The organism is Zhongshania borealis (assembly GCF_039539625.1).
GTDB classification, from domain to species: domain Bacteria; phylum Pseudomonadota; class Gammaproteobacteria; order Pseudomonadales; family Spongiibacteraceae; genus Spongiibacter; species Spongiibacter borealis.
Map to the genome: position 1 here is coordinate 57,672 of NZ_BAABDM010000002.1, position 115,343 is coordinate 173,014.

At 50.9% G+C, this 115,343-nt stretch carries 112 protein-coding genes, 2 pseudogenes and 1 riboswitch (2 of these 115 cut by a window edge); of the genes and pseudogenes, 40 read left to right on the top strand and 74 right to left on the bottom strand.

Translation table 11 applies throughout. From position 1 onward, the window contains the following. Positions 1–425: the start of a phosphomethylpyrimidine synthase ThiC gene (gene thiC / locus ABD836_RS06515; RefSeq protein WP_344933689.1), read on the bottom strand. The gene continues 1,471 nt to the left of window position 1, outside the view; only the first 425 of its 1,896 coding nucleotides appear in the window; its start codon is at positions 423–425; its stop codon lies off the left edge, out of view. Positions 426–543: 118 nt separating this feature from the next. Then, a riboswitch (TPP riboswitch) is annotated at positions 544–654 on the bottom strand. Positions 655–913: 259 nt separating this feature from the next. Here thiC and ABD836_RS06520 point away from each other — a divergent pair. Next, entirely contained in the window at positions 914–2,575 is a 1,662-nt protein-coding gene (locus ABD836_RS06520; RefSeq protein WP_344933691.1) for an Ig-like domain-containing protein, read from the top strand. Between the two features lie 139 nt (positions 2,576–2,714). On the opposite strand, the gene purT is transcribed toward ABD836_RS06520, so the two are convergent. The 10 genes from purT to glyA all read right to left on the bottom strand — a co-directional run bounded on the left by purT (position 2,715) and on the right by glyA (position 11,372). Beyond that, positions 2,715–3,914, bottom strand: coding sequence for a formate-dependent phosphoribosylglycinamide formyltransferase (gene purT, locus ABD836_RS06525; RefSeq protein WP_344933693.1), 1,200 nt, complete (start codon positions 3,912–3,914; stop codon positions 2,715–2,717). A 40-nt stretch (positions 3,915–3,954) separates the two neighbouring features. Continuing rightward, entirely contained in the window at positions 3,955–4,425 is a 471-nt protein-coding gene (locus tag ABD836_RS06530; RefSeq protein ID WP_344933696.1) for a phosphatidylglycerophosphatase A family protein, read from the bottom strand. A 12-nt stretch (positions 4,426–4,437) separates the two neighbouring features. After that, complete coding sequence (gene thiL, locus ABD836_RS06535; RefSeq protein ID WP_344933699.1) at positions 4,438–5,412, bottom strand: thiamine-phosphate kinase; 975 nt, start codon at positions 5,410–5,412, stop codon at positions 4,438–4,440. 20 nt (positions 5,413–5,432) lie between these two features. Continuing rightward, positions 5,433–5,930: a transcription antitermination factor NusB gene (gene nusB, locus ABD836_RS06540; protein WP_344933702.1), complete on the bottom strand. Its 498-nt coding sequence runs from the start codon at positions 5,928–5,930 to the stop codon at positions 5,433–5,435. A gap of 124 nt (positions 5,931–6,054) precedes the next feature. Then, complete coding sequence (gene ribH, locus ABD836_RS06545; protein WP_344933704.1) at positions 6,055–6,516, bottom strand: 6,7-dimethyl-8-ribityllumazine synthase; 462 nt, start codon at positions 6,514–6,516, stop codon at positions 6,055–6,057. A gap of 25 nt (positions 6,517–6,541) precedes the next feature. Next, positions 6,542–7,672: a bifunctional 3,4-dihydroxy-2-butanone-4-phosphate synthase/GTP cyclohydrolase II gene (gene ribBA, locus ABD836_RS06550; RefSeq protein ID WP_344933706.1), complete on the bottom strand. Its 1,131-nt coding sequence runs from the start codon at positions 7,670–7,672 to the stop codon at positions 6,542–6,544. 24 nt (positions 7,673–7,696) lie between these two features. Then, positions 7,697–8,368 carry a riboflavin synthase gene (locus ABD836_RS06555; protein WP_344933708.1) on the bottom strand — a complete coding sequence of 224 codons (672 nt, stop codon included), beginning with the start codon at positions 8,366–8,368 and terminating at the stop codon, positions 7,697–7,699. Then, entirely contained in the window at positions 8,369–9,499 is a 1,131-nt protein-coding gene (ribD, locus tag ABD836_RS06560; RefSeq protein WP_344933709.1) for a bifunctional diaminohydroxyphosphoribosylaminopyrimidine deaminase/5-amino-6-(5-phosphoribosylamino)uracil reductase RibD, read from the bottom strand. Positions 9,500–9,501: 2 nt separating this feature from the next. After that, positions 9,502–9,975, bottom strand: a complete 474-nt coding sequence (gene nrdR / locus ABD836_RS06565; protein WP_344933711.1) for a transcriptional regulator NrdR — start codon at positions 9,973–9,975, stop codon at positions 9,502–9,504. A 134-nt stretch (positions 9,976–10,109) separates the two neighbouring features. Further along, the gene (glyA, locus tag ABD836_RS06570) at positions 10,110–11,372 is read right to left on the bottom strand and encodes a serine hydroxymethyltransferase (RefSeq protein ID WP_344933713.1); all 1,263 of its coding nucleotides are present in this window, start codon (positions 11,370–11,372) and stop codon (positions 10,110–10,112) included. A 269-nt stretch (positions 11,373–11,641) separates the two neighbouring features. Between glyA and ettA the strand changes: the two genes are divergently transcribed. Further along, complete coding sequence (gene ettA / locus ABD836_RS06575; RefSeq protein WP_344933715.1) at positions 11,642–13,303, top strand: energy-dependent translational throttle protein EttA; 1,662 nt, start codon at positions 11,642–11,644, stop codon at positions 13,301–13,303. A gap of 156 nt (positions 13,304–13,459) precedes the next feature. Here ettA and ABD836_RS06580 read toward each other — a convergent pair whose 3' ends face one another. From ABD836_RS06580 to ABD836_RS06600, 5 genes are read right to left on the bottom strand one after another with little or no spacing between them, the layout of a single operon-like run. Next, positions 13,460–14,206: an SDR family oxidoreductase gene (locus ABD836_RS06580; protein WP_344933717.1), complete on the bottom strand. Its 747-nt coding sequence runs from the start codon at positions 14,204–14,206 to the stop codon at positions 13,460–13,462. A gap of 14 nt (positions 14,207–14,220) precedes the next feature. Next, the gene (locus ABD836_RS06585) at positions 14,221–14,913 is read right to left on the bottom strand and encodes a histidine phosphatase family protein (protein ID WP_344933719.1); all 693 of its coding nucleotides are present in this window, start codon (positions 14,911–14,913) and stop codon (positions 14,221–14,223) included. Continuing rightward, on the bottom strand, positions 14,913–15,986 hold the full coding sequence (locus tag ABD836_RS06590) for a phosphotransferase family protein (RefSeq protein ID WP_344933721.1): 1,074 nt from the start codon (positions 15,984–15,986) through the stop codon (positions 14,913–14,915). Before ABD836_RS06590 ends, ABD836_RS06585 begins: the two co-directional genes overlap by 1 nt. Beyond that, a complete protein-coding gene (locus tag ABD836_RS06595) occupies positions 15,973–16,791 on the bottom strand; it encodes an SDR family oxidoreductase (protein ID WP_344933723.1) in 819 nt (272 codons plus the stop codon). Before ABD836_RS06595 ends, ABD836_RS06590 begins: the two co-directional genes overlap by 14 nt. A 57-nt stretch (positions 16,792–16,848) precedes the next feature. Then, entirely contained in the window at positions 16,849–18,069 is a 1,221-nt protein-coding gene (locus ABD836_RS06600) for an acyl-CoA dehydrogenase family protein (protein ID WP_344933725.1), read from the bottom strand. Positions 18,070–18,183: 114 nt separating this feature from the next. On the opposite strand from ABD836_RS06600, the gene ABD836_RS06605 reads away from it, so the two are divergent. Beyond that, positions 18,184–19,086 carry a LysR family transcriptional regulator gene (locus ABD836_RS06605; protein WP_344933729.1) on the top strand — a complete coding sequence of 301 codons (903 nt, stop codon included), beginning with the start codon at positions 18,184–18,186 and terminating at the stop codon, positions 19,084–19,086. Positions 19,087–19,178: 92 nt separating this feature from the next. Here the strand turns inward: ABD836_RS06605 and ABD836_RS06610 are convergent, their stop codons facing one another. After that, a complete protein-coding gene (locus ABD836_RS06610; protein WP_344933731.1) occupies positions 19,179–20,426 on the bottom strand; it encodes a malic enzyme-like NAD(P)-binding protein in 1,248 nt (415 codons plus the stop codon). Positions 20,427–20,707: 281 nt separating this feature from the next. Further along, positions 20,708–20,935 (bottom strand): 50S ribosomal protein L31, encoded by a 228-nt coding sequence (gene rpmE, locus ABD836_RS06615; RefSeq protein ID WP_344933733.1) that lies wholly within the window; start codon positions 20,933–20,935, stop codon positions 20,708–20,710. Between the two features lie 212 nt (positions 20,936–21,147). Between rpmE and ABD836_RS06620 the strand changes: the two genes are divergently transcribed. After that, positions 21,148–23,331 carry a primosomal protein N' gene (locus ABD836_RS06620; RefSeq protein ID WP_344933735.1) on the top strand — a complete coding sequence of 728 codons (2,184 nt, stop codon included), beginning with the start codon at positions 21,148–21,150 and terminating at the stop codon, positions 23,329–23,331. A 373-nt stretch (positions 23,332–23,704) separates the two neighbouring features. Here the strand turns inward: ABD836_RS06620 and rfbD (ABD836_RS06625) are convergent, their stop codons facing one another. From rfbD (ABD836_RS06625) to rfbB (ABD836_RS06635), 3 genes are all read right to left on the bottom strand, one after another. Next, positions 23,705–24,619 (bottom strand): dTDP-4-dehydrorhamnose reductase, encoded by a 915-nt coding sequence (gene rfbD, locus ABD836_RS06625; RefSeq protein WP_344933737.1) that lies wholly within the window; start codon positions 24,617–24,619, stop codon positions 23,705–23,707. After that, a complete protein-coding gene (gene rfbC / locus ABD836_RS06630) occupies positions 24,616–25,155 on the bottom strand; it encodes a dTDP-4-dehydrorhamnose 3,5-epimerase (protein WP_344935008.1) in 540 nt (179 codons plus the stop codon). The genes rfbD (ABD836_RS06625) and rfbC (ABD836_RS06630) overlap by 4 nt, the downstream gene beginning before the upstream one ends. A 65-nt stretch (positions 25,156–25,220) precedes the next feature. Further along, positions 25,221–26,297 carry a dTDP-glucose 4,6-dehydratase gene (rfbB, locus tag ABD836_RS06635; RefSeq protein WP_344933739.1) on the bottom strand — a complete coding sequence of 359 codons (1,077 nt, stop codon included), beginning with the start codon at positions 26,295–26,297 and terminating at the stop codon, positions 25,221–25,223. A gap of 465 nt (positions 26,298–26,762) precedes the next feature. On the opposite strand from rfbB (ABD836_RS06635), the gene argS reads away from it, so the two are divergent. From argS to ABD836_RS06660, 5 genes are all read left to right on the top strand, one after another. After that, entirely contained in the window at positions 26,763–28,517 is a 1,755-nt protein-coding gene (argS, locus tag ABD836_RS06640; protein WP_344933742.1) for an arginine--tRNA ligase, read from the top strand. Between the two features lie 3 nt (positions 28,518–28,520). After that, on the top strand, positions 28,521–29,123 hold the full coding sequence (locus ABD836_RS06645) for an SPOR domain-containing protein (protein WP_344933744.1): 603 nt from the start codon (positions 28,521–28,523) through the stop codon (positions 29,121–29,123). 141 nt (positions 29,124–29,264) lie between these two features. Beyond that, positions 29,265–29,804 (top strand): ATP-dependent protease subunit HslV, encoded by a 540-nt coding sequence (gene hslV, locus ABD836_RS06650; RefSeq protein WP_008252455.1) that lies wholly within the window; start codon positions 29,265–29,267, stop codon positions 29,802–29,804. Between the two features lie 26 nt (positions 29,805–29,830). Beyond that, on the top strand, positions 29,831–31,150 hold the full coding sequence (hslU, locus tag ABD836_RS06655; RefSeq protein WP_344933749.1) for an ATP-dependent protease ATPase subunit HslU: 1,320 nt from the start codon (positions 29,831–29,833) through the stop codon (positions 31,148–31,150). 93 nt (positions 31,151–31,243) lie between these two features. Next, entirely contained in the window at positions 31,244–31,627 is a 384-nt protein-coding gene (locus ABD836_RS06660; protein ID WP_344933751.1) for a gamma-butyrobetaine hydroxylase family protein, read from the top strand. Between the two features lie 27 nt (positions 31,628–31,654). Here ABD836_RS06660 and ABD836_RS06665 read toward each other — a convergent pair whose 3' ends face one another. Both ABD836_RS06665 and ABD836_RS06670 read right to left on the bottom strand, forming a co-directional pair. After that, the gene (locus tag ABD836_RS06665) at positions 31,655–31,903 is read right to left on the bottom strand and encodes a hypothetical protein (RefSeq protein ID WP_344933758.1); all 249 of its coding nucleotides are present in this window, start codon (positions 31,901–31,903) and stop codon (positions 31,655–31,657) included. A gap of 101 nt (positions 31,904–32,004) precedes the next feature. Continuing rightward, a complete protein-coding gene (locus ABD836_RS06670) occupies positions 32,005–33,390 on the bottom strand; it encodes a PhoH family protein (RefSeq protein WP_344933760.1) in 1,386 nt (461 codons plus the stop codon). A gap of 370 nt (positions 33,391–33,760) precedes the next feature. Here ABD836_RS06670 and ABD836_RS06675 point away from each other — a divergent pair, with 370 nt between their 5' ends. Together ABD836_RS06675 and ABD836_RS06680 are read left to right on the top strand one after the other, a co-directional pair. Next, positions 33,761–35,650 carry a VacB/RNase II family 3'-5' exoribonuclease gene (locus ABD836_RS06675; RefSeq protein ID WP_344933762.1) on the top strand — a complete coding sequence of 630 codons (1,890 nt, stop codon included), beginning with the start codon at positions 33,761–33,763 and terminating at the stop codon, positions 35,648–35,650. Between the two features lie 196 nt (positions 35,651–35,846). Further along, a complete protein-coding gene (locus tag ABD836_RS06680) occupies positions 35,847–36,197 on the top strand; it encodes a hypothetical protein (protein ID WP_344933764.1) in 351 nt (116 codons plus the stop codon). 102 nt (positions 36,198–36,299) lie between these two features. On the opposite strand, the gene galE is transcribed toward ABD836_RS06680, so the two are convergent. From galE to ABD836_RS06745, 16 genes are all read right to left on the bottom strand, one after another. After that, positions 36,300–37,319 (bottom strand): UDP-glucose 4-epimerase GalE, encoded by a 1,020-nt coding sequence (gene galE / locus ABD836_RS06685; RefSeq protein ID WP_344933766.1) that lies wholly within the window; start codon positions 37,317–37,319, stop codon positions 36,300–36,302. Positions 37,320–37,920: 601 nt separating this feature from the next. Then, a complete protein-coding gene (locus ABD836_RS06690; protein WP_344933768.1) occupies positions 37,921–39,258 on the bottom strand; it encodes a UDP-glucose dehydrogenase family protein in 1,338 nt (445 codons plus the stop codon). A 189-nt stretch (positions 39,259–39,447) separates the two neighbouring features. Further along, entirely contained in the window at positions 39,448–39,933 is a 486-nt protein-coding gene (locus ABD836_RS19490; RefSeq protein WP_425583024.1) for a cupin domain-containing protein, read from the bottom strand. Next, the gene (locus ABD836_RS19555; RefSeq protein ID WP_486389710.1) at positions 39,915–40,454 is read right to left on the bottom strand and encodes a sugar phosphate nucleotidyltransferase; all 540 of its coding nucleotides are present in this window, start codon (positions 40,452–40,454) and stop codon (positions 39,915–39,917) included. Before ABD836_RS19555 ends, ABD836_RS19490 begins: the two co-directional genes overlap by 19 nt. Continuing rightward, entirely contained in the window at positions 40,455–40,655 is a 201-nt protein-coding gene (locus tag ABD836_RS19560; RefSeq protein WP_486389711.1) for a hypothetical protein, read from the bottom strand. A 12-nt stretch (positions 40,656–40,667) separates the two neighbouring features. Continuing rightward, positions 40,668–40,838 (bottom strand): sugar phosphate nucleotidyltransferase, encoded by a 171-nt coding sequence (locus tag ABD836_RS19565; RefSeq protein ID WP_486389712.1) that lies wholly within the window; start codon positions 40,836–40,838, stop codon positions 40,668–40,670. A 106-nt stretch (positions 40,839–40,944) separates the two neighbouring features. Continuing rightward, a complete protein-coding gene (locus ABD836_RS06700; RefSeq protein WP_344933770.1) occupies positions 40,945–42,231 on the bottom strand; it encodes an oligosaccharide flippase family protein in 1,287 nt (428 codons plus the stop codon). Between the two features lie 22 nt (positions 42,232–42,253). After that, complete coding sequence (locus ABD836_RS06705) at positions 42,254–43,162, bottom strand: glycosyltransferase family 2 protein (protein ID WP_344933774.1); 909 nt, start codon at positions 43,160–43,162, stop codon at positions 42,254–42,256. Between the two features lie 11 nt (positions 43,163–43,173). Continuing rightward, positions 43,174–44,064 carry a dTDP-4-dehydrorhamnose reductase gene (gene rfbD, locus ABD836_RS06710; protein WP_344933778.1) on the bottom strand — a complete coding sequence of 297 codons (891 nt, stop codon included), beginning with the start codon at positions 44,062–44,064 and terminating at the stop codon, positions 43,174–43,176. A 14-nt stretch (positions 44,065–44,078) separates the two neighbouring features. Continuing rightward, the gene (gene rfbC / locus ABD836_RS06715; protein WP_344933780.1) at positions 44,079–44,618 is read right to left on the bottom strand and encodes a dTDP-4-dehydrorhamnose 3,5-epimerase; all 540 of its coding nucleotides are present in this window, start codon (positions 44,616–44,618) and stop codon (positions 44,079–44,081) included. Positions 44,619–44,635: 17 nt separating this feature from the next. Further along, on the bottom strand, positions 44,636–45,520 hold the full coding sequence (gene rfbA / locus ABD836_RS06720) for a glucose-1-phosphate thymidylyltransferase RfbA (RefSeq protein ID WP_344933782.1): 885 nt from the start codon (positions 45,518–45,520) through the stop codon (positions 44,636–44,638). Between the two features lie 220 nt (positions 45,521–45,740). Further along, complete coding sequence (gene rfbB, locus ABD836_RS06725; protein WP_344933784.1) at positions 45,741–46,814, bottom strand: dTDP-glucose 4,6-dehydratase; 1,074 nt, start codon at positions 46,812–46,814, stop codon at positions 45,741–45,743. A gap of 82 nt (positions 46,815–46,896) precedes the next feature. Continuing rightward, complete coding sequence (locus ABD836_RS06730) at positions 46,897–47,778, bottom strand: glycosyltransferase family 2 protein (protein WP_344933786.1); 882 nt, start codon at positions 47,776–47,778, stop codon at positions 46,897–46,899. 49 nt (positions 47,779–47,827) lie between these two features. Continuing rightward, positions 47,828–48,946, bottom strand: a complete 1,119-nt coding sequence (locus tag ABD836_RS06735) for a hypothetical protein (protein ID WP_344933788.1) — start codon at positions 48,944–48,946, stop codon at positions 47,828–47,830. Continuing rightward, positions 48,939–49,799, bottom strand: coding sequence for a sulfotransferase domain-containing protein (locus ABD836_RS06740; RefSeq protein ID WP_344933790.1), 861 nt, complete (start codon positions 49,797–49,799; stop codon positions 48,939–48,941). Before ABD836_RS06740 ends, ABD836_RS06735 begins: the two co-directional genes overlap by 8 nt. Before the next feature lie 17 nt (positions 49,800–49,816). Then, positions 49,817–51,196 carry an undecaprenyl-phosphate glucose phosphotransferase gene (locus ABD836_RS06745; RefSeq protein WP_344933792.1) on the bottom strand — a complete coding sequence of 460 codons (1,380 nt, stop codon included), beginning with the start codon at positions 51,194–51,196 and terminating at the stop codon, positions 49,817–49,819. Between the two features lie 1,033 nt (positions 51,197–52,229). On the opposite strand from ABD836_RS06745, the gene ABD836_RS06750 reads away from it, so the two are divergent. The 3 genes from ABD836_RS06750 to ABD836_RS06760 all read left to right on the top strand — a co-directional run bounded on the left by ABD836_RS06750 (position 52,230) and on the right by ABD836_RS06760 (position 55,927). Beyond that, entirely contained in the window at positions 52,230–52,379 is a 150-nt protein-coding gene (locus tag ABD836_RS06750; protein ID WP_344933794.1) for a hypothetical protein, read from the top strand. Positions 52,380–52,431: 52 nt separating this feature from the next. Then, a complete protein-coding gene (locus tag ABD836_RS06755) occupies positions 52,432–53,568 on the top strand; it encodes a polysaccharide export protein (protein WP_344933796.1) in 1,137 nt (378 codons plus the stop codon). A gap of 97 nt (positions 53,569–53,665) precedes the next feature. Beyond that, a complete protein-coding gene (locus tag ABD836_RS06760; protein ID WP_344933800.1) occupies positions 53,666–55,927 on the top strand; it encodes a polysaccharide biosynthesis tyrosine autokinase in 2,262 nt (753 codons plus the stop codon). Positions 55,928–56,306: 379 nt separating this feature from the next. Here the strand turns inward: ABD836_RS06760 and ABD836_RS06765 are convergent, their stop codons facing one another. After that, the gene (locus ABD836_RS06765) at positions 56,307–57,734 is read right to left on the bottom strand and encodes a mannose-1-phosphate guanylyltransferase/mannose-6-phosphate isomerase (protein WP_344933802.1); all 1,428 of its coding nucleotides are present in this window, start codon (positions 57,732–57,734) and stop codon (positions 56,307–56,309) included. A 272-nt stretch (positions 57,735–58,006) separates the two neighbouring features. Here ABD836_RS06765 and coaD point away from each other — a divergent pair, with 272 nt between their 5' ends. The 6 genes from coaD (at position 58,007) to ggt (ending at position 62,170) form a co-directional block, all read left to right on the top strand. Then, positions 58,007–58,492 (top strand): pantetheine-phosphate adenylyltransferase, encoded by a 486-nt coding sequence (gene coaD / locus ABD836_RS06770; protein ID WP_344933805.1) that lies wholly within the window; start codon positions 58,007–58,009, stop codon positions 58,490–58,492. A gap of 7 nt (positions 58,493–58,499) precedes the next feature. Beyond that, positions 58,500–58,751: a YfhL family 4Fe-4S dicluster ferredoxin gene (locus tag ABD836_RS06775; protein WP_344933808.1), complete on the top strand. Its 252-nt coding sequence runs from the start codon at positions 58,500–58,502 to the stop codon at positions 58,749–58,751. Positions 58,752–58,886: 135 nt separating this feature from the next. Then, on the top strand, positions 58,887–59,153 hold the full coding sequence (locus ABD836_RS06780; protein ID WP_344933810.1) for a hypothetical protein: 267 nt from the start codon (positions 58,887–58,889) through the stop codon (positions 59,151–59,153). Positions 59,154–59,245: 92 nt separating this feature from the next. Further along, complete coding sequence (locus ABD836_RS06785) at positions 59,246–59,416, top strand: hypothetical protein (RefSeq protein ID WP_344933812.1); 171 nt, start codon at positions 59,246–59,248, stop codon at positions 59,414–59,416. A 58-nt stretch (positions 59,417–59,474) separates the two neighbouring features. Further along, positions 59,475–59,762, top strand: coding sequence for a GIY-YIG nuclease family protein (locus tag ABD836_RS06790; RefSeq protein ID WP_344933814.1), 288 nt, complete (start codon positions 59,475–59,477; stop codon positions 59,760–59,762). 668 nt (positions 59,763–60,430) lie between these two features. Beyond that, a complete protein-coding gene (gene ggt, locus ABD836_RS06795; RefSeq protein WP_344933816.1) occupies positions 60,431–62,170 on the top strand; it encodes a gamma-glutamyltransferase in 1,740 nt (579 codons plus the stop codon). Between the two features lie 404 nt (positions 62,171–62,574). Here the strand turns inward: ggt and mutM are convergent, their stop codons facing one another. Next, complete coding sequence (gene mutM, locus ABD836_RS06800) at positions 62,575–63,393, bottom strand: bifunctional DNA-formamidopyrimidine glycosylase/DNA-(apurinic or apyrimidinic site) lyase (protein ID WP_344933818.1); 819 nt, start codon at positions 63,391–63,393, stop codon at positions 62,575–62,577. 104 nt (positions 63,394–63,497) lie between these two features. On the opposite strand from mutM, the gene ABD836_RS06805 reads away from it, so the two are divergent. Together ABD836_RS06805 and ABD836_RS06810 are read left to right on the top strand one after the other, a co-directional pair. After that, complete coding sequence (locus ABD836_RS06805; RefSeq protein ID WP_344933820.1) at positions 63,498–65,546, top strand: hydantoinase/oxoprolinase family protein; 2,049 nt, start codon at positions 63,498–63,500, stop codon at positions 65,544–65,546. A gap of 43 nt (positions 65,547–65,589) precedes the next feature. After that, complete coding sequence (locus tag ABD836_RS06810; RefSeq protein ID WP_344933822.1) at positions 65,590–68,361, top strand: class I adenylate cyclase domain-containing protein; 2,772 nt, start codon at positions 65,590–65,592, stop codon at positions 68,359–68,361. 57 nt (positions 68,362–68,418) lie between these two features. On the opposite strand, the gene cyaY is transcribed toward ABD836_RS06810, so the two are convergent. Further along, the gene (cyaY, locus tag ABD836_RS06815; RefSeq protein ID WP_344933824.1) at positions 68,419–68,829 is read right to left on the bottom strand and encodes an iron donor protein CyaY; all 411 of its coding nucleotides are present in this window, start codon (positions 68,827–68,829) and stop codon (positions 68,419–68,421) included. 49 nt (positions 68,830–68,878) lie between these two features. Between cyaY and lptM the strand changes: the two genes are divergently transcribed. The 4 genes from lptM to ABD836_RS06835 all read left to right on the top strand — a co-directional run bounded on the left by lptM (position 68,879) and on the right by ABD836_RS06835 (position 71,920). Next, positions 68,879–69,004: an LPS translocon maturation chaperone LptM gene (gene lptM, locus ABD836_RS06820; RefSeq protein ID WP_344933826.1), complete on the top strand. Its 126-nt coding sequence runs from the start codon at positions 68,879–68,881 to the stop codon at positions 69,002–69,004. Between the two features lie 11 nt (positions 69,005–69,015). Then, on the top strand, positions 69,016–70,263 hold the full coding sequence (gene lysA, locus ABD836_RS06825) for a diaminopimelate decarboxylase (protein WP_344933829.1): 1,248 nt from the start codon (positions 69,016–69,018) through the stop codon (positions 70,261–70,263). 113 nt (positions 70,264–70,376) lie between these two features. Then, positions 70,377–71,207 carry a diaminopimelate epimerase gene (gene dapF / locus ABD836_RS06830; RefSeq protein WP_344933832.1) on the top strand — a complete coding sequence of 277 codons (831 nt, stop codon included), beginning with the start codon at positions 70,377–70,379 and terminating at the stop codon, positions 71,205–71,207. An 8-nt stretch (positions 71,208–71,215) separates the two neighbouring features. Then, positions 71,216–71,920: a DUF484 family protein gene (locus ABD836_RS06835; protein ID WP_344933834.1), complete on the top strand. Its 705-nt coding sequence runs from the start codon at positions 71,216–71,218 to the stop codon at positions 71,918–71,920. 93 nt (positions 71,921–72,013) lie between these two features. Here ABD836_RS06835 and ABD836_RS06840 read toward each other — a convergent pair whose 3' ends face one another. Then, positions 72,014–73,228 carry an alpha/beta hydrolase family protein gene (locus tag ABD836_RS06840; protein WP_344933836.1) on the bottom strand — a complete coding sequence of 405 codons (1,215 nt, stop codon included), beginning with the start codon at positions 73,226–73,228 and terminating at the stop codon, positions 72,014–72,016. Positions 73,229–73,400: 172 nt separating this feature from the next. Between ABD836_RS06840 and xerC the strand changes: the two genes are divergently transcribed. Together xerC and ABD836_RS06850 are read left to right on the top strand one after the other, a co-directional pair. Then, positions 73,401–74,306 (top strand): tyrosine recombinase XerC, encoded by a 906-nt coding sequence (gene xerC, locus ABD836_RS06845; protein ID WP_344933838.1) that lies wholly within the window; start codon positions 73,401–73,403, stop codon positions 74,304–74,306. Continuing rightward, positions 74,293–74,997 (top strand): HAD family hydrolase, encoded by a 705-nt coding sequence (locus ABD836_RS06850; protein WP_344933840.1) that lies wholly within the window; start codon positions 74,293–74,295, stop codon positions 74,995–74,997. Before xerC ends, ABD836_RS06850 begins: the two co-directional genes overlap by 14 nt. A 33-nt stretch (positions 74,998–75,030) precedes the next feature. On the opposite strand, the gene ABD836_RS06855 is transcribed toward ABD836_RS06850, so the two are convergent. From ABD836_RS06855 to ABD836_RS06945, 19 genes are all read right to left on the bottom strand, one after another. Then, a complete protein-coding gene (locus ABD836_RS06855) occupies positions 75,031–75,231 on the bottom strand; it encodes a hypothetical protein (protein WP_344933842.1) in 201 nt (66 codons plus the stop codon). 203 nt (positions 75,232–75,434) lie between these two features. After that, positions 75,435–75,773 (bottom strand): P-II family nitrogen regulator, encoded by a 339-nt coding sequence (glnK, locus tag ABD836_RS06860; RefSeq protein WP_344933844.1) that lies wholly within the window; start codon positions 75,771–75,773, stop codon positions 75,435–75,437. A gap of 313 nt (positions 75,774–76,086) precedes the next feature. Beyond that, entirely contained in the window at positions 76,087–77,331 is a 1,245-nt protein-coding gene (locus tag ABD836_RS06865) for an ammonium transporter (protein ID WP_344933846.1), read from the bottom strand. Positions 77,332–77,401: 70 nt separating this feature from the next. Beyond that, the gene (gene glnK / locus ABD836_RS06870) at positions 77,402–77,740 is read right to left on the bottom strand and encodes a P-II family nitrogen regulator (protein ID WP_301028610.1); all 339 of its coding nucleotides are present in this window, start codon (positions 77,738–77,740) and stop codon (positions 77,402–77,404) included. Between the two features lie 87 nt (positions 77,741–77,827). Continuing rightward, complete coding sequence (locus ABD836_RS06875) at positions 77,828–78,478, bottom strand: TorF family putative porin (RefSeq protein WP_344933850.1); 651 nt, start codon at positions 78,476–78,478, stop codon at positions 77,828–77,830. A gap of 491 nt (positions 78,479–78,969) precedes the next feature. After that, positions 78,970–79,872, bottom strand: coding sequence for a hypothetical protein (locus ABD836_RS06880; RefSeq protein WP_344933853.1), 903 nt, complete (start codon positions 79,870–79,872; stop codon positions 78,970–78,972). Between the two features lie 245 nt (positions 79,873–80,117). Then, positions 80,118–80,813, bottom strand: coding sequence for an urea ABC transporter ATP-binding subunit UrtE (urtE, locus tag ABD836_RS06885; RefSeq protein WP_344933855.1), 696 nt, complete (start codon positions 80,811–80,813; stop codon positions 80,118–80,120). A gap of 4 nt (positions 80,814–80,817) precedes the next feature. After that, positions 80,818–81,597 (bottom strand): urea ABC transporter ATP-binding protein UrtD, encoded by a 780-nt coding sequence (gene urtD / locus ABD836_RS06890; protein WP_344933857.1) that lies wholly within the window; start codon positions 81,595–81,597, stop codon positions 80,818–80,820. Then, the gene (urtC, locus tag ABD836_RS06895; protein ID WP_425583025.1) at positions 81,594–82,748 is read right to left on the bottom strand and encodes an urea ABC transporter permease subunit UrtC; all 1,155 of its coding nucleotides are present in this window, start codon (positions 82,746–82,748) and stop codon (positions 81,594–81,596) included. The genes urtD and urtC overlap by 4 nt, the downstream gene beginning before the upstream one ends. Before the next feature lie 6 nt (positions 82,749–82,754). Continuing rightward, positions 82,755–84,434, bottom strand: a complete 1,680-nt coding sequence (gene urtB / locus ABD836_RS06900) for an urea ABC transporter permease subunit UrtB (protein ID WP_344933859.1) — start codon at positions 84,432–84,434, stop codon at positions 82,755–82,757. Positions 84,435–84,545: 111 nt separating this feature from the next. Further along, on the bottom strand, positions 84,546–85,862 hold the full coding sequence (gene urtA, locus ABD836_RS06905) for an urea ABC transporter substrate-binding protein (protein WP_344933861.1): 1,317 nt from the start codon (positions 85,860–85,862) through the stop codon (positions 84,546–84,548). 253 nt (positions 85,863–86,115) lie between these two features. Then, entirely contained in the window at positions 86,116–86,736 is a 621-nt protein-coding gene (locus ABD836_RS06910; protein ID WP_344933863.1) for an urease accessory protein UreH, read from the bottom strand. 41 nt (positions 86,737–86,777) lie between these two features. Further along, positions 86,778–87,389, bottom strand: a complete 612-nt coding sequence (gene ureG / locus ABD836_RS06915) for an urease accessory protein UreG (RefSeq protein WP_344933865.1) — start codon at positions 87,387–87,389, stop codon at positions 86,778–86,780. 45 nt (positions 87,390–87,434) lie between these two features. Further along, a complete protein-coding gene (locus ABD836_RS06920) occupies positions 87,435–88,103 on the bottom strand; it encodes an urease accessory protein UreF (protein WP_344933867.1) in 669 nt (222 codons plus the stop codon). Continuing rightward, positions 88,096–88,566: an urease accessory protein UreE gene (gene ureE, locus ABD836_RS06925; RefSeq protein ID WP_344933869.1), complete on the bottom strand. Its 471-nt coding sequence runs from the start codon at positions 88,564–88,566 to the stop codon at positions 88,096–88,098. The genes ABD836_RS06920 and ureE overlap by 8 nt, the downstream gene beginning before the upstream one ends. A gap of 38 nt (positions 88,567–88,604) precedes the next feature. Beyond that, positions 88,605–90,308 carry an urease subunit alpha gene (gene ureC / locus ABD836_RS06930; protein WP_344933871.1) on the bottom strand — a complete coding sequence of 568 codons (1,704 nt, stop codon included), beginning with the start codon at positions 90,306–90,308 and terminating at the stop codon, positions 88,605–88,607. A gap of 2 nt (positions 90,309–90,310) precedes the next feature. Further along, entirely contained in the window at positions 90,311–90,631 is a 321-nt protein-coding gene (locus tag ABD836_RS06935) for an urease subunit beta (RefSeq protein ID WP_344933873.1), read from the bottom strand. A gap of 31 nt (positions 90,632–90,662) precedes the next feature. Beyond that, complete coding sequence (gene ureA, locus ABD836_RS06940; protein ID WP_344933875.1) at positions 90,663–90,965, bottom strand: urease subunit gamma; 303 nt, start codon at positions 90,963–90,965, stop codon at positions 90,663–90,665. Positions 90,966–91,011: 46 nt separating this feature from the next. Then, positions 91,012–91,914, bottom strand: coding sequence for an urease accessory protein UreD (locus ABD836_RS06945; protein WP_344933877.1), 903 nt, complete (start codon positions 91,912–91,914; stop codon positions 91,012–91,014). A gap of 329 nt (positions 91,915–92,243) precedes the next feature. Here ABD836_RS06945 and ABD836_RS06950 point away from each other — a divergent pair, with 329 nt between their 5' ends. The 5 genes and pseudogenes from ABD836_RS06950 (at position 92,244) to ABD836_RS06970 (ending at position 97,073) form a co-directional block, all read left to right on the top strand. After that, on the top strand, positions 92,244–92,507 hold the full coding sequence (locus tag ABD836_RS06950) for an accessory factor UbiK family protein (RefSeq protein WP_344933879.1): 264 nt from the start codon (positions 92,244–92,246) through the stop codon (positions 92,505–92,507). Between the two features lie 47 nt (positions 92,508–92,554). Further along, positions 92,555–93,457: pseudogene (locus tag ABD836_RS06955) on the top strand (YifB family Mg chelatase-like AAA ATPase); the annotation flags it as partial. A gap of 330 nt (positions 93,458–93,787) precedes the next feature. After that, a complete protein-coding gene (locus ABD836_RS06960; RefSeq protein WP_344933882.1) occupies positions 93,788–94,975 on the top strand; it encodes a tyrosine-type recombinase/integrase in 1,188 nt (395 codons plus the stop codon). Further along, positions 94,975–95,298, top strand: coding sequence for a helix-turn-helix domain-containing protein (locus ABD836_RS06965; protein ID WP_344933885.1), 324 nt, complete (start codon positions 94,975–94,977; stop codon positions 95,296–95,298). Before ABD836_RS06960 ends, ABD836_RS06965 begins: the two co-directional genes overlap by 1 nt. Positions 95,299–95,933: 635 nt before the next feature. Continuing rightward, the gene (locus ABD836_RS06970) at positions 95,934–97,073 is read left to right on the top strand and encodes a hypothetical protein (RefSeq protein WP_344933887.1); all 1,140 of its coding nucleotides are present in this window, start codon (positions 95,934–95,936) and stop codon (positions 97,071–97,073) included. Positions 97,074–97,447: 374 nt separating this feature from the next. On the opposite strand, the gene ABD836_RS06975 is transcribed toward ABD836_RS06970, so the two are convergent. Continuing rightward, positions 97,448–97,891 carry a DUF4156 domain-containing protein gene (locus ABD836_RS06975; protein ID WP_344933889.1) on the bottom strand — a complete coding sequence of 148 codons (444 nt, stop codon included), beginning with the start codon at positions 97,889–97,891 and terminating at the stop codon, positions 97,448–97,450. 131 nt (positions 97,892–98,022) lie between these two features. Continuing rightward, on the bottom strand, positions 98,023–98,514 hold the full coding sequence (locus ABD836_RS06980) for a hypothetical protein (RefSeq protein ID WP_344933891.1): 492 nt from the start codon (positions 98,512–98,514) through the stop codon (positions 98,023–98,025). A gap of 761 nt (positions 98,515–99,275) precedes the next feature. Here ABD836_RS06980 and ABD836_RS06985 point away from each other — a divergent pair. After that, positions 99,276–99,602 carry a hypothetical protein gene (locus ABD836_RS06985; protein ID WP_344933893.1) on the top strand — a complete coding sequence of 109 codons (327 nt, stop codon included), beginning with the start codon at positions 99,276–99,278 and terminating at the stop codon, positions 99,600–99,602. A 69-nt stretch (positions 99,603–99,671) separates the two neighbouring features. Next, complete coding sequence (locus ABD836_RS06990; protein ID WP_344933894.1) at positions 99,672–99,983, top strand: hypothetical protein; 312 nt, start codon at positions 99,672–99,674, stop codon at positions 99,981–99,983. Between the two features lie 471 nt (positions 99,984–100,454). Here ABD836_RS06990 and ABD836_RS06995 read toward each other — a convergent pair whose 3' ends face one another. Both ABD836_RS06995 and ABD836_RS07000 read right to left on the bottom strand, forming a co-directional pair. After that, a complete protein-coding gene (locus ABD836_RS06995) occupies positions 100,455–101,318 on the bottom strand; it encodes a hypothetical protein (RefSeq protein ID WP_344933897.1) in 864 nt (287 codons plus the stop codon). A gap of 160 nt (positions 101,319–101,478) precedes the next feature. Beyond that, on the bottom strand, positions 101,479–102,456 hold the full coding sequence (locus tag ABD836_RS07000) for an endonuclease (RefSeq protein WP_344933899.1): 978 nt from the start codon (positions 102,454–102,456) through the stop codon (positions 101,479–101,481). 405 nt (positions 102,457–102,861) lie between these two features. On the opposite strand from ABD836_RS07000, the gene ABD836_RS07005 reads away from it, so the two are divergent. From ABD836_RS07005 to ABD836_RS07015, 3 genes are all read left to right on the top strand, one after another. Continuing rightward, on the top strand, positions 102,862–103,071 hold the full coding sequence (locus ABD836_RS07005) for a carbon storage regulator (protein ID WP_344933901.1): 210 nt from the start codon (positions 102,862–102,864) through the stop codon (positions 103,069–103,071). A gap of 202 nt (positions 103,072–103,273) precedes the next feature. Next, entirely contained in the window at positions 103,274–103,834 is a 561-nt protein-coding gene (locus tag ABD836_RS07010) for a recombinase family protein (RefSeq protein ID WP_344933903.1), read from the top strand. A 307-nt stretch (positions 103,835–104,141) separates the two neighbouring features. Then, positions 104,142–105,284, top strand: coding sequence for a ParB/RepB/Spo0J family partition protein (locus ABD836_RS07015; protein ID WP_344933905.1), 1,143 nt, complete (start codon positions 104,142–104,144; stop codon positions 105,282–105,284). Positions 105,285–105,597: 313 nt separating this feature from the next. Here ABD836_RS07015 and ABD836_RS07020 read toward each other — a convergent pair whose 3' ends face one another. Beyond that, a complete protein-coding gene (locus tag ABD836_RS07020) occupies positions 105,598–106,206 on the bottom strand; it encodes an antitoxin Xre/MbcA/ParS toxin-binding domain-containing protein (protein WP_344933907.1) in 609 nt (202 codons plus the stop codon). A 506-nt stretch (positions 106,207–106,712) separates the two neighbouring features. Here ABD836_RS07020 and ABD836_RS07025 point away from each other — a divergent pair. After that, positions 106,713–107,282, top strand: a pseudogene (locus ABD836_RS07025) (ATP-binding protein); the annotation flags it as partial. A 78-nt stretch (positions 107,283–107,360) separates the two neighbouring features. Here the strand turns inward: ABD836_RS07025 and ABD836_RS07030 are convergent. After that, on the bottom strand, positions 107,361–108,320 hold the full coding sequence (locus tag ABD836_RS07030; RefSeq protein WP_344933913.1) for an LpxL/LpxP family acyltransferase: 960 nt from the start codon (positions 108,318–108,320) through the stop codon (positions 107,361–107,363). Beyond that, positions 108,317–109,600: a sulfotransferase family protein gene (locus ABD836_RS07035; protein WP_344933916.1), complete on the bottom strand. Its 1,284-nt coding sequence runs from the start codon at positions 109,598–109,600 to the stop codon at positions 108,317–108,319. The genes ABD836_RS07030 and ABD836_RS07035 overlap by 4 nt, the downstream gene beginning before the upstream one ends. 317 nt (positions 109,601–109,917) lie before the next feature. Between ABD836_RS07035 and rep the strand changes: the two genes are divergently transcribed. After that, on the top strand, positions 109,918–111,924 hold the full coding sequence (gene rep, locus ABD836_RS07040; protein ID WP_344933919.1) for a DNA helicase Rep: 2,007 nt from the start codon (positions 109,918–109,920) through the stop codon (positions 111,922–111,924). A gap of 43 nt (positions 111,925–111,967) precedes the next feature. On the opposite strand, the gene ABD836_RS07045 is transcribed toward rep, so the two are convergent. From ABD836_RS07045 to parE, 5 genes are all read right to left on the bottom strand, one after another. Beyond that, positions 111,968–112,843: a trypsin-like peptidase domain-containing protein gene (locus tag ABD836_RS07045; RefSeq protein WP_344933921.1), complete on the bottom strand. Its 876-nt coding sequence runs from the start codon at positions 112,841–112,843 to the stop codon at positions 111,968–111,970. A gap of 223 nt (positions 112,844–113,066) precedes the next feature. Then, on the bottom strand, positions 113,067–113,489 hold the full coding sequence (locus ABD836_RS07050; RefSeq protein ID WP_344933924.1) for a c-type cytochrome: 423 nt from the start codon (positions 113,487–113,489) through the stop codon (positions 113,067–113,069). A gap of 144 nt (positions 113,490–113,633) precedes the next feature. Further along, the gene (locus tag ABD836_RS07055; protein ID WP_344933926.1) at positions 113,634–114,272 is read right to left on the bottom strand and encodes an NAD(P)-dependent oxidoreductase; all 639 of its coding nucleotides are present in this window, start codon (positions 114,270–114,272) and stop codon (positions 113,634–113,636) included. 117 nt (positions 114,273–114,389) lie between these two features. Then, the gene (locus tag ABD836_RS07060) at positions 114,390–114,770 is read right to left on the bottom strand and encodes a VOC family protein (protein WP_344933928.1); all 381 of its coding nucleotides are present in this window, start codon (positions 114,768–114,770) and stop codon (positions 114,390–114,392) included. 99 nt (positions 114,771–114,869) lie between these two features. Continuing rightward, a protein-coding gene (gene parE, locus ABD836_RS07065) for a DNA topoisomerase IV subunit B (protein ID WP_344933930.1) crosses the window boundary here: on the bottom strand, positions 114,870–115,343 show its 3' portion. It continues 1,416 nt past the right edge of the window; 474 of the gene's 1,890 nt are visible here — the last part of the coding sequence; the start codon falls outside the window, past its right edge; its stop codon occupies positions 114,870–114,872.

Sequence of the window (115,343 nt, forward strand, 5' to 3'; positions counted from 1 at the left end):
ACGTTCTTGCCCGCCATTGCTCTGCGGGGGTTTCGTTTTAGATCGAAGCGTAATTGTTGCAAACTCAGATCCGCTGCCCGTTTACGGCTATATTCTGAGCTGTCACCCGCCAATAACTCGGTGTCATTGCGATCGAGAATCCACTGATCACGAATCGGCGCCAGACCTTTTCGTATATCGATATTTGCATTGGGGTCGGTGTAAGCACCCGAGGTATCGTAAACCCGAACTGGTGCGTTTGGCTCCAAGCGTGTTGTGCCGTCTGTCGCCTGTATTGGCGTTGGCGTGAGTTTTATTTCCCGCATCGGCACCTGAATATCAGCGCGACTTCCCTGCACATATATTTTTGATGAACCAGGCAAGGGCTCTACAGAGGCGGCATCAACTTGGGCGGTATCGCGAAGCAGTGGATAATCAGAACTCATTACTTTCCCCTTTTGCGCGCAAACTAGCGCGAGTCTTTTAATTCGACTGTTTTAAAAAATAAAACCAAAGAAGGAAAATTCGATCGGATCTCAGAACAACAAATGACAGAGGGACCTCTGCTGAGAAGATCTTGTTTCCTACGCTGGCATTATCCAGATCAGGTCTACGGGATTCGAAAACGATCTCAGCCATTGCGTATTATCTACGCGGGCACCCCGACAAGAGCGATGAGTGTATGTCGCAAACTAAGCGATAGCAAGACCAACAATCCAAAGAAAAATATCGGCACAGAAAATGCTTGTTGCAATAGGCAGACAACTAATTGAATTTTAATTAAATAGGCCGATGATCGAGACATGACAAGGGTTTTCCCCAATCGCCAATATCTCTCCACCATCCATATTTATCAGCAGACTCACAGATAGAGTGAATTCGCATCGGCAAGGATTGCAAAGCGAAACTTATTTGCACCAAAAAGGAACATCTTATGCAGTTTATTTTAAATTATTTTCATAGGTCAATTTCCGCGACGCTACTGTTTATTGGCATCGCGGCCTTGCTGAGCGCCTGTGGCGGCGGCAGCTCAGGCACACCCCGAACCTCAGTTACCGCATTAACTCTTAGCCCTCAAACGGTGCAGTTCGACAAGGGCGACACCTATAAATTTACCGCGTCGCTATCGTCACCGAGCGGTTCAGCGGAAGACGTCAGCGATAAAGTAAGCTGGACAAGCTCGAATGAAACCGTCGCAAGCGTGGATTCAAGCGGACTGGTTAGCGGTCTAAGTGCTGGCACAACGACCATCACAGTAGTGTATCAGGGGAAAAAGGCCTACACAGTCACAGACGGCGTCACCATAACCGAGCCAGAACCGGACACTGCACAAGCAAGCGAACAAAGTGTGACAGCCAATGCAGGTGCTCCCAACATTAGCGGCAAGGAAGCCAAATCGGCACCAACGACTCCAAACCAACACAACGTGCACGCTAATTCGCTACATCAACTTAGTAGCAAGAAAGCCACCTTGGCCGTTAGTGATGCCATTCTCGAGAGCATCACGGTGACGCCAGCAAGCACAACTATTGCCGCCGGCTACGCGCAACAGTACACCGCAACAGCCATTTACTCCGACGCCAGCACGCAAGACATTACCAACATCGTAAGCTGGAGCGCCAATGACTCGGAGCTTGATATAAACGATATGGACGGCCTAGTCACAACACCAACAGACGCCGCTGGAGAGCTGATTTATATCAGCGCCTCGCTAGGTGAACTCATTTCAAACCCCGCGAAATTGCGCGTAAGTTCAGCCATCCTTGAAAGTATTACTATCGAATCTCCCAACGCCGATTCGGACGAAATGCCAGCTCGCTCAGAGCTGCAGTTTGCGGCGATAGGACACTTTTCTGATGGCAGCATCCTCGATTTGACGAATGCTTGTCACTGGTCAATTGTCGAGGAATTTCCCGATGATATAGACGTCAGTGTCGGCGAAATTAGCAATGATGCAGACAGTATCGGGAGATTAAATACGTTCAGCCCCGGCACTCTTGTTGTAGGCGCTACGCTTGGCGCAATGAATGCTGAATACCCGGTCGCGGTCAACAATGCGGTACTAACAGGCTTGAGTCTAAATCCACCAGCAGTCGCGATACCAACGAATAGCCAGCAACAACTAAGTTTAATCGCCTACTATTCTGACAATACTAGCCGCGACGTAAGCGACGCGGTCAAGACCGTATGGTCAAGCAGCGACAGCAATATTGCTACTGTGGGCAATGCTGGAAAATCCGGCCTCGTTATATCCCAAGACGCCGTCGCTAGCACTACGATTACGGCGACTTACCTGGACCAAACAAGCCCTACAATTTTAACGGTAACTCCCGCAGTTTTAGAGTCCATAAGCCTCAGCGAACTTTCACCACTGGCCCTAGACAGCAGTCAACAAATCAGTGCCACGGGTCATTACAGCGACGACAGTACGCGCGACATTAGCAATCAAGTTACTTGGTTCAGCACAACCGGCAATGTGATACTCAGCAATGCCAATGGATCTCGCGGCCTTGCTACTGCAATGAGCGAAGGTCGCGATATCGTCAGCGCGCGTTTTAATGGAATCGAGACGAGCGGCGAACTCATCGCAAATTAAACTCGGCGATAGCCGAGACAAAAATTCGCGCGTTCCGAAGGGAATATAGCCAATAAAAAAACCCCGCACTTTTCCAATGCGGGGTTTTTATTAGTTGAACAATTTATATCAATGAATAGCGCTACTACGCATCTATATGCTACAAACTCACTGTCACCGCTTTCACTACCGCTAGCGCTTTGGCTCTAGCCTCTTCGATGTCGCTGCCGCGCGCAAGCGCCACACCCATACGACGCTTGCCGCTAACCTCGGGTTTGCCAAATAATCGCAGCTGGGTATTCGGCACATCAAGTGCGTGATCAAGATTGCCAAACCGGGGTCGTGTAGAGCTTCCTTCCACCAACATTACCGCCGACGCTGATGGGCCGTGTTGCTGAATATTGGGGATGGGCAGGCCGAGAATTGCGCGAACATGCAGGGCAAATTCTGATTGGTCTTGAGAAATCAATGTCACTAAGCCTGTGTCGTGCGGACGTGGTGAAACTTCACTGAAGATTACCTCGTCGCCTTTTACAAATAGCTCCACACCAAACAAGCCCCAGCCACCCAACGCAGTGGTGACTTGCTCAGCCATTTCCTGGGCGCGTTGCAATGCAATTTCTGACATTGGCTGCGGCTGCCATGATTCTTGATAATCACCGTCTTGCTGCAGGTGACCGATGGGTGCGCAATAACTGGTTGCGGTGTCTTCACCGTCGCTGCTCCGATGGCGAATGCTCAGCAAGGTAATCTCGTAATCAAAATCGACAAAACCTTCGACAATGACGCGACCTGCACCGGCGCGACCACCCTCTTGGGCGTACGTCCACGCCGCATCTATTTCAGCGGGACGACGCACAAGACTTTGGCCTTTGCCTGAAGAGCTCATGATCGGCTTGATCACACAGGGCAAACCGATTTCAGCCACTGCCGCATCAAACTCTTCTTTGCTATCGGCAAAGCGATAAGCCGAGGTCGGTAGTTCCAGCTTCTCCGCCACAAGCCGACGAATACCTTCACGATTCATAGTCAGCTGTGCTGCCCGCGCCGTCGGCACCACGTTATAACCTTCGCGCTCTAGTTCGACTAAGGTGTCCGTGGCAATGGCTTCAATTTCTGGAACGATATAATCAGGTTTTTCTAATTCAATGACTCGCCGCAATTCCGCGCCATCGAGCATCGAAAAAGTGTAGCTGCGATCGGCAACTTGCATCGCAGGTGCGTTGGCGTAACGATCGCAGGCAATGACTTCTACACCGAGACGCTGCAGCTCAATGGCCACTTCTTTACCGAGTTCACCTGCACCGCAAAGTAAAACTTTGCAAGCGCTTTCGCTAAACGGCGTGCCTAAAGAAACCATGATTTTCCTCACAAAAATAGCAACAAAAAGTAAGCAGTAATCAGCTCATTACATACAGCAATTGCAGAACCAGATACGCGTAAACACCCGCGAGTACATCGTCGATCATGATGCCAAAACCGCCATGCACTTTGGCATCGAGTACCCGAATCGGCCACGGCTTCCAAATATCAAACAAACGAAATAAAACGAAGCCCAGCGCAATCCACGTTATATGCATTGGCACCATAAACAGCGCAATCCACAGCCCGACGAATTCATCCCAGACGATACCGCCGTGATCATGAACACCTAGGGCATCAGCAGTAGCACCGCACAAATAAACACCAAGGACAAAAGCCAAAATCAGTACAACCACATAATACGCTGGCGGCAAAAATTGCAGACCATACCAAAACGGCAGCGCCGCTATCGTGCCGAAGGTGCCGGGCGCTTTTGGAGCAAGTCCGCTACCAAAACCGACCGACAATAAATGCACCGGATTTTTAAGCAGTGAGACAGGTATTTTCATTTTAATAACGCCTCAAAAATGTTGGTAACCCGCCGCCGGCGTTATCTCACTGCCGTCGGCGGCATAACACTGTATGCCATTACCGGCGTCAACATAGCCGATCTCGGTAATCGCTAAATTCAATTCTGCACTGAGCGCGGCAAGTGTCGCCCGGTGCTCTGCAGGTGCAGTAAAACACAGTTCATAATCGTCGCCCCCGCTCAGGGCAAATTCCACTGCACGCTCAGGACACGTTTTCACAAGCGCGGCCGACAGGGGTAACTTCTCGGTATTAATTACTGCCGACACCCCACTGGCAGTCAGAATATGCCCGAGATCCGCCGCCAATCCGTCGGACACATCCACCGCCGCAGTCGCTAATCCGCGGAGTTTTTGGCCGAGTATTAAGCGCGGGCTAGGCGCATGATAGCGCGCTAACATGGCTTGTTCAGCTAAGCTCAAATTCGATGCGGGCTTGTCTAAAAACGCCAGCGCCGCGCGCGCATCCCCAAGCTGTCCAGACACATAAATAAGATCGCCGGGCTGAGCGCCACTGCGTAAAATCGCCGTGCCCGCTGGCGCGGAACCCATGACTTGCAAGCTGATGCACAAGGGCCCGCGCGTGGTGTCGCCACCAACCAGCGCGATATTATATTCGCTGGCCGCCTCGGCCAAGGCATTAGCAAAGCCCGCCAGCCAAGATGCATCGACGTCGGGTAAGGTTAACGCTAAGGTAAAACCCATTGGCGCAGCACCGCAGGCAGCCAAGTCACTTACGCAAACCGCCAAGGCTCGGCGAGCGAGCAAATCCGAAGGATAATTTACAGGGAAGTGTACCGACTCAACTAAGGTATCTACCGAGACCAGCAACTCCTCGCCAGCCGGCAGCGCGAGTACCGCGCAGTCGTCGCCAATGCCGCAACGAACAGGCGAATTGGGGCGGGCGAGTGCCGCTTCGGCACCCGATTTAAAATATTGTTGAATTAATTGAAATTCAGACACCTGCATAAGCTTGGCCGAACACCAAATTACTCGGCGTCACTAGGCGGGATAGACGGTTTATTTCTTTCCGCCGCAACTTCTACTGCGCGACACTCCATTGCCACCTTATCTAAAATGCCGTTTAAATAACGGTAGCCATCAGTTGCACCAAAGCGTTTGCCGAGATTAATCGTTTCGTTAATGGCAACTTTATACGGCACATCAATTCTGCGCAGCAGTTCAAAACTGCCCATGCGCAGCAAGCACAATTCAATGGGATCGAGGTCGCTGAGTTTACGGTCGAGGTGTTTTTCAAACAGCGCGTGCAAATCAGTAAGCTGCGCGGGAATACTGTGCACCAAGTCGTGGAAAAACTCTTTGTCGACATGACTCATGTCATAGTCAGCGTGGAACTCAGCTTCTATAACATTCAGCGCTTGGCCAGCCATATGCCATTGATACAGAGCTTGCATCGCGTAGTGACGGGCCTTGCGACGACCGGCGGCAAGCTGATTATGGGACGGACCTTGATGACGATTTGCCACAAAAAATTACTCATTCACAGTGGATAAAACCACATTTAAAAAACCGCGCCACCGCTTACCAGAAACTGAATGGACGACGCGAAAATCACTTACAAAAAACGACATACGCAAACAATAAAGAAAATTACAGCTGCTTAAGCAGACTCACCATTTCAATGGCAGACATAGCTGCTTCTTCACCTTTATTGCCCGCCTTAGTACCAGCGCGCTCAATTGCTTGCTCAATACTGTCTACGGTCAACACGCCAAAGGACACCGGCACGCTGTACTGCATGGAAACCTGAGCCAAGCCTTTAACGCACTCGCCGGCAACGTATTCAAAGTGCGGGGTGCCGCCACGAATAACCGCGCCAAGTGCGATGATGGCGTCGTAGTTTTTACTGTCGGCGATTTTTTGGCAAACCAGTGGAATTTCAAACGCACCGGGGGCGCGCACGATCGTGATGTTATCTTCGGTCACACCGTGGCGGCGCAGGGAGTCGAGGGCGCCTTCCAACAAGCTCTCAACCACAAAGCTATTCCAGCGGCCCACAACAATCGCGTAGTTACCGCCAACCGCGGTGAAAGTACCTTCAATCGTTTTCATAATGGTTCCTTACAGTCTTGATTAATCAGGCTTGGCCAACGTCTTCGGGGCTGACAAATTCCACCACTTCCAGATCAAAACCGGAAATAGCATTGTATTTTACCGGTGCACCCATCAAACGGATTTTACCCACGCCCACATCCCGCAATATCTGCGAACCGAGCCCAATATTAAAATAGGTGGTCTGGTACTGCACACTATCGCCCTGTAGCGGCGGCTTATCACCCTGTGCAATACCCAAATCAGCCAAGATCGACTCCGGGGTTTCACGATGCGCCAGCAATACCACGACACCACCCTCGGCAGCGACCTTGGCTAGACTGCGGTGCATATTCCACCCGGTAGTTGAACCTGGCGGCTGGGTTTGCAATAGGTCGCGCACAGTCGAACCCAAATGCACCCGCGCCAAGGTTGGCACGTCAGCGTTGACCGCGCCCTTTTGAAGCGCGAAGTGAATTTCGCCGGCAACAGAATCTTTATACGCGTGCAACTCAAAATCGCCAAAATCAGTAGAGATAGTACCGCTGCTGATTTTTTGAATGGTCTGCTCGTTCAATACTTGGTAGTGAATGAGATCCGCGATGGTGCCCATCTTCAGATCGTGCTCAGCGGCAAATACTTCTAAATCTTCGCGGCGCGCCATGGTGCCGTCTTCGTTCATGATTTCGCAAATCACGCCCGTTGGTTCAAAACCCGCCAAGCGCGACAAATCACAAGCCGCCTCAGTGTGGCCCGCGCGGCTTAATACGCCACCTGGCTCCGACATCAGAGGGAAGATATGGCCGGGCTGAACAATGTCGCCAGCAACCGCGTTGCGCGCGGCGGCGGTGCGTACGGTGTGAGCCCGATCCGCCGCAGAAATACCGGTGGTCACGCCTTTGGTTGCTTCAATCGACAGTGTGAACTTGGTGCCAAACCCGGAGGCATTACGGTCGACCATCAAAGGCAGATTCAACTGCGTGCAGCGTTCCTTGGTCATCGGCATACAAATCAGACCACGGCCGAATTTAGCCATAAAGTTGATGTCTTGCGGGCGCACACACTCCGCCGCCATCACCAAATCGCCTTCGTTTTCACGGTCTTCATCATCTAACAGAATAACCATCTTACCCAGACGGATGTCCTGAACCAGTTCTTCTACTTTACTAAACGCCATAATCATTGCCTTTATATCCGCACACTATTTGCGCGCGGTCAAAAACCCGTTTTCCGCCAAGGTGGCCATGGACACACCCTTCTCAGCGCCTCCGTCAGCCCCACTTTGCACTTGTAATAAGCGCTCCAAATAGCGGGCGACCACATCTACTTCTAAATTCACCGCGGTACCCGGCCGATACGTTTGAATAATCGTTTGCGCCGCCGTGTGTGGAACGATGTTAAGTTCAAACACCTGCCCCTCAACTCGATTTACCGTCAAGCTTACGCCGTCGACACAAATAGAACCCTTGGTCGCAATATAACGCGCCAAGTCGGCCGGCGCCTCAACGCGCAGACGCACTGAGCGCGCATCTTTTTCGCAACTCACTATGCGGCCAACACCGTCGACGTGACCGCTAACAATATGACCATCAAAGCGGCTACTCGCCAACATGGCCCGCTCTAAATTCACGTTCTGGCCAGCCTTAGCTTGGGCAAAACTACTGTGAGCCAAGGTCTCTCTGGACACATCAGCCCAGTAGCCGTCGGCCAGCAATTCAACCACCGTCAGGCACACGCCATTGGTGGCAATGCTATCGCCCAGCTTCACCTCGGCCATCGGCAATTCTGCACTGTGCACTTTAAGCCGCAAGTCACCACCGCGCATTTCAGTGGCGGCAATCTTACCACAGGCCTCAATGATGCCAGTAAACACCTATGCGCCCCCTATCAATGCCGGGATGCGACAATGGATACGCCAGTCCTTACCCACCGCACGAATATCAATGATCTCGAGCGATTGCTGCCCCGCCATTTTGCTCATTGGCCATTCTACTAGCGGTCTACCGGCACTGCCCATCAAGCTAGGCGCCATATAAACGAACCACTCGTCGACCAAATCGGCGCGCAGAACCGAACCCGCCAAGGTCGCACCGGCCTCAACGAGCACGTCATTACAGCCACGGTCGGCCAAATAGCGCATTAAGGCGGGCAGCGACACGCGACCGTTGCCATCGTCGGCAAGACACAAAATAATGGCGCCGACCGCCGTCAAGGCAACATAGCGCTCCGGGTCACTAACCACCGTGGCGATAATGACTTCGCCACCCTCGCTAAATAGCTTGGCGTCCACGGGAGTGCGTAAGTTTGAGTCTAAAATAACGCGTAGGGGCTGACGCCAATATTGGTCTTTTAGTTCCGGGGCAAAGGCTTCAGGGCGCACGGTAAAAAGCGCATTATCATACAAAATGGTATCGACGCCGCTGACAATCGCGCAACTCTCGGCGCGTAACCGCTGAACGTCCTGCCGCGCAGCGGGGCCAGTAATCCACTGACTCTCACCCGACGCCATTGCAGTGCGGCCATCCAAGCTGCTTGCCGATTTCAAGCGCACCCAAGGTAAGCCACCACTGATTCGGCGCATAAAACCTTTGTTTAAATCGGCGGCCTGTTCGGCCATTAAACCGACGTCGACTTGAATACCCGCATCACGCAGCCGCGCAATGCCCTGGCCCGCGACCACCGGATTTGGGTCAACTATCGCAACCACCACTCGCGCCACGTTGGCATCGATCAATTTATCGGCGCAGGGCGGCGTACGCCCAGAGTGACTGCAGGGTTCTAGCGTCACATACACAGTAGCGTCGGTAGCATTGTCGATTTGCGCAAGGGCGTTTACCTCAGCATGACCGCTACCTGCGCGAACATGCCAACCCTCGGCAACCAGCTTGTCGTTTTGGGTAATAACGCAGCCAACCCGGGGATTTGGGCTGGTGGTATAACGGCCGCGCTCTGCCAATTGCAGAGCAAGCGCCATCATCTCGCGGTCAGTATCTGAGAAAATCATGACTAGTCCGCTTTCTCTGCCCGCGGCTCAGCGGATAGGCGATCAATCTCTGCGCGAAACTCATCCAGGTCTTGAAAACTGCGATAGACCGATGCAAATCGTACATAGGCAACATGATCCAAAGCCTTTAAGGCCTCCATCACCTGCTCGCCAACAATACGGCTGCCAATTTCACGCTCACCGGTCGCTTGCAAACGGCGCTTAATACCGCTGATTTCAGCTTCGATATGCTCAACACTAACAGGGCGTTTTTCCAAGGCTTTCAAGACCCCAGAACGCATCTTGGCTTCGTCAAAAGGCACGCGCGAACCATCACTCTTGATGATTTTCGGCATCAATAGCTCGGCAGTTTCGTAGGTAGTAAAACGTTCAGAACAAGACAAGCACTCACGCCGCCGACGAACCTGTCCACCCTCGGCAACCAGCCGAGAATCGATTACCTTGGTGTCGTCAAAATTGCAGAACGGGCAGCGCATGGTGGGTAGTGCCTCTTTACGAGTTTATAGCAGCATAGCAGTTTGGTGCAGTATGCATAAAACTCTGGGTCGGATGTCTGCCGTCGGATGTCAGTAAAACCAACACATCCGACGTCCGACACCTGACTTCAGACTTATCCGTATACCGGATACCGTTTGCAGATTTCCAAGACCTTCACTTTCACTTCTTCAATCTTGGCAGTGGCATCGCCGGCTTCCAGCGCTTCCAGTACGTCGCACATCCAGTTGGCCAGTTCTACACAATCGGCTTCTTTAAAACCGCGGGTGGTCACTGCTGGCGTGCCGACGCGCAAACCGCTGGTAATGAACGGTGAACGGGGGTCATTCGGTACAGCGTTTTTGTTCACGGTGATGTTTGCCGCGCCCAGTGCGGCATCCGCGTCTTTACCGGTGTAAGACTTACCGATGAGATCAACCAGCATCAGGTGGTTTTCAGTACCGCCAGACACAATATTAATGCCACGGCTAATAAAGGTTTTGGCCATTGCTTTAGCGTTGGTCACAACCTGCTTTTGGTAAGCAACATACTCAGGTGTCATGGCCTCTTTAAAGCTGACCGCTTTCGCCGCAATAACGTGCATCAAGGGACCGCCCTGACCACCGGGGAATACCGCCGAGTTCAGTTTTTTCTCAATCTCTGGATTAGACTTAGCCAGAATCAAACCGCCGCGTGGGCCGCGCAAGGTTTTGTGGGTAGTGGTGGTCACCACGTCGGCAAACGGCATTGGGTTGGGGTAAATACCCGCTGCAACCAAACCGGCAACGTGAGCCATATCAACCATCAAATAGGCGCCAACCATATCGGCGATTTCACGGAATTTCGCCCAGTCAACAATACCGGAGTAGGCAGAGAAACCCGCCACGATCATTTTTGGCTTGTGTTCAAGCGCTAGCGCTTCAACCTGTGCGTAATCAATTTCGCCGGTTTCATTGTTCAAACCATATTGAACGGCATTGTAGGTTTTGCCTGAGAAGTTAGGCTTGGCACCGTGGGTCAAGTGACCACCAGCGTCCAGGCTCATGCCCAGCACTGTCTCGCCCGGCAATACCAATGCTTGATATACCGCGCCATTGGCCTGTGAGCCAGAGTGCGGCTGTACGTTAGCGTAATCGGCGCCGAATAGCGCCTTGGCGCGATCAATCGCCAATGTTTCGGCTTTATCCACATACTCGCAGCCACCGTAGTAGCGCTTACCCGGATAACCCTCGGCGTATTTATTGGTCAGAACTGTGCCTTGCGCCTGCATGACTGCTGGGCTGGTGTAGTTTTCCGACGCGATCAGCTCAATATGCTCTTCCTGACGCACTTCTTCCTCTTGGATCGCAGACCAAATTTCATCGTCAAATCCGGCTATTGTCATCTCTTTACTAAACATCACTACCCCCGAGGCATACACAGGCTCTGAAAAGCCGCGCATTGTACAATAAATGCGCGTTATCGGCACCGTTTAAAGTAGCACTGAGCCCAACACAGGGCATTTAATTAACAATAATTGCAACCAAACACGGGCACGCGCTATTTACGGAAAAGACTGTCGCCATTGCGGCGCGTAAAACCATTGCGCAAAACCCCCGTTTTCGCTACCGTTTCGCACAAATCGCAGGTGCTTAATCGGCCCGCCCGCTTTAGAACTCAGGAGTCAGCATGGCCCAATTTGTCTATACCATGAACCGTGTCAGCAAGGTCGTGCCGCCCAAGCGCGAAATTCTGCACGATATTTCCTTATCCTTTTTCCCCGGCGCCAAAATCGGCGTTTTGGGTTTAAACGGCTCGGGCAAGTCCACCTTGCTGCGGATTATGGCCGGGGTCGACACTGAGTTTAACGGCGAAGCCCGCCCACAGCCCGGCACCAAGATTGGTTATTTATCGCAGGAGCCCGTTTTAGACCCAGAGAAAGATGTTCGCGGCAACGTTGAAGACGGCGTAGCCGAGGCCAAAAATGCACTCACCGAGCTGGATCAGGTCTATGCCGCCTACGCTGAGCCAGATGCCGACTTTGATGCCTTGGCCAAACGCCAAGCCCAGCTTGAAGACATTATCCAAGCCACCGACGCCCACAACCTCGATCACAAATTAGAAGTCGCCGCCGATGCGCTCCGCCTGCCACCCTGGGATGCGGACGTAACGAAATTGTCTGGCGGTGAACGTCGCCGAGTTGCCCTGTGTCGTCTACTGCTGTCCAACCCCGACATGTTGCTGCTCGACGAGCCCACCAACCATTTGGACGCTGAGTCTGTAGGCTGGCTGGAACGCTTTTTATGCGACTTCCCCGGCACCGTGGTAGCCATTACCCACGACCGTTACTTTCTCGACAATGCCGCTGGCTGGATTTTGGAATTGGACCGCGGTCGCGGCATTCCCTACGAGGGCAACTACTCCGACTGGCTAGAAGCCAAAGATGCCCGCCTAGCCCAAGAAGCCAAGTCTGACGCCTCACGGAAAAAAACCATTGCCGCCGAATTGGAATGGGTACGCAGCAACGCCAAGGGTCGCCAGAGTAAGAGCAAGGCACGTCTGGCGCGCTTTGAAGAATTGAATTCACAAACCTTCCAAAACCGCAGCGAAACCAACGAAATCTATATACCGCCAGGACCGCGGCTTGGCGACAAGGTGATTGAAGTCAACGGCGTTAGCAAAAGCTATGGCGACCGCCTACTGATTAACGACCTCAGCTTCACCATTCCACCAGGTGCCATCGTCGGCATTATCGGCGGTAACGGTGCGGGTAAATCGACCTTGCTGCGCATGATGACCGGCAAAGAGCAGCCCGACAGCGGCAATATCGTGATCGGCGAAACTGTTAAGCTGGTATCGGTTGAACAGATGCGCGACGACCTCGACGACAAAAAGACCGTCTGGGAAGCCGTCTCTGAAGGCCACGATATTTTGCGTATTGGCAGCTACGAAGTACCCTCCCGCGCTTACATCGGTCGCTTCAACTTTAAAGGCAGCGACCAACAGAAACGCGTCGGCGAATTATCAGGCGGTGAACGCGGTCGCCTGCACCTCGCCTGCACACTCAAAGAAGGCGGCAACGTCTTACTGCTCGATGAACCATCCAACGACTTAGACGTAGAAACCCTGCGCGCACTGGAAGACGCGCTACTCGACTTCCCCGGCTGCGCCCTGGTTATCTCGCATGATCGCTGGTTCCTCGACCGTATCGCCACCCACATCCTCGCCTACGAAGGCGACAGCGATGTCGTGTTCTTTGAAGGTAATTACACGGAATACCACGAAGATTTTGTGCAGCGTAAAGGGAAAAATGCCGGGCCGAAGCGAGTGAAGTATAAGAAGTTGAAGTAAGGGATGTCGGATGTCGGATGTCGGATGTCGGATGTCGGATGTCGGATGTCGGATGTCGGATGTCGGATGTCGGATGTCGGGATTTTAGCGACAACTGTCAAGGTAGCGTCAAGCTGCTTTTGATTGTTCGTCCGACGTCAGACACCCGACGCCGCGCTAGGTCATTTTCGCCACAACGCTCAAAGGCAATACCTTCATCGCCAGCCCTACGGCAACCCATGGCCAGCCGGGCACTTTCGCTTCAGCGGGCTCTTTCTCAATCGCTTTAACCATCGCCACACAACCGGTTTTTAAATCAACGCGCAGTGGCGCCTTTTTCATATCGGCATTAATTGGCGTAAGGATAAAGCCAGGGAGTATGCAGCTGACTTTAATTGGCGTGCCCATAACGTCGGCGCGAATGCCTTCTGTCATATTACGCAGCGCCGCTTTACTGGCGGCATAAACATTTAAGGCACGCGCAGCGCCCCGCACCGCACTCATCGACGACACGGTCACTAAATGACCACTATTCTGCGCGCGAAAGATTTCCAGCGCGGCTTCACACTGAGCTAGCGCGCCAACAAAATTGGTTTCTGCGGTTTGGCGATTTGCCTCAAAATAACCCGTACCCAGCGACGCGCCCTTGCCCATACCGGCATTAACAATGACACGATCCAGACCACCCAGGTCATCGCGAAAGGCGCGGAACACCTCAAACACTTTCTCGTAGTCGCAAACATCCAACTCACGAATAAAGATTTTAACGCCGGGATGCGCCGCCTCTAGCTCCGCCTTCAAGGTTTGCATGGGCTCAATCCGGCGTGCACACAAGGCGAGGTTGCAACCCTTGGCAGCATATTCGCGTGCCATGCCTTCGCCTAGGCCTGAGCTTGCACCAGTAATAAGAATATTTTTACGCATACTATTTTTCCGTGTTAACGATAACTAAGGAGTTCGCGATGACGACCGTCGAAGTGACTATGCTCATTAATACTGAGCAATTTCAAACCCGACTGACCACTGAGAATTTTACTGTAACCGGCGTTGACCAATTGCCAACTCAACTGAGCGGTCGCACTTGGCGATAAGCCCAAGACCTGCCCACACACCGCTGAGATCGCACCACCAGAAGTGAATACAAATACATTACCCTTGCCACTGCGGCTAGCGGTTTCTATCGCGCGACGAATACGCGCGCTAAATTGCGTCCAGCTCTCAGCATAGTCGGCGTCATGTTCCCCGCCAACCCAACGCTGCATCGCCTTGGCAAAGTGAGTTTGAAAACCCGCGCGCGGATTCTCACCAGCCAAATCTGCCACCATCTCTTCACCCACGCCAGGCAGCGCGGTGTAAGCTTGCAATAAATCGAGATGATCGTATTCGTTCCAATCAGGATCGGTATCCCAACTGAGATTTTGAGTGCCCGCACCCAAACCCGCCAGACAATGCTCAGCGGTTTGTCGGTGACGCTTCATGCCACCGATTATGATGTTATTCGGCAGCAGTTCTGCAGCGGCAAAAGCCCGCCCCAAGTGCGCCGCCTGACGCTCACCAAGGGACGACAATTGATCGTAGTCTTCGGCGTCGAAAGACGCTTGGCCATGGCGAATCAAGTACAGCGCTGGCATTAACCCCGCTCCCGTATGATTCGCTGGCAGCGGCGATCTAAATACCAAACAACTACCCAAAAGTTTTTGAACGCCGGATTATTCGTTTGCTTGTGGTAATAGCGGTAGTAAATTTGCTGAATAATTCCGGCCAGCCGAAACAAACCGAAGACTTCATAAAACGCCCAGTTATCGACTTTCAAGCCCATTTTCTCGCTGTAGTAACTTACCACTTCATCGCGGCTTAACATGCCCGGCAGATGCGTGGGCTGACGCCGTGTGGAACGCAAAAACCGGTCGTCGTCAGCTTGCACCCAATAGGCCAAGGCACTGCCCAAATCCATTAACGGGTCGCCGAGGGTTGCCATTTCCCAATCGAGAATGCCCAGCACCGAACTCGGGTCGGCCGGATTGAGCACCACATTATCAAAACGAAAATCATTGTGAATCACACAGCTCTGCACGTCTTTCGGTGTGTTCCCATCCAGCCATGACATGACTTTTTTAAACGACGGCACATTCCACGTTTTGGCCTTGCTATAGCGGCCGCTCCAGCCTTTGACCTGACGCTCGCAATACCCTTCGCCCTTGCCCAAATCAGCTAGGCCCGCCGCGCTGTAATCCACCTTGTGCAACGCCACCAGCTTGTCGACCACCGACAAACACAAATCTCGCGTCTGCTCAGTACTGAGCACCAAGCCCTTGGGCATATTGGCGCGGGGAATCAATCCCGGAATACGGCGCATCACATAAAAATCGCAGTCAATGACCGCAGGGTCGTCACAAAACGCCAGCATCTCGGGTACATAGGGAAACACCGGCGCCAAAGCCGCCTGCACTTTGTATTCACGGCCCATATCATGGGCCGACTTGGCCTTGGTGCCCTTTGGCGGCCGACGCAAAATCAGATCATGACTGGGGTATTCCAAACGATAAGTCCAATTCGATGCACCGCCACTGTACTGAGTCACCACGGGCTCGCCACTTAGACCGGCAATACGGGGCTTCAGCCATGCGTCCACCGCGGCGATATCCAACTCTTCACCGCTGCGCACACCGCCAGCAACGTCGATTAGGGCGTTATTTTCTGGCATCACGCTTACTCATCATGCGGTTGGTTTGCTTTAGCATCATTGCGCGGAATTGCGGGAAGGGTAACCAACGCTTCAGACGCCAGATTTTGCGCCCTTCCGGATGAGGCAGAATATAAAATTCGCGTTTTTCTATCGACTTAAATACCCGTTCAGCAATTTCGTCGGCGCCGAGCTTGGCTTTATTCACCAAGCGCTGTGTAGCGGCTTGCGAATCTGGATCAGACGCGCGCACCGACTCCGCCAAATTAGTGCGGAAGAAACTCGGGCAAACCACCGACACCGCAATATTGTCTGGGTCTAGTTCCAAGGTCAGCACCTCAGAAATTGCCACTACCGCCGCTTTTGTCGCGCAGTAGGAAGCCATTTTCGGCGGCGAAATTAAACCCGCTAACGAGGCGATATTCACCAAATGACCGCTGCCTTGCTCTTTCATCAGCGTTGCAAAAACCTTACAGCCCCGCACTACGCCCAAGACATTGATATCGACAATCCACTCCCAATCGCTCAACGGGAACTCTGTAATGCCGCCCGCCGATGCTACGCCAGCGTTATTCACCACCACGTCCACGCCGCCCCACTCACTGAGCAACCAGTCGGCCACCGTTTGCAGTGCACTCTCTTTGGTGACATCGCAATTGCAGTAATGGGCAGTGGTTTTCGCCTGTAATTCAGCGAGGGCTTCAGCGCCACGACCATCGTCGACATCGCCAATGCATACCCAGTAACCCGCATCAGCGAAACGATTTGCCAACGCCCGGCCCAAGCCAGACGCTCCACCGGTGATAAAAACTCTCTTTGCACTCATCTTATATTTGCTCCCGCCTAAGGCGACATTAATGCTGAATGTAGTTGTACAGCAGCCTTATTTGTATTTAGCCAATTCCATTCGGGCAATCAAGCCACGGTGCACTTCGTCTGGACCATCCGCCAAGCGCAGTACTCGCGCCATCGCGAACATACCGGCGAGCGGCGTATCGTTTGATACCCCGGCACCGCCGTGCATCTGAATCGCCGCGTCGACCACATCTTGCAACACATTCGGTGCAACCACTTTGATTGCCGAGATCTCAGTCAATGCCGCCAAGGCGCCAACATTGTCGATTTTCCACGCTGCATACAAGGTCAGCAGGCGCGCCTGGTCGATGGCAATACGTAAATTGGCGATGCGCTCTTGGTTACCACCGAGATTAATCAGCGGCTTGCCAAAGGCGATCCGCGACTTACCGCGTTTGATCATCAATTCCAGCGCTTTCTCTGCGGCACCCAATGCGCGCATGCAGTGATGGATACGGCCAGGCCCAAGCCGGCCCTGTGCAATTTCAAAACCGCGCCCCGCACCCAAGATCATATTTGTTTTGGGCACTCGCACATTTTCGAACCACACTTCACCGTGACCCTCTGGCTCGTCATAGGCGTTAAATACCGGCAACATGCGTTTAATCACCACGCCTGGGGTTTTCATTGGCACAAGCACCATGGAATGCTGGCTGTGGCGCGCGGCGTCCGGGTTACTCACCCCCATAAAAATACCGATCTCACAGCGCGGATCACCCACACCCGACGACCACCATTTTTTACCGTTAAGAATGAGGTCATCACCGTCTTCAATAATCGTGGCTTCCATATTGGTTGCATCGGACGATGCCACGTCAGGCTCGGTCATAAAAAATACTGAACGAATTTTGCCTTCCAGCAAGGGCTCCAACCACTGCTGCTTTTGTTCTTCGCTGCCATACTTCCACAGCACTTCCATATTGCCGGTGTCGGGCGCACTGCAATTGAAAATCTGCGCAGCAATATGCGAACGACCCATTTCTTCGGCCAACGGCGCGTACTCTAAGGTCGACAAACCTGCGCCGCGCTCGGCGTCGTGCAGGAAGAAATTCCACAGCCCCAGTTCCTTAGCCTCAGCTTTAAGCGCTTCGATTCTTGGATCGACCTGCCACTTAGTCCAATCACCACCATTGCTACTCGCCAACATTGCCGGCAGCAACTCGGCATCTAAGGGCTCTATACGGTCTTTTATAAACGCCCGCACTTGATCAATTAATGCTTGGCAACGGGGGCTATGACTAAAATCCATGACGTACTCTCCTCAATTATTGCATCAAACATACGGCTTGATTAAATATCAGTCTAATTTATTTTATAAATGTTATATCATCATTTAAATGAATGTATTGAAGCAGTCGAATCCATGGATCTCAATCTCTTTAAAGTCTTTGACGCCGTCTATCGCGCCAGCTCCCTTACCGAGGCCGCCAAAGACCTGCACATCACCCAGCCCGCAGTCAGCAACGCCCTCGCTCGCCTGCGTGAGCACTTTGACGACCCCTTATTTGTCCGTCGCGGCCGCAGCATTGCTCCCACGCCGCTGGCCGACAGCATCGCCGCAGACATCAGCAACTCACTGATCTCTTTACAAGAAAGCCTGCACCGCGGCCAGCAGTTTGACCCCACCACCTCCAAGCGACGATTTATTATTAGCATGGGCGACCCAATGGAATTCGTTGCCCTGCCCAGCCTTATCTCACAGCTACAAACCCATGCGCCGGGCATCCGCCTGCAGAGCCAGCGCATTGTCCGCGACCAACTCAGCCGACAACTGATTAGTGGCGAGCTGTCAATGGCGGTCGACATTCCCCAAGCAGTGGACCCCAGTATCCAGCAGCAATTTTTATTCAAAGACGACTTATGGGTCATGATGCGCGAAGGACATCCACTGGCAGAGCAAAGCCTCAGCTTAAAAAGCTACCTACAAGCCATGCACATTTCGGTGTCGGGGCGCAGCCGAGGCAGTGTTATTGAAGATGCCGCGCTAAATCGAAAAGGCCTAAATCGCAATATTATTTTACGCGGGCAGAGCTATTATTCCGCCAGCCATATCGTCGCCGAATCAGATTTACTGCTCACCCTACCACGCTATTTAGCACTGCGGTTTCAGCAATTCCTGCCCCTGCAAATCCACCCCTTACCCTTAAAACTACCGGCACTGGAAATGCAGATGTACTGGCATCGTAGCGCCAATAACGACACCGCCCACCAATGGTTACGGGAGCAAATTCAAGAGATTATCGCCCAGAACAGCGAGAACAATTAGACCAAACATCCAGGCATAAAAAAGCCGCCGTAACGAGCATTACGGCGGCTTTGGCTTTTTGCGTCTAGGGTTTACTCTAGCGCCAGCTCACCTCAAGACAAGGGATAATGCGCAGGATAAGGCAGACTAGCAACGCCGGTATCAACAGCGGCTTTCGCCACAGCAGCAGAGACCTTGCCCAATAAGCGGCGATCCACCGGCTTGGGAATAATATACTCCGGCCCAAACGACAATTCACTCACGCCGCAAGCATCGATAACCACTTGCGGAACCGGCTCTTTAGCCAATTCACGAAGTGCATGCACCGCCGCAATTTTCATTTCTTCATTAATTGCGGTTGAGCGCACATCTAAAGCCCCTCTAAAGATAAAGGGGAAGCCCAAGACATTATTCACTTGGTTCGGGTAGTCGGAACGACCTGTCGCCATAATGAGATCGTCGCGTACCGACAGTGCCAGCTCGGGCTGAATTTCCGGATCGGGGTTAGAGCATGCAAAAACAATTGGCTTAGGCGCCATCGACAGCAGCATTTCGGCGCTAAGCAAATCTGCGCCCGACAAACCGACAAAGACGTCGGCGCCTTTAACCGCGTCTTCCAATGTACGGGCGCCAGCGTCGTTCTGGAATTCTTCTTTATAAACATTAATGCCCGCGCGGCCGGGATAAATCACGCCACTGCGATCCACCATGTAAATATTTTCATAACGCGCGCCCAAGCTCACCAGCAGACGCATGCAGGCAATTGCCGCCGAACCCGCGCCAAGGCAAACCACTTTTGCGGTTTCAAGATTTTTGCCTTGAATCTCGAGGGCATTCAACATACCCGCCGCGGTGACAATCGCGGTGCCGTGCTGGTCGTCATGAAAAACCGGAATAGGGCACTGTTCTTTTAAGACGCGTTCAATTTCAAAACACTCTGGCGCCTTGATGTCTTCAAGGTTAATCCCACCAAAGGTAATGGCGATGCGCTTAACGGTATCGATAAAGGCCTGACTGTCTTCGGCGTCAACTTCAATATCAATAGAATCGATATCGGCAAAACGCTTAAATAATAGCGCCTTACCTTCCATAACCGGCTTACTGGCCAAGGGACCAAGATTGCCCAAGCCCAAAATAGCAGAGCCGTTAGAAATAACAGCGACCAAATTGCCCTTGCTGGTGTATTTGTAGGCATTGGCTGGATCGCGGGCGATTTCTCGCACTGGCTCGGCAACACCGGGGCTATAGGCCAGCGATAAATCGTATTGGGTTTCGGCAGGTTTCGTCAGCGCAATGCAGATTTTACCTGGGGTAGGGAGCGAGTGGTAATCCAGAGCCGCCTGCTTAACATCTTTGGACATTCGATAATTCCCAATATGAGTGCCTTCCCTGAGAGACGAGAAAGCATATAGAACAGAGATTACAGTAACAAGTCGCCGCGCGGTGTGCGCCAAAAATGGCCTCAACGATCTTCACACTTAAGCGCATGCAGCCACCAAGCAGAACACGTCAATTAACTTGCCTGTATCGGGAACAAACACGCGGTTTAATCCCGAAGATCACAAACAAAAATGCCCGGTCAGATTAGCACCGGGCATTTCTATGGTGGCTGCCTGCGCAGCCACTAAGCACTACCGGGATATTACTCGGTAGGTGCTGCCGCTGCGCCGCGCGAACCAAAACGCTTACGGAACTTATCAACACGGCCGCCGGTATCAAGCATTTTCTGCTTACCAGTGTAGAACGGGTGGCAAGATGAACAAACGTCAACGTGCAGGGCATCGCCCAATGTAGAACGCGTTTCAAAGGCGTTGCCACAGCTGCAAGTTACGCTCATAGCGACATAATTTGGATGGATATCTGCTTTCATGGGTCTTTCCTCAATGGACGCCGCCACCCGATCATTTGCCGAGCACCGCGTAGGGTTTGACTTTCAAAATTAGCTTGAAATTCAGGCGGCGAATGTTAACAGAATTATTGCAATAAGCAAGCAGTGCGGGGTGACGGCTAAAAACTTCACTCTCCGCGAAGACGTAATTCTTATACACTGGCGTTTTAATACGCCTAATTAGCCACGCTTTTATGTCGAAACTCGTCACCATTGCCGTTCCCTGCCCTCTGCGCCGAGGCTTTGACTATTTGTGGCCCGAGAGTTTGGCGCGCGATGCAGAAATCGGCTTGCGGGTGAGCATTCCCTTTGGCCGACAACAGCTCGTTGGCGTGGTGATCGCCCTTGATCCGGTCTGTGACATTCCTAGCAATAAACTAAAAGCGGTTTTGAGTGTACTCGACGGCCAGCCAAGCCTTCCTACTGACATCGTTCAGCTCGGACGCTGGGCCGCCGACTACTACCACCACCCCGTTGGCGATTGCTTTCAGCAAATGCTCCCCGTGGTCTTGCGCAAAGCCAGCCCACCCAAGGAGAAACCCGCTCAGTACTGGCGAGTAAGCGACAATAACGAAGCACTACCTCCAATTGCGAGCCGCGCTCACCAGCAGATCAGCCTGCTCGCCGTCATTCGTCAGGCGGGGCAACTGTCACGCCGTCAAATAAAAGACCTTGGCTACAGTAATCCCGTGCTCAACGCGCTAATCAATGGCGGCTATTTACAGCAGGCCGACACCCCGGTCGCGCCCAGCCCCCAAGACAGTGATTCCGGTCCCGTACTGAATAGCGAGCAACAGCAGGCGGTGTCCACAATCTGCGGCAGTCTCGACCAGTTTGCGCGCTATTTGCTCGACGGCGTAACCGGCAGCGGCAAAACCGAAGTCTATTTACGCAGCATCGCCGAATGCCTGAGCCGGGGCGAACAAGTACTGGCACTGATCCCAGAGATTGGTCTAACCCCGCAAACCTTGGAACGCTTCGAAACCCGCTTTCCTGGGCAGGTCCGCGCCCTGCACTCTGGGCTTAGCGACGGCGAGCGCTACCGCAGCTGGCAAGACATTAGCAGCGGTCGCGCCCGAATCTTACTCGGCACCCGCTCGGCGGTATTCACGCCGTTTCAAAAACTCGGCCTAGTCATTGTCGACGAAGAGCACGACGCCTCCTACAAACAACAAGAAGGCTGGCGCTACTCGGCCCGGGACATCGCGGTAAAACGTGCCGCCGACCACCGGTGCCCAGTGGTATTAGGCAGCGCGACCCCTAGCCTCGACAGCCTCCACAACGTCGGCCAAGACCGCTACCAATTACTGGAATTGCGCGAGCGCGCAGGTCACGCCAGCAAGCCCGACATACGGCTACTGGATATTCGTCAACAAAATCTGGACGAAGGTCTGAGCAAAACCCTGCTCGACGCCACCCAAGACACCCTGCAAGCCGGCAACCAAGTTTTAATATTTCTCAATCGCCGGGGCTTTTCGCCTTTACTGCAATGCCACGGCTGCGGCTGGATCGCCAACTGCCAAGCCTGCGATGCCAAAATGACCGCCCACTTTGGCCGCCGCGAATTACGCTGCCACCACTGCGACGCGAGGGAAGCGCTGCCAAGTATTTGCCCCCAGTGCCACAACAGCCAATTGATTTTTCAGGGGCCAGGCACCGAGCGCTTGGAACTCAGCCTAAAACGCCATTTCCCCGAGGTTGATGTCATCCGCATTGATCGCGACACCACCTCAGCCAAGGGCAGTATGCAAAGCCTGGTCGACGGTATTCGCGACGGTCGCCCCAGCATTCTTGTTGGCACCCAAATGCTGGCCAAAGGTCACCACTTCCCGGATGTCACCTTGGTCGGCATTATCGATATTGACGGTGGTTTGTTCAGCGCCGACTTCCGCGCTCCAGAGCGCAGCGGCCAATTGCTCGTACAAGTAGCCGGTCGCGCCGGTCGCGCCGACAAACCCGGTCGCGTTTATATTCAAACCCACTGCCCAGACCACCCCGCGCTGCTCACCCTCGTCAGCGAAGGCTACCAACCCTTTGCCCAACAATTGCTGGCCGAGCGCCAACTGCTAAGCCTGCCGCCGGTAAGCTTTAGCGCCGTGATTCGCGCCGACGCCAGCACCTTGCGCTGCGCCGAAGACTTTTTAAGCGCAATTCGCGCCGCACTCGCCCCCGGCGATAACAACTGGAGCATAGTCGGCCCCCTGCCCGCGCCAATGACCCGCAAAGCGGGACGCTTTCGTGCCGCACTCATTCTGCAAGCCGAGCGCCGCCCTATACTCCATCGCCAACTCGCCATTGCCTGCCACACCGGCGACGGACTGAGCAAACACCAAAGCCTGCGCTGGTCGGTGGATGTTGATCCGATCGACTTGTTTTAGTGGCCACATTTGAAGCTGTAGCTATTTCAGCAGCGACACGGCAAGATTTTCGGTTGATTGGCTATGCCCCGCTACGATCTGCTTTTTGGTATTGATAGGTCCCTGCTTGCGCAAGAGCGACAGCTTAACGTCTTCTTGTTAGCGATAACGGTAAGCAGCTGGTAAACCAAAAGCGTGGTGTTTCGCCAAGCACTGCGTTACGTCATGCACGATTCTTTGATATTTCAGCGGATTTCTAGCTTAACCTTCAGGTTCACTGGGATTTATATACGGCACAACAAATAGAAGAAGAGGATTTAAATTCAATTTTAAATTTTCACCACCAAAAGATAGCTTTAACGTCGCCGCGTGTCGTCTACCAGTCGCTAGCTAGCTATTCAAGCTGGATTAAGTTGCTAACCGCTTGCCGCCAATCACTAACACAAACCCCAAAGGCTTTGGCAATCTTAGCATTACTCAACACCAAGTATGCTGGACGCTTGACCGGGGTAGGATAAGCCTCGGTAGTGATCGCATTGACTGTCGGCACCTTTGGCAGCCTACCCTTAAGATGAGCTTCATTAAATATTGCCATCGCGAAGCCATGCCAACTTAGCGCTTCGTCACCGGCATAGTGATATACCCCGTACTCAGCTTGATGATCATCGTCACTGCGGTGCAATTGTCGGGCGATCTCAATTAAAGCCTTGGCAATATCACCGGCATAAGTCGGGCAGCCAACTTGATCGGCAACGACCCCAAGCGTGTCGCGCTCTTTCGCTAGGCGTAGCATCGTTTTCAGAAAGTTATTGCCGTATTCGCTAAATACCCAAGCGGTGCGCAAAATAATGTACTTAGTTGCGTGGCGCTGAATTGCCAATTCACCGTCAAGCTTGGTTTGGCCATATACGCCCGTTGGTGACGGTGCATCGGTTTCAACATACGGTCTTTGTTGATTGCCGTCGAACACATAATCAGTCGAGACATGCAGCAATGGAATATCAAAATGGGCGCTGAGCTTAGCCAATGCAGTCACCCCATCGACATTTACTCGCTGGGCCAATTCAGGCTCAGACTCAGCCTTATCCACCGCGGTATAGGCTGCGGCGTTAATAATCGCGGTGACAGCCTTGTCGGCAATGATTCTTTCTAGTACGACGGTATCGTTGATATCAGCGTCTTGACGACTCAACAAGGTGTGAGGGATTTGCTGTGCCTTAAGCTCGTCGGCCAAGCATTGACCCAACTGGCCAAAGGCGCCCGTGACCAGCAAGTGCATATCTTCCCGCATGCCTTCCTGCCCGCTCATCGCTGGAAGAGCTCGGCAAAGGTCGGCGCCTTACTGTCTTTGTCTGACAAGCGGGGATTATCCAGTGGCCAGGTAATCGCCATGGCTGGATCATTCCAAATCAAGCTGCCCTCGTCAGTCGGGTCATAGTAGTCAGTGCATTTGTATTCAAAGTCCGCGGTATCACTGAGCACCACAAAGCCGTGAGCAAAGCCCGGTGGCACCCAAAACTGGCGTTTGTTTTCTTCGGAGAGAATAACGCCATCCCATAGCCCAAAGCTCGGCGAGTCAGGCCTAATATCCACGGCAACATCATAGACTTCACCACTGACTACGCGCACTAATTTGCCTTGTGGCCTAGTCTTTTGAAAATGTAAGCCACGCAGCACGCCCTTGGCCGAGCGAGAATGGTTGTCTTGCACAAAGGGTAGATTAATGCCGGCCATGTCGCGGTAGCGATCGGCCTGAAAGGTTTCTAAAAAGAAGCCTCGATGGTCACCAAAGACCTTGGGCTCGATAATGACGCAGTCTTTGAGTTTAGTTTGAATAACGTTCATCGTAGTCTCGATTTTACTAACGTATAGCTGCTCGTAAAAAATAGCCGTTTTCATCTAAGCCAATACTATTCCACCCCTATACCAATACGGCTGAGTTTGTAATTCCCAGACAGCACACGCTGCCACCACTGGGGATTATCCAAATACCATTGCACGGTTTTGCGGATACCGGACTCAAAGGTTTCTTGGGGCACCCAGCCCAGTTCGCGCTGAATTTTACTGGCATCAATCGCATAGCGAACATCGTGCCCAGGGCGATCTTCCACAAAGGTGATGAGGTCTTTAAAACCTTTGCCGCTAGCGCGGGAGTTGGCATTTTCCGGGGCGAGCTCTTCCAGCAATCCACAGATAGTCTCTACCACCTCAATATTGCGCTTTTCATTGTGGCCGCCAATATTGTATGTCTCACCGAGCGCGCCCTCATTCACCACCTTAAATAAGGCGCGGGCGTGATCCTCGACGTAGAGCCAGTCGCGAATTTGGCTGCCATCACCGTAGACCGGCAACGATTTGCCGTGCAGGGCGTTAAGAATAATATGGGGCACGAGTTTTTCGGGAAAATGGTAAGGCCCATAATTATTGGAACTGTTAGTCACAATGATTGGCAAACCAAACGTACGACCCCACGCTCTTACGAGGTGATCAGAGCTAGCTTTACTGGCCGAATAAGGCGAGCTAGGTTCATAGGAGGCGGATTCAGTCAATAGATGGCTCGTACCGTTGAGATCACCATAAACCTCGTCAGTAGAGATATGGTGGAATCGAAAACCGGCTTTCTTATCGCCAGCCAGACTTTGCCAATACGCGCGAGCAGCCTCCAGCATAGTGTAGGTGCCAACTATATTGGTTTGAATAAACGCGCTTGGGTCATCAATGGATCGGTCGACATGGCTTTCGGCAGCAAGATGCATCACCAGATCGGGTTGATGCTCAGCAAAGACCACATTGAGGGCTGCCAAATCACAGATATCCACTTGCGCAAACGCATAACGCTCGTCCTGCAGCTCGGCCGGAATAGATTCCAGATTACCGGCATAGGTAAGTAAATCGACATTCACAACTGCCGCATCAGTATCCGCCAGAATATGCCGAACCACCGCACTGCCAACAAACCCGGCACCGCCGGTGACTAATATCTTCATGTCCAGCGCTTTGGCCAATATTTCAACAGAAGGTCCTTATACCGACAGCGCATAACTCCCTCCCTTGGAAATTATCATTAAGGTGCCGGCGACTATATTCTCAGTGGTTATCCATAACAACCGTATTCACAAGCGCATCAGCAAATTTCGCAAGGTAAGAGCTACAGGCGCGCAAACAGGGCCGACCTCAACCGTAGGCTGAATCCTTTAGAGTGGATACTTATCTACGTACGTGAGATAGCGGGGGCGAAGTCGACTTAGCCCCCGCATTCATCAAAGAACAACAAAACAAGCAAATCCGCCCAAATGTGAGGGGTTTTAAATAAGCTCGAAGTCTCCTTTCACGCTCACAGTAAACAATTGGTTTTAATCCCCTTCGCTCTCGCCGCCCCAGCACTAGCCGCGACACCCTTAAACAGGGATAATACGCGGCCTTGTTTCGCTCCAGAGAGTTAGCCCCACGCCATGAAAGAGAAAGTTGCCGCACATATCAGTCAGGCCCTGCAAACACTGCGCAGCGCCCACGCTTGGCCAGCGGATCTGGTGACAAATATTCAGGTGGAGCATACCCGCGACAAGGCCCACGGCGATTTCGCTAGCAATATCGCGATGACCTTGGCCAAGCCTTTAAAGTCGAACCCCCGCGCCATTGCCCAGCTGATTGTTGATGCCCTGCCCGAGACCAGCGATATTGTTAAAGTCGACATCGCTGGCCCCGGCTTTATTAACTTCTTCGTTGACGAAGCCAGCAACTATCAGGTTTTACACGACATTTTCGCCCAAGGTGACGAATTCGGTCGCCACGCCAGCCGCAATAAGTCAGTACAGGTGGAGTTTGTTTCTGCCAACCCAACAGGCCCTCTGCACGTTGGCCACGGTCGCGGCGCAGCTTACGGCGCCAGTGTCGCCAACATGTTGGAAGCCGCCGGTTACGACGTATGCAGGGAATACTATGTCAACGACGCTGGCCGCCAGATGGACATCCTTGGCACCAGTGTGTGGCTGCGCTATTTGCAAGCCTGTGGCGAGACCATCACCTTCCCGAGTAATGGCTATCAGGGTGACTATATTGCTGACTACGGTCGCGAGTTACTGGCGGAACACGGCGAGATATTGCGCCACGCCGCAGCCGAAGTGTTCGCAAGTGTTTGCGACGACGCCCCCGAGGGTGACAAAGAAAAGCACATCGACGGCCTAATAAACCGCGCCAAAATCCTGCTCGGCGACAATTATCAAATTGCCTTCGATAAGGGTTTAAACGCCATTCTTGGCGACATCCGCAGCGACTTGGTGGAATTCGGCATTGAATACCAGCAGTGGTTTTCTGAGCGCAGCCTGACCCACGATCCCGATCAGGTCGCCCGCGCCATCGCCAAGCTGCAAGATAACGGCTTTATTGAAGAGCGCGACGGCGCCCTGTGGTTTATGTCTACCTGTTTTGGCGACGACAAAGACCGCGTAGTGAAACGCGACAACGGCCAAACCACCTATTTCGCCTCAGACATTGCCTACCACCTCAACAAATTTGAGCGCGGCTTCGACACCGTGGTCAATATTTGGGGCGCGGATCACCACGGCTATATCTGCCGCGTAAAAGCTGCGTTGCAGGCCATGGGTATTGATCCCGAAAGATTGGTGGTGCGGCTCGTGCAGTTTGTATCGCTGTATCGCGGCGACCAACAAGTGCAAATGTCGACCCGTTCGGGTTCATTTGTAACCCTGCGCGAACTGCGTGAAGACGTCGGCAACGACGCCGCGCGCTTCTTCTATATTATGCGCAAAGCCGACCAAGCCACTGATTTCGATTTGGAACTCGCCAAGTCTGAAACCAAAGACAACCCCGTTTACTATATTCAATACGCCCACGCCCGCGTTGCCAGTATTCTGCGCAAACTTCAGGAACAGGGTGAAACATGGACACCGGCATCTGGCTTAGCGAATCTCGCTCAATTGAATAACGACGCCGAGAAAGACCTTTTAGTAAAATTGTCACGCTACCCTGAGACACTGGCCAGCGCCGCCGAACATTTTGAGCCTCACAGCTTGGCGCACTATCTGCGCGAATTGGCCGGCGATTTTCACACCTATTACAACGCGCACAAAATGCTCGGCGAAGACGCCGCCGTGCGCGACGCTCGTCTTGCGCTAGCCTGCGCAGTACAACAAGTATTGCGCAATGGCCTGCGCTTATTGGGCGTGTCGGCACCGGAGGAAATGTAAGGCATGGCACAAGCTCCTAAAAAAACCAGCCGTGGCGCGACGCGCAGCCCGGCCAACAACGGCCTGCCCGCATCGGTATTGCTGGGCACCGGCTTTATTGCCGGGGTAATCTGCTCAATACTGGTGTTTAGCGCAATCAGCAAACAACCGCACAATGAAGTGAGCGTTGCCGCGGCCAAGTCTGCCGCCGAAGCCAAGGTCAAAGCCGACCGCAAAGAAGTAACCACCAATACCAAATTCGATTTCTTTACGCTGCTACCTGAGCGTGAAGTCATTGTGAATGAAGAGCGTCCCGCTCCTAAACCAGCACCCAAGGCAGCCGCTCCGAAAAACGAGCGCCCGCCTGTTGAGGCCAAGCCCGACGAGAATATGGAGAAATATATTCTGCAGGCCGGCTCATTCCGCCAAGGCGCAGATGCCGACCGTCGCCGCGCGCAAATCTTGTTGCTGGGTCTCGACGCCAAGGTTGAATCGGTAGAAGCCAATGGCGAGCGCTGGCACCGGGTCTATGTCGGGCCATTCCAGTCACACAACACCTTGAGCGATGCCCGCAGCAAGCTGATCAACGAAAGCATTGATACGCTGGTTATTCGCCAAAAAAATTAAGTAGCGGCCTCAAGGGCCTCAGCAAAACTGTCACACCACAAGCAAACACACTGCTTAATTAAGGCCCTTGAAAACATCAAGGGCTACCCCCACTAACCCTGTTCACACCCGCTTTTCCCTATCAATTATAAGGAGTCCCGCGTGGAACAGTTTCGCGGCACCACAATACTCTCGGTTCGCCGAAATAATCAGGTCGTTATCGGTGGCGATGGCCAGGTCACCATGGGCAATACCGTGATGAAGGGCAATGCCCGCAAAGTCCGTCGCCTCTACAAAGAACAAGTACTGGCTGGATTTGCTGGCGGCACCGCCGATGCCTTTACCCTGTTTGAACTCTTTGAAGTTCAGCTCGAAAAACATTCCGGCAAACTCACCAAAGCCGCCGTTGAACTCGCCAAGGCCTGGCGCAGTGAGCGCTCGCTACGCCAGTTAGAAGCGCTGCTCATTGTTGCCGACAAAGAAACCACCTTGGTGATTAGCGGCAATGGCGACGTCATCGAGCCTGAAGACAATATGATTGCCATTGGCTCCGGCGGCTCCTTTGCTACGGCTGCCGCCCGCGCGCTAATGGACAACACCGAGCTAAGCGCCGGTGATATCGTCGAAAAAGGCCTGACCATCGCGGGTGATATTTGCATCTACACCAATCACAGCCGCACCATTGAATCTTTGGAATACTAGCGCCCAAGGGCGCCTTCGGAGTCTCCATGTCGACCATGACACCCCGTGAAATCGTTCACGAATTAGATAAACACATTGTTGGCCAAAGTGATGCCAAGCGCGCTGTGGCAATTGCCCTGCGCAACCGTTGGCGGCGCATGCAGCTTAGCGAAGATCTGCGCGACGAAATCACCCCCAAGAACATTTTAATGATTGGCCCCACCGGCGTCGGTAAAACCGAAATCGCCCGGCGCCTCGCCAAGCTCGCCAACGCCCCCTTCATTAAAGTGGAAGCCACAAAGTTTACTGAAGTGGGCTATGTTGGCCGCGACGTCGAATCCATTATTCGCGACCTCGTCGATGTCTCGATCAAACTCTATCGCGAACAAGCCATGGAACAAGTCGCCCACCGCGCCGCCGACGCCGCTGAAGAGCGCATTCTCGACGCCCTACTGCCACCGGCACGCGGCGAGAACACCGAGGAAGAACGCAACACCACCACGCGCCAGCTCTTCCGCAAAAAGCTTCGCGAAGGTGAATTAGACGAGCGCGAGATTGAAATCGAACTGAACGCCACACCGGTCGGTGTTGAAATCATGGCCCCACCGGGCATGGAAGAAATGACCAGCCAACTGCAGGGCATGTTCTCTAAAATGGGCAGTGATCGTAAAAAGACCCGCCGCCTAACGGTAAAAGCCGCTGCCAAACAGTTGCAAGACGAAGAAGCCGCCAAGCTCGTCAATGAAGAAGAACTCAAAGCCCGCGCAGTAGAAGCCGCCGAGCAGAACGGTATTGTGTTTATTGACGAGATCGACAAAGTCGCCAAGCGCCAAGAAACCGGTGGCGCCGATGTGTCCCGCGAGGGCGTACAGCGCGATCTACTGCCCCTGATCGAGGGTTGCACGGTGAGCACCAAGCACGGCGTAATTCGTACCGACCACATCCTGTTTGTGGCCTCTGGCGCCTTCCACCTCAGCAAACCCTCAGACTTAATTCCAGAGCTACAGGGTCGCCTGCCGATTCGCGTGGAACTGTCAGCATTAACGCCTGAAGACTTTGAGCGCATCCTCACCGAGCCGCATGCCTCACTGACCGAGCAGTATCAAGCCCTGCTGGCAACCGAAGGCCTGAGCATCGAGTTCACCGCCGACGGCATCCGCCGCATCGCCGAAACCGCCTGGGAAGTGAACGAGCGTACCGAAAACATCGGCGCCCGTCGTTTGCACACCATGCTTGAGCGCCTACTGGAGAGTATTTCGTTTGACGCTGGCGACATCAAAGACGCCGTCAAAATTGATGCCGACTACGTGAATGAGCAACTGGGTGAATTGGCGAAAGATGAAGATTTGAGCCGATTTATTCTCTGACACGCAAAACGCGCCACGGGAGACGGAAAACGCTGTTACTGAATTTGCGTCTCCCGTCTCCCGTCCAGCATCTAGCCACCAACGGACACCACCATGAGCCAAGCGCCCACTGATATTAAATTTCGTAAGCAGTCCCAACAGCTAGAGCTGACTTACGCCAATGGCGAGCAGTTTGCGCTGAACAGTGAGTTTTTGCGGGTGCATTCACCCTCGGCAGAAGTGCGCGGACACGGTGCAGGGCAGGAGACACTGCAAACTGGCAAAATGCATGTGCAGATTACTGAGCTGATTCCAGTGGGTAATTACGCACTGCAATTGGTGTTTAGTGACGGCCACGACAGCGGTATTTACTCATGGGTATATTTGCGGGAATTATGTGAGACCAAGGACGCGAAGTGGGAGGCGTATTTGCAGAAGCTCCACGATGCAAAAGCCAGCCGCGACCCCGACCAACAGGTCGTTAAGTTCTTTGGTTAAGCAATTGATCACAGAGAACCACAAACGCTAGTCACGTAACACAATTTGCGGGTTCAGGTTCACACCGCCGTCTTCTTCTAAGACGCCGATATTAATTCCGGTAGAATTCTCAACCACCACTAGCGGCGGCTCAAAACTGGGGTGACGAATAAACTTTAGCTGCCAGCCAAAGTTCTCGATGCGACGCAAGGCGATTTTTTGCATATCGGTCAACATCGTCAATACATCATCTGGTACCACAGGCGTCGCTCTACGCTTGTCATGCATCCTGTCCATATGGCGTACCTATTTGTAGTTCATAGCGACTTAACAGTAATGCTAAGCCGCGACAAGCACCAGTTGGGATTCACCGTATTGACTTTGAACAAAGCCGCCGTTTAAAGGTTTTCCTCAGCAAAGGCAGCCAGCCGTGAGCGCTCAATGCCGTTGACGTGCATAACCCCGGCGTGCTCAAAATGTTTACACTTTTCAACCAGATAGGTTAAACCCGAGGTCAGCGGCGAAATGTATTTATTGTCGATCTGCGCCAAATTACCCAGCACCACAATCTTTGAATTTACCCCCACCCGAGTAATGATCGACTTCAACTGAAATTGCGTCAGACTTTGGGCCTCATCAATCACGATATACGCGTTATTAAATGAGCGGCCCCGCATAAAATTCAACGACTTAAACTGGATATTGGCCTTGTCCTTCACATATTCAATGCTGCTATACGGCGACTCATCACTGCCGTGCAAAACCTCTAAATTATCCTCAAAGGCCGCCAACCACGGCGCCATTTTTTCCTCTTCAGTGCCCGGTAAAAAGCCAATATCCTCAGCCATGGGCGGCGTTGAACGCGCCACAATCATTTTGTCGTAACGTTTTTCTTCCAGTATCGCGTGCAGACCATAGGCCAAGGCGATCAGTGTTTTACCCGAGCCCGCGGGGCCTGTCATCACCGTCATGTCGATATGGCTTTGCGCAATAAGATAAAAAGCCATGGCTTGCTCAAAATTACGCGGGCTCAAACCCCACATCCGCTGATGCATTAGCTGATCGCGGCTTAGGTCAAACAACTCCAGTTTTTTCTCATCAACCGTGCGCACCATGCCGACAAAATCATTGTCGTCGTAGACAAATTGATTGATGTGGGCCTTGGGCAATAATTCGCGATTGAGTATATGAATGGTTTGACTGCCCTCGCGCAGGGTATCGACCTTGTCGACGCTCTCCCACAAGGTACCCGCCAAATGCTCATAGCCCTTGGCCATATACTGAATGTCTTCCAGTACCCGGTCTTTGCGATAATCCTCAACGTTTTCAAGACCCGAGCCCTTGGCCTTGAGGCGCATATTAATGTCTTTGGTCACCAGGCAAACATAGGCGCCGGGATTTTTTACCTGCAGATGCAGGGCAACATTAATAATGCGATTGTCGTTGGCTTGCTGCTGGCTGCCGTCCAAATACGGCGCGGCGGTGTCGTGATTAATCAGCTGGTCGGGGAAAATCGCCAAGCTGCCGACTTGATCTTCATTACGCGCCGACGGGATCGGCACGCCCTCTTGAATCGCCTTAGGGCTGGCGTTAAAGAGAATTTTATCAATCGCATTAATAGCGATTCGCGCCTCGCGACTCACGTCTTTGTCGCGCCTGTCCTTGATGTGATCGAGTTCCTCCAGCACTGTCATCGGGATCACCACCCGATGTTCTTTAAAGGCGCTTAGCGCCATTGGGTCATGCAATAGAACGTTGGTATCAAGAACAAAGATTTTTTCCATAGGAGACTCTCTGTTAGGAACATCGACAAAAATCGGCACAGTATCGTCTTCAAGCCATGAAGCTGATAAGACCGGGGAAACCACAAGGGGCGAAAATACAGTAGGCGTGCAAGGTGTTCAAAAAGGAGGGTAAAAAACACTGGCGACGGCGCAGCATGGGCGCGGAGCGCAAAAGGGGAATTACTGTCAGCCCGAGGGCAATAAGCGTTTGGCGGCAACAGCCCGCTCCATACATCACAGCGTAGCTTGATTATTAAAAGCGATGGCCATCATTGTCAACCGTTATTACTTTGATATCGGAAGACTCAGCAACGCATTTCCGCTACCCTGTACCCCTTTTTAGCGACCCGAATACAGGTACCAAGCCTCCATGCTCGACAAAAATGCCCTGCAGCAGCTCCGCCAACTAAAAACCCATATCATTGACACCAAAGACCAAGGTGAGGGCGAAGTTCGCGGCAGTCAGCGCCGCTTCGGTTTTGTCCGCCTAGACGACAAACGCGACGTATTCCTCGCGCCAGATGATATGCAGCGGGTATTCCCCGGTGACCGGGTTAAAATCACCGTGCACACCGACGACAAGGGAAAATTTAAAGCCGAGCTAGAAAAGCTGATCGACAGCCCGCTGGACTGCTTTACCGGTCGCTACGTGGTGCGCGGCCAAGGCCATTTTGTTGAGCCCGATCTACCACGCTTCAATAAATTACTGTTTATTCCACCGTCACAGCGTAAAAAATGCGCGGAAGGCGACTTGCTGTACTGCCAAGTGGCACAACACCCGTTCAAAGACGGCAAATCGCAGGTCAAAGTATTAGAAAACATCGGCAGTCCAGATCAGCCCGGCATTGAAGGCAAATACACCCAGCGTAAATTCAAGCTGCCCCGCGATTGGCCAGCCAGCGCAGGTATCACCGAAGACGTTTATTTAAACGACCGCGAAGACCTCCGCGAACTGCCCTTCGTAACCATCGACGCCGCAGAAACCCGCGACTTAGACGACGCGCTGTGGGCACAAAGCAACGATAAAGGCTGGCTGCTAAAAGTGGCCGTCGCCGACCCCGGCGCGGTTATTGCCCCCGGCAGCCCAATCGATCTCGCCGCGAAGCTGCGCGCCAGTAGTGTTTACCTGCCGGGCTTTAATCAGCCCATGATGCCCAACTCCGTCTCGCAAGGTGCCTGCTCGCTCCTCGCCAATGAAGACCGCCCGGCAATCGTCTGCACCATGCAAATCAGCACCGACGGCGCTATCAGCGACGTTCAATTCAGCGAAGCGCTAATCCACTCCCAAGGCAAGCTGAGCTACAACGACGTACACGCAGACATTCACGGCGAAATGGATTTAGCGCTGCCCAGCCTAAAAGATCTGTACACCGCCAGCCAGGCACTGAATAAGTATCGCCGCGAACACCATATCGTGATGCCCGAGCAGGCAGACTTCCATTTTCAGCTAAATGAACAGCGTAAAATCGAAGCCATTGTTAAAGTTGAACGCAACGACGCACATCGCCTTGTGGAAGAGTGCATGCTCGCCGCCAACCGCAGCGCCGCCGAGTGGTTGGGCGACGACCCAGCGCTATTCGTGAGTCATGCAGGCCTACGTGAAGATCGCCTAGACAATGTTCGCAAAGTCATGGCCAAAGAATTACCCGAACTAGGTGACTGCGACATAAGCACCTTAGCCGGCTACAAAGCACTGATTAAAGCCTGCGACACCAGTAGCTCAAGCTTACCGCTACGCAGCACCTTTGCACGCATGCTACAGCCCGGCACCATCAGCGCCGAAGCAGCACCACACTTTGGTCTTGGTCTAGAGCGCTACACCACATTCACCTCGCCACTGCGTAAATACAGCGACCTGATCGTGCAACGTTGCATCCGCGCCAAACTGCGCGGGGAAACCATCCAGCGCCCAGACGAAGACACCGCAACAGCCCTGCAAGACGCAATACGCAACGGCCGCCAAGCCAGCAACCAAATGGAACAGTGGCTGCAATACCAATACCTAGCAACCAACACCAGCGACACCGTCTACCCAGCCCGCATCGCCCACGTCAACGGCGGCGGCTTCACCGTAGAGCTCGAAGACCTCGGCATAAACGGCTTTGTAGAAGCCCGCACCATACCCGAAAAACTCAGCTTCGACGCCGACACCCTGCGCCTATACAACGACCACAACAGCTACCAGCTAGAACAAAAGGTAAATGTAAAAGTATCTGAGCTAGATGATTTTCAGCGGAAGCTAATGTTTATATTGGCTTGAAGCTGCGTTTAAGGGGCGCCTCTATAGTGGGCGCCCGACTCCTCACTCGACGTCGCCCTGTACCTCCCTTGTTTATTCGACACTTTTACAAAAGCGAAGACCTGATACCACTGCACCCTGTAAAGGCAAGATACCCGATCGGAGTAGGGTATGACGAAGCAGCGGGGTCTTGCATGACGAGCTAGCGGAGCCGGCTGTGACGATTAGCGTGGACATGGCACAACCCCACAATTTCCGTCATCCTTGCGAACGCGAGGATCTCATACCACTGCACGTTGTACCGGCAAGATACCCGATCGGGGTCGGGTATGACGTGGTGGCGGAGTCAGGCATGACGCAACTCCACAATTATCGTCATCCTTGCGAACGCGAGGATCTCATACCACTGCACGTTGTACCGACAAGATACCCGATCCGGGTCGGGTATGACGAAGCAGCGGAGTCGGGTATGACGAATGTGGTGGGCGTGCCACAGTGTGGGCATGACACAACATTACAATCATCGTCATCCTTGCGAATGCGAGGATCTAATACCACTGCACGCTGAAACGGCAAGATATCCGATCGGTGTCGGGTATAACGAGTTTGGGGTGTTTGCCGAATGCGCTGGGTATTGCGAATAGCGTGGGTATTACGGAGAACTAATCAATCACCCCTCCGCAAACCCATCTGGATTCCCGCTCTGCCAACGCCACGTATCCGCCATCATCTGCTCTAGCGTTCGCCCGGCAACCCAATTTAACTCTCGCTTCGCCTTATCGGCATTCGCCCAAAACGCAGGTAAATCACCGCTGCGGCGCGGCGCAATTTTATAGGGTACCGCCTGCCCAGTAACGGTCTCAAACGCCTTCACCATATCCAGCACCGACACACCCTGCCCAGTACCTAGATTAAACGCATGCAAACCCGGTTTTTCCAAAGCAAGAAGCGACTGGCAATGCCCTTCGGCCAAATCCACCACATGCAGGTAATCGCGCTGACAAGTACCATCTGGCGTCTCGTAGTCATCACCAAATATCGCCAACTCGGCTAATTTACCAACAGCAACACGCGCAATAAAGGGCATTAAATTATTAGGAATGCCCTTAGGGTCCTCACCAATCAAACCCGACTCATGAGCACCAATAGGGTTGAAATAACGCAGCGCAGCAATCGCCCAGCGAGAATCCGACACACACAGATCAGCCAAAATCCGCTCGACTACAGCTTTAGACGCGCCATAGGGGCTAGAGGGCTGGCCCAATGCCATTGTCTCAACATAAGGCACCGGCGCATCTGGCCCATACACCGTGGCAGAGGAGCTAAATACCAGTTTAAACACGCCAGCATCAGCCATCGCCTGACACAACACCATCGTGCCATGCACATTATTCTCGTAATAACGAATAGGCTGCTCAACACTCTCACCCACCGCCTTTAAACCAGCAAAATGAATAACAGCATCAATAGCGTGATCAGAAAATACCGCTGCCATCGCAAGCGGATCGCGAACATCGGCGTTAACAAAAACCGGAGACTTACCGCAAATAGTTTCAATACGAGGCAAAACAGCTATATTGCTGTTCACCAAATTATCAACAATCACTACTCCGTAACCGGCATTAAGCAACTCGACTACAGTATGACTGCCAATATACCCGGCACCACCGGTAACAAGAATCGTCTCCATACACCCACATCCGCTGTAAAAAGCGTAATGGTAATGCAAAACACTAGAAGATAACTAATAAAGAGAGAGGCCGTGATAAATCAACGGTAAACGCACGCAAAATACCCAGTTAAGGCCGAGCAGAGATATAAATTAACTAGAGTTTAACCGTTTTAATTATCGTCGCCCCTACGAATGCTTGTCACCGCCACCCTTTTGAACGCTCATCACCGTCATCCTTGCGAAAGCGAGGATCTAATACCACCGCACGCTGTAACCACAAGATACCCGATCGGGGTCGGGCATGACGAAAGCCCACATCACCGTCATCCTTGCGAACGCGAGGATCTCATACCACCGCACGCTGTAACCACAAGATACCCGATCGGGGTCGGGCATGACGAAAGCCCACACACCCGTCATCCTTGCGAATGCGAGGATCTCCTACCACCGCACTCTGCAACTGCAAGATACCCGATCGGGGTCAGGTATAACGAAGTTGGGGGAGTCGGGTATGACGAAGCAACGGAGTCAGCATGACGTGGTAGCGGGGCCGGCTGTGGCGAATAGCATGGGCATTGCGCAACTCCCAATCACCGTCATCCTTGCGAACGCGAGGATCTTATACCACTACACTCCGACCCCGACCAATACCATAATAGGCAATACCATAAGCCTCTAACATTTCAGGCTCATACAAGTTACGGCCATCAATAATAACCGGATGCTTTAAATGCGCTTTAAGCACCTCAAAATCTGGCGCCTTAAAGGCATTCCACTCAGTACACACCACCAACGCATCTGCACCAATCAACGCGGCCTCTTTCGTGCCCATCAAGCTCAAATCTGCACGCGTACCATAGATACGCTGTGCTTCGTTCATGGCCTCGGGATCAAAGGCTTGCACGGTCGCGCCCGCCGCCCACAGTTTTTCCATCAACACTCGGCTTGGCGCATCACGCATATCATCAGTATTCGGCTTAAAGGACAAACCCCACAACGCTATACGCTTACCCGCCAAATCGCCCTTAAAATACGAATGAACATGAGCAAACAACTTATCTTTCTGACGGCTATTTACCTGCTCAACTGACTTCAACAAAGCCGGCACATAACCCACTTTCTCAGCCGTTTTCACCAAGGCCTGCACGTCTTTCGGGAAACAAGATCCGCCATAACCACAACCAGGATAAATAAAGTGATAACCAATACGCGGATCAGAACCAATCCCTTGACGCACCTTTTCAATATCCGCGCCCAGCAACTCGGCTAAATTCGACATTTCATTCATAAAACTAATCTTGGTCGCCAACATGCAGTTAGCGGCGTATTTCGTCAGCTCCGCCGAACGCACATCCATCACAATCATCCGCTCATGATTACGGTTAAACGGCGCGTACAACTCCCGCATTTTTTCTTCAACGGCAGGGCTATCCGTGCCAATCACAATCCGGTCTGGCCGCTGACAATCAGCCACTGCCGCGCCCTCTTTTAAAAACTCAGGATTAGACACAACATCAAAGCCAATCTCCACACCACGCTCGGCTAGCACTGCAGCAACACAAGCACTCACCTTATCTGCCGTGCCAACCGGCACAGTCGACTTATCGACAATTATCTTGGGAAAATCCATATAGGTAGCGATGGTCTTAGCCACCGCCAACACATACTGCAAATCAGCAGAGCCATCTTCATCGGGCGGTGTACCTACCGCAATAAATTGAATACGGCCATGTTTAACACCTAGTTCCGCTTCGGTAGTAAAAACCAAGCGACCAGCTTCATAGTTACGTTGTACCAGTGGTGTTAATCCTGGTTCGAATATCGGAATTACACCTTTTTTAAGATTCTCGACACGCTCTGCATTAACATCAACACACACCACATCGTGACCAACCTCAGCCAAAACTGCAGCTTGCACAAGACCGACATAACCAATACCAAAAACGGTAACTTTCATCGAATTAGACCAAAATAAGCTTAATTAGCGCAGAAGTGTATCACAGAGAATAGGAGGCAAGATGACGTATAAATCAAAGAATATTGGCTGCTCAGCGGTGGGATTGATGAGAATCTTTACCCCGTCGCTCCTGCGAAGGCAGGGGCCCATCTCAGCAACGGAGCGCAAAAATAAGCTACCGGCCTATAACTAAGCCTTCGGCACTCTTCCATACCTATCTTCAAAGCGCACTATATCGTCTTCACCCAAATACGAGCCCGACTGCACTTCAATTAACTCCAGCGGAATCACCCCTGGGTTTTCTAACGCATGCACAACCCCAACCGGAATATAGGTCGATTGGTTTTCAGTAAGCATTATCTCTTTATCACCATTGGTTACCTTGGCGGTACCCGACACCACAATCCAATGCTCGGCGCGGTGGTGATGCATTTGCACCGACAGCTTCGCCCCCGGCTTTACGGTAATCCGCTTAACCTGATACCGCTCACCATTGTCGATAGAGTCGTAAACACCCCAGGGCCGGTAAACATGACGATGCTGGGAAACCTCACTGCGATTCTGCGCTTTTAAAGCCTCAACAATCTTTTTAACATCCTGTACCTGGTCTTTAGCGGCAATCAATACTGCATCGTTAGTCTCAACCACCATATTGCCTAAACCCACCGTGGCCACAAAAGATGCTCAGCGCGAATATAAGAATTAACGGTATTGTGGCTCAACACATCGCCACGGCTCACATTACCTGATGCGTCTTGGTCGCCAATTTCCCACAGCGAAGACCACGCCCCCACATCACTCCTACCCCCAGAGAGCGGCACCACCACTGCTTTGTCGGTTTTTTCCATCACCGCATAATCAATAGATTCATCTGGGCAGGCCATAAAGGCATCGGCATCTATACGTAAAAAATCTTTATCGCGCTGACGATTCACAAAGGCCTTCTCACAGGCAGTATAAATATCGGGCCTAAACGTCTTTAGCTCATTCAAATACACATCGGCGGCAAACAAGAACATACCGCTATTACAATAACTCTGCGCGGTTACCGCATTCGGCTTCTCAACAAAACGAGAATCCCCGTACGCCCCGCCCTGACCAACTACTTCAGAGCCGCGCTGAATATAGCCATAGCCGGTATGCGCAGACTCGGGAACAATCCCAAAGATAACTAAGCTTCCCGCCTCAGCCTGCACCTAGGCCACTTCAACCGCCGCATGAAACGCCGCCACATCATTAATCACGTGATCTGCCGCCATAATCAGCAACAACGGCGCTTTATCCGCGGCAGACTCAAGCGCATCAAAGGCCGCCAGCGCAATTGGCGGCGCTGCATTACGACCAACAGGCTCTAAAATAATAGAACTTAAATCAGCGCCGAACTGCTGCGCCACCACAAAGCGGTGCTCTTAGTTACAAATAACCGAAGTACTACCTTCACCTAAGCCAGCAACCCGCGCAAGCGTGGCTTGCAGCATGGTGTCCTTTCCCACTACCGATAAAAACTGCTTGGGGAACAAACTACGACTAGGAGGCCATAAACGGCTTCCGCTGCCACCAGCCATAATCACTGCTTTCATAAAATATCCCTAAGTAATCCACATCAATACAAAACCAACTATGCACATCAACACATAGCTACCGGACCCTAACCATAGTTAACAATGAGTAGCTTCAATTTAATTTTTAACGCCATACAGCTAGGGTATTAAAACCTAGACGCTTTTTAACGAAGTAAACCGCCATTAAATTTTGCGCTGCCACCACAACCGCAGTAGATACTGCAGCACCGATAATTCCATAATTCGCAGTTAATAGCCAAGTCAAACTCAATGCAAAGCAACCGGAAATTATCATCAAGTTACGCATATCCCTTTCATAACCCGACATCATCAATAGAAAGCCCACAGATCCCGTTATTGCGTTCACAAACTGCCCTATTGCTAAAATGCGGAGCAAAGGAACTCCCGCAACATATTCGCTTCCGAACATGCTCATAATAAAAGAGGGGAAAATTAACATCATACCAATAAGCGGCAAAGCAAGAACGCTTATCAACTTAACCGATTTAATCGCCAAAATTTCAAGAGACAACATATCACCTTGACGATATAAAGCCGCGAACTGTGGCGCCACTACTAAATTCACTGCAACTAAAACAAAGCTTGAAAGCATTGCGGTTCGTTGCGCAACGGCAAGCAGTGCAACTAAATCGCTCTCCACATAAATTCCTGCAAAAAATTGCCCAGACCACTGGGCCAATTGAGTCATTATCGCCACAACCCATAACGGCATGCAGCTAGAGAAAACCGCCTTCCACGAAACAAAACTTCCAACAATCCTCGGCTTAAAATACCAAAACAACACCACACCGAAAATTGCCGTGAGCATCGCACTAACGCTATAAGCTGAAGCTAAGTACGTCGCTAACGAAACATCTGCGGAGTATACGCAAGCAACTAGAAACAAATTAACTGATATATTTAAAATCCAAATAGACATTGGAATTCGTCGCAGCCCCTGCAAGGCCATTGAAGCAACAGTCAATACCGCGAGGCCAATCACCCCCACCGACATTGCCTGAAGAACGGGATACAGCGCTGGTTTACTAAAGATTACTGTCGCAACATGATAAGAAGCAAAATAAATACCACCAGCACTCAGCGAGCTCACAACTAAAACAATAATCAATGATTTCTGAAAAACGCTAGCTGAATACGCCGAGTCAGAACCAATATATCTTAAAACGGTATTCTCTAGACCCACTCCCGAAAAAACAGCCAGAACAGTAACAACCGAAAATGCTAAAAAATAGTAACCTGACTCCTCAGCGCCCAAGAACTTAGCAATAAAAAATGTAGCCAAAAAAGCGCTAAGCGCACCTAATATTCGTACTGCGAATGCAAAAAAGGAACTTATGATTAGCTCCTTATTCTCATCAATAAAAATTAATTTTGCAATTTTTTCCAACACAACGCAACCCACCCAAATACACCTAACTCCAGTAACTTTTATACATAGAGAACTTTCGACATTGGGCCAAGCTGAAAACATGGTAATTTCGGCCTAGACGATAACCAACATATTTAGCAATCGACGAAAAAAAAGTGACCGGTATATAGTAAAATTTAGATAAACTGCACATATAACGCAGCTGTCCTAAGGCGAACTTCACCCCCTCCCCCTCTACTCCGCCCAGCTCGTCTAACATCCAGCTTTGTGTTGAATGAAACACACCTATATCAAAATATCGTTTAAATTCTTCATTAACAGAATAGTTATGGGAATGCCTAACGCACGCTTCAGCGACATATGCTACCGCTCGGCCTGAGGTAAGGATTCTTGCCGCGACAAAAGAATCTTCCCCCAAAATCAATTTCGACGGAAAGCCACCAACATCGTTGAGCACACTTAAACGGTATGCCGCGAATGAATTAGACATGAAGGCCTTTCGAAACCCCTTCGGATACTCATCACTCAATGTAGTAATGTAGCTTTCATTGCCATAACTATTTTCACGTGCATACTTCGCTAAGGGATTAGCATCGAAGTGAGGCAATTGTCGCCCGTAAACTGCGCCAATTAGTTCATTTTGAAATACCATCAAAAGCTGGGAAATATCCTCTACCCCATTTAGCACTGCATCTTGAGTTAGAAATACAACAAACTCAGTATCAACAAACTCTAGGGCACTAGAGCGCGTCCCTCCATGATCAAAATTAGCCTTATCAATGATATGAACTTCAAATCCAGAATCTAGTGCGATTTGAGCTGTGTTGTCTGTAGAACTAGAGTCAATAACCACTACTTTTGCGGGACACAAGGTCTGGCGTTTAATCGCTAAAATTGCTTCTTGCCACATCGGGCCGGCATTATATGTCGGGATTACAACTGTAAAATTCATTTACACTACGCCTAGTTTTTTAGAAGCACACCACTTAACACCGCCCGCCAATCGCTCGCATCGACTCCGTAATCATGGCTAAGTTTAACTGTACTCAACACTGAATACACAGGCCGCTTCGCTGGGGTTGGGTAATATTGCGTTGCGATGGCATTCACCACCGGTATATTGGTTAAGGCACCCCGCTGGTGAGCTTCCTCAAATATCGCCATGGCAAAGCCGTGCCAGCTCACCGCCTCGTCGCCAGCATAGTGATAAATACCGTAGCGCGCTTCTGCTAGGCCTTGCTTTTCACGCTCGTGCAATTGCCGAGCAACACTGATTAATGCCTGCGCGATATCCCCAGCATAGGTCGGGCAACCCACTTGGTCGGCAACCACGCCGAGCACGTCCCGCTCCTTTGCCAGCCGCAGCATGGTCTTTAAGAAGTTATTGCCATATTCACTAAACACCCAAGCGGTGCGCATAATAATGTATTTTGTCGCATGGCGCTGTATGGCCAACTCGCCATCGAGTTTGGTTTGGCCATAGACCCCAGTTGGGCCGGTTGCATCCGTTTCGATGTAAGGCGTTTGCTGATTACCGTCGAATACGTAGTCAGTAGAAACATGCAATAAGGGGATATCAAACCGGGCGCTGAGCTTAGCCAATGCGGTTGGCCCATCGACATTAATCCGCTGAGCCAATTCGGGCTCAGACTCGGCTTTATCCACCGCGGTATACGCCGCGGCGTTAATAATGGCCGTCACGCCGTTGTTGGCAATGATCTTTTCCAGTACAACGGTGTCATTGATGTCGGCGTCTTGACGGGTCAATAACGTGTGCGGAATTGCTTGTGCACGAAGCTGGTCAGCCAAGCATTGACCCAACTGCCCATTAGCGCCTGTTACCAGCAGATGCATTGCTGTCTGCGCACTCACGACTGAAACAGCTCGGCAAAGGTCCGCGCCTTACTGTCTTTGTCTGACAAGGTAGGATTATCCAGTGGCCAGGTAATCGCCATAGCGGGATCATTCCAGATCAAGCTGCCCTCGTCAGTCGGGTCATAATAGTCAGTACATTTGTATTCAAAGTCAGCGGTATCACTAAGTACTACAAAACCGTGGGCAAAGCCCGGTGGCACCCAGAACTGGCGTTTGTTTTCTTCGGAGAGAATAACGCCTTCCCACAAGCCAAAGCTTGGCGAGTCCGGCCGGATATCCACGGCAACATCATAGACCTCACCACTGACCACCCGCACTAATTTGCCCTGGGGCTTGGTCTTTTGAAAATGTAAGCCGCGCAGTACGCCCTTGGCCGAGCGGGAATGATTGTCCTGCACAAAGGGCAGACTGATACCGGCCATATCGCGGTAGCGATCGGCCTGAAAGGTTTCTAAAAAGAAGCCTCGGTGGTCACCAAAGACCTTGGGCTCAATAATGACGCAGTCTTTGAGTTTGGTTTGAATAACGTTCATAGCGGTCTCAATGTCACTTACTTATAACCGCTGGCAACGCGCAGCAGGTATTGGCCATAGCCGGTTTTCTTTAAGGCTTCGCCCTGTTGCAGTAGTTGCTCTGTAGTTATCCAGCCCTGTCGATAGGCAATTTCTTCTAAGCAAGCGACCTTCAAGCCTTGGCGATGCTCAACAGTTTGCACAAATTGACCCGCATCGATTAAGGAATCATGGGTTCCGGTGTCCAGCCATGCAAAACCGCGGCCCAGTACTTCAACGTTTAAATCGCCGCGATTGAGGTAGGCAAGATTTATATCGGTGATTTCCAGCTCGCCACGCGGAGAGGGCTTTATATTACGGGCGATCTCAACTACGTCGTTGTCATAGAAATACAGGCCGGTGACCGCGTAGGCTGATTTGGGCTTGGCGGGCTTTTCTTCAATACTAATCGCCTTGCCATCATCGCCAAATTCAACCACCCCAAAGCGCTCCGGATCGGTGACATGATAACCAAATACCGTCGCGCCAGCCTCTTTGGCCATGGCGCTTTTAAGGTTGTCGGAGAAATGCTGGCCATAGAAAATATTGTCGCCCAACACCAAACTAACATTGTCGTTACCGATGAAATCAGCGCCGATGGTAAATGCCTGAGCCAAACCATCAGGGCTCGGCTGCTCAGCATAGGAGATACTGGCACCAAACTGACTGCCGTCACCCAATAGGCGCTGGAAGCCCGGTAAATCGGTAGGCGTGGATATCACCAAAATATCGCGAATCCCCGACAGCATAAGCACTGACAAGGGGTAGTAAATCATCGGTTTATCGTAGATAGGCAACAACTGTTTGGAGATACCCATGGTAATAGGGTGTAAACGGGTGCCAGAGCCACCAGCGAGAATAATGCCTTTGTATTTCTTGCTCATATTGCGTCCTTTTTAAGACCTGATGGAGAAAATTTCAGGCCTAAATGTCTGTTTTGTTTAGCTAGCGCCCCGTGAGAACTAATCACTCCTTGCAGGACCCTCTTGGGGGCTATTTCCATGAAATAAATAACAGCCTGCAAAATGCCGCTTTTATCGTCATCCTTGCGAAAGCGAGGATCTAGGCCTTGCTCCGGCCAAGTATTCGATAACCGTCAAGCATTCAGTCCGCATCACCAATACGATCCAACTTGTAATCTCCAGACAATACCCGCTGCCACCACTGGGGATTGTCCAGATACCACTGCACGGTTTTACGGATACCGGACTCAAAGGTTTCTTGGGGTACCCAGCCCAGTTCGCGCTGAATTTTACCGGCATCAATCGCATAGCGAACATCATGCCCAGGGCGATCTTTAACAAAGGTGATGAGGTCTTTAAAGCCCTTGCCGCTAGCGCGGGAGTTAGCATTTTCCGGGGCAAACTCTTCAAGTAATTCACAAATGGTCTCTACCACCTCAATATTGCGCTTTTCATTATGACCGCCAATATTGTAGGTCTCACCGAGCGCCCCCTCATTAACCACCTTAAATAAGGCGCGGGCGTGATCCTCGACGTAGAGCCAGTCGCGAATTTGACTGCCATCACCGTAAACGGGCAAGGGTTTGCCGTGCAGGGCGTTAAGAATAATATGAGGGACGAGCTTTTCAGGGAAATGGTAAGGGCCATAATTATTGGAGCAGTTGGTCACAATAATCGGCAAACCAAAGGTACGACCCCACGCTCTTACTAGGTGGTCAGAACTGGCTTTACTGGCCGAATAAGGCGAGCTAGGTTCATAAGCGGTAGTTTCAGTAAACAAATCGCTCGTACCGTGGAGATCACCATAAACCTCGTCAGTAGAAATATGGTGGAATCGAAAACCGGCTTTCTTATCGCCAGCCAGACTTTGCCAATACGCGCGGGCGGCCTCCAGCATGGTGTAAGTGCCAACCACATTGGTTTGGATAAACGCGCCGGGGCCATCAATAGAGCGGTCGACATGACTTTCGGCGGCAAGGTGCATCACCAGATCAGGCTGATGCTCGGCAAAGACCGCATTTAAGGCCGCCAAATCACAGATATCCACTTGGGTAAACGCATAGCGCTCACTTTGAAGCGCGGCAGGAATGGACTCCAGATTACCGGCATAGGTGAGCAAATCGACATTCACAACTGCCGCATCGGTGTCTGCCAGAATATGCCGAACCACCGCACTGCCAATAAAACCGGCACCGCCGGTAATTAATATTTTCAAACGAGTTTCTCCATACCGCCATAAATCCTAGCCTTCGTCGGCTATGCATAAAATTTAATTTACAAAAGTCCACCGCATAAACTTATCTACTGAATTTACCCATCTTATTAAACACAAAATCCTTCAAGGCATAGACAACATACTTAAGCTTTAAGCTCTTATCCGATTCGAACAAAACAATCCGAGCTAAATCCCAACCAAAAGCCAAAAAATCATAGAACACAAAGAAAGGGAATTTGACAAAATATTTCTTGTACACATCAAATCGATTCCTCGTCATATAATATTTCCGCAACGGACTATAATTTGTTGGCGAAATACCCGCTATAGATGTTCGGTCACCCAATGCATGCCTAACAACAATATCGGGACTGACAAAAACATCTATATTGTTACTGACTGCGCGTAAACAAAACTCATTATCGACGTAATCGATAAAATAATCATCGATAAAACCACCTAATTCTTCAAATACCGAAACATCATAAATCATTCCTGAAGTTATGGCGGCGAATACTTTCTGGAGAGACGCGCAACGCGAAAGATCATTCCTTATAGCGAAACACCCTTTTCGAACGGGAAAAGATGCATTCTTACCCCTATTCTTGTCAAAATATAGAGGCGCCAATAAACGCACACCTTCGTTTTCCTCTAACACGCTCAACATTCTACACACATAATTGTGCTCAAAATCAGTGTCTTGGTCAGATGAGAGCAGGTATTTATAACCATCTAGCATAGCCTTTGTCACCGCGTAGTTCAAAGCGGTGGCAATACCAACATTTTCTCCATTTGAAATTAGTTCCACATTGCTTTTATTGAAAACATGCGATGCAATACTTGTATTTACATGCTCACTGTTATCATAAACAACTAAAAAGTCACACTGCTCACTCAAGACATCTATACGCTTTAAAATATCACCATCGGGATGATAGCAAACAATAACCCCCAAAACACTCACCCAAACACCGCCTTATTCGTAAAATTTAAAAGACATAAACCGCAAAAATTCAATTTCCAGAAGACACTCTACGTGAAATAAAACTCACCAAAAAAGCCATCATTAAAAAAATAAACATATCAATCATAATAATAGGTAGCTCACCAGAGCGCATAATATTCAACAATTTCATAAGCAGGAATGCGTAAATACAACTAAGGACCCCACTTCTACGACTTCCATACAGCTTATAAAAATTACTAATTACGACCACAACGATCCCTAGCATAAACGCAGGGATCAAAAATCCGTAAGCATAAAAGACTCCAGCCATTGACACCGTTGGTCCAGGGCCATCATGCGCAAACAAATCATACCGGATTTGCCAAGATATCCCAGGGTTCACGTCTATAAAATATCGCATAGGCGTACTCAGCAATACGCTCGGCTTAAAATATGATTCCTGTATCAAATAAGCTGAAAACTGAAACGGATAAAATTCCTCGGAAGTCAAGAAGTCATTAAAAAAATCATCGAACCGCAAGTAAACCAACGCTAAAATTGAAGAAAAAATCGCAGCCCCTAGTACGTAAAAAACCCAATCTCTGTCACGAAACCTAAGCATAAGCGCTAAAAAAAACACCACCAATGGCTCCCGCCTAGTCGTTACAGCTAAACCGGCCACCACAAAAACACCGAGGACAAAAAGCAAAAGACGCGAGTTAACATGATCTATTATTAAGAAATATCCTAAAATTAAAAACTGCAACAGGAAAAAATACCTAAGGAGCCCTTGCTCCGGTATAAGAGCACCGATAGACTTAACAAAATGATCATCCCAACCAAAATAAAAAAGCTGCAACAAATCAAGATTGACTACCAACTGATAAACCGCATAAAACCCTACAAATAAGTACAGCACACCAAAAACCAAACAGACAGACTTCCGCTCTCGCCACGGTATTACAGGGCGCGCCACAACATATCCGTTAACCAGAAAAACCAGCAACAACAATAGCAAGTTAAAAAAAACGACCGCAGCAAGGGTCACAAGCTCAAGCTTAATACCCCCGACATACCTCGCCATTAAATCCGTATTTTGGACATAACAAAATAAAAGTGGAATTAAATACAGAACAAATACTATTGACGCAAACCCCGATGGTGAATACCATATAAATTTACGCAATATCCACTCCCGTCATCTCTTTAAGTGAAGCAGCGTCCAGCATCAACACGCTATCGAACGCTTCCCTATCCGAACAGCTCCTCACTCGCTCAACTTCTCGATGGTTAACAACCTCAAAAAACGTCAGTATTTTATGTCTTACGGAAGGACCTCGAAAGACCAGCCTAAACGGTATCCTCAATATTTTCTTAATCAAACTCTCTTTGCTAATCAACCATTCCACCAAAGGAAATATAGGCCTAGCATTCACATTATGACGGCTAATACCCGCATCCTCACCAACATACGAATCACATCCAATAAAATCCAACATTTTATTCAGAAAGACCTGAGGACTACTTTCCATATCACTATAATTAAGAAAAAGTATATTTTCTCGCGGAAAAACATGCACTAAATTTTCAACAATTGCCAGATAGTCCGACCGTTCAATATAATTAAAATGTTTAATTAGCTCTTTCTCACCTACCGACTCCGTGATTGCCTGCTCAAAAGGCCTGCACTCTCGCCCTCGCCTCACGTTCATATCATACTGACTGCACGCTCTACTAAATGGGTCCCGCATAATAAATATTATCTTAATACTAGAATTCATCGCTTTAAGATTTTCAAGAGCAACCAGGCTAGTGCAATATTCCGGGTTTACCTCTCCAAAAAAAACATCAGCCCTCTGGGAATTCTCAGCGTGGAACTTTGACAAATAGTCAGCAGCGGACATACCGACTTCAGAAAAAAAATAATTAGACTCCTTATTCCAAGGCAAAGAAATATTAGGCACCCTAATTAGCGCTTCATGAACCGAAGTTGTACCCGCTTTTTGCGCACCAACAACACAAAAACTAATATTCTTCATAAATATTTAAAACACTCTTATTCACCAACACGCGCAAAACTTCGAAAAATAGTTATAACTATAATCCGGATGTCCATCCAAACAGACCAATGATTTATATAATATAGATCACACTCGATTCGCTTCTGCAGATCAGTATCCCCACGCCAACCATTCACTTGAGCCCAACCAGTAATACCTGCTTTAACCATATGCTTTTGCATATATCCATCGATACTGTATTTAAATTCATTCACAAACTGGGTTCGCTCTGGCCTTGGCCCAACAATAGACATATCACCAAACAGCACATTCAAAAATTGGGGTAACTCATCTAAGCTAGTTTTACGAATAAATCGCCCAAACCTATTAGTCGCTTTAGTCGCAGCTCCCCCCCATTGCACACCACTCCTTTCAGTATCTACCGGCATAGAGCGAAATTTGTACATCATAAAAGGCTTGCCGGCGCGACTAACTCGTTCTTGACGATAGAATACTGGGCCTGGCGAGGTGAGCTTCACCCCCACGGCCAACAAGAGCATAACCGGACTGATTGCAGCAAGAATAAGTGCAGCTAAAAGCCGATCTTCAACAGCTTTAAGGAAACGGTTCATCCCCGTCATCGGTGATATTTGCAAATTCAGCACTGGCATATCGGCAATTTGTGCAACTGAATTATTAATAAGCCTAAAACCTTCAATCCCAGGAACGAATCGAACGTCTTGTGTCGCGAAACGCAATTGTTCTAGAATGGCGTTAATCTCCCTCTCTTTGGCTAACGGCATTGCTATCCAGACTTGATCTACAGACGAGCTGTGCTCATCAAGATATTCATTGATTTCACCATAAGAACCTAAGAGCTTCTCACCGACAATTTCTGAGCGGCCAAAATAGCCCACCACATTAAATCCTGTCCAATCTGACTTTTTAAGAGTTTTAATCGTGCTGGTAGCCAACCCATTGTCACCAACCACTATGATATGAGTCTTATTGCGACCATGCTCCCGCAAATTATTCAAAAATAAGCGCACACCAGAACGAGTCAGCACACTGCCAATTAACCCCAACAAATACCACGACGAAAAATACACGACACGATCAGGGTTCGCATTCCCAGTAATATAAAGAATAAATGCTAGTATCAAAAAATTAAATGTCCAAGCCTGCGAAGCATTTAAAAGCTCTTTCCCCAACCACTCACCACGCCACGCTCTATACAAGCCGAGGACGGGATATAGCCATAGCGCTATAAGCATACTGATAGCCATTGTCAGGCCAAGATAATTACTCATGCCTATATAGCCATGGACCAGGCCATTTGCTATGTATGCAGAAAAAGGAATGATCGCCATGTCGGTTGTGCGATGCAATAAGGCAATGCGCAGCTTAGATTCGGAGATAAATGGTTTATCTTGCATTCTCATGACTCCAACCAAACATTAAAGAGTTTGGATTTTCCACCTTATTAATATTTTGGACAGACGTTACTAACGAAAGAGATATGGCATTTACTGCTACACTTCGGAGCGACAACTCTATATAGAAATGATTCTTACCCACAACAGCAACTCCCTCGCATCGGAATTATTTAAATGTTTCTTTGTTAGCACATGTCGCTAGCAGTATCCCTTGGCTGCCACTAAACACATGCCCTTTCACGAACTAGTCCGACCATTATTTCCAGAGACGAACCTTAATTTTAGCCTCAACTTGAGCAATTGCACCGAAATTCGAAGCAAGTCTCAAAATGGAGCGCAATTTTGCGTTAGTTTAGTGCAAATTCCAAGCACCCATATCGGTAATTGCTACATTTCGGGCCTTCCGGTGCTAAGTCTGCACCCACTCCTTGTGGCCTGAAAACTTCCAACGCGACCTTTGTATACGGTTAAGCAATTTACAGGCCAGCGACTCAAGCCAAACTGGCAGCCCGAGACCTGATAAAGGCTCACAATTCCCTCTTAAATACGCCAAGCACCTGTAACCAGAGGGAGGCACGATACCTTTTTTCGATGACACTTTGTTTAAAATCATATTTTTGCGTTAGGGCGACACAAGCCCTAATAATGATAGCTGCATTGTTAGTCCACCGCGCCCAAATAATTCCCACTGTACCAGCTTAGCGCTGGAGCGACGCACCCCGAGAATAAGGGGGCTGAAGATTACCGCTAACCATGTTTTATTCGCCCCTCCAAAAGGATACCCAACAGGGATCGGCACAAGACATAATGAAGACTAAAGTCAGGGCCATTGCCTAGCACCTGTTCTTGGAGACGAGTCCTAGCCTCATCACGGCTGACCCAAGCGACGCCGATCCTGAGTAGTGAATTTTCAAGCCCATCACAGAAATCAGCCTACCCGTCTCTTGCTGCTTATATAGAAAGGGGAATAGCACTAACTCCATCCCACTTTTCAGATTATGGCAGTCCAGCTCATGCCGGGGGCTGGTGCACTATGGTGAAGCTAGGTATCATTGGCCGCTTTACGGCAGTCGCTGAGACGGAATGTGGCGTATGCGGTTTGCTCACTGCAGGTCTTTACGGCGGTTGCGGCCAGTCGGCACATTTATTGTATGTGCGTGATATGTATATATTTTTGGTCTAAATCCTCTCTTTTTCACAAAGACCAACAACAACGCAGCTAAGGACTTTTCTGCATGAATGTATTTAAAACTTGTCTTATCACGGTGTGTTTTGCCACCAGCAGCGCGTGCACGGTGGTCCCCGGTTCTAGTATGAGCCGGGTTAATTCACTGTGGTTTGACGACACCCCAGAAGATTACAGCCCAGCCACCACCAATATTGAATACATTCCTATTAATGCCACGGTACTCAGCCACCTTGCCACTCAGTCGTCTGTTCAGCCTAGCCTGAATCCTGAGCTACAAGCCGCAATGCTGAATTATGAATACCGCATTGCACCCGGTGATGTATTGACCATTACCGTATGGGAGCACCCCGAGCTAACCATTCCTTCTGGCTCATTTCGTAGCGCAGAGGAAGGCGGCAACGTCGTAAAAGCCGATGGTTCGGTGTTTTATCCTTACGCTGGTGAAATAGCGGTGTCCGGTTTAACCACCGGCGAAGTGCAGACCTTACTGCAAAATCGGCTTGGCTCGGTGATCAAACGTCCGCAAATCGATGTACGCGTGGCCTCATTCCAAAGCCAAAAGGCTTATATTAGCGGCTCAGTACTTAAGCCCGGCATCGTTCCCATAACCAATACGCCATTAACATTACTAGATGCTATTGAGCAGCAAGGCGGCCTCGCGGAGACGGCGGCCTGGGGTGAAATCACGCTGACCCGCAACGGTGCTACTCGGCAAATTTCCTTACGTTCTTTGTATGAACAGGGCAGTTGGTCTGAAAACTTTTTATTGCAAGACGGCGACCTAATTCATGTGCCACGCAACGACGCCGAAAAAGTGTTTGTGCTAGGCGAAGTGAACCGCCCACAAAGCCTTAATATGTCGCGCAATGGCACCAGCTTGGCAGAAGCCCTCGCCACAGCGAATGGCATAAATGAAAACCGGGCCGACGGCCGGGGAATTTATGTATTGCGCAATACCGGTGTAAACCGCGATGAACAGGGCTTACCTGTCTACACTGCGACCATTTTCCACCTAAACGCGAGTTCCGCAGTAGGCTTTATGCTGGCTGATCGCTTCCCGCTAGAAGCGCGCGATGTGGTTTATGTGTCACCTGCGCCAATCACTCGCTGGAACCGGTTCTTAAGCCAGTTGCTGCCGTCTATTATCGCAACAGATACTATTGGCGATATTGAGAGTAACTAAGCTTTGTCGCGCAGCCTCCAACGACAAACAATAACTTCTGCCAGCTCGACGTGATGCTGGCAGCGCACCCAGATTTATATTTTTGGTATTTTATTTTATGACCACTAACACGCCCAGCAACTCGGCCCCGCGACAACAAGCACAAGATGACGAAATAGATTTACTCGCGCTGCTTGCCACCCTTTGGGATCAAAAACTATTAATTGCGGCCATCACAAGCGTATTTATGGTCATTGGCGTGAGCTACGCTTTATTGGCCTCGCCTGTCTACCGTGCCAATGCCATTATTCAAGTAGAAGAGAAATCGCCTGGCCTACCCGGCATGAGCGACGTAACCGAGATGTTTGGTGGCGAATCTGCAGCCATTACTGAAATCGAGTTATTAAAAAGCCGCAAGGTGATTGGCACGGCAGTCGATAATCTTGATTTAGATATTCTGGTAGATCCTCACTACTTTCCTGTTATTGGCCGCGCAATTGCTCGGCGTTTTGCTGGCGAAGAAAATGAGCTTAATACGCCAGTGCTGGGCTTTGGTTCCTACGCCTGGGGTGGTGAGCGCATTAAAATCACCCGATTTGACGTTCCCGCCGCACTATTTAACAAAGAGCACACCCTAATCACCGACAACGATGGCAGCTTTACGCTGTTATCCCCCGACGGCGACGCCTTGCTTAGTGGCGAAATTGGCAAACTTGCAAGCGCAGAAGGCTACGAGCTTTACATACCAAGTTTACATGCCCGGCCAGGCACGCAATTTTCAGTCACTCGCCTACGCCGCTTAAGCGCCATTATCGGATTGCAGGAAACCGTTGCTGCTTCTGAACGCGGTAAAGATTCAGGCATTTTGGCGCTAGCCATAGAAGACACTAACCCCGACCGCGCCGAAGAAATTCTAAACGTGATTGCCAACACCTACCTGCGTCAAAACGTAGAGCGACAGTCGGCTGAAGCTGCCAAGAGCTTGGATTTTTTGCGAGAGCAGCTGCCCAATATCAAAAAAGACCTCGAATTAGCTGAGCAAAAATTTAATGCCTATCAGGTAAAAGTAGGCTCGGTGAACATCAGCGCCGAAGCCGAAGCATTGTTAGACCAAGTGGTTGAGATTGAATCTGGCATTGCTGAATTGCAGTTACAACAAGCCGAGTTAGATCGTAAATACACCCGCGACCACCCCGCCTACCAAGCATGGCGGGAACAAATGGCGGAACAAGTCGCCCGCAAAGCCGAATTCAACACCCGAATTAAAGGCCTACCAGAAACTCAGCAAGAATTACTAGGTTTAAAGCGCGATCTAGAAGTTGGCACCGAGATTTACACCCAAATGCTGAACAATATTCAGGAATTGGATATTGTTCGCGCGGGCACTGTCGGCAACGTGCGGATTATTGATGACGCAGCAGTCAATATTGAAGAGCCCGTAAAGCCTAAAAAGGCACTTATTGCCGTTATTGCGACGCTTTTAGGCGGCTTTTTAGGGGTGGCGCTGGTACTGCTTCGCGCGGCGCTAAATCGCGGCATTGAAAACCCAGACGATTTAGAGGCGATTGGCCTACCCGTTTATGCGTCTATCCCACTATCTGACGAGCAGCGCAAGTTGGATTTTGGCGGTCGCCATTCGGCACGGAAATTACGCAAAATACGCAACCAGCACCCAACAGTGCTGCTGGCCCAACGTAACCCGACTGATATCACCATAGAAGCATTACGCAGCTTACGGACCAGCTTGCACTTTGCCATGCTGGAAGCCAGTAACAATATTATGATGATCTCTGGCCCCAGTCCCAATGTGGGCAAGTCGTTTGTGTCGGGTAACTTAGCGGCGGTTATCGCTCAAGCAGGCCAACGCGTACTGCTAATCGACATGGATTTACGTAAAGGTTATATGCACAAAATGTTTGAGATGGGCCCTGAAAATGGCGTGTCCGATGTTTTGAGTAAACGAGTACAGCTAAAAGATGCGATTAAGCCCACCAAAATTGGCGAGCTGTTTATTTTGCCAAGGGGTGCCATACCACCGAATCCTTCTGAGCTGTTAATGAGCAAAGGGCTTACTGAGTTACTGGAAGCGGTAAGTGGTGAGTATGATTTGGTTATTGTTGATACGCCGCCGATTATGGCTGTTACCGATGCTGCGATTATTGGCCGTCAATGCGGCGTGACCATGCTTGTGGCGCGCTTTGGTTTGAACCCTGTTAAAGAGCTGGAAGTGACTAAACACCGCTTTGAACAGAATGGTATTACCGTGAAAGGCGTAGTGCTGAACGCGGTAGAACGCCGCGCTTCTGGCTATGGATATGGCTACGGTTATGGTTATGGTTATTACCAGTACGAGTACAAATCGGATAAGGCTGATAGCTGATTCTTTAGCGTTATGGGGCACGTGGCTAAAACCGGCCCCGCTGCTTCGACTTGCCGGCTTTGCTGCCTCGTCATACTCGACCTAGTCATACTCGACTAAACCCACCCCGTCATACCCGACTCCGATCGGGTATCTGCCCGGTGCAGCGTCTAGTGGTAAGAGATCCTCGCGTTCGCAAGGATGACGACTAAGCCCACCCCGTCATACCCGACCCCGATCGGGTATCTTCCCTGTACAACGTGCAGTGGTAAGAGATCCTCGCGTTCGCAAGGATGACGACTAAGCCCATCCCGTCATACCCGACTCCGATCGGGTATCTTGCCGTTACAACGTACAGTGATAGGAGATCCTCGCGTTCGCAAGGATCTCGCGGGTGAGTTTAGCTCTTTGGCACTCGACCATAGCGGTCTTCAAACCGGACGATGTCGTCTTCGCCTAGGTAGGAGCCGGACTGCACTTCTATTAATTCGAGTGGAATTTTCCCTGGGTTTTCTAATGCGTGCACAACCCCTACCGGTATATAGGTAGATTGGTTTTCGGTTAGCATGAGTTCTTTGTCACCATTGGTGACTTTGGCGGTGCCTGATACCACAATCCAGTGTTCGGCGCGGTGGTGATGCATTTGTACAGAAAGTTTTGCACCGGGCTTAACGGTAATCCGTTTTACTTGGTAGCGTTCGCCGTTGTCTATGGAGTCGTATACACCCCAAGGACGGTATACATGGCGATGTAAATTTACTTCGCTTCTGTTTTGCGCTTTTAGTGCTTCTACTATTTTTTTCACGTCTTGAACTTGGTCTTTAGCCGCGACCAGTATAGCGTCGTTGGTTTCTACTACGACTATATTGTCTAAACCAACGGTGGCGACCAAGCGGTGTTCTGCCCGTATATAGGAGTTGCTGGTGTTGTAGCTGAGCACGTCGCCGCTGACCACATTGCCATTGGCATCTCGATCACCAATTTCCCATAGCGATGACCAGGCACCTACGTCACTCCAACCCGCAGCTAACGGCACCACAGCGGCTTTGTCGGTTTTTTCCATTACTGCATAGTCAATGGAGTCATCTGGACAGGCTTCAAATGCCTCGGCGTCAATTCGCAAAAAGTCGGCATCGCGGCTGCGATTGGCAAAGGCTTTCTCGCATGCAGCGTATATTTCTGGGCGATAGGCTTTGAGTTCGTTCAAATACACATCAGCAGCGAACAAGAACATGCCGCTATTCCAGTAATAACCACCCTCGGTCAGGTAGCTTTGCGCGGTATCGGCATCCGGTTTTTCAACGAAACGAGACACCGTATAAGCCGCTTCTTTACTTCCATCAATTGCTACGCCACGCTGAATATAGCCATAACCGGTGTGCGGGGATTCTGGCACAATGCCAAAGGTCACTAATTTTCCAGCTTGGGCGTGGATACGCGCTGTTGCCACTGCAGCGTGAAAAGCGGGCTCGTCGTTCACCACATGATCCGCCGCCATAATGAGCAGCAGCGGCGCTTCGCCTTTCGCGCTTTCTAATGCATCAAATGCCGCTAAGGCGATTGCTGGCGCGGTGTTGCGGCCTACTGGTTCTAATATTATAGAGCCTAAGTTCGCGCCCATTTCCTGAGCTTGCTGAGCTACGATGAAACGATGATCTTCATTGCAAATAATCGAGCACGCTTCGTCACTTAAGCCTGCTACCCGCGCGAGCGTTGCCTGCAACATCGTATCTTGACCCGCGATAGCCAGAAACTGCTTGGGAAACTTACTGCGACTGGAGGGCCATAATCGACTTCCGCTGCCGCCAGCCATAATAATGGTCTTCATGAAGTTTCCTTGTGGTCTTTAGTGGTAAGCGAACGCCAAGCAACAATGTCTAGCTATGCGCTTTTTAGATGGAGTTTACCGAATTATCTACCGCACTCAAAATAGACATTGCGCATAGTTTACCGTTTTTCTGGCTATCGAAGCCCCTTCATGTACCCGCAGGGTTATGATCGGCGGAATTAATGCGTTAAAATTCTGCCACGCCTTCGGTGCAGCTTGCGATTACCAAGTGAATTGCCCGAACTTTCTGCCGCACGCACATTCGGTGAGCTATGAAACGTATTATTTACCCCGGCACTTTTGATCCTATTACCCGCGGTCATATCGACCTTGTTGAGCGCGCGTGTAAGCTGTTTGATACCGTGGTGCTGGCCGTTGCCAACAGCGAAAAGAAAATACCGATGTTTGCCCTTAAAGAGCGTATGGATTTGTGTGCAGAGGCGCTGAACCACGTACCCAATATAGAAGTATGTAGCTTTACCGGCCTAACCGTGGAGCTGGCTCGGGAACAAAACTGCGATATTATTCTGCGCGGGGTTCGCACGGTGGCAGATTACGAGTATGAATTGCAGCTCGCCAATATGAACCGCTCACTCGCGCCCGGCATAGAAACCGTATTTTTAACACCGGGTGAGTCTTTGTCTTATGTATCGTCTTCGCTGCTCAGAGAAATCGCTAGCATGGGCGGCGATGTTTCGCGCTTTGTCCCCGACAATGTCAGTAAAGCACTGAACGCGCGCTTCCCCGCCCGCAAGTGAGCACGCAATGGCACTGATTATTACCGACGAATGTATTAACTGCGACGTATGCGAGCCAGAGTGCCCGAACGAGGCCATTTACCAAGGTGACAGCATTTACGAAATCGACCCTAATCGCTGTACCGAATGCGTAGGTCATTTTGACGAACCCCAGTGCCAGTTAGTTTGCCCAGTAGATTGCATACCGCTAGACCCAGCCTTTATGGAAACTGAAGACCAACTAATGGAAAAGTACGAGAAGCTGATTGCAGTTGGCTAAGCTGGATTAATAACTCGCCGCTTTTCTTTGTCATCCCCATATTTGTCATACCTGACCAAGCTAACTTCGTCATACCCGATCCCGCTATTCCGTCATACCCGACTCCGATCGGGTATCTTACCTGTTCAGCGTGCAGTGGTACGAGATCCTCGCTTTCGCAAGGATGACGGTGATTGTGGATTTTCGCCACACCCAACCCACGTCACTACGCCAGAAGTCTTTGTCTCGTCATACCCGACTCCACTAACCCGTCATACCCGACTCCGATCGGGTATCTTCCCTGTTCAGCGTGCAGTGGTACGAGATCCTCGCTTTCGCAAGGATGACGAGGATTGTGGATTTTCGCCACACCCAACCCACGTCACTACGCCAGAAGTCTTTGTCTCGTCATACCCGACCTAACCAGCTCCGTCATACCCGACTCCGATCGGGTATCTTCCCTGTTCAGCGTGCAGTGGTACGAGATCCTCGCTTTCGCAAGGATGACGGTGATTGTGGATTTTCGCCACACCCAACCCACGTCATTACGCCAGAAGTCTTTGTCTCGTCATACCCAACCAAGCCAGCTCCGTCATACCCGACTCCGATCGGGTATCTTCCCTGTTCAGCGTGCAGTGGTACGAGATCCTCGCGTTCGCAAGGATGACGAAGCCCAAGCGCAATGATTGACTTTGACACCACCTTATTAGAACCTGAAATTTACGTATCCAAGGATGGAAAAACGTGAAATCACCAGCAATTTATATTCTGAGCAATCGCCCCAATGGTGTTTTGTACATTGGTGTAACCAGCAACCTTCCAAATAGAATTTGGCAGCACCGCAGAGGATACCTAGATGGCTTCAGTAAGCAGTATCGCACTCACCTATTGGTGTACTACGAGCAATTTGACGATATGCATTCAGCAATCGCAAGGGAGAAGCAGCTTAAGCACTGGAAGCGGACTTGGAAAATCGAATTAATTGAGCGCGCAAATCCTGATTGGCTGGATTTGTATTCATCATTATTTTGAAGTTTTATCACCGGCTCTCATTCTGCTTTAAATGGGGTAAGAGCTCACTCACCTGGTCATATCAGGCCCCGATCGGGTATCTTACCGTTACAACGTGCAGCGGTATAAGATCCTCGCGTTCGCAAGGATGACGGGGGTTGTGGAGTTGCGCCATGCCCGCGCTATTCTTCATACCCGGCCCGCGGCCTCGTCATACCCGACCCCGATCGGGTATCTACCCGGTACAACGTGCAGTAGTGCCAAATCGCCGCGTTCGCAAGGACAACAATGGTCATGGAATCGCTTTATACCCGCCCTTTTTGTCATTTCCACCCGCAATTGGGCAACATCAAGAAGTTTATTGCCTTTGTGACTTTGCAAATGGTGGTTGTGCATTTATAGTTACCACAGGCTCAGGAAGGGCCTACAGCATGGAAGGTATTCTCAGGATGAGAACCAGCAAAGGATTGGATGGCGTTGCAATGATGGCGACTGCCTTCCTGCTACTTTTTCGATTCAGAGCCAAGCCGATAAATCCTCCGCACGATCGCTACGCCAAGCAGGCTATTTACATACTGTGGCTTCGAATCCCCGCACGTACAAACACCGCAAATCTCTTTTCCTAATCTTTGCGATTATCCTCGCCGCGTGGCAATCTGATTGACCGTTTCCGTTATGTGATTAGGCTTATGTTTTTTGCCAAACGACTGCTTCGTTTTTCATTTTTACTGTTAGCCAGTACCTATGGCTATGCTAGCGACCCGACAATTGTTCCTGAAGCGGCGAGTGGTTTTAGTGAGAGCCCAACGGTTCGCGCGAAATCAGCAATGGCGGTAACGGCAAATCCTTATGCGAGTCGCGCGGCACAAAAAATCCTCGCCCAAGGCGGTTCCGCTATCGATGCGGGTATCGCCGCGCAGTTGGTGCTCGGGCTTGTCGAGCCCCAGTCCTCCGGTATTGGCGGCGGCGCGTTTATGTTGTATTGGAACGCCGACGGTAAGCAACTCAGTAGTTGGGATGGCCGAGAAACTGCGCCGCGAGCGGTCGATGAAAATCACTTTCTGCACGCAGACGGCAGCACAATGGGCTTTTTTGAAGCCGTGATTGGCGGTCATTCTGTTGGGGTACCGGGGGTTATCGCGATGCTAGACTCGGCGCACCGGCAGTTTGGTCAACTGCCGTGGGAAAGTTTGTTTGCGCCTGCGATTGAGTTGGCTGAGTCGGGTTTTATCATTTCTCCGCGCTTGCATACTTTGTTAAAAAAGATGCCGAAGGTCGCCGTAAATCCTGCGATTAGCCGCTACTTCTTTAATGCTGATGGCCAGCCAAAAGCCATTGGTGAGCTTTTACGAAACCCGACTTACGCGACTACGCTACGAACTTTAGCTGAGAATGGCGGCAATGCGTTTTATCAGGGCAAGATCGCCAAGAATATTGTCGCTGCGGTCGCGAATGACCCCAACAAGGCTGGCACATTGAGCCTCCGCGACTTAGCCCGCTACCACGCTATTCAGCGGCCTGCGGTATGTGCGCCTTTTCGGGAGTATCAAGTTTGTGGCGCGCCGCCGCCGTCCTCTGGTGGCACAACTGTCCTGGCAATTTTAGGTATGATCGAAGCCGTTGAACAGGAACGCGGCGCTTTGCGCGGAGTCGATTTTATTCACACGTTTATTGAAGCCTCACGACTCGCCTTCGCCGACCGCAACCGCTATGTTGCCGATCCAGATTTTGTCACCGTGCCGACCAATGGCTTAGTGAACCGGGACTATTTAACAACCCGCGCGGCAAGTATCAAAGCCGACCGTCGCCTTGCGACAGTTGAAGCCGGAAAACCACCCGGCGCGCCGGACTTAATCGATAGCAATTCACCCGAACTACCATCGACCAGCCATTTCAGTATTGTCGACGCCAAGGGTAATGTTTTAAGCATGACCACCAGCATTGAAACCGCTTTTGGTTCGAGGGTATTTGTCGACGGCTTTTTACTCAACAATCAACTCAGCGACTTCTCTTTTAACCCCGCTGATAAAGACGGCAGCAAAATAGCGAATCGCATCCAAGCGGGAAAACGCCCGCGTTCATCAATGTCACCAATGATGGTATTTAAAAATGGCAGCCCCGTTCTGGCCATTGGCTCACCGGGCGGCGCGAGGATTATTGACTACGTTGCAGGCAGTCTTTACCGGGTGCTCGCTGAGGGCGAAGCGATAAGTGCCGCCATTGCCAGCGGGCATGTTATCGCCATGAGCGATGCGGTGGAATTGGAAACTGGTCGCTTTAGCCGCAACGATATTGTGGAACTAGAAAAGCGCGGTCACCCGATTAAAGAAGGCGATCAAACCAGTGGCTTGCATGGAATTTTGATTAAAGAATCAGGATTGGAAGGCGCAGCCGATCCCCGCCGCGAGGGGCAGGCGCTGGGTTTGTAGTCGCGGAGCAGCAGTCAGCAGAGATCTACCTCTTCGCTGCGCCACACCCGATGTCACCAACTTCGTCATACCCGACTCCGATCGGGTATCTTACCGGCGCAACGTGCAGAGGTACGAGATCCTCGCGTTCGCAAGGATGACGGGGATTGTGGGTTTGCACCTTGCCCGCGCTATTCGTCATAGTCAGCCCGTTGCCACGTCATACCCTACTCCCCAAACTTCGTCATACCCGACTCCTCCAACTTTGTCATGCCCGACTCCTCCAACTTCGTCATGCCCGACTCCGATCGGGTATCTTGCCGATGCAAACTGCAGTGGTACGAGATCCTCGCGTTCGCAAGGATGACGACCTAGTCCACCTCGTCATACCCGTCTCAGATCGGGTATCTGGTAACTGGGGCTACTTACTTCTGACAGCGCCGGCAAAACACGGTGGTGCGCTGGGCTATTCGTATCTCGCTTAGTTCTTTCATGCATCCCCAGCAGGGTTGGCCGCCACGGCCATAAACTTGCAGTTCTTGTTTGAAGTAACCCGGCTTGCCGTCGCCTCCGATAAAGTCTTTAAGGGTGGTGCCGCCTTGGGTAATGGCTTTTTCCAGCACTTCTTTTATCGCCTCAACCAGACGCGTGTAGCGGGCTAAGCGAATGCTGCCGGCCTCGCGCGTTGGGCTAATGCCTGCCATATAAAGGGCTTCGTTAGCGTAGATATTCCCGACCCCTACAACCACGTGAGCGTCCATTAGAAAGCTCTTGATCGGCACCAACCGTTTGCGAGAACGCTTGAAAATATAGTCAGGGTTAAAATCGTCACTCAAGGGTTCTGGGCCTAGCTTGGCTAACAATTTGTGGTTGGCAACATTCTCACCCTCTACCCAAATTACCGCGCCGAAGCGGCGTGGGTCGGTATAGCGCAGCACTTGGCCGTTATCCATCCGCCAGTCAAGGTGGTCGTGTTTTGCTACCGGCGTATTCGCCGCCACAAAGTAGAGGCGGCCCGACATGCCCAAATGAATAACGAGATGGCCCGTTGGCAGACGAATCAACAAGTATTTTGCGCGGCGTTCAACCGACAACACTTCTTGTCCGCATAGGTGGTTGGCGAGTTCGGGATCTACCGGCCAACGTAAGCGGTGGTCACGAATAATTACGTCGCTAAATACACGACCAATCAAATGCGGAGCAATGCCGCGTTTAACGGTTTCGACTTCGGGTAATTCTGGCACGGTTGGTTTGCGACCTCGTTCTGAGCAAAAGCGTGGTTTGGATTGTAACTTACTCAGCATCGCCTTGTTAAAAACATGACATCCCCGCCGATACTGGCGACAATATGCCAAATATTTTGCTGCGAGTATCTATGTTACTAGCCCCTCACATTGCGTATCTTGGCGTGGACACCGGCGGCACGTTTACCGATTTTGTGTTGTTCCATCAGCATCAAGTGCGCTGCCATAAATGCCCATCCACCCCCGAGCATCCTGAACAGGCCATTTTAAACGGGATTAAGGAACTGGGCTTATCTGGGCTTATTGCCGCAGGGCAGTTGATGGTTGTGCATGGTTCCACCGTTGCCACCAATGCCGCGCTCGAGGGTAAGGGCGTACGCACCGTGTTTATCAGCAATCGTGGTTTTGGCGATATGCTGACGATTGGCCGCCAGACCCGCTCGAACTTGTACGATTTACGACCGCCAGCAAAAGTAGTGCCGGTAGCCCCTGACCTTTGCTTGGAAACCGGCGGGCGAATCGGTGCCGATCGCCGCGTTATCGAGGCACTTACCGAGGCGGATATCGCGGCGCTAAAACGCCAAGTACAGACATTAAAACCTGAGGCGGTCGCCATCAATTTACTGTTTTCATTTATTGATGACCGCTTTGAAAAGGCAATTGCCGCCGCCATGCCCAAAGGCGTTTTTGTGTCACGCTCCTCCGAGGTACTGCCCGAATACAAAGAGTACGAACGCGGGATGGCAACGTGGCTAAACGCTTGGCTCGGCCCCAAAGTCGCGGACTATCTTGGCCGTTTGCAGGCGGCATTAAAGACCACGCCGCTGTCGGTTATGCAGTCTTCTGGCGGCACCACCGATGCCGCCAACGCCAGCCAGCGCGCGGTCAATTTATTACTGTCGGGTCCGGCTGGGGGTTTAGCGGCGGTTAAGCACCTAGGCGACAGCCTGCAACGGCCACGCTTAATGAGCTTTGATATGGGCGGCACCTCCAGTGACGTCGCCTTGATCAATGGCGATATTAAACTCACCAACGAGGGCAGTATTGGCCCCTACCCCGTCGCAGTACCGATGGTCGATATGCACACCATTGGCGCTGGCGGCGGCTCCTTGGCATATATCGATGAAGGCGGCATGTTGCGTGTGGGGCCGGAATCGGCGGGCGCTGACCCAGGGCCGGCCTGCTATAACAAGGGCGGACTAAAACCCACCGTAACCGACGCTAATGTGGTGTTGGGCCGACTCCCCGCCAGCGCCAAGCTCGGCGGCTCTATGCCCCTCAATATCGACGCCGCCCGGCGCGCGGTTGGAGCACTTGCCACGCAGTTACAGCTCAGTATTGAAGACGCCGCCGCCGGTATTCTCGCCATTGCCGATGAACATATGATTCGCGCACTGCGGGTCATTTCTGTGCAGCGCGGCCATGATCCTGGGGAATTCAGCCTATGTTGTTTTGGCGGGGCTGGCGGTTTGCACGTGTGCGCGCTTGCCGATGCCTTGGGCTGCCCAGAGATCATTGTGCCGAATTACGGCGGCGTGTTTTCCGCGCTAGGGATGTTGCTTGCACCGAAGGAGCGACAGCTATCCCGCACCATCAATACTGCCTTAGCGTCGATTAGCAGCGATGTTCTTGTACAGCATTTTCACAACTTGGCCGTCACTGGCCAAACGCAATTACACGGCGAAGGGGTGCAAGACGCAGAGATCACAGAACACCCCAGCGTTGACCTCTGCTACCAAGGCCAGTCTTATACCTTGAATCTACCATGGCAAAACTCCGTCGCCGACCTCGAAGCGGCTTTTCATCACGCCCATGAGCAACGCTACGGCCATCGCCTAGAACTGCCGGTGCAATTGATTAATGTTCGCCAAGCATTGCGCGCAGCGACCGCAATGCCCGACCTACCCAGCCTGCCGCCACGCGCGCCCAGCCAAGCCGAAGAGCTGTGCCCCGTGTTTATTGCCGATGACTTTTACGCCACACCTCGCTATTTGCGGGACGAGCTGGCCAGCGAGCAATTCATTACCGGCCCCGCGCTGATTAGTGAGTCCGTCGCCACCACCTGGCTGGCCGAGGGCTGGCAAGCCAAAGTCGACACGCAGGGCCACTTACTTATTCGGCGCCTTAAGCGAGGCATGACAGCAAGCAGCTAATACAGCTACAGTAGGCGTTCGAAATTCAAACGCCAGGCCCTGTATGACGGAAAAATCGATCAGCCACCCACTGTTTGACCGGGGCATAAGTCACGCCGGTCTCACCCAGGTGCGCGATCGCTTTGCCAAGCTCAATCACGAACGCCTGCTGCGCACCCGCACGGCACTACTACCCCGTCAGCAAATATTTTTAGATTTACTGCCCCTGCTGATTCATATCAACCACCCCATTTTGCCCGGCTATAAAAGCGCAAACACCCCCTGCGGTATTGACGGCTACACACCCGACCAAGTGACCTTAGAGCGAGTGCGCAGCAATATTGCCCGCAGTGTGCAATACCGCCACGAAGATCAAGCAGCGCCCCTTATTCACAGTGTTTTTTTAATGGGGTCCTGCGGCACCGTCGCCCAGGCCGAAGATTCCGATCTTGATGTTTGGCTCTGCCATCACAGCGGCATTGATGAATTAGGCCTTCAACGTCTGTACAACAAAGCCGCCGCTATCTCAGACTGGGCGCGCAGCCTGGGTTTAGATATTCATTTTTTCTTGATGGATAGCGAGCAATTTCGGCGCGGCCAACGCGATCGTATTAGCGCTGAATCAGCGGGCACCAGCCAACATTATTTATTGCTAGACGAATTTTATCGCAGTGCGTTACTGGTTGCTGGCCGCTACCCGCTGTGGTGGTTGGTGCCCCCCAGCGAAGAAGTGAATTACCAAGAGTACACCGCGTTATTACACGCCCAGGGCTTTGTCGGCCCCGACGAGTCGATTGATTTTGGTGGGGTCTCCGACATCCCGGCTGGCGAATTTATTGGCGCAGGGGTTTGGCAACTGTATAAAGCCATCAGTTCACCCTATAAAGCCGCACTAAAACTCTTACTAACCGAAGCCTACGCCCGGGATTTTCCGAATGTGGTGCCGCTGTGTATTGATTTGAAAGAAGCGATTTACCACGGCGAAGTCGCCTGCGACGATTTTGATCCTTATATTATGGTGTATCGCCGCCTGGCCGATTACCTAAGTTCGCGCAGCGAATTTGATCGCCTTGAGCTTATTCGCCGCGCGTTTTATTTTAAAGTTGGCATTCGGCTATCCCAAACTGCCGGCAGCGCCGCGCCCTGGCGACGAAAATTACTGGAATCCCTCATTGCTGAATGGCAGTGGCCGCCGGAGCAGCTGCTCAACTTAGATACCCGCAGTCGTTGGAAAATTCGGCGCGTGCGCGAGGAGCACCGTTTTCTCGTTGCCGAACTCACCAATAGCTATCGGTTTTTGCAAGAGTTCGCTCAGCAGAGTAATAGCCCAGCACTGATTAAATCCCAGGAAATGACCTTACTCGGCCGCAAGCTTTACGCCGCCTTTGAGCGCAAGCGCAATAAAGTTGAATGGCTCAATCCGGGCATTGCACCCGACTTATCTGAAGAACAATTATTTTTCCACACCCTGGGCTTTGGCGAGCAACGACGCTGGGCGGTAAGCACCAGTGCCCGCCACGACTTTGAACACGACGCGATTTTGCAGGAACACGAACACCTCAGCGGCTTACTCTGTTGGTGTTTTTGCAATGGCTTAATCAACGACTACACGCGGCTTCGGCTTAAAGGTCGCCAAGACGGTGTATCTGAAAATGATCTCCGAGAGATGGCCAAGCATTTAAGCGGCAGCCTACCCCGCAAAGCCTTTGCCGCCGACCCAGACAAACACGAAGCCTTTAATCGCCCTAAAGTGCCCGAGGCGATGTTGCTGTATATCAATTTGGGGCAAGGCGCACTGAGCACCCTCGGCGCAGCCGGGCTCGCCAGCCACAATAGCAGCTACCCTATCAGCCATATTGAAATTGTGGTGATCAATAGTTGGGGTGAAGTCTCGTCCCTCGCCTTCGGCGGCCAAGAAGCAATTATCGACACCTTTCGGGTTTACCAGCAACTAATGCTAGCGGCGTCGAAGGCCAGTTCGCCGCCCGTCATCGACGCGATTTGCTTTAACGATCCCGAGAAAAAATTACGTAAGCGTATTCGCCATCTGCCGCGTTTATTGCTGCGGGTTTTTTACACCCAGCCCGCCAATAAACGACTCATTATTAAACTCAGCAATGGCTTTCATATTTTGCAGGCCGAGAATGACGAACTACGCAATATTCACGCGCATAGCTATTCCACCTTGATTCAATGCCTAGGCCGTGGCCAAGCCAGCTACAGCCCCATTATGATGGATCGCTTTTGCGCGCCGCACTCCGCACTGGCCAACATAATTGCTACCGCCACCACGCCAGATTGCCATGTGTTTTTCCATCGCCGCGACGATTTCGCCGACCTGTTTGTGAAGGACGAACGTGGCTCCCTACATTACAGCACCGCCGCGTTTAAAAATGTCACCCAACTCCTGCAGCCCTTAGTGCTGTTTTTGCAGCGCTGCCGAATCGAGCAAGGGAGCAAGCATCGTATTCGCCTGCACGAACTGCATCAGCATGACAATCGCTGGCGCAGTGAGGCGCTGGATATCGATAGTTTGATGAATGAGGCGGGCAGCCTTGATACTAGAGTCCAATTGGAGGCCATCGCCCAAACCGACGACAACGGTAGACTGGTGTTTGATATGCGCTACCGCGACCAAACCTTTCTCTACGCCAACGCCGGTCAGGCACTATTTGATGAACTCGCCAGCCAACTGCTGCTAGAAGAAACCCGGCCAACCCACTATCAGCTCGACGCCATCGACCTCAGCAGCCAAGGGCCCCAGCAGACCAGTGTTTATCTGCGCTATAAACAACATATTGAGGAGATGCTGAATACCTCGGTATTATCCCAGTGAGAACGAAGCTCGGGCGCTAAACGCCAGATGTCTGACGCCTGACATCCACACGCAGCTTCATTCCAAAATCAGTTCTTCGCCGATCTGCTCTAGACTGATTTCTGATAACATCTGCACCAAACTTTGTTCGGTACGCTGACAATACCACTGCCCGTTTACCCAGCTATAGTGAAAGCCCCCTGAGCGGGCGGCCAACCACAGTTCACAACTTGCGCTCTGGCGGCTGAATATCATTGCGCTGCCATCGGGCGCCTTGAGGGTTAGCACACCGCCGCTAATTTCGCAGTCAACATCGGCATCCAGCTCGTCTACCGCATCTTCTATGGCAACATATAGTTCGTCGATATTGTCGTTAAACTCTACTTCATTCATTTTGCAGCTGACATCCTGATTGCGAGGGTTGCGGCAGTATACTAAGGCCGAGCGCCCCAAGGCCATCATCGACGCGCTGCCTGATGTGTTATTCATTGGCACCCTAGGTATAATGCGCGCCTCAGTCAATTTTGGGGATAACATCATGGCCGTTTTTCGTATTACTGTGCTTTGCCTTGCAGTGCTTGTTGCCGCCTGCGGTCAAACCGGGCCCTTGGTGTACCCCGACAAAAATGACGCTCCAGCCAATTCCAGCGCGCAGTCTAAGTAGAGAACGCCTTCATGACGCCTTTTCATTACCTCAACGGCGAGCTCCACGCCGAATCAGTGTCCCTCAGCAGTATCGCCAAGCAATTCGGCAGCCCCTGCTATGTGTATTCCCGCGGCTATCTAGAACAGCGCTTTACTGAATATACCGAGGCCTTGGCCGGTCAAGATCACTTGGTGTGCTATGCGGTAAAAGCCAACTCCAATATCGCGGTGCTCAATGTCTTAGCCCGACTCGGCGCGGGCTTTGACATTGTGTCGGTCGGCGAATTAGAGCGCGTCCTCGCGGCAGGCGGCAAAGCCGAGCGCATCGTGTTTTCTGGTGTGGGCAAAACAGCGGCGGAGATGCGCCGCGCACTGGAAGTGGGTATTCACTGTTTTAATGTAGAGTCCGAGGCTGAGCTAGAGCGTTTGAATACCGTCGCCACCGAGATGGGGGTTTGCGCGCCCATCTCTATTCGCGTTAACCCCGACGTAGACGCCAAAACCCATCCGTATATCTCGACTGGATTGAAGGACAATAAATTTGGTATTGATATCGCCCGCGCCCCCGAGGTTTATCGCCGCGCCGCGAGCTTGGCCAATATTGCGATTAAAGGCGTAGACTGCCACATCGGCTCACAGTTGATTGATACCAGCCCCTTTCTTGACGCCCTCGACCGGGTTCTTAGCCTTGTCGATACCTTGGCGGCCATGGACATACAAATTTCTCATCTCGATTTAGGCGGCGGTTTGGGTGTGCGCTACCGCGACGAAATTGCCCCCGCCACTGGCGACTACATCGCCGCCATTCGCGCGCGCTTGGGCGATCGCAAAGTGACCCTGATGTTCGAACCTGGCCGCTCAATCACCGCCAATGCCGGCGTTTTGCTGACCACTGTTGAATATTTGAAGTTAAATGAACATAAAAATTTCGCCATTATCGATGCCGCGATGAACGACATGATCAGACCGTCTTTATATGACGCGTGGATGGACCTACTGGCGGTCAAACCCCGTAACGACGGCACTTTGCGTCGCTATGATTTTGTAGGACCGGTCTGTGAAACCGGTGATTTTCTCGCTCAAGACCGCGAATTGTGTATTGCCGAAGGCGACTTGCTGGCCCTCGCATCCAGCGGTGCCTATGGATTTACCATGAGTTCCAATTACAATAGCCGAGGACGTGCGGCGGAAGTAATGGTAGATGGCGATCAATGCCACCTGATTCGCGCCCGCGAAACTGTCACCGACCTGATGCGTGGCGAAACCGTGTTGCCCTGAGGGCGCAAGATTCCACAGCCACTTGCGGCTGTATTCAATCTGCACCCTCGCCATTAGCAACCCGCCAGCATCGTTAACCGCGCCACCGGTGAGGCGCACCACAGGGTTTTGCGATGCAGTTACGTTTTACCAAAATGCATGGCCTGGGTAATGATTTTGTCGTTATTGACCTGATTACCCAGCGCTTCAAGCTCAAGCCACACCATATCCGTAAAATTGCCGACCGGCATTTTGGGATTGGCTGTGACCAAGTTCTGGCAGTGGAAATTCCCACCCAGCCCGATGTTGATTTTCGTTACCGAATTTACAATGCCGAAGGCAGTGAAGTGGAGCAGTGCGGCAACGGCGCGCGCTGTTTTGCCCGCTATATCCGCGACAAGCGCCTCACCGGTAAAGAGCGCATTAAAGTCGAAACCCTCGCGGGCATCATTGAATTAGAAGTCACCGAAAACCGTCATGTAAAAGTGGACATGGGCGCGCCAGTGCTCGACCCCAAACGCATTCCTTTTACCGCTGACACCGAAGCCCGCGACTACGCGCTCGACATCAATGGCGTGGAGTGGCGCGTTGGCGCCGCGTCGATGGGTAATCCCCATGTGATATTGCCGGTTGCCGATGTCGACACTGCGCCGGTGGCTGAGGTTGGCCCAATTGCAGAACAACACCCGCGTTTTCCCCAGCGGGTCAATGTCGGCTTTATGCAAGTCATCGACCGCGACACCATCAAGCTGCGGGTATTCGAACGCGGCGTTGGTGAAACCTTGGCCTGTGGAACTGGGGCCTGCGCCGCGGTGGTTAGCGGCATCGTACAAGGTAAGCTCAACCCTAAGGTTACCGTGCATTTGCCCGGTGGCAGTTTGAGTATAGAGTGGCAAGGCGCGGGCCAGCCCGTTATTATGACCGGCCCCGCCACAACCGTTTTTGAAGGCCAGATACAAATATAGGATCGCCTGTGGACAGTGCAAACCCGAAAAAAGATGGTCTACCCAGTGAGAGCGAAGTTGCGCGTTACCTGCGCAACCACCCCGGTTTCTTTCTCAACAATGAAGATATATTGGCTGAGCTTAAGCTCACGCATCAAACCGGCAAAGTGGTTAACTTGGCCGAGCGCCAGGTCGAGATTCTGCGTGAGCGCAATATGGACATGCGCAACCGGCTCAGCAAGCTGCTGGACAACGCGACCCGCAACGACCAGTTATTTGAACACAGTAAAAAACTGATCTTGACCCTCATTGAATCCAAGCGCGCCGAAGAGCTGAGTAACAGTCTATGCCGCATTTTGGTGAGTGACTTTGACGATATCGACTACGCCAGCCTCATTATATTTGCCGACCCCAATCGCGTTGGCAGCAATGCCTTGCGCGTGGTTAGCCCCGAGCAAGCCCATCAACAAATTGGCAATTTACTCCGTGGCAAGAAGGCGGTGTGCGGCGTACTGCGCGGCGAAGAACTGAGTTTTCTGTTCGGCAAACACGCCGACCACATTGGCTCAGCCGCGTTAATGCCGATTCAAGCTGGCAACATCGACGGCGTTATTGCCATTGCCAGCAAAGACCCTCAACACTTTAAATCCAGCATGGGCACACTGTTTCTGGAATACATTGCCGATGTGGTCAATCGCTGTTTGCCAAAGTTGATGAAGGGACCGTTTCTTTAAGCGATCGCTAGACCTCTGGGGTCGGGTGTCTGACGAGATGCCCGCCCGCACAAACTGCATACGAGCGGCCCTTTACCCTATTTGCGCTCAATCCTATACGTCAACCGCCTGACTTCCGACACCAGACTCGACGCTCTGACAATGCCTATCCATAAACATCCGCATTAATTTCAGGTACTCACTCTGCCCTAAGTGCAAAATGTGATTGCCTGGAAACCAGTGCAAATGCGATTCCGGCCAGTGGGAATGGAGCAGGCGCACAAAGCGCGGTGGGGTAAAACGATCGCCAGCGCCGCCAATAATCATGACCTTTTCCGGGTCGAGCTTGGGTTGATAACTCAGCGGGCTGTGTATTGCCAGGCCGCGCCGAAGGTCCATGGGGCTTAATCCGGTGCGCTTGCTTACCAAGTCCATTAAGCCGCCCGTTGGCTGCCAACTGCGGATGGTATCCACAGGTGATACCAGTGGCGAATTGGGAATACAGAAAGCCAAGCGCGGTTCAACGACCGCCATGATTGAACTGAGGTAACCCCCTAAGCTCAGACCGCTAATCCCAACATGCGGAGCGCCCCGCTCAAACAAGTAATCGATAAACACCCGTAAATCACTCACCGCTTGCAGCATGCCTTCGTTTAACTGCGAGAAGCCGCCGGCGAAAAGGCCATAACCACTAAAGGGGTGATGTTTTTCGGCGCGATCGCCATGAAAGGGCTGGGTCATTAACAAAATGTCGTAACCGCTTTCGTAAAACCAACGCAGCGAGAAGAACAGGCTATTAAAACCATACCAACTCTCGACCACCCCATGCACAAAGATCAGCGTCGGGCGAGGACCGTCGGGATGCGTCCAGTACTGCGCACTCGCCGTTTGGTTTCGTTTATAGCTTAGGTAACTCTCGGTAAGGTCAGGGTTCAAGGGTGCAAAAGGGCTGGTGAATCGGAGATCAACAGCAGGAGTTCCCTTTGGCTTGTAATTAAAACGCCCTATTTTATGCGCCTCTACCTCCACTTTTGGCGGTGGTATAAAGACCTTATCAACGTCGCGGTCTTCCGCCATACCGGCGTAAAAATCCATTCGCGCGCGTTCACGCGCCATGCCATCGCGCTTTATTAACTGCGGCACAAAGGCGCCGGAGATCATCACCCCTAAACCTGTGCGCACCATGCGATCCATAATCGCGGTGCCGTAAACTTTTAAAGGGTATTCGCTGTCGAGTTCTGTGCCGTCGGACTGGGAGTAAAAGTCCTCAGGAAGGCTATTCCACCACGGAGGCGAGCTCTTAACTGGGGGTAAAACGGATTGCGGCATCGCTATTATTCTCTTGGCATATTGTGCAAATGTTTAGTTTTATCATATTCAAGATAATCGACTGTAGTGCACGATACAATAAATTCTCGTTGCAGCACTAAATTGCCATCCACTCTTGCCCCCGCTGCGGCCAGTGCTTAAGCTGAGTGCTCTGTCTGTTATGGCGCGCTTCATGAGTATCCAACACGAGCTCGAGGACTTTTTAGATTATCTCGGTACAGCCCGGCGGCTGTCACCTCACACCCTCAGCGCCTACCGCAATGACCTTAGCGGCTTTATCACTTTTTGCGAGCAGCAATCGCTAAACTCAGTCGATGCAGCAGACAGCGCACATATTCGCTATTTCATTGGTCAGCGACGCAGTGCCAGCGCCGCTGCAGTGAGCATCCAGCGCCTACTGTCGGCTCTGCGTAGCCTCTATCGCTTCAGGATGCGCCATCGCGACGCCAAGCAGAATCCTGCCATCGGCATTAGCGCACCTAAACGCCCCAAGCGTCTACCCAAGACCCTCGATGTCGACATGATAAAGCAGTTGCTGGAATTCGACGGCGACGACATCATCGATATACGCGATCGCGCCATGATGGAACTGTTTTACTCTTCTGGTCTACGCTTGGCAGAATTGGCAACACTCAATGTCGGTGATTTAGATTTAAACGACGCCCTGGTCACCGTTACCGGCAAAGGCAATAAAACCCGCACCTTACCCATCGGCCGCGTTGCGATAGCGGCCCTACGCGAGTGGTTGAAAATACGCGACAGCCTCGCCGCCGATCAGGCCTTATTTCTGGGCCAGCGAGGCGGGCGCCTTGGCCACCGCGCCATTCAGCAACGTATCCGCTATCGGGCAATACAGCAGGGCTTGCCGGCCCATGTCCATCCGCACATGCTGCGACACTCCTTTGCCAGTCATTTACTGGAGTCCAGCAGTGATTTACGGGGCGTTCAAGAATTGCTCGGCCATGCCAATCTGTCGACCACCCAGGTCTATACCCATCTCGATTTTCAGCATTTAGCGCAGGTGTATGACAAGGCGCACCCGCGAGCAACGCGAAAGGCCAGCAATGAACAAGATTAAATTATTGAGTTTTGATCTCGACGACACGCTTTGGCATACCGCGCCAACCATAGCAAACGCCGAGCGAGCTTTTTATGAGCATTTGCAATGCAACGCACCGGCGCTGGTGGCGAAGTTTGATCCCGATGCCCTGCGCGAGCACCGCTGGCAATACCTCCGCGCCAATCCAGGCCTAGAACACTACGTTTCGAAGTGGCGAATTGACAGCTTAAATCAAGCCTTAATTGAGTCCGGTTACGGCGAACAAAGTGGGCAATTAGCCGCCGCGGCCTATGATGCTTTTTATCAGGCCCGCCAGCAGGTTTATTTTTTTGAGCACTGCGCCGACATCCTGAGGGAATTAAGCAAAGACTATATCTTAATCAGCCTCACCAATGGCAACGCCGATATAACACGCCTGCCGATCAGCAAATACTTCCATTCCTGCTTTCGAGCCGAAGAATTAGGCGCCGCCAAGCCAGCCGCTCCGCTGTTTTTAAAAGCACTCACGCAGGCAAATTGCCATGCCCATGAAAGCATTCATATCGGCGACAATACGCATGATGACGTTGCTGGCGCGAAAGCGGTAGGCATGCATGCAATTCAGGCGCGACTCGCAGAGAACGCGCCTGAGCCACATCCCTTAGCGGATCAACATTTTGACGACTGGCGAGAATTGCCCAAGCTCATCCAGCTGTTTAATGCCAGCTAAGCCTAATAACACGCAGACGCAGCCGACGCAGAATTAATAAGTTTCTGAGTCGGAATCGGTGTCGGCAAGATTGCTGCGCATATGCGGGTCGAGGTGTTTTATCTCACCCCCTCGCGCTAAATAAGCCTCGACGTCCTTAGACAGTTGATCGCGCATGCGGTCATGCACGGTCTGACTAGGCACAAAACTTTGGCTTGGAATTGGACTTTCTGTACTACGATTACGCGACCCCATAGGAACCCCTCCCGGAAACAATAAACCCGCGCTTACAAGCCGCTTTATACTGCTTTCTTAGAGTCTCTGACAAGGGTCTGATTAGGCTGTTTTGTTCTTAATAATCGTTGTAACTAATCTATTTTGAGCTAAAAAGGTTAATCATGCGACCATAAAAAAGGGCGACTAAAAGCCGCCCTCGATTCACCGTTACCAAAGCTAAATTAGATAGCTTCTTCACCGGTTTCGCCGGTGCGAATTCGAATAACTTGCTCAAGGGAAGTCACGAATATTTTACCGTCGCCTATTTTGCCGGTACACGCCGCCTTGGTTACGGTATCGATTACTTTCTCCACTTGATCGTCGGACACCGCAATTTCTAATTTCACCTTTGGAAGAAAATCCACCACATATTCCGCACCACGGTACAGCTCGGTATGGCCTTTTTGGCGTCCAAAACCTTTTACTTCGGTCACAGTAACGCCTTGCACGCCAATTTCCGACAAAGCGGCACGGACGTCATCTAATTTAAACGGCTTAATAACCGCACTGACTAATTTCATCGCCGTAGTTTCCCCTTCATTATGAATACTGTTTTATACCCCTATTTAGCCTAGTGCGCGGGAGTTTGGCAAGGTGATCCCAGCTTTTGCCGTAAAAAACCTTAGAAACGGCCCACTTTGGTGTCAGACGTCTGACGCTTGCCGTTCGCTATGTCCACTATCTTCCTTGCCAACACGCATCGCTTAAACAAAACGCGGAGTTTATGCACCAGACATTCGACTTCCTCCCCCATCAAGCGTTCAACTCCTCTATGCCTAGGCAAAAAAAAGGGCGCTCAATGAGCGCCCTATAATCACCGACCTGAGGGGAGTACTACTTGTTGGTGAACTCTGGGTAGGCTTCCATACCGCATTCAGAGAGGTCGACACCTTCGTACTCTTCCTCTTCTGTAACACGTAAGCCCATAACTACTTTCAAGATACCCCAGACCACTAAGCTGGCCACAAAGGTCCAAGCAAAGATCACGAAAGCACCGTATAACTGATTACCGAAAGTTGCATCGCTGTTGTTGAATGGCACTGCCATTACACCCCAGAGACCAACAACACCGTGAACAGAGATCGCACCGACAGGATCGTCGATTTTGATTTTATCCAGAGCAAGGATGGCAAACACAACTAACACACCACCAACCGCACCGATTAAGGTAGAGATAATTGGATCAGGTGACAGTGGATCAGCAGTAATGGCTACCAGACCAGCCAAGGCGCCGTTCAATACCATGGTTAAATCAGCTTTGCCGAACAGGATGCGCGCTACGATTAATGCTGCAATCAAGCCGCCACTTGCCGCCGCGTTGGTATTAACAAATACCTGTGCAGTTGCGTTAGCTTCTTCGATGTTAGACACCATTAATTCAGAACCGCCGTTGAAACCGAACCAACCCATCCACAGGATGAAGGTACCCAATGTCGCCATTGGTAGGTTTGCACCTGGGATCGCATTAACTTGACCGCCTGCGCCATACTTGCCTTTACGAGCGCCAAGCAGCAATACGCCAGCCAGTGCTGCAGAAGCACCACACATGTGCACTATGCCAGAGCCTGCAAAGTCAGAGAAACCAGCTTCAGACAAGAAACCGCCGCCCCAGCTCCAAGAACCTTGAAGAGGGTAGATGATGCCAGTCATAACAACAGCAAAAGCTAAGAATGCCCACAACTTCATGCGCTCAGCGACCGCACCCGAAACAATAGACATAGCGGTTGCTACGAATACCACTTGGAAGAAGAAGTCAGATGAACCTGAGTAGTAAGTATCGCCGTTAGAGGCCAGTACTTCTTCTACTGACGCATCAGCAATTGAGTTGCCGAACCAAGCGTCTGGCAGAATACCGCCTTCAGAACCGCCGTACATAACTGTGTAGCCACATAGTAAGTACATGGTACATGCCACCGCAAACAGGGCGATGTTTTTAGTTAAAATTTCTGTGGTGTTTTTAGAACGAACTAAACCAGCCTCGAGCATGGCAAAACCTGCTGCCATCCACATTACGAACGCGCCCATCACTAGGAAGTAGAACGTGTCCAGGGCGTACTTGACCTGTATGATGTCTTCCATCACATGCCCTCCAAAGGGAAAGAGAATAATCTTGTATTTAAATGTTTATTTAAACCGCAAACCTGTGAATCTAGATGGCTTCTTCGCCAGTCTCACCGGTACGAATACGAACAACCTGCTCAAGCGCAGTAACGAAAATTTTGCCGTCGCCAATTTTGCCGGTATTCGCTGATTTAGTAATTGCTTCAATAGTTGGCTCAACAGAACCATCAGCAACTGCAACTTCAATCTTCACCTTAGGAAGAAAATCTACAACGTATTCAGCGCCACGATACAATTCGGTGTGACCTTTTTGGCGACCAAAACCCTTAACTTCGGTAACAGTTATTCCCTGTACACCGATGTCAGATAGCGCCTCACGCACATCGTCAAGTTTGAATGGCTTAATAACAGCCGTAATCAATTTCATCGGAAATCTCCTGTTAATGTGCGTCGATCACACACTAGGACTAAGTTAAAAAAATGACCGGTGGCAACACTGCCACCGGTCGGGGTATTACATGGAAATAGGCAAGCTGTAAGAAACTACAAAGTTCATATCGTCGTCATTGTCTTCGTCGATCATCTGGCTGAAGGTAAAGCTCAGATTATCGTTGTAGGCGTAAGACACGTCGAAGTGAGCGTAATTTGAATCTTCATCGTCGCTATCGGTGCCGCCGAGGGTGAATGAGAATTGCGCAACATCATAGCCCAAGGTGTAATAGAAATAGCCGTTAGCGCCAGCAATGTTGTCATAAATCGTCAAGCTAACTGGGCCTAAACCTAAGCCAAGAATAATTTCGCTCAAATCACCATACGTGTCGCCGTTATCAACGAAACCTGCTGATGCACCTGGATAAACATAGTTCCACACACTCAGATCAACGCTTAGCGCGCCTACTTCAGTTGCATAACCAGCGTAGTAATCTACCTCTTGCCCTGCAGTGTCATCGCCGCTAGAACCCCAAACACCGGCATAGAAACCGGCACCGCTTACGGTGATATCACCAGAAACAGCTGGAGAGCCATCGCTCAGATCAAAACCACGCCACAAGTACATACTGGCAACAGAAGCGCTCGCTGATACTTCAGCAGAAGCTGGGGCAGCAACCATGGTCATTGAAGCAGCTGCAACACCGGCAGCCAGTAAAGTTTTCATTTTGTTCATGTTGTAGTCTCCGCATTTAGTATAGAGAAAGTGATCAAGCACATTCCTGTTGTAGCTATAGCACTTTCAGTGCCAACATCATTTTTATTGTTTAAAATCAAAAGCTTAAATAAAACTCGTTTGGTGAAGTTAAATCTAGCCATTTACCGGTCTTTGCCTAGTAAGGTCGAAAACACCGGGTACGCACAAACTTAGAGCATTAGGGCGAATATGCAAAAAATAAATGCCACAAATATAAGCACGCCTGAATAAATACGGAAAATACTCGGCTGGAAAACGCCTTTAATAACGCTAATTATCTATTTAAAAACAACAGGATAGCCACAGTCAGACCAATTATGATGCAACGTCGGCAACGACCTCTGGAAAAAACGCACCAATTAAGTGCCGCCGCACTACAAGCCAGCGATTTGCACCCTGAAACGAAAAAAGGATGCCATTGGCATCCTTTTAAAGCGCTAATAAACGACCTATCACAAAGCGCCAGTTACTTATTGTGCCTCTAGCTGTTCAACTCGCTTGCGCAATTGTTCTATTTCACGCTGCAGGGCCTTAAGGCTTAAGGGGTTAACGTTAGTCGGCGCCACTTTAACAGTACTCATGATCAGCTGATCGAGCAGAATACGTCCGGGCTGCCCCGCCGACGCTGTCGAACCTGGACTCCCGGCCAAGCCACCGGATGCACCCGCTACCCACTTACGACCGCTGCCCGTCAGCGATTTTCTAGTCTCGTAATGGCCGCTGCCGCCAGCGCCACCTGAGCCGGCATCACCGCCCTCACCGCCAGCGCCACCATCGGTATTAATATTAAGCCGGCTCACCATCGCGTCGCCAGATTCGGTCTTGGCTAAACTTTGATACAAGAAAGTCACGTCGCCGCCGCGACCACCTTCACCGCCATCACCACCGTTACCGCCCTCACCAGCCACATCTGCTCCGCAACCGCTATCAAGGTCAGCACCGTCGCCACCCGCACCACCGAGGCCACCGTCGCCACCGGCACTTAAAATCCGCATACTGCCTAGGCTTTCTAACGCGAGTTGTAAGCGGATTTCGACACCGTCTGCACCGGCTTGCCCAATATTGCCAGGCTGGCCGTCGACAAACTCGTCACAGCTTGGCGCAGAAATACCGGCCGCGCCATTCACACCTGCCGCACCGCGGCCATCAATCACCACGTTTTTACCAATACTGGCCACGCGCGCATGAACACGCCAAGAATTAACCCCTGGCGCAAAGCTAATTCGCGCGTCGTTACCTATGCGCAAGTTATCTAAAATCAACTCCTGTTGATCGACACCAACAAGGTATGCCTGGCCAGCCGGAATTGTTAAATCGGTTGCCATGCTCGTTAGCGGAACCAAGGCTAACGCCAGTGTGGCAAGGTATTTCATGGACTTTTCCTAAAGGGGTGAAGGCCGCCATTATAGTCTTTGGTAAAAATAAAAATGCGGCATTTAGTGTGAATAGTCATCAATTTTACTCGTCTGCAGCCCGATGTCTAACTCGAGCTAGTTGCCTTAGCAGAAACGATGAAGTGACCTGCATCGAAATTATCTCGGCAGGCGCAAATAGCCACGTGAACGGAGTGAATTCCTTTTCCTTCGGGGCCCGACGTCAGGCATCTGACCCAGCTGAATTACACCGTCATATGACGGCGCACGTCCTCCTCAACCATTTCGTCGCCGCGACCAGACAAGATCACTTCACCGCGATCCATTACCGCGTAGTAATCCGCCAGCTCACGGGCAAAATCAAAATACTGCTCAACTAAGACAATCGCCATCTCACCTTGCTGGCGCAGGATGGTAATAACATTGTGGATGTCCTTAATAATAGAAGGCTGAATTCCCTCGGTGGGTTCATCCAGTACCAACAAGCGTGGCCGGGTAATTAAAGCTCTGGCAATCGCCAATTGTTGCTGCTGCCCTCCAGACAAATCGCCACCTCGACGCTTTAGCATACTTTTCAGTACGGGAAACAAATCGAAAATCTCTTGGCTGATTTGACGCTGACTGCGCTTGAGTGGCGCGTAACCGGTATAGAGATTCTCTTGTACGGTCAGCTGCGAAAAAATCTCTCGCCCCTGAGGTACGTAAGCAACACCCGCCCGAGCGCGATCCGCCGGCGCCATGGCGCTAATGTCTTTACCGTCCAATACGATACTGCCGCCACGCACAGGGTGCCGACCTGTAATAGCCCTGGCCAAACTCGACTTACCCACGCCATTGCGACCGAGTATGCAGGTCACCTTGCCCTTTTCTGCGCTAACATTTACTTTGCGTAAAGCCTGACTCGCGCCGTAGTAGAGATCGATATCATTCACTAGCAACATAGTGTTAACGCCCTAAATAAACTTCGATTACCCGTGGATTGGCCGACACGACGTCGAGACGGCCTTCGGCGAGAACACTGCCCTCATGCAACACCGTCACTTTGCTGTCTAATGCTTTAATGAAGTCCATATCGTGCTCGACCACCACAATGGTGTGCTCGCGGTTAATTTCTTTTAATAGCGCAGCCGTTTCCATGGTTTCTTGATCCGTCATTCCCGCGGCGGGTTCATCGACAAGTAAAAGCTCCGGCCCCTGCACAATCAGCATGCCAATTTCTAACCACTGCTTTTGACCGTGAGAAAGGCTGCCAGCCAAATCACCGGTTTTCGCTTTTAGGCCAACCAGCTTTATAACTTCATTAATACGATCACCCTGCTCACTGCTCAATTTGTGCCAGAGCGCACGAATCACACTGCGGTTGCCCGCCAAAGCCAGTTCCACATTGTCCCAAACTGTTAGGGTTTCAATCACCGTGGGTTTTTGAAATTTGCGGCCGATACCCAAGTTCGCAATATCTGCTTCGTCGTATTGAGTAAGGTCGATACTGTCACGAAATCGCACTTCCCCCGAATCGGGTCGAGTTTTACCAGTGATAATATCCATCATGGTACTTTTGCCCGCGCCATTGGGACCAATAATGGCGCGGAGCTCACCCGGCGCAATATCAAGCGACAAATTATTAATGGCTTTAAAACCATCAAAACTTTTGGTTACGCCGTTCAGGTACAACATGCTCTGCATTTGAGCGCTGTGAAAGCCCGGACTCTTCACTACCGCACTCATGACTCTGCTCCTTGCGATGTTGGCGCGTTGCGCTCAGCGCGGCGATCCTGCAATTGCTTAACCACCCCGACAATTCCCTTGGGCAAATACAAGGTGCTGATCACAAACAACGCTCCTAACATAAACAACCACACTTCTGGAAAGGCGCCGGTAAAATAGGTTTTGGCATAGTTCACCGCAACCGCGCCAATGACTGCACCGAATAATGTGCCACGTCCGCCAATAGCCACCCAAATAACAATTTCAATGGAATTGATGGGGCCAAATTCGCCGGGATTAATAATACCGACTTGAGGTACATACAATGCACCAGCAATACCCGCCAAGATCGCCGACACCACAAACACAAAGAGCTTAAAGTGCTCAACCCGATAGCCCATAAATCGCGTGCGACTTTCTGCGTCACGTATCGCCACCAAGACCCGACCGTACTTACTGCTAACAATGGCGCGGCACAATATATAGGCGCCCATCACGCTCAGCGCCGACAAGGCGAACAATACACAACGAGTTATATCCGATTGCAAACTGAAGCCAAGAATATCTTTAAAATCCGTGAGGCCGTTATTGCCGCCAAAGCCCATGTCGTTTCGAAAAAATGCGAGTAACAAGGCGTAGGTCATTGCCTGGGTAATAATCGACAAATAAACCCCCGTTACCCGCGAACGAAATGCCAGCCAACCAAACACAAACGCCAATACCGCTGGAACCAAGGCCACCATAAACATGGCGAAGAAAAAATTATCAAAACCGTACCAATACCATGGCAATTCGGTCCAGTTCAAAAACACCATAAAGTCCGGCAGGTCAGCATTGCCGTAGACCCCGCGTTCACCAATCTGCCGCATTAAATGCATGCCCATGGCGTAGCCGCCGAGGGCAAAAAATGCGCCGTGACCCAAACTCAGAATCCCGCAATACCCCCAGATCAGATCCAAGGCTAATGCCAGCAGGGCATAACAGAGATACTTGCCTAACAAGACCACAACATAGGTTGGAATGTGTAAAAAACTGCCCTCAGGCATTAACAAATTACACAGCGGCACCAGCACCATGGCGGCGAACAGCACCATTAACAAATAACTGCCGGCTTTATCGGCCAGCAGTAAACGGCCGATGGCACTGCGTTCAAATATTTTTGTATTCAGCATGGTCAATTAATCCTCTACCGAGCGGCCTTTAAGAGCGAACAAACCGCGAGGCCGCCACTGAATAAACAGAATGATGAACACCAGCACAAAGATCTTGGCTAGCACGGCGCCAGCAAAAGGCTCTAGGAATTTATTGGCAACCCCAAGACTCATCGCCGCAAAGAAGGTGCCGAACAAATTGCCGACCCCGCCAAACACCACCACCATAAAGGAATCGATAATATAAGACTGCCCCAGATTCGGGCCGACATTGGTGAGCTGACTCAAGGCCACTCCAGCGATACCGGCAATACCCGAGCCCAAGCCAAAGGTGAGCGCGTCTACCCAGCCGGTGCGAATACCCATGGAATTTGCCATGGCACGATTTTGCGTCACCGCGCGCATTTGCAATCCAACAAAGGTTTTCTTTAACAAGAACACCAGCAGTAATAAAACAATCAAACTAAAGGCAATTATGTAGAGGCGGTTATAGGTTAACGACAAGGCGCCGTTAATCTCTAGAGAGCCGCTGAGCCAGCTTGGCGCAGTTACGGATTTGTTTAACGGCGAAAAAATGCTGCGCACCGCTTGCTGTAAGATCAAACTGACGCCAAAGGTCGCCAACAAAGTTTCCAATGGCCGGCCATACAAATGCCGGATAATACCGCGCTCAATGACGATACCCACTAAACCCGACACCATAAACGCGGCGGGAATCGCAACGATAATGGAGTAGTCAATATAATTGGGCATCAGCAGCTGAATAACGTAGGTGGTGTAAGCCCCCAACATCATCATTTCACCGTGGGCCATATTAATGACCCCCATCACGCCAAAGGTGATTGCCAAACCCACCGCAGTGAGCAACAGCACTGACCCCAAACTCAAACCAAAGAAAGTGTTTTCAATTAATTTATATATTTTCGCCTCGCTGCGCATTTCTTTTAATACGGCGGCGGCAGATTCTCGCACCAGCTCATCATTTTCTAAATATTCGCCGTCACTACCGGTGAGCTGCATGGCTGCGAGAATTGACATCGCATCCGAGTCCAGCGTGCCTCGAAAGGATTCAATCGCCTCTAAACGCAACACTTGCTCATCGGAATTTAAATTCACCATTGCTGCGGCGAGCTTGAGCGACTCAATCACCTTTGCGTCGGACTCCATCACCAAGGCCCGCTCAATGGCCACGAGAAATTCCGGTGATGGGCTGCGAACCAGATTTTTGGCTGCCTGTAGGCGCACGGCGACATCTTCACTGCGCAGCGCTATTTCCGCCAGCACACCGCGCAGCACCGTGCGCAGTTCATTGTTAATACTGATCTTGCGCACCGTGCGGCGGCCTAGTACGCCGAGATTTTCGCCACTGATTACCGTCTCAGCTGAATAGCCGTCGGTGTGGCTCTGCGCATAAACGAGTTGCCGTTCTTTTTTGGTGTAATACAAATCACCTGCTTGTAGCGCTTCGAGTACGTCAACGCGCTGCGGCAAATCAGAATTGGCTATGAGATTAATTAAGTCGATTTTTTCAGAAGTGCTCTTTGCGCTAATTAATTCATTCAATAAAAGCGCAGCATCCTCACTTTGCATTTTATTCTGGTCTACTGTCGCAATTGGCTCAGCAGTACCTTGCGTAGACAAGCTAATGGCTATGCAAAAAAACAGAAATCGAAATAGTGATTGCGTATAGCTGTGGGTCAGTTTCATTGAAACGTCCATTTACAAGAGATACCCCGCCAGCATATGGCGGGGTACTTTTTGAGAAAGAAGCCCGGGGGAGCTTCTTTCGTTCCGCTAAAGTTTAAGAACAGACGGGTACTAGTAATTTTGACCTGAACACGTTTTGGTTTCAGTGTTGTAGTTACCGCACATGACTTTAGGATCTTGCCAATCTGCGGTGAGCTTAGCGCTCTCTGGCAGGAAGTCAGTCCACGCATCGCCGGGGACTGCAGCCTCGGTTTGCCATACGATATCGAACTGGCCATTTTCCTGAATCTCACCAATTAACACTGGTTTGGTCAGGTGATGGTTAGGCAGCATCGTTGCAACACCGCCGGTGAGGTTCGGTACGCTAATGCCAATAAGCGCATCGTGTACTTTATCGACTTCAGTTGTTTTCGATTTCTCGACAGCTTTCACCCACATATTAAAGCCGATATAGGTGGCTTCCATTGGGTCGTTCGTCACGCGTTTGTCGTCGCCGATATACGCTAGCCACTTATCAATAAATGCATCGTTCACCTCAGCATCTGCGCTCATGAAATAGTTCCACGCTGCAAGGTGGCCAACCAATGGGCCGGTATCAAAGCCAGACAGCTCTTCTTCACCTACCGAGAACGCCACCACTGGAATATCTTCTGCCGACAAACCTTGGTTAGCTAATTCTTTGTAGAAAGGAACGTTGGCGTCACCGTTAATAGTCGAAACCACGGCCGTCTTTTTACCTTGAGAACCAAACTTCTTAATATCAGAAACGATTGTTTGCCAATCTGAATGGCCGAAGGGCGTGTAATTAATCATGATATCTTTTTCAGCCACGCCTTTACTCTTAAGGTAGGCCTCAAGAATTTTGTTGGTGGTGCGTGGGTATACATAGTCGGTTCCCGCTAATACCCAACGTTTTACCGAGCCACCCGCGCTGCTCATCAAGTAATCAACCGCAGGAATTGCCTGCTGATTGGGCGCTGCACCGGTGTAGAAAACATTCTTAGACGACTCTTCGCCTTCATACTGAACAGGGTAGAACAACAAACCGTTTAGCTCTTCAATGACGGGCAATACCGATTTCCGTGACACAGAAGTCCAGCAACCGAAAATAACGTCTACCTTCTCTTTTTCTAACAGCTCTTTGGTTTTCTCCGCAAACAAGGGCCAGTTCGACGCCGGGTCAACAACCACAGCCTCTAGCTGCTTACCAAGCAAACCACCTTTTTTGTTTTGCTCGTCGATGAGCATCAGCACGGTGTCTTTCAATGTGGTTTCACTGATCGCCATGGTGCCGGATAACGAATGTAAAACACCGACTTTAATGGTGTCCGCCGCTTGGGCGATGGAGGCGCTTAGCGACAAGGTCGCTGCCGCCAACACAATACTGCTGTGCTTGGCGAATGCCTTGATAGATGATTTTGTTTTCATACTTAGCTCCCAACTCTATTTTTTATACCGCTAATTAATTCAATCGCGCAGCGATTGTTAATAACGGGCCCTGGTAAATCTCCCAAGAGGTATTAGCAGAATTGGTGCCAACCAAGCCGAAGTGCTCATTTACGGGGCTTAGCGGAAAAAAGAAGGCCACAACTGAGGCACAGCCGACGGCGACCAGCCTCAAGCGCGTGCAACAAAGCGCACTAAATATGCGCCTGCGCACCAAAGGTGCACTAGGTAGGTTTTATTGGCTGAGCAATAAGAAAAAACCGAAGCCGATAGCGAATACCGCAGACAGCGACTGCACAGCATGTTGCAACCACTGATGCCCCCGACCGAGCCTTGCAAATCCGCCGCGCAGGGCAAACCCCAAGGCGGCCATGGCGACAATTAAACCAAGGTTAAATAGGAGTACGTGAAACATACCCAAGGAGGGATTCGCCAAGCCTGCAGCAGGGATTACCGCCAATAGCGGCGCCGAGCCCGCACTACCATGGATCACGCCAATCAAAACCGCGGAACTCAGAACGCCCTGTTTTGAGTCATGGCTTTGATGCTGACGCCACAAATGATAGAAGCTTAAGCCGCCAATGCCGATCAACATCCAGCCCACCATGGCTTCTGCAAAAGCACTGAATTCAAAGGGAATTGCCGTACCCGCCAACAACACCAAACTCGCCACGGCAATCACCGCCAAACCATGGCCTAGCCCCCAGTGCAAGGCGAACCGGAAGCTGTGGCGGCCCTTGTCCCGCCCACTCATACCACTGACCGCGGCAAGGTGATCAGGGTCAAACGCGTGTACCACCCCCGCGGCAAAACCAAGGAGTAAAATACTGAACAAAGGCGTAGTTTCCGCAATCAATGTCGTAATCCTTTTCTATTAACAGCGCTAGGCCGCTGGTCTTAAGCGCCGAGCATGCCCTGTTCAACGATAAAATTAACGATCTCCGCAACACCGCTACCGTCTTTTAAATTACTAAAAATAAACGGCTTGTCGCCACGCATGCGCTTGGCATCACGGTCCATCACAGCAAGGTCTGCGCCCACCAGTGGCGCGAGGTCGGTTTTATTGATAATCAGCAAATCGGAGCGTGTAATACCGGGCCCACCTTTACGCGGAATTTTGTCGCCGGCAGAAACATCGATAACGTAAATGGTTAAATCCGACAATTCGGGGCTAAACGTCGCGGCGAGATTGTCGCCACCGCTTTCGATCATGATTAAATCTAAATCTGGAAAGCGACCACTAAGTTCGGCCACCGCGGACAAATTCATTGAGGCGTCTTCGCGAATTGCCGTGTGTGGGCAGCCGCCGGTTTCTACGCCGAGAATCCGCTCTTGATCCAGTACCTCGTGGCGCAATAAAAACTCCGCATCTTCCCGGGTATATATATCGTTGGTGATAACAGCAATATCAAAACGCTCGCGCAACTCGGCGCACAGGGTTTTAACTAGGGCCGTTTTACCCGAGCCAACTGGACCACCAATACCAAGCCGCAGCGCAGGCTTTTTCATAAAATTACTCCGTAAATTCTAAATAACGAAAGAGGCGTTTCGACACTAGGATCGAAACAACCTCGAATACTGGGTTTCATGCTGGGCCGATGCCATGGCCAAGCCGGGTAAGCCGACACCGAGATCCTCATCGCCGCGGGTCTTGGCAACACTCACTGTGGTCTCAAGCACCGGCATCAAGACCAGTAGCAGTCGCTGACCGTCGGTCTGCCCCAGCGGCACCAATTTGATCGCTGCCGCGACCTGATTTTCTAACCAACTCCAGGCAAAGCCGCTGAGAGTGTCGTCACTGTCGACCTGCCAATACTGGGCTGCCAACGCAAACATTGTTGCAAAACTTGGCGGCACGCCTTTCGGCCACGCCAAAGCATTGGGTACCTCCAATGACACCAACAGGCGCAACAAGGCCTCTCCCATTTGCACATCTTCTAAAAGCAATTCTTTGGACTCACGCGCCGCCTGCAAGTACGCGTTCCAATACACAACATCCTCGTTCGCGCCAATTTGCCATGCCGCGTGCAAACGCTGTAAGACCGGTAAATCCAAGCCGCCTAAACTATGACTCAGCACTTCGCCAATCCACTCTTCCGCACCGGTCAAGCCCTTAACCCAGCGCCGCTCCACCGCGTATTCCAAACCTTGGGAGTAGGCGTAAGCCCCCACCGGCAAGGCAGGACTAACAAGGTGCATCAGGTGCAATAACGGACTAGTCATGATGATGGTGATGGCTGTGAATGCTGCCTGCACCGCTATTGTGGTAGGCACCATTTTCTGGATGAAAGGGCTTTTCACTGACGTGAACATCTAGCCCCAAGCCCTGCAACATATCGTCGAGTACATGGTCATGCTGGTAGCGCAACTCACCCGCATCTATCTGCAAGGGCACGTGACGGTTACCCAAATGGTAGGCAGCCCGAGCAAACAACAGGGCGTCGTCAGTGCGCACAATAGAGAGCGTTTCCCTGGCCGCGACGACCGAGATTTGCTCGCCATTTTTAGCGACTAATATATCGCCGTCGGCCAACACTTGGCCACGTTCAATATACCAAGACAGATCTTGGCCGCAGCGGGTTTTACCACGAAGACGACTGCGCTGCCGATCTTGATAATTCAGCACAATACTCATTTCTGGCGCCAATCCCGGCTCGGCACTTATCACTTCAAAACACTCAAGCATCACTTACGTCCAATTTAAGATTATTTATTCTAAACACATCAGAACAGACAATAGCGCTGAGCTAGGGGTAACTCGGTAGCGGGTTCACATATTAATAACTGACCATCTGCACGCACCTCGTAGGTGTCTGGGTCCACATCCATCACTGGCTGATAATTATTCAAGACCATATCGGCCTTGGTGACACTGCGGCAGTTTTTAACGGCCACCAGCGGGCGATCTAATCCCAAGGTCGTCGCAATATCCGCATCAATGGCCGCCTGACTCACAAAGCTCACCGAAGTCTGTACACAAGCTTTGCCAAAAGCGCCAAACATCATCCGGTAGTGCACCGGCTGCGGCGTCGGAATCGACGCGTTGGGGTCGCCCATCGGCGCAGCGGCAATGGCCCCGCCTTTAATAATCATGGCGGGTTTAATGCCGAAAAACGCCGGCTTCCACAGCACTAAATCGGCAAGTTTACCCACCTCGATCGAACCCACTTCGTGACTGATGCCGTGGGCAATCGCCGGGTTTATGGTGTATTTGGCGATATAGCGACGGGCGCGGAAATTATCATTCTCTGCACTGTCTTCGGCCAGAGGGCCGCGCTGCACTTTCATTTTGTGGGCGGTCTGCCATGTACGGCACACCACTTCGCCAACGCGCCCCATGGCCTGGGAGTCGGAGGCAATCATCGAGAAGGCACCAAGATCGTGAAGAATGTCTTCAGCGGCAATGGTTTCCTTGCGAATACGAGAATCTGCAAAAGCCACATCTTCGGGAATATTCGGGTCAAGGTGGTGGCAAACCATGAGCATATCCAAATGCTCATCCACGGTATTCACCGTATACGGCCGTGTTGGGTTGGTTGAAGACGGTAATACATTCGCCGCGCCACAGGCTTTAATAATATCCGGCGCATGACCACCCCCGGCACCCTCCGTGTGATAGGTGTGGATAGTGCGGCCCTTAAAGGCGGCGAGGGTGTCTTCAACAAAGCCCGACTCATTCAAGGTATCGGTATGAATCGCCACCTGCACATCGTATTTGTCGGCGACGCTCAAGCAGCAATCAATAGACGCTGGCGTCGTTCCCCAATCTTCGTGCAGTTTTAAACCCATGGCACCGGCTTGGATTTGTTCTTCCAGCGAATCCGGCAAACTGGCGTTACCCTTGCCGAGAAAACCCAAGTTCATGGGAAAGCTTTCCGCGGCTTGCAGCATTTTACCCATATGCCACGCGCCCGGCGTACAAGTGGTGGCATTGGTGCCGGTCGCCGGACCGGTGCCACCACCGATCATGGTGGTCACGCCACTCATCAAGGCTTCTTCAATTTGTTGGGGGCAAATAAAGTGGATATGCGAATCGATCGCCCCCGCCGTTAATATCTGGCCTTCACCGGCAATAACCTCGGTGCCGGGACCAACAATAATATCGACATTTGGCTGAATATCCGGATTACCCGCTTTACCAATTGCGCAAATACGTCCCGCTTTAATGGCTACATCCGCTTTGACGACGCCCCAGTGATCCAAGATTAGGGCATTGGTTATGACGGTGTCCGGCGTGTGGGCGCTGCCCAATTGGCTCTGGCCCATGCCATCGCGAATAACCTTGCCACCGCCAAACTTCACTTCTTCACCGTAGGTGGTGAAATCTTTTTCAACTGAAATCCACAATTCAGTGTCGGCCAAGCGCAGGCGGTCGCCGACGGTCGGGCCGTACATATCCGCGTAAGCGCGGCGATCAATCTTGGACATAACTATGCTCCTTGCTTATCGAGTGCGCCCATCACATCGCCGCGAAAACCATACACTTCGCGCTTACCCGCCAACGCCACCAACTCTACTTGGCGGCTCTGCCCAGGTTCAAAGCGCACCGCCGTACCCGCAGCAATATTTAAACGAAAACCGCGGCTCGCCGGGCGGTCAAAAATCAAGGCGGGATTGGTCTCAAAAAAATGGTAATGCGAACCGACCTGTATTGGCCGGTCGCCACTGTTGGCCACATCTATCACACAGGTTTCGCGACCGACATTCAGGCTAATATCACCCGTGGCGACGATTATTTCTCCGGGAATCATACGTGCTCCGTTGGCTTTGCAATCGGCCGATTTAAACAATGGGGTTATGTACGGTGACCAACTTGGTGCCGTCGGGAAATGTCGCCTCAACCTGCACCTCGTGAATCATTTCCGCGATGCCGTCCATCACGTCGTCGCGACTTAAAACCTCGCGGCCAGCACTCATCATCTCCGCAACAGTGCGCCCCTCTCTCGCGCCCTCCATCACGGCCGCCGAAATTAAGGCAATCGACTCGGGATAATTCAATTTTAAGCCCTTGGCCAGACGGCGCTCGGCCAATAATGCGGCGGTAAACAGCAGTAATTTATCTTTATCTCTGGGACTTAATTCCATCGCGATCTCATCCTGTTTTCAAATAGCGCTTAGCTAAAGACGTAATTCAAGTATTCCAAATGCGCGGCTGGCAGGCTTCGCGGCTGTTAAACGCGGGCCTAAGCTGTGCCCACAACCAAGCAAATCCCTTGCGGCACTGCTCTGGTGAATCGCCAATATAACGAGCGATAAAAATATCCCTCTTCTGTGACAGCCCCCACTCCGCCGCAAGCCAATTGCTCTGCACGGCCAACTCAGCGAGACCGTCTCGTAGATTATCCATCATGGCTTGGTCGCAGCTCATCGTCACAAAAAAACTGCCACTCACCGAGGCACCGCCCATCCCCCATGGCGCCTCCAACATGGCGCTACCACCCAGCCACTCAGTACGTTCAACTAATAGCGGTTTACCGTCGCGACTAATCTCAATTTTTTGACGGCAACGACCCCGGGCAAAACCTTCACCACTCGCGCGGCGACCCAACACCACAATGTCCCAGGCGCATAATTGGGCGCTGCCCTGTAAAGCAAAATGATTGCTTAACTCCGCCTCGGCGCCTTCAAATACGATGGTTTCTTGGGGCAGCCATTCGAGGCAAGCGCCGTCGGCCAGCTCTGCACTCACACCCTGACATTGCGCGGTTTTAGCTAAATCACTGCGATACACTTTGCCCGCCGATGGCGTGGTCAGCAGCGCTTGCGCGCCCGAATCCAAGGCCACCGCCACCCGCAGCGTATCCCCTGCGACCATGCCGCCGGGGGGGTGCAATAGATAGACGTGACAGCAATCACCCTCAGGATAAAAGGGCCGCTGCACCCGCAACGGCCCTTTATGAGATATGCGCACCAAATCTGTGCGAATATTGCTCGCACGCAAGCCCAATTCAATTGCCGCCGGCCACGATTTAATTGGCGGCGTGGCCGCAGGCGCGTCATCAAGGGCAGAGCTTACGGTGGCTATAGCCGTCAACAGCGTTTCCTTTCATTTGTAAAACCAAAATTGCTCGATTGCAGCGCCGCTTAGCGCTCAACTTATTGAAGCCAAGACAGCAATATCTGTACCATCACTGTGCATTTTTATCGCCTTTGCGCTAAATCGGTTCTGATTACAGAAAGATGCGCACCATTATTAAGCGGACCACCAGGAAACCCTTGACGGAAAACGCTAAGATGCAATCAAACCCTAGCTGTATTTGCTTCTCTCGCCTCCCGTCCAGCATCTAGTTAGCCGATATCACTCGCAGCTCCCCAAAAACACCAATAAACGATACACTTGGGCAATCAATGAGGTAACGATCAATGGCAAAACCCGATTTTATTGCTCAGTTGGCGCAACAAGCCAGTAAGCTTATGAATAATGGCCCTGAAATTCAGCAGGACATCGAAGAAAAGGTACAGGTTTTACTCCAAGGCGGCTTTAGTCGCTTAAACATGGTGTCGCGGGCTGAATTCGACGCCCAAGTCGCGGTATTGAATCGCACCCGCAGCAAGTTGGAGCTACTGGAAAAGCAGCTCGCAGAATTAACCGAACAATTGGCGAACCCAACGAGCAGCGATAGCTAAACTTTCTCACGCCAAAACGGCATAGCACCGCCTTCAAGGATGAAGACATGCCCCTCGCAACCGTATACAGCCGCGCCAAACTCGGCGTGCAAGCACCACTGGTCACCGTGGAAGTTCATCTCTCTGGCGGCTTACCGGCTTTTAATATCGTCGGCTTACCTGAGGCGAGCGTTCGCGAAAGCCGCGACCGAGTACGTTCGGCCCTGGTAAATTCCCGCTTTGAATTCCCGGTCAGTCGCATCACTGTTAATCTTGCCCCGGCCGATTTACCCAAGGAAGGCGGCCGTTTTGATTTACCGATCGCCATCGGCATTTTGGTTGCCTCAGGTCAGCTACCCACAGCGCCATTAGCCAACTGTGAGCTGATTGGCGAACTTGGTTTGAGCGGGGAATTGCGCGCCGTGGATGCCGCGCTCCCCGCCGCCGTCCAGGCTGGCGAAGCGGGTCATAGCTTGATATTACCGGCCGCCAACGCTGGGCTAGCCAGTATTCTTGATGCGAGCGATATCCGCGAAGCCCACTCGCTACTCGCCGTGGTCGCCCATCTTCATGGCCAGCAAGCACTGCCTTATGCCAGCGCCGATAATGCGGCTGAAATCACCGAGAATTACCCCGACCTCTGCGAGGTACGCGGCCAAGCCAGCGCCAAACGTGCGTTAGAAATCGCCGCGGCTGGCGGTCACTCGCTCCTACTTAGTGGTCCTCCCGGCACCGGAAAGACCCTACTCGCCAACCGTTTACCCGGCATTTTGCCGCCGTTAAATGAAAGCGAGCGTTTAGAGATTGCCACCGTACAGTCAGTTGCGGGGCAGCCTCTACGCCTTAATCGACCTTTTCGCGCACCCCATCACACCGCCTCTGGGGTGGCTTTGGTGGGTGGCGGTAGCTATCCTCGCCCCGGCGAAATCTCACTGGCTCATAATGGGGTATTATTTTTAGATGAGTTACCTCTTCACTGTGATTGGCAAAAAGCACGGTTTCCCCTTTCTAAAAACACCCTATCTCTCTGATTTTTCGTTAAAAAATGATGGCATCGTCATTCGCATACTATGCGAATGACGCCCGTACGCAACCTGCAACAGTCCTGAATTAGCCATTAGCAGGGGCGCCATTTTCGCACCACATGCGACATATTCGCGGATTTTGCGAGTCGAGGCTGGACAACAAAAAAAAAGGGGAGAGAGCAATGTCCCAAAATCGCTTAAAAAACCTGAAAAATATGCGTTCACTGTCACTGCCAGAGGGAATTCGTACCTCACTAACATGGAAAGGAACCGACAATGGCCAACAATATAGTCCAACTTTTTTCCCTTACGGATGATTCGGCTAAGAATAAACGGACGCTGCTGCACAACCTAGATCATATGACCCAGGAAGAGTTCGCCCTGTTCCAGGATCTCGCGCAAGGTTTCAAGTGCCGTAATGCCAGCTCTGGCCGACGGTCTCTGCACGAAGTCGAAGCGCTGAAGATCGTCACAGAATTCTGCAGCTTTTGTCGGACTACTCCCTGGCACTGGACAGAGACCGACTTTGAGGCCTACTGCAGTTTCCTGTTGCGAGAAACCCGTCTGAAGCGCGAGTCAGTGCGGAAATACCAGTCCTTTATTCGCAGTTTTCTGAACTACGCCGTTACCAGCACCGTGTTCCAGCGACGCTGCGAGCAGCTGTTCGGAACCCGTATCGAGCACATCGCCACTCGGCACAACTGCATCGGGCATAAAAGCCAAAACATGTCGGAGACACGTCGCCGCAACTTCAACAAAGAGGAACAAAACAACTTTCTGGTGGTGGCCATGCAGCGCTATGAGTACAGCCGCGATCGCGGCCCCCGCATCGCCCTTCCCGCCGCTCGAGATGCGGTCCTTTTCCACATGCTGTTTCATACAGGGCTGCGGGTTGACGAGGCCCTGAACATCGACTGCAACCATTTCGACAGTCACATGAGCCGCCCCCAATGCAAGAACTTTGCCTCTGTCGTCGTGTGGGGCAAGGCCGCACCAGGGCAACCCAAAAAGCAGCGTCACGTCCGTATCGACAGTCCCCGCGTCGCTATGATGCTGGCATGGTACGCCAGCCAAATCCGACCCGAAATGGTCACTACGCGGCACCCCCACGAACAGGCTTTCTGGCTGAACACCCGCGGCACGCGCTTCAAGGATGGCGGGCTTTGGGAGCGATTCAGGTTCTGCATGATCGAGGCCGGGCTCGGCCACGCCAATGGACTCACGCCCCACAGTACACGTCATACGTCTATCACCAGCGATATCCAGGCAGGCGTAGATATTCGCACCGCGCAAGAAAAGCATGGCCACTCCTGGGCCTCGTCTACAGCAGGCTACTGCCACTACGATAGCGCCCATGCCGAGCACCAGTTCGCTCGAACACTGGATGCCCGTCTCGCGCGTCTTGAAAATCAAGCTGTTACATCAACAAAGCGCCCCACTACCCGAAACGAGGAGGATAATTGATGAACTCTCTCCCCCCGCGCCGCCAATTAACCTGGAATGCCCGCGAGCAAATGGAACTCCGAGGCTTAGATCGACACGGCTTACGTGATGCCTTGGTGACCGTCGGGGTTCGCCTCAGCTACTCCCAGGTCTGCCGACTCGTCAGCGATCAACCCGGGCGCCTGTCACTTAGCTTCCTAGAAGGATTGGTTACCGTTCTCGGCTGTACACCAGGTCAGCTGATCAGTGAGCACCGGCGCCCCATCATCAAACCTGGCCATCCAACCACCATCAATCTGCATGCTACCTGCTTCGATTTCCCTAGCAATGAAGATGCACCATGACCAATACCACCTCCCTGCATTGCGACCTCTGCGGTATTTCAATCCAGAAAGCCAGCTTCCGGCAAGAGGGTATTACAACCTGTAAATCGTGTTACCACCGGCATCTCGAGAAAGCCCACTGCCCGGACTGCGGTGGTAATTTTCGGCGCTTGCCCGGCTCCACCCGTAGTATTTGTCTACGCTGTACGAAAAAAGGACGCTGCTGCATCCGCTGCGAGAAAACCATTACCAGTGGTAAAATTGGAATCGTACTCGAGACCGGCCCGGTGTGCGCAAGCTGCCGTTGGTTTTATCGCGAACCGGAGCCGTGTAGCTGGTGCCACACCCCCTCCAAGCGACTGTCCCGGTACCCAAATTACGGCATCGTCGACCGGATCTGTCTTAGTTGCTACCGGAAAGAAATGCACTTCAATTGTCCTGGCTGCCGTCACAACCGTCTGCCGCATAAGCGTGACGAACATGGCACCCTGTTGTGCAAGTCGTGCTTCACACACGGGCCCTTCCACTGCCCCGAATGCGGGACGTTTCCCTCTATCCGCTACTCAAGCACGCGCTGCCAGGCTTGCTACGGCAAGGAGCGCGTAGCCCGAGTCGCCACCGAACTTGCTGCGCCACTCCAGTCCCCCGAGCTTCGCTTGGCCTTTCCTCGTTATGGACAACAACTACTGACTCGAAAGGTGACGCCCATCGTCGTTCGCCAGCTCAAGCGAGATATCGCTTTCCTTCAGCACCTAGATGAGAGTTATACGGACCTAACCGAAGTCACCACCCAGTCGTTGTTCGCGAGCTTCAAACGCCGGGGGCTGAAGAAAGATCATCAGCTCATGCTCAATTTCCTGGTTAGCCACAATCTGCTGCCCAATTTCCACCAGCCTGACATCGACGACCTTCACGAGGAAACGCTACAAGACGCGATCGTCCTCCAGGCACAAAATACGTGGTACCACATACTGCTCACTGAGTACCTACAAGAGCTACGACACAACTACCGTTTCCAATTGCGAAATGATATTCCAGCGTCGCTCCGCACCCTGACTTCCGCCATGAAATCGGCAAAAAGCCTCCTGACACATGCCACCGAACACTTGGGAGCGACCTCCCACACCGCACTCCGTAACGATACGATTCTGGCATTTCTCGACCTAAAGCCTGGCTATCGCAACTCGCTTAGGCGTTTCGTCGAGTTCCTCAACACCCGCCGAAAACGCTTCGGCGACGAAACTATTTCTCTTAAAACACGTCGCAACGAAGTCAGCCGCGCCTTGTTGACGACGGACCAACAAGCCGTGCTCTATCAAAGCTGGATTACTGCAAAAAACAAAGACACAAAAAAGGCGTTGGCCGGAATACTCATGCTGTTGTACGCCCAGCGAGGCCAGCAACTCGTGAAGCTTAAGATTAACGATATTCAGAAAACTGGGGATCGCAGCTATCTCATAAAGCTCGGACTATTTCCGTTACCGCTCACTGGTTCCGCCGCAGACATTATGGAAAAGTACCTCTGTTGGCGAGAATCCAACCTTGCACTCCGTCAGGACACCGAAAATCCCTGGGTTTTCCATAGCTGGCGCTATCAGCAGCCCCTTTCCCCTACATCCATCGCCGTTTATATCAAAGGTTGGGGGGTCACGGCAGACCAACTATTCCAATGCGCGCTTCGAGGAATCATCGAAGCCGGCGAAAACGACCCCGCCATCCTGCGCGATGGCTACGGTATCCACAATGCCACGGCTTCCAGCTATCTGCTTTCCGGCGGCAGAATAAAGAGCGACTAATCCGCTCCCCGCCGTATTCAACGGAAAATTATCATGAAAAATGAACCCCGCAGCAACAGCGAGCACGACGACACATTAATGATGACGTGAACATCACGAGTCGGAAGAAATCCATAGTCTCACTCGATCGCAGTCAGGTAAGAAATACAGTTTCGAAGAAACAAGAAATCGCTGACCAGAGAAGGCACCCCGACAGACCACGCAATCGGCTATTCTTTCAATCCTATCGAACGATACAGGACAAGCTACAGCTGTCGCCTTGTGGGTAAAAAGCGGACGGTCAAAAATCCCGAACTAGAAGGAAGTCTGTAGGTTTTTATACACGCTCAACGCCGCCAACAAGCCTTGGTTATGTGGTGCTCGCACATGGCGGCTTACTCAACGACATGGATAGCTAAACCGTTCAATCTAGTGTACGCGTCGCCTCGATTTACGCTCGTAGCAGTGCCAGTTAAAAATACGTTCCCGCCGGTTCCCGTCGCAGTACCTGAACCAAACCCGGTGGTAACACTGGGCGCATCCCGCTCGTCAATTATGGTAAGTATTACTCCATTTGCTCCGACCTTCGCCGCCTCTTCCTTTAAGCGCTGGATTGCCTCATTCATCAAGCTGGAGTTTTTCTTAAAATCATGACCAGCACTTACAGAAACAATAGCGATCTCTTCGAACTCATCTGGTGCAACTCGGTATAAACGAACCTTTTCAGGCGATATGGCGGGACGGGTGGTTCCTGTAACAATGGCATTACCATCCATAATAGTGCAGCCGGCAATCGCAGCAATCGCAATTGCTGTGATAAATGTGCCAATTGATTTCATGATCTCTACCTTGATTCGATTAAGCCACATAACGCCGCGTTAACTGGTGAATTGATATTGGCGGCTTTACTGCCCTCATTGCAGCAAAGGTGACAATATTACTGGATCCATTTGAACGCCTTGTTATGTATTTACTCACGCAAATGCTCCATTATTTGAAGCATTCTGAAAAATGGATTTCTAGCATCATGTGTTGTTTTTGAAGCTAGCTCACGAAGTACTTCAATTCTTTTTTTATACTCACCATTTATTACTAATTCAAGCCTTTCTATTTTTTCAAGATTCTCTGTTATATAGCCTACTGGGACAACTGGTGACCAAAACATAAATTTGTGATTTTTGAAATTGCCAAGACGCTCCTTGGCATATTCTTTTTGCCGCTCATGTTTATTTTTGATTTTTATAATTGTTGTTTTGCTATCTTTATATAGCAATCCACGGATATGCGTAGTGACCTCGCATAGATGTGCAGTGTTTGTTTCGAAATTTAAGCCAATAACGTCTAACTCACCGAGCCCTTTCAGGCCACCGCCAGGAATACGAGCATTATAGTCAATGACATCACAGCCCTCTATTAGCTGGAGGTGCGCTCCAACAATGAATTCTCCTATATCAGTTAACATGTGATAGTGATTTCCTTTGGATTACACATAACAGTAAATTCAAATGCGTTCCGCTTTATAACTCATGCACATAGTGAGCCTAAGCGTAGAGGTGATTAAGTAGTAAAATTCTATTTAAATCAGGATGATAGTAAGCTTGAGAGGGATTTTTCATTTGTGTGCATCCTGCATTTGATGTGGAATCCGCTTAGCTCTGAGCATAATCACTTTTCAATAAAAATCAATTGCTTAACTGATTTCCACCAGAATTAGTGAGCGCAATGCTGCTGAATACGAGTTTGACTGGACGTACTCAGCACTATTCAGCGACTGTCTGCTATTGTGACGCTGAAGCCAAACACTACCAGTATCTCCATTTATGCTCCTTTCGATTATTGGGTAAGTAGCTTTATTATTTTTACAAAATTGAATTACCAGAACCAGCACTACCGGCAATTTCCTCGGGAGATCTTGCTCTAACCCGGTAGCCCTGGCCTGTAGTGGGTAAAGTGAAATCTATAGCCCAGCTACCATCTTCTAGTTGAATAGCATCTTTCGCAGTGTATATTTGCTTCAGTTCCAACGTATCGTCCTCATGGTGCGCGATGTTTAGTCGATTATTTCAATAATCGCGCAGTATAGGCGTGTCGAGCAAACTGAGGGTTAGCGCCGGTTACACCTCCATACCTATGCAGCACATTGTCATTTGTACTAAAATTCACCTTGAGTAATACGGACGTTAATCTCACTTGCTGTTTTTCGACTAATGGTAGGAACTGGAAATGGAAAAGCTCAAAAAATATATTCTTAATACAAAGCCCGTAGTTTTGCCTACGGTGTTTGTTCTCGGTTTTGGTTCTGCCGTTGGCTCAGAAATTCTAGACATGATGGGAATCTATGAGGCACCACGAGGCTTTTTGATCGTAGGCCCATTTATCTATTTCTTCCTCAACACGTTTTTTCTCTACCTAGAGTTTGGCCGCAAAATTTTTATGGGTGGCCCAGTACCGGGAAATGGCACTGGGTATAGCAAAAGCTCGGCAGAAAGTGCTCACAGAGCTGCAACCATGCTTAATGTTACTGGGGTTTACTACGATCCGCGCAAGTGACTTTAATTGGGTCGTCATCAATATCACACGCTGAACAACATACCAAAACCATACTTAACAGGAGTTTTTATGCCGGTAGACAAGGAATTCGATTCGCTTGAACATGATATTGCGATGAACTTAGGAAAGTGTTGGGCGGCACTGCGGGACGATAAAGTGCTCGGTGTGATTGCCATGCGCGTACCTAATGATGTCGATTTTGAAGAGTTCAGAATAAAGGCGTCCCAATGCCTAGAGTTACTTGGCGAAGTTAAGTCAGGTGAATTAATCGAGCGCGACGGTGAGCGTTATTTCTTGCGGCGACTAACCCATGCCAACCGCGGTAAAAAGGTACGCGAACCAATTGAATACCCTATTTACCAACCAAGGCATCCGTTATAAGTCTCCTGAGAGCATCGTTGATAATTTGGTCAGTCTGCGATGTCCCGCTTTCGGGTCAATGACAGAATAATATCAGCTATCGTTACGGCCTCCCTTTCATACGAGGCCTCCCGCATGTCACTCAATACCAATACCGTCTTTAAGGTCAGCTGCCTAGTCTTACTTGGTACCCAGCTTTTTTCGGTCGCTTATCTCACGGGAAATAAGTTTCACTGGCTCTGACATGCTCTACCTCCTGTAGTCTCACACATACGGCATCTGCCGCGTAAACTGATCCGATAACTGTCTTTTGGATGTAACTAAAGTGTCTCACATTTGACCAGACTAGCAACGCCGTGGAATAGAGTCGTAATGCAGTGAATAAATAATGTGCCTGGTTAGGACGGATAAAAGACAGGTGGTGTCTTTGTGCCTGGCGGGGTACTGGATCGGTGGAAGTAAAGGCCCACCCGTCAGGTGGGCCAGAAGATCTTACTCTTGCTCAGGGAAACGCTTTTCAATATTGAGTTCAAACTCATCCATATACTGATAATTAATTAATATATTGTGCAATACATTCCAAGCATCATCACTGTATATGGGACCGATACCAAAACCTTGGAAGTGCGTATCCATCCCAAGGGCATGCATAAACTCATGCACGGCAATTTCGTTTAAATCTTGCCCTTGACTACATCCTCGCGGGTCATCTTGTCCGATGTGGATGACTAGCGGACCAAAAATAACACCGTTTTCATCAAACCAGCTCGGATCTTCTGAGTTCTCTCCTCCTAGCGCATACTGACTCCCGCGTGATTCTACAGTTCCACATGTCGACGGACTAATACTACCAAACATGCCAGTTGCCGTGCCCTCACTGACTATTAATCCACGCTCAACCTCATAATAATCAACATTGACAATAGAATTGCGGTCAAACAGCATCACTCCCATCTTAGTTTCAATCACGTCCATCGCATGATGTGCATATTGGCTATTGTTGTGTTTAACAGGAATTAGACCATCGCTAGCAATATCCCACTTTTTTAAGCGCCCAATCGTTTCGTCTTCCCAGTCGACGGGAGCACTTCTGACTCTTGGGCATCCCTCATCACCTTCAAACTCAGGATCATCAAGCTTTGATCGGTCATCGCACTCAGGGTACTCTTCAAAACCCCAATACGCATCCCGCTCACTAAATGCGTTCCCACCATAAAGATTGCTGATCTTGATATTTTCAAGAATCCCAGCTTCATCGACCGCTGGAGCAGCTGAGTCACCACCGCCACCGCCACCACCACAGCCCTGTAATGTCACCAATGCCGCAGTGAAAGCCAACCCGAGTAATGATTTCATTGTTCAAACCCTTCCCTTTGATTAAAAATCCATGAAGTAATGTGTTCGGTGAAAGCCCCACCGACGATCCGTGTCTAACCTATACCTCCATCTATGCTCCTTTCGATTATTGGGTTAGTAGCGTTATTATTTTTACAAAATTGAATTACTAGAACCAGCACTACCGGCAATTTCCTGCCTTGCGATACCCTGCATTGATAGCTTCTTGCTCAGATTTGAACTCACGTCGATTATGGACAGCGACCTTCTCATAGGCAGAACAACCCACTGACAAGTGGTAGATATGACTGTTCTTGTTACCCCGCACTCCCCAGCCAGATTGATTCGATGCGATCTGCTGAACGACGGGTTGCTTTTGTACCTGCCCCTTTGTCTGGTTAGCCAATCCTTCGCCTGAATTCTTATGACCACGCGACCAGCTGCGCTCACCTGTGACAAACGGATTAGAATGGCCCATACGCTTTGCTATACGGCGATCGCGCTCTTTCTCCCACTCCGATACTGGGTGCATATTGTTCCACGCCATAAATAACTGTTCTTGGCTTCGTGAAAGCTTCAAGTTGTACCGGTCGTGAATATAGAAATTCACTCTCGCGATCATGCCCCGTACTTCTGGTCGTGGTTCAAACCGTCTGCCCTTGAAATCTGTTTCAGCATCACACGCGCCATACTGAGTCGCTTCGCCGGGGATTTCTGCAAATCTGAAATTTGATCTGTCCGCGTTCACCTCTCCCGATGCGGGAGTCAGATTATGCATATCGGCTTCCATCACACTGAAAAACGGATCATTCGCGCTGCAATTCTTACGGCCACCGTTCTGCCAACACTGTCGTTGGCCGCCCATGCTACTCGCAGGGACAATATGTTCCCATTCAGTTCTGGCAGCCCGAACCGCTTGTGAGCGTGTCTTGTAGCCACAACTGGCAAGATCTATTCGCCCACCTGAAGCCCCTACCCAGCGCCAGTCACAACCACAATAAAAATCACCATCATCGTTGCGATCAAAGTAAACGTATTTTTTAAGCTCGGTTTTCGCCACCCCAAAACTCGTTGGTGCAGCATTGGCAAATGTCTGTCCAACAATGACGAGGAAAGCCATTAGCACCAATTTGTTTGCCCAATTAAAACTCCTGTTCATATACCTCTCCGTACCGCTCAAAAATTAGTACCTCCAGCCAATCGAAAACATTAAAACGTACCGCATCACAAAAGCAGAAACAAACCACTTCCTGTTCGTTCGATTCAAATGTGGGTGAATTGGTGTTTTATCTATATAGGGCTAGCCAAGAAGAAGTCCTATTTCCGTACCACGAACTGAAGGCGCATAACTGGACGCGTCGCCAATCCTTTACCGCCTTACTTTTCTTATAAGCTTACAACTTATAGCTTTAACCTATTTCAAAATAGATGAGGAATAGCCCCCGTATATGCTAACAACTTTGGGCGTGTTATAACTATAGCCCTGTCGCGAGTTTGGGCTCGAATGTTAGGCTGAGGACAGCTACAAGTAATTACGTAAGAAAATCTGCAAGGAGATCAAGGAATGCTCTCAATTACACGAAAAAACGGTCAATCGTTTTACGTTGGCGACGATATTGTTATTACTGTAAAGCGTGCGACTAAAGGTAGTGCCGTAATTTCTATCAAAGCCCCCGATGATATTTTGATAATGAGGACAGAGTTAATGGATGGGTCATTCACAGACATCCCAGTGCCCGATGTCGTGTTTGAGCCATTTCACAAAGAGCGATAAAGAATTTAAAGTCATTTCAAAAAAACGAAATTCTTTGCTCTGATACTCAAATGGCCTTCAATTCGCTGTATTCCAAATAATGAATACTATAAACCTAGGTTTTCTTTACATATAAAATTAGCTCCAGTATTCGCGCTGAAGCACTTTATTTATGCAAAGAAATTCCGTATAGAAATCTATGTAAAGACAAGGATCGTTTTCTATGTATATTGGCTATGCACGAGTATCCACTGCTGATCAACAAACAGACCTTCAGATCGACGCACTAACCAACGCGGGCTGCATAAACATCTACCAGGAGAGCGTATCTTCCGTCAGCAAATCGCGACCACAGCTAGAGGAATGTCTTCGCTGTCTACGCAAAGGAGATACTCTTATCGTCTGGCGATTAGATAGGCTCGGACGGAGCCTTAAAGATCTAGTTACCATTATCGGTGAACTTGAAGGCCGTGAGGTCGGTTTCCGATCACTCACCGAATCCATCGACACAACCACCCCAAGTGGCAGACTTATTTTCCATATATTTGGCTCGTTAGCCGAGTTTGAGCGAAACCTCATTCGCGATAGAACCCTTGCAGGGCTAGCCGCAGCAAGAGCCAGAGGCAGGAAGGGGGGTAGAAGACCTAAAATGACAACTAGAGATATACAAAAAGCGGCAGCAATGCTTTCCGACCCTAAAATTACAAAGTCAGATGTCGCTGCGCATTTTAATGTTTCAAGAGTTACGCTTAACGCTTCACTTAGACGAACGTCTTATGCATAGTTTGAGCACGGCCCAATTATTAGCTGCCGAATACTGCGATCTTTGTTGAATTTATTGGCGCCTGATTCTCTCGCCCCTAGTCGAATTCCGTCTCGAAATATGGTCATGCCACATGTAAGAAACTGTGGTCGTCGCCTTCCGGTAAAAGCAGACGGTCAAAAATACGTATCCGACGAAGGCCGTAGATTTTTATGCAGGCTCAACGTCCACTGCAGCTCTAATCAGGTGGCCAAATTTACTATGCCCTGAATCTACCAGCTGCCTTAAGTAAATTAGATCTAGGTACTGATAACAAGGAGGTCGTGAAATGACTACTAAAAGGAAAAAAATCAGCTTCGATGGCATCGCGCCATTAATGTCCAGCGAGGACGTTGATAAAAAGGATGATGAAAACGCGAAAGTGGGTGAGCCACATATAGATACAAATCGTAAAGCTTCAGTTGCGACACGTGCCAGCAGAGGCGAAACAATTGAAGGCGCCTGGGATAAATTGAAAGCACAGCTTAAAGAAGAAAAAGCCGCACGTGAGAAGGCAGAGGCCGAACGCGAGAAGGCAGAATCAGGGCGCGGCGTCGTTACGATTAAAATGCCGGTAACGGGTCAACTTGTTGAGTTCAAGCAGATAGAAGTTGATGTTGACCTTATTGATATTCCAGATGCCAACGGTCGTCGTCAGTCCTTGTTAGACGAATTAAGTTTGTCCGACATTTTGCCGTCGATAAGAAAGGAAGGGCAGCAGCGGCCGGGGTATTTGACGGTAAAAGAAGATGGTCGATTCGATTCTTTAGACGGATCTCGTCGTTTAGCTTCTTGTAAAATTGCTGGGATTACGAAGTACAAAGCTTTGGTCGGTGATGTGCCTGTCGCTGACCGGGCGAAATTCAGTGAGAACGAAAACAAGAACACGGCGCTGTCACATTGGGAGCAAGCACAAATATATGGCTCCATGGTAGAGCGTGGTGATTACACTACTTGGTATCAGTTGGGTGCTGCACTGAATATCAACGAAAACGACGTTAAGCGGTATAAGGCTTTGTATGAACTGCCTGAGCTGTTTGCCTCCCTGTTTACTACCCCAACAAACATGCAAAAAACATTTGGCCAAGTTATTGCTCAACTGATGAAAAAGAACAGTGAAAAGTTAATCCCGGCCGCGAAGCAATTGAAGGAGGAGAGGGCGAAGGTAATAAAAAATTCGGGCTCATGGAAAGATGCGGCTGATATTGTGAGTGTATTGAAAAGCTCAGTGAGAGCAAGATCGAATGACACTATAGCAGTCAAGGTGCGTGAGAATAAGCTGTATACGGTTGGTAAATCGAAAGTACAGGTGAAGCATTCGATTTCAACTACCAGTGGATCTGTAAAGTTTGAAATAGTAAGGAAAGGAATGAGTGAGGCCGATGTTGCTGCAGTTGAACAGCTTATCCTCAAGGCGCTCAACCAGATTTAAAGCCCTTTTTTAAGCAAGTATGGTCACATGTGACCATACTTGCCCTTGGACTCACTAAGTATTTGTTTTTAAAGATTATCTTAATAAAAACACGTTAAATATCACTACAAAACTTGTAGTAAAACCTGCCCATCTACCGAGCTAACTAATAGTTTTCATCCGATTCATACCCAAGACGCTTACCTAGATCATCGAGATCATTGAGTGAGAAGAACTTGAGGCTTAGGGTTCCTCTCCTGCTTTCTTTGCGCCATTGCACGGTAACTGGGAAGCCAATGGCATCCAGTACGGCCTTCATCCCTAAACTACCATCTTATAAAAGCCATCCATTATCACGACGACGTAAGAGATTTTCGATGCTGCGAGCCCCTACTTCACTACCAATTACATTTATTGGAACATTCCCGCCAAGCATCATATTGGGCGCTTTCAACCAATCTGCTACAGAATCAGTTTCAGCATTAAAGAAATCTACCGCACAATCAAAGATATGGGCCATCCTCAGTATTCGTTCAGATTCAAACATCGGGAATCTACCCTTCTTACATGCCATATATAATGCCGAGTCCGATATATACAAGGACTCGGCGATTTCAACATCAGAAAGCCCGGTCGCCTTTGACAACAATTCTAGTGACGAAAACGCAATTCCATCACGAACGACCGCTATCAAATCAGATCCGGGTTTTGAACTCTGCTCCAGAATAATAACAAATATTGACCCCTGCTCCGCATCATTACGCGGACTCGGCCCCTCAATAAAATCTATTCCGGATGACACGTCACAGAACTCATCGCATTGAGTGCTAATTTTGAGCTGGCGATACCGCGATCGATCATCATAAGAATGGTACGCAAACACAATCGTGAGCAACAGGGCCAAAAAACCGAACACACCTACAATCTCAACTGGAATCACCATTACCTCCTAGACGCATAGAATTGAATCTTGAGTGATTTAAACAAGAACATACAATCCCAAGCTAACCCGAAGTATCAAACTAGCAAGCTTAAGCCCCCGTCTGGCCCCGCCAAAAAGTCAGCAACAACTAAAGCAACATCTCTATTATCCTTAAAAGATATTATTAAGTTTAAGTTTAAAGGGAAATACTCGTTTTTCGCTCTTACGATCCACCTAAAAAAGCTTTCGCGATCCACCTGAAATTGCTCTTACGATCCACCTTTCAGGCTCTTACGATCCACCTAAAAAGCTTTCACGATCCACCATGTCAGCTTTCACGATCCACCACCTAGTCCTTGCATTCCAGCAAATACCGGATGGCACCTCCCACCGCTTCAACCCTTATAGTCTTCTTGATTATTAATAGGTTTAGGTATTACCCTGACCTATCAGGTCGTATCTGCGTGTTTTGCAAGGGCTAACCGAACTTTTCTGTTTCTAACCGAACTCACCAGTCTGAATACCCCCGCAAAGTACTCGAAGTACTGCGTGAACCCATCGAATCAGGCGAGGTGACCATCTCCAGAGCCACCCAGCAATTAACGTTTCCAGCTCGTTTCCAATTAATAGCCGCCATGAATCCATGCCCTTGCGGTTTTGACGGCGACAGCAGCAAAGACTGCCGCTGCACGCCCGACCAAATTCAGCGCTATCGCGGCAAACTATCAGGACCACTATTAGATCGTATTGACCTGCGTATTACCGTGCCGCGCCTTCCGCCGGGGGTTTTGCAAGAAGACGGTCTAGCGGAGAGTAGTGCCGCGGTTCGCGCGCGTGTTTGCGCGGCCCGCGAACGCCAATTGCAACGTAGTGGCACTATCAACGCCCAACTCAGCGCCGCGCAAGTACGGGAATTTTGCGCGCTCGACACCCCAAGCAAGCAATTTATGCTGAAAGCCGAACAGAAACTCGGGCTGAGCGCACGCGCCCATCACCGTCTGCAAAAAATCGCGCGCAGCATTGCCGACTTAGAGGGTGAGCACACTATCACTCTCTCCCACCTACAGGAAGCGCTACACTATCGTGGGGATTTTTAGAGTCCATTATCCCCCCCAGACCAGACCACACCACTGCCGCTAATTCTGCATACACCACCGTGCAGGAATCACCTTAACTTAAGCCTTTTGTTCCCTTGGCATAATATACGGCGAGGGTTCTTCCGGATTTGGGCGGGTTTTAAATCGCTGATGAACCCATAGATACTGCTCTGGAATTTCTTTGACATCACTTTCTAGCAAGCGATTAAACTCCCGCGCAACTGCCTCTGGGTCATCTGCCACCTCGTCCATCGGCGGTAATATGCGTAGCAAGTAGCGTCCATCCTCCTCGCGTCGAAAAAAGAATGGAACTAAAGCCGCGCCAGTACTCTGCGCCAATCGGCCTGGCACCGTGACGGTTGCCGCGTCGACACCAAAATAAGGTAAGAACACGCTGTGCTCCATACCGTATTCACCATAATCCTGATCTGGTGGATACCAAACGATCTTGCCCTTACGCAAGTATTTAAGCGCCTTACGCATATCATCACTAGGAATGAGGTCAGCAAACCGAAGCAAACGTGCCTCGCGAACAGTTGCCTCTTGCACGGGGTCCGGGTGACGTCGATACACGCAATGCACGCTGTAATGAAAACTCAGCATGCGCACACCCAGCTCCTGAGTCGTGAAGTGTGCACCCAATAACAATACGCCCTTCCCCCTCGCTAAAGCTTCATCTAAATGTTCAGCGCCCTCAAGGCGATATTGATCCCGTAAGATCGCGTCTTCACTAAACCAACTTGCCACGGAATCAAAAATACCCATGCCTAAGGCCTGCACATGACGGCGCAACAAGGCCTCCCGCTCGGAATCATCCAGCTCAGGAAAACACAGGGCGATATTGGTTCGAGCAACATGCAAACGCTGACCAAGAAATGGCCATAATACGGCGGCAATTCCCCGGCCCAAAGCGAGCTGCTTAGCCAAAGGCAACTTCGCAGATAGTTTGAGCAATCCATAGCTTAAACGCAGCATTACATGGCGCGGCCGCCACGGCGCTTTTGTACCATTATCATTGGATATGTCCGTGTTCGTCATTGCGATACCTGCCCAGCTAACGGAATTTGAAAACGCTCACAATAATCGCCAAAGCTGCGATCAAGATCCTCGGCACTGAGGCCAAAATCACTTAACTGATACTGATGACTACCGTGTTTATGCTGAGGGTTTGCCGCGAGATAATCGGCAACCCTGCCCGCCATGGCATCAGAATATGTATAGCCAAAATGCTCGTAAATACTGCGCAGCACCGCCGCTGGATCCCGCAACAAATCGGCATACTGAACGTCATACACCCGCTCTGGCGGATGATTCAGCCGGGCCTGCATGCCGCGCCGCAGCGAAGCAGCAAGCTGACTACTCAGGTGTCGCCCCACTTCCATGCAATCCACTTTGCCGCACGCCGCCTGTTGCATAACCGCATCTAAACTACAGATCGACGGTAAAACCTGTTTCGGGTCACGGTGGGTTTGCACCACACAGGCATCTGGGAACGTCGTCAACAATGCGTCAAGCCAATTCAGGTGCAGGGGGCTTTTTAACACCCAGTGACCGCCACCGCGCTGCCACTGCAAGATCTGCAATTGCAGCTTATACTCTTCATACGCCGCACAAATCTGTTCACGGCTGAGACCCTCAATCCACTGCCGGTAGTTGACGTCGTCCTCTTCAAAAACAGGCATGATATAGGCATTAGCCAACAAGCCCGCGCACTCTTCTGGCCCCAGGGGATCAATATCATGGATCCTCCGCAGTGCGGGCAGCATGCGCCACAGTCGCGCAATGATGTCTTCAGCGCGCGCCATTCGCGGGTCTGGTTCACCGACTTTATGGCTCTCTTCGGGGGTTGGTTGCATTGCCTCCCAAAACAGTAGTGGTCGTGAGGCGGGGTCCAGTGCCAAAAGCTTACTGAGCAATGTTGTACCGGTGCGCGGAAAAGCGGCGACAAATAATGGCCGCACAATTTGCTGCTCGCGGATTTCTGGATGACGTTTTAATAGATCTTGGATCCGTAGACGATTGACGAGTGGCTTTAGCAACACTTGCCATGCAACCACCCGCCCAAGTGGGCTCAAGCGTTTATTATTTTTAAGGTAGCTTAACCGCAGGCGCAAAGGCTCAAGAAAGCGTTGATCGCCAAAATCATCGAGCCCGGTCTTTTTCCGTGCAGCCGCCATGAGCTTTTGCTCAGAAAAGTCGGGGTAATTGAGTCCCCAAGACTGAGCCTTGCCTAAGCACCACGCCAAGCCACGTACCAAGGGGCCAATCTGCAGCGGCTGCTGCCATGGCTTTTGCTGACAAGAATCACTATGACTCATTTGTAATTCTCCGTGCCAAACGGACAGCTTACGCAAGTCATTGGCAGTAAATAAAAATATGTCTTTAAATATATCAAAGCAACAGCAAATACACATCCTGCTATATTCGACCGCATCACAAAAATACGACCTGAAACATTTTAATGTCATTCACGGGGACAAATTTCCGCATAAACAATCCCTTTAAGGCACAGGCGAACTCAGCCACGGTGCATTAGCGGTATTAATAAGCTGCATCGCCTCTGAGAGTTCTTGTTGGCCATAGGCGCTGGTACAATGCTCGGCCCTTCTTGCATTACCCGGGATAGATCATCAGCGTGAGTAAACTCAACGACAGACAGCGCGAAGCGGTTCGTTATATCGACGGTCCTATATTGGTGCTGGCTGGTGCAGGCAGCGGTAAAACCAGCGTTATTACTCGCAAAATGGCCTATCTGATTGAGAAATGCGGCATGCCAGCCCGCCACATTGCGGCGGTAACCTTTACCAATAAAGCTGCCCGAGAAATGAAAGAGCGGGTCTCCCAGCTGGTAAAAGGCAAAGAAGCGCGAGGTCTCACGGTGTCAACCTTCCACAACCTCGGCATGACGATTCTGCGCAGCGAGTACAAAGCATTAAAATACAAATCCGGCTTTTCTATTTTCGACGCCCAAGACGCGCAAACCTTGATCCGCGATTTATTAATGCAGGATCACGGCGCGGAGAGTGACAACGCCGACCGTATTCAGCAGCGCATCTCCCAGTGGAAAAACGAATTCATTACCCCCGAACAAGCCATTGCCAGTGCCGATGGCCCCGCTGACATTCTGTGCTCACAAGCCTATCTGCGCTACCAAAGCGCGTTAAAAGCCTATAACGCGTTGGATTTCGACGATTTAATCATGCTGCCTGCGCTCTTGTTTGAGCAGCAACCGGCTATTTTAGAAAAATGGCAGCAGAAAATTCGCTATATGCTGGTGGACGAATACCAAGACACCAATGGCTCGCAATACCATTTGGTTAAACAGTTGGTCGGCAACCGCGGTGGGCTGACCGTGGTGGGTGATGACGACCAGTCTATTTACGCATGGCGTGGCGCCAAACCAGAAAATCTCGCCTTGCTTAGCAAAGACTATCCGCACTTAAAGCTGGTCAAGCTGGAGCAGAACTATCGCTCTACCGCACGCATTCTTAAAGCCGCCAATACCGTTATTGCCAATAACCCTCACGAAATGAATAAGGCGCTGTGGTCAGAGCTTGGCTATGGCGATCCGATACGCATCATTCGCTGCCGCAATGACGACGCCGAATGCGAGCGAGTGGTCACCGAAATTCTCGATCACAAGCTTCGTACCCAGGGTCGTTTTGGTAACTACGCGGTGCTGTACCGGGGAAATCATCAGTCGCGCCTGCTTGAGCTAAAGCTTCAGGTTCACCAGATACCGTATAAACTTAGCGGCGGCACCTCGTTTTTCAGTCGCAATGAGATTAAAGACATCATGGCCTATCTACGCCTGATCATTAATCCCGGCGACGACAATGCCTTTTTACGTATAGTAAATGTACCTCGTCGTAAAATAGGCACATCGACCTTAGAGAACCTCGGGCGCTACGCCACCGAGCGTGAAATTAGCATGTACGAGGCCTGCGACGAGTTCGGCTTAGCCCAAACCCTTCCAGCAGCCGCGCTATTGCGACTACGTGAATTCACCAGTTGGCTGAGCAATCTGCGCCGCAAATGTTATGAAGACGACCCCATCAGCAGTATTCGCCAGCTGTGCAGCGATATTGACTACCTCGACTGGCTGATTCAAAACAGCTCCTCGGTAGCCATTGCTGAGCGCCGCATGGCCAATGTCCACATTCTCATCAATTCATTGGAAAAATCCCTGAAGGACGATGAAAGCGAGAATGCCATTGAGGGCGCGATAACGCGCTTGGTACTGAGGGATTTGATGGAACGCCAAGAAGACGAGAAAGAGAGCGATGATCAAGTGCAGCTAATGACCTTGCACGCAGCCAAAGGTTTGGAATTTCCGCATGTGTTTATGATTGGTCTGGAAGAAGGAATTCTGCCTCACCAAAACAGCATTGACGACGGCATGGTCGAAGAAGAACGTCGCCTATGCTATGTAGGCATTACCCGCGCTCAGCGTACCTTAACCATGAGTTACTGCGCCAAACGCAAAAGCTTTGGCGAATTCACCAGCTGTGAACCCAGCCGCTTCCTCGCCGAGCTACCCCAAGAAGATGTGGAATGGGAAGGTCGCGGTGACGCCGACCCTGCACAAAATCAAAAGCGCGGCGGCGAAACATTGGCCAGCCTCAGAGATATGCTGGGTTAACACGCTTAGCAGAAGGCGATGGTTCTACCGCCAAAAGGCAATTTTACAAATCACCGGCTGGGTAAAACGCGGGCCACGTAAGTAAGCGAGTACTTGCACCAATAAAACCGCCATCTATCGCGTAATTCAAGGCGCGCTCTAAATTAACAACACCATTGCTCAGTGGGTTAATACTCAAACTCACTGACAACACGCTGGTCACCGCCAAAGCACCGCCCTGCGCCGTAAAGATTGGACCACCGCTGTCGCCAGAAAGACCGGGGGTATCCGTCGCAATGTCATAGGCCCAGCCATCGGCCCGCACCGCTGTAATCTGACCTTCTTTGGCTTCCCTGCTGCGGATACCAAAATGAAGCGGAGACTGACCAAAGGCAAACACTCCGTCATCAACTGCCGCCACACCAGTGAAAAAGCTCGTCGGGCCACCAAATGCGATGGCCGCGGGGTGAACATTTGCAAAATCGTCGGGGTGAATTTTGACGAGGGCGAAATCATTATAGGTACAGATATCCGAGCCAGCTGTTTCGCCCATTTCCTGCATTGCTCGCCAGCTGGTATACACCAGTTCACCGGGCTGAGTCGCGTTCTCGATCGTGATTTCGTTAAAGCCAATAGCCAAATTATTGCTTTCGCAGGGATCTACGCCAGAATTGGTATCCGAGCTAAAGCAGTGGGCGGCGACCCCGATATACACCGTCTGGGCGTTTGGGGAAAACAAAAAGTTACTGGTGCAGCTGCTGCCATCAGCAACAATTTCAACACCGGGGCGAATTTGCGTAGCAGACGGCGTGCCCTGATTTATCGGTAAAGACGCACTCGGTACTGTTGTTGTTCTATCCGAACTGCTACTTGTCGATGACGAACCTCCGCAAGCACTCAACACAAAAATTGCCGCCAATACTAGCCACTGTTTTATCATTTTCGTCCCCACGGAGGTATAAGCAAGCTCAATACTACATCAGATATCACGGGAAACTACCCCTAACGACCTAATTTTGCTGCAATGAGTCCCGCGTCACTTAGGCTTCCACGATAAATACTTCAATTCGGTTTTAGCCAGAAAACCGCGCATTTGGCCAATGCATTTATCACAGGCAAAAAAAAGCCGCGCTATTGCGCGGCTCATTGGCAAGCATGGAGACTTACTTACTATGTTCAATCATGTAATCCACTGCGGCCATCACTTCTTCGTCCGAGCAGCTCATGCACAAGCCCTTCGCGGGCATCATACCAATATTACTAAAGCCATTAATGGCGTGGCTGTATACCTGCTCAATGCCTTTTTCGGTGCGGGCAGCCCAGTCAGCTGCGTCGCCAAGCTTTGGCGCGCCACCGGCGCCACTGGCGTGACAACCTTGGCAGCTCGACTTATAAACGTCTTCGCCTGATTTTGGCGCACCACCCGCTGAAGCCATTGCGGCACCACAGCTGCTATCGCCCTGCAAACAAACTTTGCCCGCTGGCTGAATACGGGATTCAACGTCACTGTACTGCTTATCGGTCAATGCCCAAGCAGAGACACACACCATGAACAAACCTACGACGGCCGCCAATCTCTTTAACATTACACTCTTCACCGTTTACGCCCTCTCGACATACAGGGCTGATCAGCCCGTAAATTTACTGGCGGCATTATAGCGGCATGACCGCGATTACTCCAACACTGGCGCATATCGGGCCGAACTAAGACAAAAATCCCCTGCAACTCGCTAATATTGCACGATTGGCGCCTTATGTAGCCACTCGTCATTGTCCAATTGTGCCAACATCGCATGCGCGCAATCAGCAAAACTAATAGCAGAGAAGCCATTGAAGCGATCAAATCCCAAGCGATATTGCCCTCGCATCGGCCCTCTGCGCATTTGCAGTGGCCGAACGCCAATGTGAACGATATCTGGATACGACTTAAGCAATTGATACTGATGCTCTTTATCTACATGGCGCAAGCTCAAAAAGATTTCGGCGAATTTGCGCACGAACTTCGCGCCAAGACCAATATTATCCTCCTCAACAAAGGTGCTACCGCCGCCACACCAAATGAATCGCGCAGCGCTATCACCGCGCAGGGTATCGAGAATGGTGCGCGTGACGTCAGTACAAAGGTCGTCTGGGGAACGTTTGTCTACGCCAATGGCGAATAACACCGCCTCAGCATTTGCGCCGATCGCCCGCCACACGTCTTCCGGGCACAATGCGTCGCCTTCAACAATATGCACTTGCTCCCGCAACTCTACCGGTAACTTTTTGGCAGAGCGCACTAACACCGTCAGCTCATGCCCCGCGCTTAACGCTTGCCGTAAACATTCACTGCCAAGCTGGCCTGTAGCGCCAAATAATGTAATTTTCATTGTGAACAACTCTAATTTTATTATGTATACCTTAGATATTAGATCTAATTACAACGCCCATACAAAAAAGGGCGAGGTCTAAAATAAGACCTCGCCCTTTTTTGTATCTATTTAAGCTTAGCCCATGCGATGCAGGGCACAAACTTTATTACCGGAAGGGTCACGCAAATAAGCTAGGTACAGTTTACCTAAACCACCTTCACGTACACCCGGCGCGTCTTCACAGCTAACGCCGCCATTGGCAACACCTGCAGCGTGCCATGCATCTGCCTGCGCAGGGTCCTTCGCAGCAAAACCGATTGTACTGCCGTTACCGTGGCATGCCGGATTGCCATCAATCGGCGGTGTGATTGCGAAAATCCCACTTTCAGTAAAGTAAAAACAGCGGCCCAAGTCATCGAAAACACCCGGTTCATAACCTAGCGCGCCTAGAATCGCATCATAAAATACTTTCGAAGCTTGGATGTCATTTGTACCAACCATAATATGACTGAACATTTTTAATTATCCTTGTCTGAACAAAAGAGTTGATTGGGCATACTACCCATATTTTTTTTCATTAACGCCATTATTTAGTAGGGGTTATGTAAACAGCGACTAAAGTAGTACCTCTGCCTCATCCCCACTGGCCTCTAGCCAACTTTTGCGATCTGGTGCCCGCTTTTTCGATAAGAGCATATCCATTAAACCATCGGTTTCGTCGCCGTCTTCAATCGACAAACGCACCAAACGACGGGTATTCGGATCCATAACCGTCTCCCGCAATTGCAGGGGGTTCATTTCACCCAAACCTTTAAAGCGGGTAACGGAAACTTTGCCGCGCTTATTCTCAGCTTCTAAGCGATCCATAATGCCCTTCCGCTCGGCATCATCGAGGGCGTAATACACATCTTTTCCCAAATCGATACGATACAGCGGTGGCATGGCAATATAGACGTGCCCCTTTTGGACCAGGGGTCTGAAATGCCGTAAAAAGAGTGCGCACAGCAAGGTGGCGATATGCAGTCCGTCGGAGTCCGCATCAGCTAACACGCAAATTTTACTGTAGCGCAGACCGCTCAGATCATCGGA

Excerpts from the sequence above, each read along its gene's own strand:
- rfbB (WP_344933739.1), bottom strand. The coding sequence starts at position 26,297 with ATGAAGATATTAGTCACCGGCGGTGCCGGGTTTGTTGGCAGTGCGGTG.
- hslU (WP_344933749.1), top strand. The coding sequence starts at position 29,831 with ATGTCGACCATGACACCCCGTGAAATCGTTCACGAATTAGATAAACAC.
- ABD836_RS06765 (WP_344933802.1), bottom strand. The coding sequence starts at position 57,734 with ATGAAGACCATTATTATGGCTGGCGGCAGCGGAAGTCGATTATGGCCC.
- ABD836_RS07015 (WP_344933905.1), top strand. The coding sequence starts at position 104,142 with ATGACTACTAAAAGGAAAAAAATCAGCTTCGATGGCATCGCGCCATTA.
- urtC (WP_425583025.1), bottom strand. The coding sequence starts at position 82,748 with ATGCTGAATACAAAAATATTTGAACGCAGTGCCATCGGCCGTTTACTG.
- ABD836_RS06990 (WP_344933894.1), top strand. The coding sequence starts at position 99,672 with ATGCCGGTAGACAAGGAATTCGATTCGCTTGAACATGATATTGCGATG.
- ABD836_RS06920 (WP_344933867.1), bottom strand. The coding sequence starts at position 88,103 with ATGACTAGTCCGTTATTGCACCTGATGCACCTTGTTAGTCCTGCCTTG.
- ABD836_RS06745 (WP_344933792.1), bottom strand. The coding sequence starts at position 51,196 with ATGCAAGATAAACCATTTATCTCCGAATCTAAGCTGCGCATTGCCTTA.
- ABD836_RS19565 (WP_486389712.1), bottom strand. The coding sequence starts at position 40,838 with ATGAAAGCAGTGATTATGGCTGGTGGCAGCGGAAGCCGTTTATGGCCT.
- rfbD (WP_344933737.1), bottom strand. The coding sequence starts at position 24,619 with ATGAGCGGGCAGGAAGGCATGCGGGAAGATATGCACTTGCTGGTCACG.
- ABD836_RS07030 (WP_344933913.1), bottom strand. The coding sequence starts at position 108,320 with ATGACGAACACGGACATATCCAATGATAATGGTACAAAAGCGCCGTGG.
- ABD836_RS06595 (WP_344933723.1), bottom strand. The coding sequence starts at position 16,791 with ATGAGTGCAAAGAGAGTTTTTATCACCGGTGGAGCGTCTGGCTTGGGC.
- ABD836_RS06850 (WP_344933840.1), top strand. The coding sequence starts at position 74,293 with ATGAACAAGATTAAATTATTGAGTTTTGATCTCGACGACACGCTTTGG.
- ABD836_RS06775 (WP_344933808.1), top strand. The coding sequence starts at position 58,500 with ATGGCACTGATTATTACCGACGAATGTATTAACTGCGACGTATGCGAG.
- ABD836_RS07060 (WP_344933928.1), bottom strand. The coding sequence starts at position 114,770 with ATGTTCAGTCATATTATGGTTGGTACAAATGACATCCAAGCTTCGAAA.
- ABD836_RS06580 (WP_344933717.1), bottom strand. The coding sequence starts at position 14,206 with ATGCGTAAAAATATTCTTATTACTGGTGCAAGCTCAGGCCTAGGCGAA.
- ABD836_RS06705 (WP_344933774.1), bottom strand. The coding sequence starts at position 43,162 with ATGAATTTTACAGTTGTAATCCCGACATATAATGCCGGCCCGATGTGG.
- rfbC (WP_344935008.1), bottom strand. The coding sequence starts at position 25,155 with ATGAACGTTATTCAAACTAAACTCAAAGACTGCGTCATTATCGAGCCC.
- ABD836_RS07000 (WP_344933899.1), bottom strand. The coding sequence starts at position 102,456 with ATGAACAGGAGTTTTAATTGGGCAAACAAATTGGTGCTAATGGCTTTC.
- rfbD (WP_344933778.1), bottom strand. The coding sequence starts at position 44,064 with ATGCATCTGCTGGTAACAGGCGCTAATGGGCAGTTGGGTCAATGCTTG.
- ettA (WP_344933715.1), top strand. The coding sequence starts at position 11,642 with ATGGCCCAATTTGTCTATACCATGAACCGTGTCAGCAAGGTCGTGCCG.
- ABD836_RS06950 (WP_344933879.1), top strand. The coding sequence starts at position 92,244 with ATGGCAAAACCCGATTTTATTGCTCAGTTGGCGCAACAAGCCAGTAAG.
- ABD836_RS07050 (WP_344933924.1), bottom strand. The coding sequence starts at position 113,489 with ATGTTAAAGAGATTGGCGGCCGTCGTAGGTTTGTTCATGGTGTGTGTC.
- ureG (WP_344933865.1), bottom strand. The coding sequence starts at position 87,389 with ATGAAAAAGCCTGCGCTGCGGCTTGGTATTGGTGGTCCAGTTGGCTCG.
- ribD (WP_344933709.1), bottom strand. The coding sequence starts at position 9,499 with ATGATTTTCTCAGATACTGACCGCGAGATGATGGCGCTTGCTCTGCAA.
- ABD836_RS06530 (WP_344933696.1), bottom strand. The coding sequence starts at position 4,425 with ATGAAAATACCTGTCTCACTGCTTAAAAATCCGGTGCATTTATTGTCG.
- ABD836_RS06670 (WP_344933760.1), bottom strand. The coding sequence starts at position 33,390 with ATGGAAAAAATCTTTGTTCTTGATACCAACGTTCTATTGCATGACCCA.
- cyaY (WP_344933824.1), bottom strand. The coding sequence starts at position 68,829 with ATGAATAACACATCAGGCAGCGCGTCGATGATGGCCTTGGGGCGCTCG.
- ABD836_RS06810 (WP_344933822.1), top strand. The coding sequence starts at position 65,590 with ATGACGGAAAAATCGATCAGCCACCCACTGTTTGACCGGGGCATAAGT.
- ABD836_RS07005 (WP_344933901.1), top strand. The coding sequence starts at position 102,862 with ATGCTCTCAATTACACGAAAAAACGGTCAATCGTTTTACGTTGGCGAC.
- ABD836_RS06665 (WP_344933758.1), bottom strand. The coding sequence starts at position 31,903 with ATGGACAGGATGCATGACAAGCGTAGAGCGACGCCTGTGGTACCAGAT.
- urtB (WP_344933859.1), bottom strand. The coding sequence starts at position 84,434 with ATGAAACTGACCCACAGCTATACGCAATCACTATTTCGATTTCTGTTT.
- ABD836_RS06805 (WP_344933820.1), top strand. The coding sequence starts at position 63,498 with ATGCCAAATATTTTGCTGCGAGTATCTATGTTACTAGCCCCTCACATT.
- lysA (WP_344933829.1), top strand. The coding sequence starts at position 69,016 with ATGACGCCTTTTCATTACCTCAACGGCGAGCTCCACGCCGAATCAGTG.
- coaD (WP_344933805.1), top strand. The coding sequence starts at position 58,007 with ATGAAACGTATTATTTACCCCGGCACTTTTGATCCTATTACCCGCGGT.
- ABD836_RS07055 (WP_344933926.1), bottom strand. The coding sequence starts at position 114,272 with ATGAAAATTACATTATTTGGCGCTACAGGCCAGCTTGGCAGTGAATGT.
- ABD836_RS06980 (WP_344933891.1), bottom strand. The coding sequence starts at position 98,514 with ATGTTAACTGATATAGGAGAATTCATTGTTGGAGCGCACCTCCAGCTA.
- ABD836_RS06880 (WP_344933853.1), bottom strand. The coding sequence starts at position 79,872 with ATGAAATACCTTGCCACACTGGCGTTAGCCTTGGTTCCGCTAACGAGC.
- ABD836_RS06760 (WP_344933800.1), top strand. The coding sequence starts at position 53,666 with ATGACCACTAACACGCCCAGCAACTCGGCCCCGCGACAACAAGCACAA.
- ABD836_RS06875 (WP_344933850.1), bottom strand. The coding sequence starts at position 78,478 with ATGAACAAAATGAAAACTTTACTGGCTGCCGGTGTTGCAGCTGCTTCA.
- rpmE (WP_344933733.1), bottom strand. The coding sequence starts at position 20,935 with ATGAAAGCAGATATCCATCCAAATTATGTCGCTATGAGCGTAACTTGC.
- ABD836_RS06610 (WP_344933731.1), bottom strand. The coding sequence starts at position 20,426 with ATGTCCAAAGATGTTAAGCAGGCGGCTCTGGATTACCACTCGCTCCCT.
- ureE (WP_344933869.1), bottom strand. The coding sequence starts at position 88,566 with ATGCTTGAGTGTTTTGAAGTGATAAGTGCCGAGCCGGGATTGGCGCCA.
- ABD836_RS06620 (WP_344933735.1), top strand. The coding sequence starts at position 21,148 with ATGTCGAAACTCGTCACCATTGCCGTTCCCTGCCCTCTGCGCCGAGGC.
- ABD836_RS06985 (WP_344933893.1), top strand. The coding sequence starts at position 99,276 with ATGGAAAAGCTCAAAAAATATATTCTTAATACAAAGCCCGTAGTTTTG.
- ABD836_RS06585 (WP_344933719.1), bottom strand. The coding sequence starts at position 14,913 with ATGCCAGCGCTGTACTTGATTCGCCATGGCCAAGCGTCTTTCGACGCC.
- glnK (WP_301028610.1), bottom strand. The coding sequence starts at position 77,740 with ATGAAATTGATTACGGCTGTTATTAAGCCATTCAAACTTGACGATGTG.
- ribH (WP_344933704.1), bottom strand. The coding sequence starts at position 6,516 with ATGAAAACGATTGAAGGTACTTTCACCGCGGTTGGCGGTAACTACGCG.
- thiL (WP_344933699.1), bottom strand. The coding sequence starts at position 5,412 with ATGCAGGTGTCTGAATTTCAATTAATTCAACAATATTTTAAATCGGGT.
- ABD836_RS06840 (WP_344933836.1), bottom strand. The coding sequence starts at position 73,228 with ATGCCGCAATCCGTTTTACCCCCAGTTAAGAGCTCGCCTCCGTGGTGG.
- dapF (WP_344933832.1), top strand. The coding sequence starts at position 70,377 with ATGCAGTTACGTTTTACCAAAATGCATGGCCTGGGTAATGATTTTGTC.
- ABD836_RS06645 (WP_344933744.1), top strand. The coding sequence starts at position 28,521 with ATGGCACAAGCTCCTAAAAAAACCAGCCGTGGCGCGACGCGCAGCCCG.
- ABD836_RS06750 (WP_344933794.1), top strand. The coding sequence starts at position 52,230 with ATGGTGAAGCTAGGTATCATTGGCCGCTTTACGGCAGTCGCTGAGACG.
- ABD836_RS06605 (WP_344933729.1), top strand. The coding sequence starts at position 18,184 with ATGGATCTCAATCTCTTTAAAGTCTTTGACGCCGTCTATCGCGCCAGC.
- ABD836_RS07010 (WP_344933903.1), top strand. The coding sequence starts at position 103,274 with ATGTATATTGGCTATGCACGAGTATCCACTGCTGATCAACAAACAGAC.
- ABD836_RS07020 (WP_344933907.1), bottom strand. The coding sequence starts at position 106,206 with ATGGTGATTCCAGTTGAGATTGTAGGTGTGTTCGGTTTTTTGGCCCTG.
- ABD836_RS06740 (WP_344933790.1), bottom strand. The coding sequence starts at position 49,799 with ATGAAGAATATTAGTTTTTGTGTTGTTGGTGCGCAAAAAGCGGGTACA.
- ureA (WP_344933875.1), bottom strand. The coding sequence starts at position 90,965 with ATGGAATTAAGTCCCAGAGATAAAGATAAATTACTGCTGTTTACCGCC.
- ABD836_RS06755 (WP_344933796.1), top strand. The coding sequence starts at position 52,432 with ATGAATGTATTTAAAACTTGTCTTATCACGGTGTGTTTTGCCACCAGC.
- ABD836_RS06865 (WP_344933846.1), bottom strand. The coding sequence starts at position 77,331 with ATGGAAGACATCATACAGGTCAAGTACGCCCTGGACACGTTCTACTTC.
- nrdR (WP_344933711.1), bottom strand. The coding sequence starts at position 9,975 with ATGCGCTGCCCGTTCTGCAATTTTGACGACACCAAGGTAATCGATTCT.
- ribBA (WP_344933706.1), bottom strand. The coding sequence starts at position 7,672 with ATGGCGTTTAGTAAAGTAGAAGAACTGGTTCAGGACATCCGTCTGGGT.
- rfbC (WP_344933780.1), bottom strand. The coding sequence starts at position 44,618 with ATGAACGTTATTCAAACCAAACTCAAAGACTGCGTCATTATTGAGCCC.
- ABD836_RS06965 (WP_344933885.1), top strand. The coding sequence starts at position 94,975 with ATGAACTCTCTCCCCCCGCGCCGCCAATTAACCTGGAATGCCCGCGAG.
- ureC (WP_344933871.1), bottom strand. The coding sequence starts at position 90,308 with ATGTCCAAGATTGATCGCCGCGCTTACGCGGATATGTACGGCCCGACC.
- ABD836_RS06590 (WP_344933721.1), bottom strand. The coding sequence starts at position 15,986 with ATGCCAGAAAATAACGCCCTAATCGACGTTGCTGGCGGTGTGCGCAGC.
- purT (WP_344933693.1), bottom strand. The coding sequence starts at position 3,914 with ATGGTTTCTTTAGGCACGCCGTTTAGCGAAAGCGCTTGCAAAGTTTTA.
- urtD (WP_344933857.1), bottom strand. The coding sequence starts at position 81,597 with ATGAGTGCGGTAGTGAAGAGTCCGGGCTTTCACAGCGCTCAAATGCAG.
- urtE (WP_344933855.1), bottom strand. The coding sequence starts at position 80,813 with ATGTTGCTAGTGAATGATATCGATCTCTACTACGGCGCGAGTCAGGCT.
- xerC (WP_344933838.1), top strand. The coding sequence starts at position 73,401 with ATGAGTATCCAACACGAGCTCGAGGACTTTTTAGATTATCTCGGTACA.
- ABD836_RS06675 (WP_344933762.1), top strand. The coding sequence starts at position 33,761 with ATGCTCGACAAAAATGCCCTGCAGCAGCTCCGCCAACTAAAAACCCAT.
- rfbA (WP_344933782.1), bottom strand. The coding sequence starts at position 45,520 with ATGAGCAAGAAATACAAAGGCATTATTCTCGCTGGTGGCTCTGGCACC.
- ggt (WP_344933816.1), top strand. The coding sequence starts at position 60,431 with ATGTTTTTTGCCAAACGACTGCTTCGTTTTTCATTTTTACTGTTAGCC.
- ABD836_RS06995 (WP_344933897.1), bottom strand. The coding sequence starts at position 101,318 with ATGAAATCATTACTCGGGTTGGCTTTCACTGCGGCATTGGTGACATTA.
- ABD836_RS07035 (WP_344933916.1), bottom strand. The coding sequence starts at position 109,600 with ATGAGTCATAGTGATTCTTGTCAGCAAAAGCCATGGCAGCAGCCGCTG.
- ABD836_RS06690 (WP_344933768.1), bottom strand. The coding sequence starts at position 39,258 with ATGAAAGTTACCGTTTTTGGTATTGGTTATGTCGGTCTTGTGCAAGCT.
- glyA (WP_344933713.1), bottom strand. The coding sequence starts at position 11,372 with ATGTTTAGTAAAGAGATGACAATAGCCGGATTTGACGATGAAATTTGG.
- ABD836_RS06960 (WP_344933882.1), top strand. The coding sequence starts at position 93,788 with ATGGCCAACAATATAGTCCAACTTTTTTCCCTTACGGATGATTCGGCT.
- ABD836_RS06975 (WP_344933889.1), bottom strand. The coding sequence starts at position 97,891 with ATGAAATCAATTGGCACATTTATCACAGCAATTGCGATTGCTGCGATT.
- ABD836_RS06600 (WP_344933725.1), bottom strand. The coding sequence starts at position 18,069 with ATGGATTTTAGTCATAGCCCCCGTTGCCAAGCATTAATTGATCAAGTG.
- argS (WP_344933742.1), top strand. The coding sequence starts at position 26,763 with ATGAAAGAGAAAGTTGCCGCACATATCAGTCAGGCCCTGCAAACACTG.
- ABD836_RS06520 (WP_344933691.1), top strand. The coding sequence starts at position 914 with ATGCAGTTTATTTTAAATTATTTTCATAGGTCAATTTCCGCGACGCTA.
- ABD836_RS07045 (WP_344933921.1), bottom strand. The coding sequence starts at position 112,843 with ATGATAAAACAGTGGCTAGTATTGGCGGCAATTTTTGTGTTGAGTGCT.
- ABD836_RS06855 (WP_344933842.1), bottom strand. The coding sequence starts at position 75,231 with ATGGGGTCGCGTAATCGTAGTACAGAAAGTCCAATTCCAAGCCAAAGT.
- galE (WP_344933766.1), bottom strand. The coding sequence starts at position 37,319 with ATGGAGACGATTCTTGTTACCGGTGGTGCCGGGTATATTGGCAGTCAT.
- lptM (WP_344933826.1), top strand. The coding sequence starts at position 68,879 with ATGGCCGTTTTTCGTATTACTGTGCTTTGCCTTGCAGTGCTTGTTGCC.
- glnK (WP_344933844.1), bottom strand. The coding sequence starts at position 75,773 with ATGAAATTAGTCAGTGCGGTTATTAAGCCGTTTAAATTAGATGACGTC.
- urtA (WP_344933861.1), bottom strand. The coding sequence starts at position 85,862 with ATGAAAACAAAATCATCTATCAAGGCATTCGCCAAGCACAGCAGTATT.
- ABD836_RS06935 (WP_344933873.1), bottom strand. The coding sequence starts at position 90,631 with ATGATTCCCGGAGAAATAATCGTCGCCACGGGTGATATTAGCCTGAAT.
- ABD836_RS06660 (WP_344933751.1), top strand. The coding sequence starts at position 31,244 with ATGAGCCAAGCGCCCACTGATATTAAATTTCGTAAGCAGTCCCAACAG.